The following is a 113,288-nucleotide window of genomic DNA, read 5'->3' on the forward strand; positions in this document are numbered from 1 at the left end:
GGCGCGCGACGCCACCGTGGTGTCCGAGCCGCTGAAGAGCCGCACGGCGGGCGTGTGGTGCATCGTGCTCGCACGGCGCCTGATCAACGGCGACGGCGGCTTCGACGGCGTCGTGCTGACGGAGGTGACCTCGGACCACTTCGCGCAACGCTTTGCCGGCATGGAACTCGGACGGTCCGGCGCCATGGCGATGCGCATGAACGACAACTTCCTCCTGGTGGCCCGGCATTCCGCGTCCGAACCCCGATCCCTCAAGGGCCTGGGCGAAGCGAACGTCTCCAAGGCCCTGCGCGAGAACATGCAGCGCGACGCGAGCCACGGCTGGTACGTGACCCCGACGGCCCTGGACAAGGTCGAACGCATCACCGCCTACCACCGCGTGCCGGGCTACCCGTTCACGATCTACGCCGGCCTGAGCACCGAGGAGTATCTCGGGGCCTGGTACCGCCAGGCCGCCGAACTGTCGGGGCTGGTGGCGCTGATGATCGCCTTGGTCGGCGGCGTCTCCGTGCTGCTCTATCGCGGGCACAAGCGCGAGAGCGAAGGCCGCATGGACGCGGACCGCACCGCGCGCGAGCAGTCGCTGATGCTGGAGAACGACCTGGTGGGCATGGTGCGCCTGCGGTCGCGCGTGATCCTCTGGGACAACCGCGCCCTGGCGCGCATCCTCGGTTACGACGCCGGCGAACTGCGCGGCATGTCGATGCGCGACCTCTACCTGGACCAGGCCACCTTCGACCACATCGGCCGGGCCGGCTACGGCGCCCTGCATGCCGGCGAACGCTTCCGCACCCAGGTGCAGATGCGCAGGAAGGACGGCTCCGCGCTGTGGATCGATCTCAGCGGCATGCTCGTCTCCGAGGACGAAAGCCTGTGGATGCTGGTGGACATCGACGCGCTCAAGCAGAGCGAGGAGAAGGCCTACGGCATGGCCTTCCGGGATGCCTTGACCGGCCTGCCCAACCGTCGCCTGTTCGAGGAAAAGCTCGCCGACGCCCAGGCGACCGCGCTGCGGGCGGACACGGGCCTCGCGGTCTGCTACCTGGACCTGGACGGCTTCAAGCCCGTCAACGACCGCCATGGGCACGAGGCCGGCGACGAGGTGCTCAAGGAGGTCGGCGCGCGGCTGCAGCAGACCTTGCGCGCCAACGACATCGTGGCCCGCCTGGGCGGCGACGAGTTCGCGATCGTGCTGACCGCCAACAGCGAGGTGGGCGGGGCCCGCGCCGTCCTGCAGCGCTGCCTGGCGGAGATCGAGCGGCCGATCGAGGTCGCGGGCGGCCACCGCGTGACCGTGAGCGCGAGCATCGGCATCGTCCTGGCCCGCGGGGCCTGCGAGACGGCGGCGATCCTGCGCGGCGCCGACGAGGCCATGTACGCGGCCAAGCGGGCCGGCAAGGGGCGCATCCAGATCGGATCGACCTTCTCGTCGGCCGACGCGAGCACCTTGACGCCCCGCTCGACCGTGCCTGCCGCGCTGGTCGAGCGGCCGTTTCGCGTGGCCTGAGGGGTGAGGTGCCCGGCGCTGGCGCCGGGCGGGAGCGGAAATTGCCGCGGCGCGTGATCCACCCTGTCCAGGCGGCGTTCGCGCGGCTCGGGGCAGGCCTGACCGCCTCCCGTCCGCTCCTTCCGACTCATGCCCCCACCACGCTGTTCCACCGGTATTTCCGGCCTCGATGACATCCTCCAGGGGGGCTGCCCCCCGGCCACCTCTACCTCTTCGAGGGGGAACCCGGTACCGGTAAGACCACGCTCGGCATGCATTTCCTGCTCGCCGGCCTGGCCGTCGGGGAATCGGGTCTGTACGTCACGCTGTCCGAGACCGGCACCGAGCTGAAGGAGGTCGCCAAGTCCCACGGCTGGGACCTCGATCAGGCCGGCCTGGAGGTGTTCGAGCTGGTCAGCGCGGAGCAACTGGGCCCGGAGGCGGAGCAGTCCATCATCCACCCTGCCGAGCTGGAGCTGAACCAGACCGTCCAGGGCGTGATGGCCCGGATCGAGGCGACCCGTCCGAAGCGCGTGGTCTTCGACAGCCTGTCGGAGATGCGTCTGCTGGCGCAGGACCCGCTGCGGTACCGGCGCCAGGTGCTCGCGCTCAAGCACTTCTTCGCCCACCACGACTGCACGGTGCTGATGCTGGACGACCTCAGCGCCTCCACCGGCGACATGCAGCTGCGCAGCATCGCCCACGGGGTCGTGTGGCTGCAGCAGATCGTGGGCGAGTACGGCGCCGACAAACGCTTCCTGCGCGTGGCGAAGATGCGCGGCATCGGCTTTCGCAGCGGCGAGCACGACTTCACCCTCAAGACCGGCGGCCTGGAGGTGTTCCCGCGCCTGGTCGCGGCCGAGCACCACAAGACCTTCATTCCGGAGAACGTCAGCACCGGCAACGCGGCCTTCGACGCCGCGCTGGGCGGCGGGCTGGCGCGCGGCAGCAACACGCTGTTCGTCGGACCGTCCGGCGTCGGCAAGACCACCACCGCCATCGCCTGCGTCCACGCGGCGCTGCGGCGCGGCGAGCGGGCCGCCTACTACCTGTTCGACGAGGGGCTGGGCACGCTGCTGCCGCGCGCCAGGACCCTGGGTTACGACCTCCAGGCCGACATCGACGACGGGCGTTTCCTCCTCAGCGCCCTGGATCCCGCGGAAGTCACCGCGGGCGAATTCGCCGCGCGCGTCCGGCAGTCGGTCGAGCAGGACGGCGCCCGCACGGTGGTGATCGACAGCCTCAATGCCTACCTCCAGGCCATGCCCGGCGGCAAGTTCCTGATGCTGCAGATGCATGAGCTGCTGACCTACCTCAACCAGCGCGGCGTGATGACGATCCTGGTGCTGGGCCAGCACGGCATCCTGGGCCAGGGACGGATCGACATCGACCTCAGCTACCTGAGCGACGCCGTGGTGCTGTTCCGCTACTTCGAGGCGCGCGGCAACCTGCTGAAGGCGATCTCGGTGGCGAAGAGCCGCACCAGCCGCCACGCCAACACCATCCACGAGTTCCGCCTCGGCGACCAGGGCGTAGAAATCGGCGAGGCGCTGACGGACTTCGAGGGCGTGGTGTCCGGCGTCTCGCGTTATGCCGGGGACATCGCGTTGCTCGGCGATCGCGACGACGAGCGGCAGCGGCGCTGAATGACGAGTGCCTTCGAATCCCGCGTGATCATCCTAGCCCCGTTCGGCCGGGATGCCCAGGTGATCGCCGAGGTGGTGACGGGCATGGCGCCGGCCCAGCCCGTCCAGGCGCCGGAGCAGCTGCTGGCGGCACTGAACGAGGGGGCGGCCGCCGCCGTCGTGACCGAGGAGGCGCTGTCCATCGCGCCGGGCAGCCCGGTGCACCTGTGGCTGAGCCGGCAGCCGTCGTGGTCGGATTTCCCCTTCGTCGTCCTGACCAGCAAGCGCACCGGACGGCGCCCGCCCAACGCGGCGACCTCGCTGCACCTGATGGGCAACGTCATCCTGCTGGAGCGTCCGCTGAGCCCCGACACGCTGCACACCGCCGTGGAGGCGGCCGTGCGCGCCCGGGCGCGGCAGTATGCGAACCGGGCGATGCTGGCGGAGCTGGCGGTCGCGCACGATGCGGTGGAGCGGCTCAATCGCGAGCTCGAGGACCGCATCGAGAGTCGCACGCGCGAGCTCTCGATGGCCAACAACCGGCTCATGAACGAGATCGCCGAGCGCGAGCGGGCGCAGGCGGCGCTGCTGCAGGTCCAGAAGATGGAGGCCATGGGGCACCTGACCGGCGGCATCGCGCACGACTTCAACAACCTGCTGCACGTCATCGGCACCAACCTCGACCTGCTGGCGCGGCTGGACTGCCCGCCGCCGGCCGGCCGGATCGTCGAAGGCGCGCGGCGGACGGTGAAGCGCGGCGCGCGATTGACCGAGCAGCTGCTGTCCTTCGCCCGCAACCAGTCGCTGGTGCCGCAGGCCACCGACATCCACGCGTCGATCAACGGCATGCAGGAACTGCTGCTGACCTCGGTCGGTTCGCGCGTGCGCATCGCCCTGGAGCTGGCGCATCCGAAGCCGATCGTGCTGCTGGATCCCAACCAGCTGGAGATGGCCGTGCTCAACCTCGCGCTCAATGCGCGCGACGCGATGAAGGAGGGCGGCACCATCGCCATCACCACGCAAGAGGCGGAATGCGAGCGCGAGGGTCAGGTCGTGCCCTGCGTGCGGGTGACGGTGGCCGACAGCGGTGCCGGCATTCCGCCGTCGATCATCGAGCGCGTGTTCGAGCCCTTCTTCACCACGAAGGCGATGGGCAGCGGCACCGGCCTGGGCCTGGCGCAGGTGTACGGCTTCGCGAAGCAGTCCGGCGGGCAGGTGAGCATCGAGAGCGCGCCGGGGCAGGGGACGCAGGTCCACCTGCTGTTCCCGCTGGCGACGGAGTCGCTGGCGGAGGAGTCCGAGGCGGACTGGTCCAGCCTGGTCACGCCGCGCCAGGACATCCTGGTCGTCGAGGACGACGACGAGGTGCGCCATTCCATCGTCCAGAGCCTGGAGCTGCTGGGTCACCAGGTGTCGGCGGTCTCCAACGGCGCGGATGCGCTGCGCACGCTGGGCGAGCGCCGACCCAGCCTGCTGATCGTGGACTACGTGATGCCGGGCATGAACGGCGGGGAACTGATCCGCCGGGTGCAGGACGCCTGGCCCACGATCCCCATCATCCTGGCGACCGGCTATGCCGACATGGAGAAGGTCGGCCAGGTGCTGGGCGCCAGGTCCATCCTGAAGAAGCCGTTCCGCGTCGATGCGCTGGCGGAGGCGGTGCATCTGGCGGTGGCGTGAGGGGCCGCGCCCAAACGCGGCTGCGGGTCAAGACGCCGGATCGAAGAAGAACATGCGAAGCTCCTGTTGGCAGCGACAGGCCTTGGCGATGCGCGCGGCCCAATCGACGGCCGCTTCGCGAGAAGGCAGTTCCAGGACACAGAATCCGCCGTTGAGCGTCGGCGCCCACGGATAGCCGCCTTCGGCGACCGTGCCGTCCGCCGAGACGAGCACGGGCGGAACGCTCTCGTCGATGCCGCCGCCGAAGACATAGACGCGGGCCGACTTCGCCTCCTCGATGACGGCATGCGAGTCGCGGACCACGGCGTCCCATTCGCCGTCGGGGACGACCATCGCGGCGCTGGGGAAGGAGATCAGGTACTTGGCCATGGGGCGGGTGCTCCTCTGTGCTGGACCCGCGATCATGCCCAGGATCGGCGTGCGCGCCATCCGTGCTCGCCAGAGTCGCCGCCTGAGGGGCGACGCCTGCGATCACGAGGCAGGAATGATGTTGAAATCGCGGTGCCCGTCCACCTCCCATCTCGAATCGCCACGTGATCACCTTGCACATCACCACCGACAAGTCGGACCTGGACATCGACCTGATCCACGCGTTCCTCGCGAACGAGTCGTCGTGGGCAAAGGGAATCTCGCGCCAGGTCGTCGAGCGATCCATCGAGCATTCGCTGTGCTTCGGCGGTTTCGTCGACGGACGGCAGGTGGCCTTCGCCCGCGTCATCACGGATCGCTCGACCTTCGCGAACCTGGTCGATGTCTTCGTGCTGCCCGCGCATCGCGGCAAGGGCTACAGCAAGCGACTGATGGAAGCCGTGATGTCGCACGCCGATCTCCAAGGGCTTCGGCGGTTCACGCTGGCGACCGGCGATGCGCATGCGCTCTACGCGCCATTCGGATTCACGTCGCCGTTGAAGCCGGCGACGCTGATGGAGCGCTACTTCCCCGGCTTGTATGAGTCGACAGCGGGCGAGAGGCTGAACGAATGACAGCTCCCCTCTCCGTTCATCGCGCCTTCGAGCGGATGGGGCGCCACCGCCACGCGCAAGGCTATGTCGCGCTCGTGCTCGCCGGCGGCTACGTGGAGGCGGGCGATCGTGGCCGGGTGCGTGTCGAGGCCGGCCAAGTCGTGTTCCATGGCGAGCACGAATCGCATCAGAACGAGTTCTTCCGCGCCGGCGCCCGCGTGTTGAATCTGCCGGCGCTCGGGAGCGATTTCCACGATCCGTTCGGACATGTGGACGATGCCGACGCGATCGCCCGGCTGGCCGAGCGCGATCCGCACGAGGCCGCCGCGCTGCTGCGCCGGACCTTCCGCCCTTCGGCCGTGCGGCTCAACGATTGGCCGGACTTGCTGGCCGCGGCGCTCGCAGCCGATCCGGCCCTCAGCCTCGCCGATTGGGCCGATGCCATGGGCATCGCGCCGCAGTCGCTCAGCCGGGGTTTCGGCCGGGCCTTCGGCACCAGTCCGAAGCGCTACCGGCTGGAACTGCGCACGCTGCAGGCGCTGCGCCGGCTGCCGGGCTGGCAAGGCTCGATGGCGGCGCTCGCCGCCGAGACCGGCTTCGCCGACCAGGCCCACCTGACGCGCGCCATCGTCGCGCTGACCGGGCGGACGCCGACCCGCTGGGTGGGTTAAGTCCGTTCAAGAACGGAGCGCCTCGCTTGCCTAGCATCGGGGCATGCAACGACGAACCTTCCTGACCGTGCCGCTGATCGCTTCGGTGGCGTCCGTGCTTTGCACTCTGCCTGCCGACGCCCGGCCCGATGCCCGAGCTGCCAGCCGCACCCGATGGAAGGTGCGCGCTTCGGAAGGCTTCGATGCGATCGCCTTCCTCGGCCCGCTGTCGGGCACGCAGCTCTACCTGGACTTCTACGGCGAGGACGCCGCCGCCTTCGCGCCGCGTCTTCCCGAGGTGGTGCGCAGCGACGTGCCCCGGCTGTGGAACGAGGCGACGAAGGACGGCTTCGGCCTGCTCGGTCCCAACCTGCAGGTGCTGTTCTCGGCCAACGGCAACGACGTGACGATCGCCACGCTGCTGACCGCGCTGCGGTCGCGGCAGACGGCCATCCTGCCGAGCTACAAGGCCAGCAGCTACTGGAGCGAGGAGGACTGGGCCTGGTTCGATCGCGCCGCGCCGCGGATCGATGCGATCTTCAGCGCGATGCAGCGCGCCGGGTTCGCGGGCTTCCGCAAGGAGCGGATCGGCAACGATCTGGACCAGCGCATCGCCGAGGTGCAGCGCGCGCTCGCCGGCTTCGACGTGATCTCCTGGCAGGAGAAGCTGACCGGCCGGAGCTTCGACCCGGAGATCCAGATCGTGCTGCTCCAGTTCTCGAAGCCGCACGGCATCAAGGTGCAAGGCCAGACCTTCCTGCAGGCCGCCGACTACGACACCGCGACCACGGTGCGCATCGCCGCGCACGAGATGCTCCATCCGCCCGTGCCGATGGACGGCCCGGCCGCGACGGCGGCGCTCGCGGCCCTCGGTCGCGATCCGCTGATCACGAAGATCGTCCGCGACCACGATCCCCGCTGGGGCTATACGACGCTGCCGGGTCTTCTGAACGAGGACCTGTGCCAGGCGCTGGACCAGTTGATCAGCGAGGCGCTCGGCGTGGCCCGCAATCCGGCGGATCGCTGGCGCAAATCGGACGACGGCATCCACGTGATCGCCGCCGGCCTGTACGGCTTGCTGCGCCAGGATCGATGGGCGGAGAAGGGCGGATCGATCGAGCGCTGGCTTGCCGGCGCGGCCGCCGCGGGGCGCCTGGATCCGGCGGTGTTCCATCCGGCGGCGGCGCGTGTGCTGGAGCGGCCTATCGATGCCCTGTGGCCGTTGTAGTTGCCGCTCAGAACACCCACTTCGCCCGCGCGTAGTAGTACGCCCCGTTGAACCCCACCGGCGACAGCACGTCGTAGGGGAAGTTGCCGAAGTATGCGATGTCGGACGTCGAGCGGCTGGCGTAGCGGTCCGTCGCGTTGACCGCGCCGACGCTGACGCTCAGCGCGCGGGTCGCCTGCCACTGCGCCTCCAGGTCCAGCTGCCAGACCGGCGCGTAGGTCTGCGTGGGCACGAAGCCGTCGCCGAAGTCGAAGACGCGCGTCGTGCTGCCGTGACGCGTCAGGCGGCTCAGCAAGGACCACGCGCCGCCGCGCCATTGCGCGGTCAGGATGTGGCGCTGGCGCGGGGCGGCGTTGGTCAGCGTGTTCAGCTCCTCCAGGCCCACGTTCGCGTCGGCATGCGGTCTCGCCGTCGTTCTGCTGAACGAGGCGGCCCACGACAGCCGCAACTCCCCGTCGAGTGCCGCGCCGTTCCACTCGGTCACCAGGTCCGCGCCGCGCGTGCGCGTGTCCAGCGCGTTGGTGAAGAAGTTGACCCCGTCGATGCCCGGGACGCCGAAGAGGGACGCCAGCGTCTGCGACAGCCCGTCGCCGCTGATCCGCTGCGACAGCGTGACGCGGTCCTTGACGCGGATCGCGTAGGCATCGAGCGTCGCCGACCAGTGGCGGTCGGGCTGCCAGGTCAGGCCGAGGCTCGCGTTGCGCGAGCGCTCCGCCTTCAGGTCCTGCGCGCCGAGGTAACGCGCGATCGGGTTGTCGACGGGCAGCGTGCGGATCTGGCTGAGCTCGCCGCCGTCGCCGCGGTCGGTCACGGTGAAGCTGAAGCCGCGTTGCGCCAGCGAGGGCGCGCGGAAGTTGGTCGAGATCGCGCCGCGCAGCGCAAAGCCCCCGGCGAGCGCCAGGCGCGAGGACAGCTTGGCCGTCGTGGCGTTGCCGAAGTCGCTGTAGTGATCGTGGCGCAGCGCGGCTTCGGCCTGCCAGTCGCGGGTGAAGGACGCGCTCAGGTCGACGTAGGCGCCGATCACGCGGCGCGACAGGCTCGCCGCATCGCCCTGCTGAAGACCCGGCCCGGCCTGTGCGCCGGCGGGGCCGTCGAAAGCGCCGACCGCGTAAGAGGCCGCGTCGCCCGCGCCGGTGACGAAGCGCTCATGACGCCCGTCGAGGCCGGCCGCCAAGGTGGCCGGTCGGCTCAGTCCGGGGATCGTGACGGCGCGCGTCAGATCGAGGTTGACGGTCGTGAGCCGCGTGCCGAAATCGCCGAGGTGGAACTCGGTCGGACTGGCCGCGCCGAGCGAGGTGTTCAGCGAATGCCGCACGCCGTAGTCGAAGTCGTTGCGACCGTGGTCGAGCGACAGGTCGTAGTCCCACCCCGCCCAGTCGCCGCGCAGACCGGCGACGAGCTGCAGGTCGAGGTTGTCGCCGGTGGTCTGCGGCCGGTAGCCGTCCGGGTAGACGCTCTTGAGGTTGGCGAAGCTGTCCGGGTAGCGGTAGTACGCCGCGCCCGTGGAGCGCCGCTGCTGCCAGGTGCCGAAGGCGTAGGCCTGCTGCTGCGGCGTGAGGTCCACGGCGCCGTTGAAGAAGGCCTGCCACTGGCGCGTGGCGGGTTCGCCGGCGGCGTAGTTGCGTTGGCCGACGGTGGCGAGGTTGTCGGGCGTCGCGTCCTCCCACGGCGGCAGTTGATCGAGGCCGCTGCGGTTGGTCGCGTTGCGGTGCAGGCCTTCGAGGCCGGCGCGCAGGAAGCCGCGTTCGCCGATGGCCCAGCCTTGCGACAGGCTGGCCGACTGGGCCTGGCCGTCGTTGATCGTGCGGCCGGTGGGCTCGAACTTCGTGTGGAAGAGACCGGCCTCGGCGCCGAGTTCACCGCCGCTGCGGCGCTCGTCGAGGATCACGTTGACCACGCCCGCGATGGCGTCGGAGCCGTACTGCGCGCCGGCGCCGTCGCGCACGACCTCGATGCGCTGCACGGCGGCCAGCGGGATCGTGTTGAAGTCGACGGGGTTCGTGCCCTTGCCGGTCTTGGACTCGAGGTTGACGAGCGCCGAGCTGTGACGGCGCTTGCCGTTGACGAGCACCAGCACCTGGTCCGGCGACAGGCCGCGCAGCTGCGCCGCGCGCACGTGGTCCGCGCCGCCGGAGTTGGACTGCCGCGGGAAGTTGAACGACGGCAGCAGCGCCTGCAGCGCGGCGGCGAGCGTGCCATCGGGACCGGCGGCGCGAAGGAGCTCGTCGCGCGAGAGCACGTCCACGGGGACCTGGCTGTCCGCGAGCGTCCGGTCGCGGGCACGCGTGCCGGTGACGAGGACGGGACTGAGCGCGGGACTGAGGGCGGTGTCGGATTGGGCGAACGCGGGGACGCCGCTCGTCAGCAGGGTCAGCGAGGCGAGGGCGGTGGCAGAGAGCTTCAGCATTGGGCGCGGCGCAAGTGCAGGCAGACGGGCCGCCAGCCTATCGACGCGCACGCCGCAAACCCGCATTCCGCTTCAGACGACTCCCTCATAAGCTCATGCCGTCGCGTCGCCACGACGAAGTCCGCCGCGCGGGCCGGAGCGCCAGTAGCATCGCGCGTCCCCCGTCCGAGCCTCCCCTCCATGTCCCCGTCCGTTCCTGCCGGCGATCCGCCCGGCGCGCAGCCGCAGCGCATCCTCGACGTCCGCCACGCGATGGCGCTGTGCATCGGCATGGTGGTCGGCGCGGGCATCTTCAAGACCTCGCCGATGGTGGCGCAGTTCCTGGCCACGCCGGAGCAGCTCTACCTGGCCTGGGCGTTGGGCGGCGTGCTGTCCTTCATCGGCGGGCTGTGCTTCGCGGAACTCGCCGCGGCCTTCCCGGACGCCGGCGGCGATTACCACTTCCTGCGCCGCGCCTTCGGCGCGCGGCTCGGCTTCCTGTTCGCGTGGTCGCGCTTCGCGGTGATCCACACGGGCTCGATGGCCTTGCTCGGTTTCGTGTTCGGGGACTACCTGGCGCAGGTGGTCGACCTCTCGCCCTGGCTCGGTGAGCACGTGAGCGCGTGGCTCGCGGGCGGGCTCATCGTCGCGCTGACGGGGCTGAACCTGCTCGGCGTGCGCGTGGGGCTGGGCACGCAGCTCGGGCTGACGACGCTGGTCATCGGCGGGCTGTTGCTGCTCGGCGTGAGCGCCGGCGTGCAGCAGTGGCAAGGCCTGGCACCGGCCACGTCCGCCGGGCAGGGTGCCGCGGGGGCGGTCGGCGCCGCGAGTGCCGCGACCGTCTCGTGGGGCACGGCGATGGTGTTCGTGTTTCTTGCCTATGGCGGCTGGAGCGATGCGGCGACCTTGTCGTCCGAGATGAAGGACCCGCGCCGCGGCATCGTGCGCGCGCTGCTGCTGGGGTTGGGAACGGTCACGGCGCTCTACCTGCTCGCCAACTGGGCCTATGTGCGCGTGCTCGGTCTGGGCGGCCTGGCCGCGAGCGCGGCCCCGGCGGCGGAGTCGATGCGGGTGGTGTTCGGCCGCGGCGCGGAAGTCGCGATGGTCGGTGTCGTGACGCTGACGGCGCTGTCGGTGATGAACGCGATCCTGATCGCCGGTCCGCGCACGACCTACGCGGCGGCGCGCGATCTGGCGGCGGAGCTGCAGCTGGCGCGCTGGGACGCGGATCGCGGCACGCCCACCGTGGCGGTGATCGCGACCAGCGGCATGGCCCTGGCGCTGGTCGCGTTCGGCGCGGCGACGCGGGGCGGCTTCTCGACGATGGTCGACTACCTGTCGCCGGTGTACTGGTTCTTCATGACGCTCAGCGGCCTGGCGGTGCTGGTGCTGCGCCGCAAGGCGCCGGCGCATCCGCGGCCGTTCCGCGTGCCGCTGTACCCGGTGCTGCCGCTGGTGTTCGTCGGCTGCAGCGCGTACGTGCTGTGGGCCAGCGTCGTGTACGTCAGCGCCGGCGCGATCGTCGGCGTCGCGGTGCTGGCCGCGGGCGCGCTGCTGCTGTGGGGTTATGGCCGGCTGCGGCGGTCCGCCTGAAGCCGGCTCAGAACGCGACGACGAGCGAGTCCGCGAAACGCTCCGCGACGAACTGCCGGACCTCGGGCGACTGGAACGCCCGGACCAGCTTCGGCACCCAGGGGCGGTCCTTGTCCTGCGTCCGCACGGCGATGAGGTTGGCGTAGGGGCTCTTCGCGTCCTCGATCGCGATCGCATCGCGTCTCGGGACGAGCCCGGCCTGCACCGCGTAGTTGGTGTTGATCGCGCTGGCGTCGACATCGTCCAGCGTGCGCGGCAACTGCGCGGCGTCGACCTGGACGATCTGCAGCTTGCGCGGGTTCGCGGCGATGTCGAGCGTCGTGGCCGAGATGCCAGCGCCCGCCTTCAGCGTGATGACGCCGGCCTTGTGCAGCAGTTGCAGCGCGCGGCCGCTGTTGGTCGGATCGTTCGGGGATGGCGACGCGGGCACCGGTCGCCAGCTGATCGAGCCGCTTGACGCGTTTCGAGTAGAAGCCCAGCGGCGCCGTGACCGTGACGCCGACCGCGCTGAGCTGGTAGCCGCGCGCCTGGATCTGCGACTGCAGGAAGGGCAGGTGCTGGTAGCTGTTGGCCTGCACGTCGCCGGCGTCGAGCGCGGCGTTGGGCTGCACGTAGTCGGAGAACTCGACGATCTGGAGCGTGAGACCGTCGCGAGCGGCGACCTTCTTCGCGACCTCGGCGATCTGCGCATGCGGGCCGTTGGTGACGGCGATCCTGATGATCTCCTCGGCGCGGCTCGCGCCGGAGAAGAGCAGGGCGGCAATGCCGGTGAACACGAAGAGGGCGTGACGTCGGATGGTCATGTCGGTCAGGGACGAGAAAGAGCCCGGGAGGCGGGACTCCCGGGCTTGAAGATGCTCGGTAGAGCACACGGCAAAGGTCGACGCCAGGATCGCCGAGGCGGAGCCGGCTGCCTACGAAGGGATGCGCAGGTGCTTATGAGTTCCCCTCTAAGATTCCCTCACCAGCTTTCGGGGAGGGGCTCGCGTTGAGCAAGCAGAAGCAACAGGCGCTCGCGGGCGGCAAGGGTCACAAGGACGATCAGGGCACCAAGGCTCTCCGGGAGAGAGAGGCGGCCGACGCCCTGGTCGACCGGGGCCTGTGGCAGGACGCGGCGACGCGTTACCGCGCCCTGGCCGAGGCGGGCAGCCAGGATGCCGTGCTCTTCCACAACTGGGGCGTGACCTTGCGGGAGCTTGGTCAGCCCCAGGCGGCCCTGGACGCGTTCGAACGGGCCGTCGGCCTGCAGCCGACCTATGCGAAGGCGTTCCACGGCCTGAGTCTGGCCTACCGGGACCTCGGCGCCGCGGACTCGGCGCGGATGGCCATCGAGCTCGCCATCGAGCACGATCCCCAGCGCGACACCTTCCGTCTGGCGTTGATCGACCAGTTGATCACTGCGGGCGAGTTGGACGCCGCCCTCCAGCAAGCCGATCGATTCGAACGCGGCGCTCCTGGTCATGCCGTCGCCCAGAACCTGAAGGGGATGGCGCTTCGCAAGGCCGGGTCACTCGACGGCGCGCTGGAAGCCTTCGGCAACGCGATCGAAGCGGACCCGCAGCTCGCCGCGCCGCTTCAGAATCGCGCGAACCTGCATCTCCGGGCCAGGAGGTTCTCGCTGGCCGTGGCGGACTTCGATGCGGCGATCGAGCGGGCGCCGCACACGACGTGGCTGGCGGGCCTGAGGCTGTACGCCGCAATGCATCTCTTCGATTGGCGCCGCCATGCGCAGGACCGACAAGAACTCTTGACGCGCGTCGAAGCGGGCGAACCCGTCGCGCAGCCGCTGATCGTCCAACACCTGACGGACGATCCGGCGCTGCAGCAGCGCGCGGCGAGAACCTGGGCGGCACAGACGCTGCCGCGACCGCAGCCGGGTCCGCGGGCGCTGGGCTTCCCGACGGGGCGCAAGATCCGCATCGCCTACGTCTCTCGCGACTTCCACAGTCACCCCGTCGCCTACCTGATCGCGGAGGTGCTGGAGCTTCATGACCGGCAGGTCTTCGACGTCGCGATCCTCCACTACGGCCGCGCCAGCGACGATCCCATGCAGCGCCGGCTGCGCGCCGGCGTCGATGCGTTCATCGATGTCCAGCACCAGACCGATGAGCAGATCGTCCAGATCTGCCGCGAACTGTCCATCGACGTCGCCGTCGACCTGACGGGCTACACCGACAACTCCCGCAACGCGATCTTCGCGAGCCGGATCGCACCGGTGCAGGTGCTCTATCTGGGCTATCTCGGGACCTCGGGATCCGGGCTGTACGACTACGTCGTCGCGGACCCGCAGCTCGTCGACGATCGGACCCGCAGCTTCTTCGATGAGAAGCTGCTGATCCTGCCGTCGTACCAGGCCAATGATCGACAACGCCCGAGGCCCCCGGCCGGTGGGCAGCGCGCCGCTGCGGGGCTGCCCGAGGATGCGTTCGTGTTCTGCTGCTTCAACAACCCGGCGAAGCTGACGCCATCGATGTTTGCGGCGTGGGCGCGGATCCTCGAGCGCGTGCCTGGCTCGGTGCTCTGGCTGCTGGCCGAGGGGGACGAGGCCATCCGCAACCTCCGCAGCCATGCCGCGGAGCTTGGCCTCGCACCGGATCGACTGGTCTTCGCGAGTCGATGCGATCGCGAGACCTATCTCGCTCGACTGGCGTCGGCGGACCTCTTCCTCGACACGCTCCCGTACAACGCCGGCACGACGGCCAGCGACGCGCTGTGGATGGGCCTGCCGGTGCTGACGCAGGCAGGGCAGTCCTTCGCCGGCCGGATGGCGTCCAGCCTGCTGCATGCCGTGGGCATGCCTGAACTGGTGATGAGCACGCGGGACGAATACATCGACACCGCGGTGGCGCTCGCGACCGAGGCCAACAGGCTCAACGAGCTGCGCAATCGCCTGCGAGCGAATCGCGACTCGGCGCCACTGTTCGACACGCCGGCCTTCACGCGCAGCCTGGAGTTGGCCTATCTCACGGCGCTTTCAGGAACGCAGGAGGGAGATGTGGTTGTCGGCGAATGACGAGTGACCTCAGACGCATCGTTTCGACGTGCACCTGCATCACTCTGACGAGGGCCACCTAGGGATTGCGGCGACAGCGTGGATCGGCGAGGGTCCGGGAAGATCCACCCACCCGGAGAAACTCATGAGCTGTCGTCTCTCGAAGGCCGCATTGGCGGTTGGCGCGCTGTGCCTGGCTGCGACCGGTCAGGCGTTCGCGCAGACCTCCACCTTCTACTTCGGCGGCCAGCCGCCAGAAGCGACCCGCTGGGTCGCGGGGCAGATCACCTACGACTTCGCCACGGCCAGTTCGGCCGTGGACATCCGGGGCCAGTTCGACGAGGGGCAACGGCTGCTGTACAGCGGCATCACCATCACCTTCAGCAGCGCGGAACTCGGCACCGTCACCTGGACCGACGGGCAGGTGGTCGTCTACAACGACTACGACTACTGCTTCGCCCCCGGCGTCTCCAGCTGCAATGCCCCGTTGCAGCATGAGGCCGACCGGATCGATTTCCGGCACAGCTCGATCGAGTTGGAGCACAACTTCCAGCTCGTCATCATGGGCGACGGTCAGAACTTCCTGGGCACGGGCGACTTGAATGCCTCGGTGCTCAACCTGCCGTACACCAGCGTCGCCATCTACCAAGGGATCGCGGTGGCCGGCAACGTGATGCTGGCCGCGACACCGTTCGCGGTCCCGCCGCCCATCCCCGAGCCCGCGACCGCGGCGATGAGCCTGGGCGGCCTCGCGCTGCTGGGGCTGATCGGCAGGCGGCGTCGGCAGGCGGCGCGCGGCTGATCGGCGAGTCGTTCCTCGCCGCCCTTGAGGGGGCTTCCTGCCGTCGGAGAGAATCGGCCCGCCGTGCGCGACGTGGCTGATCCTTCTGTCCTGTCGCCACAGTTGTCGACTCGGGATGACCAACAGGAGCCCCCCACCATGGGACATCGGGAACACCACTACCACGTCACCGTGACGTGGACCGGCAACCAGGGCAGCGGCACGTCGGGCTACAAGGCCTACCGCCGCGACCATGCGATCGAGGCGCCGGACAAGGCGCCGATCCTGGGATCGTCCGATCCGGCCTTCCTCGGGGACAGGACCCGCTGGAATCCCGAGGACCTGCTGGTGGCTTCCACCAGCGCCTGTCACAAGCTCTGGTACCTCCACCTCTGCGCCGAAGCCGGCATCGCCGTGCTCGCCTACGTGGACGAGGCCGAGGGCACGATGGTGGAAGGCGAGAAGGGGCGCTTCACGCAGATCGTCCTGCGCCCGCGCGTCACCGTGCGGGCGGGTGACGATGTCGAGCTCGCCCAGCGCCTGCACCACGACGCGCACGAGCAGTGCTTCATCGCCAACTCGCTGAACTTCCCGGTGCTCTGCGAGCCGTCGATCCAGACGGCGTGAGCGAAGGACGCCCGGCAAGGCGTTCCCGCGCAGCGCGTCAAGTCCCTCACCGACGCTTCCCCGTCCGGGCCGTGGCCCGGGACGCCGGACGCGGGCAGGATGCGGTCCTCCGAATTTCCGGATCCGATCGCATGTGTTTCCAGACTCTCCGATCCGCGCTGGCCGTCGCCTGTGCCACTGCCGCTTTTGCCGTCGCCTGTGCGGCCGCGCTGATCGCCAGTCCTGCCCAGGCCGCGCCCGACGCGAAGAGCCTGGTCACCGATGCCGCCGCCATGAGTCAGCTCGTCGAGGCCGTGAGCTTCGACGTGATGTCCGAAGCCGCGATCAACGCGTGCCAGGAGATCGGCGCCCCCTCCGTCACGCCGATGCGGGACGCGTGGGTCGTCTGGCGCGGGCGCTACCAGATCGCCCCGATGCGGGTGGTGCTCACCCGCATGATGCAGCGGCGCAGTGGCGATGCGCCCTGGGACAAGCTCGTCGAGCCCATGCGCCAGCGCGTGCTGAGCGACCCGCAAGCCTGCGCCACGCTTGCGCGCGAGTGGCAGGGCGGCGGCAAGGACGTCGACGCGCGCTATCCGCAGGCGGGCGCCGTAACGCGCGCGATCGTGCAGGCCAATCTCGTGATGCCGATCACCCCGCTCCCCGTGGCCGCCGAACCCGCCCGGGGCCAGGTCTTGCTGCCCAGCCAGGTGATCGCCCTGACGGAGCAGCGCGGCAACTGGCTCGTGATCTCCGAGGAAGCCGCCCGGCGCAAGCTCGGGCTGGTCTACGTCAAGGGCCGGGTGGCGCGCGACATGAGCCGTCCCGAAAACTTCCATCTTGTGCAGGAGCAGGGCGACCGGATCGGCGAGCAGGTCATCCACCTGAAGTTCAACGCCGAATCGTGGCTTGGCAAGGAGGTGGTGCTGCGCGGTGTGGTCACCTCGCTGAACCGCTTGTCGATGGACCTCGCCGATGCCGCGCTCGTCAACGATGCGTCGGGCCTGACACCGTCGCCGTTGGCGCAGACGCCGCTGGCGCGCAAGACGGTGTCGCTGCAGCGCGTGTCGACCGCGCCCGGCAAGGGCCTGGGCGACAAGGACCTGGCGGCCGTCGTGATCCACGGCGAAGCCAACAACATCAACGGCACCCGCTGGGAGGAGGACGTGCGCTTCCTGCTGCGGGACGGCAGCGTCTACCGCCGCACCGAGATGCCGCCCGATCAGCTCGACGTCGCCGCGTCGCGCCAGCTCGAGCCGCAGCGCTGGGGGGCGTTGGCGCAGCGCCGGCAAGGGTTACGCCATGCAGGCGCAGGACGACGACGGTCGACCCGTCGGCGACTGGAAGCCCGAGGGCCACGAGGCGGTGCGGCCCTGGCCGAAGGATGCGCGACTGGACGGCAGCTTCAGCCGGCGCAGCTTCACCGGCAGCATGATCACCGGCGGCACGTCGGCCACGCACGGCATCCGCTTCACGAAGGACGGGCGCTTCGAGCGCAGCTTCAGCGCGACCTCCGGCACGGGCAGCCTGCAGGCGATCACGGGCACCGTGGTCGCGGGGTCGTCGCATGGCGACGGCAAGGGCAGCAGCAGCACGGGCAGCAGCACCGTCGGCACGGGGCTGGGAACGGTCGGGGTCAGCAGCGGCACGCGCACGAAGGACGATGGCGCGAGTCGCCGCGGCAGATATCAATTGGACGGCTTCGCGATCACGCTCGAGTACGACGACGGCCACAAGGAGCGGCTGCTCAGCTTCCCCGTCGACGGCGACAGTCGGTCCGTCTACATTGGCACCGGCAGCTACGATCGCGACAAATGATGCAGCTTCAACCTTGGCGACCGCAGCGAGGCCCCGCGCTGCATCACGTGATCGCGATCCTGATCGTCGCGCTGGGCGGCGTCGCGCACGCGCAGGCGGCCTCTGGCTGCCTGGGCGTCTACGTCGATCCCCAGAAGCGCTTTCTCCACAACGAGGCGCCGGCCGCCGCCGTCCCGCAGGCCTTGCCCGCGGGGACGCCATTGGGCGCGGTGGCGTACAAGCCGCGCGGCGCGGCGACAGCCGTCCCGCTCGAGGACTACTTCGGCAGGTTCTGCACCACCGGATTCCTCGTGATGCACGAGGGTCAGGTCGTGTTCGAACGTTACCTCCAGCAGGCGAAGCCGTCGACGGCGCTGCTGTCCGCGTCGATGTCCAAGACCGTCCTCGCGCTGCTGATCGGCATCGCGATCGACGAGGGCCGGCTGTCCCTGGACGAGCGCGTCGCGACGGTGCTGCCCGACTTCCGCGACAGTGCCTTCGCCGACGACAGCGTCGAAGACCTGTTGCGCATGAGCTCGGGCGTGGCGCTGAAGAACTCCTTCCGGCCCGGCGAGGTCTCGGACAACCAGACCACGAATCCGATGATCGAGCCCTTCACCGACATGCGCGTCTATCTGGCGGGCAAGAAGGACAAGGATCCGGCCGGCAAGGTCTTCAACTACAACGGCGCGGTGACGGCCGTGCTCGGCCTGATGCTGAGCGCGCGCACCGGCGTGAGCAATACCGACTACCTGTCCACGCGCCTGTGGGGGCCGATGGGCGCCGAGTCACCCGCCTACTGGATCAAGAACCGGGCGGGGCAGGAGGGCGTGCAAGGGCAGTTCGTCGCCACCTTGCGGGATTACGCCCGACTGGGGCAGCTGATCATGAACCTCGGCCGCGTGGGCGAGCGTCAGGTCGTGCCCCAGGCCTGGATCGCGCAGATGACCGCGTTGCGCAAGGACAAGCCCCAGCCCGCGAACGTGCCGTTCTACGGCCTGCACGTCTGGATCCCGCAGGCGGCGGGCGGGCGTTCTTTCGCCTGGGGGACGAACGGGCAGAACATCTTCGTGGATCCGACGGCGAAGGTCGTGATCGTGCATACCGGCAACAGCCCGGATGCGGAGTTCAACGGCAACGACCACCTGTTTCCGATCCGGGATGCGATCACGGCGGCGCTCCGGGCCGTCAGGAACTGAGCATCCGCAAACGCCGCGCGGCTTCCTCGTCCGCCGCGTCATCGATCTCGCGAATCACTTCGCCGAGGTCGACGGGACCGGCCGCATGCTTGAAACGACCGGTCAGCGGCGTGTCGGGCGTGAGGCTGCCGCTCTCATACAGGGCCCAGATCTCGTGCCCGTATTCGGTACTCAGCAGGTCCGGGGCAAAGCCGCCGAAGAAGTCGCGCAGGTTGTTGACGTCGCGCAGCAGCATGCGCTTGGCGTGGTTGTTGCCGGCGGCGTCCACGGCCTGCGGCAGGTCGATGATCACGGGGCCGTCGCCGGCCAGCAGGATGTTGAACTCGGACAGGTCGCCGTGGACCACGCCCGCGCCGAGCATGCGCACCACTTCACCCAGCAGGCTCCGGTGATGGGTGCGGGCTTCCTCGGCGGTGAACATGACGTCGTTGAGCCGCGGCGCCGCATCGCCGTGCTCGTCCACGACGAGTTCCATCAGCAGCACGCCGTCCATGAAGTTGTAGGGCTGCGGCACGCGCACGCCGGCGCCGGCCAGACGATACAGCGCGTCGACCTCGGCGTTCTGCCACGCGGCCTCCTGGGCCTGGCGTCCGAACTTCGTGCCCTTGGCCATCGCCCGCGCCTGCCGGCTGTTCTTGGTCTTGCGGTTCTCGGTGTAGTCCACGGCCTGCCGGAAGCTGCGCTGCGTGGCCTCCTTGTAGATCTTGGCGCAGCGGGTCTCGTCGCCGCAGCGCACCACGTAGACCAGCGCCTCCTTGCCGCTCATCAGCTGACGCACGACGGTGTCGATCAGGCCTTCCTCGATCAGGGATAGGAGTCGCGGGGGTGCTTTCATGAATGCCTTGAGCGTGGGCTCATCGCCCGCCGATGGCGGCGGCCGAATGAGCGGGAACCAGAGGGGCGACGAACTCCCAGACCGCCGTCAGGTTCTCGGCGGCGAGTGCCTTCATCTCGTCCGACAGCGGCGCGGCCAGGGTCTCGGTCTGGGCCGCGGTCCAGAAGCGTTGCGCCGCGCGGGCGGCCCGCTCCCAGACCTCGGGCCGGGCGCCGATCGGGCCGACCTTCGGCTCGATCGGGCGAAGATCCGGATCCACGCCGCCGCCGATGGAAGCGTATCGCATGGGCAGGATGTCGTAGGCGGGCGCGATGCCCTGGTATTCGCCGCGCTCGTCGATGAGCAGCGAGAGGTTCTCGAAGTGCCGATCGCCGTTGCCGATCAGCTCGCTGAAGGCGGCCATGGTGTGCACGTGGCGGGCGTCCTCGGCAGAAAGGGACTTCGCCGCCACGCACCGCGCGGCGAACTCCGACCAGCTGTCGCGCTTGCCGAAGAATTCGTCATCGACGGCGCCCGCCGAGAGCATGCCGACGCGGCCGTTGAGCCCCACGCGATCGAAGCGCTGGACCTCGAGGAACACGTAGTCGCCGGCGATCAGCAGTTGCGTGCGGGCGGCGGGCACGCCCACCTCGCCCAGCGATCGGAGGGCCAGGTGCTCGAGCGGCAGCAGCTCCGCCATGCGGCTGCCCAGCTTGGCGAACTTCACGATCACGTGGCCGGCGTCCTCGGTGAGCCAGAGGAACTTGGGCTGCTCGCCGCCAGCGCCAAGGCCATAGACGGAGCCTTTCAGCGCTGAGGCCATGTCCAGGTAGGCGAGCGACTTCTCTCGAACCGGTGTCGGCCTTGCCTTCCGGAGCTCGAGGTCCATCTGCAGGGAAGCGTTGCCGAACACGAGGTTGCCGGGGAGGTTGAGACCGTGGGTGAACAAGTAGGTGATGCGATGCTCGTCCCGCCACTCGGACAGGCTTTGGGGAAAGTCGTGCATCGGCGCAAGCTCATGGGCAAGCTGCTTGCCAAGGAAGCCCGAGGGCGCCGCGAAATTCATGTACGGGGGCAGTCCGTCATAGAGCGTGACGCGACCTTCGTCATCTGAATCGCGCTCCAGCGTCGCGCCACCGAGGAACTCCAGTTGGACAAATGGCACGACGGCGCCAGACTTCAGCAGCCGGTAGACCTGCAGCTTCTGCGGCATGGTTCGGTGAATTTCGATCAACTCCTCAAACCGTGAGTATCGCCGCCCACCCGACATCGCGATCTGAGCGGTCCAAAGCATGCTGCGCCTGACCGCGTTCTGGCGGTGGGCGCGGCGGGCTGCCGTGCGCACGCCCGTCCTCGGCGTCCTGCTGCTCGCCATCCGCAACTACGTGCTGCATCAGAGCGCCAACCAGGCGGGGAGCATGGCGTTCTCGATGGTGCTGTCGATGTTCCCGTTGCTGCTGCTGCTCTCGGCGGGCGCGGCCTACATCGGGTCGCCCGGCGATGCGGCCGCGCTGGCGAGCCGCGTCGTGGAATACGCGCCGCCGCTCGTGCGCAGCGCGCTGCAGCCGGTGGTCAACCAGGTGCTGGCCCAGCGCAGCCAGGCGCTGCTGGCGATCGGTCTCTTCGTCACGCTGTGGACGGCGTCGTCGGGCATGCAGGCGGTGCGCACCGCCCTGAACCGCGCTTATGCCATCGAGCGGGGCCTGCCGTTCTGGCGGGCGCGCCTCAAGGTCACGCTGTTCACGCTGATCGTCGGCGGTGGCATCCTCGCCATCTTCAGCTCCGTCATCGTCATGCCGTATGTGTGGGACGCGCTGGAGAACAGCGTCGGCAAGGGCCGCGAGACGCTCTGGCTGCGCAACAGCGTGCGCTACGGCGTCGCCTTGCCGGTGCTGACGGTGCTGTACGCGCTGCTCTACGGCTGGCTGCCCGACATCCGCCAGCGGCTGCGCACCGTGCTGCCCGGCGCCATCGTCGGCGCGGCGCTCTGGGTGGCGTCGGCGGCGACGCTCTCGTACACGCTGCGCAGCGCGGGCAAGCTGGCGCTGCTCTACGGCAGCTTCGCCGGCGTGGTCGCCACGCTGGTGTTCCTCTACATCAGCGCGACGACGCTGATCTACGGCGCCGAGGTCAATGCGGTGATCCGCGAGCGCTTGACGCAGGAGCGGGAACCGGAGCCGGCCTGAAAGCGTATCTGAAGGCGGACCTGAAGGCGGGGCAGTCCCGCCAGGACATCGTCACGACACGGTGGCGTCTTCCCTGGGCGTTTCCGGTATCCAGACCTGGAAGGTCGTCCCTTCGCCCGGAGCGCTGATCACTTCGATCCGGCCCGCGTGCTTCTGCACGATGGAGTAGGACAGCGACAGGCCCAGGCCGGTGCCTTTGCCCACCGGCTTGGTGGTGAAGAAGGGCTCGAAGATCCGGCGCCGGACCTCTTCGCTCATGCCGCACCCGGTGTCCTCCACTTCCACGCACACCCACCCGTCCTGCGCGCGCGTGCGCAGGCGGATCTCGCCGCGCTGCGGGATCGCATGGGCGGCGTTGACGATCAGGTTCATGAAGACCTGGTTCAACTGCGCCGCGATGCAACGCACCGGTGGCAGCACGCCGTAGTCCTTCTTCACCTCGGCCTTGTACTTGACCTCGTTCATGACCACATTGAGCGTCGAGTCGAGCCCGGCGTTGAGGTCGGCGTCCTGCCACTCCGCGTGGTCGACCCGCGAGAAGTCCTTCAGGTCCTGCACGATCTTCTTGACGCGCACCAGGCCGTCGTCGCTCTCGTCGAGCAGTTGCGGCAGGTCCTCCTTCACGAAGGCCAGATCGATGCGCTTGTCCAGTTCCCGCAGCGCGCGGTCGACGGACTCGGGCAGGGCGCCGGGCGTCAGCGCCTGCATCGTCTCGAGCAGCTCGAACATCGGTTCCACGTAGCTCCGAAGGGTGCTCATGTTGGAACTGACGAAGCCGATCGGATTGTTGATCTCGTGCGCGACGCCCGCGGCCAGCTGGCCGATCGAGGCCATCTTCTCGGACTGCAGCAGCTGGTTCTGGGCTTCTTCGAGCCGGCTGTTGGTCAACTTGATGCGCCGGTAGTTCTCTTCCAGTTCGCGCTGCACCTGGCGCTCCTTGCTCCGGTCCTGCAGCAGCCACCAGGTTTGCGCCAGGCGGTCATGGGGGTTGGCCACATACGCGATCATTTCGATCCACAGTCGCCGGCCGCGCGCGGACACCATCTCCATCTCGTGCTGCAGGGACTCGCCGCGCGTGAGCACCGGGTAGGCGACCGCGCCCAGCGACTGGAAATCCTCGTCGCTGACGAAGAAGGAACGCGTCGGGATCCCGCTGGGCGACGCGCCGTCCAGTTCGAAGGTCTCGCTGAACTTGCGATTGCCTCGCACGATCCGCTGGTTCAGCGTGGTGACGATGCCCACCGAAGCGTTCTCCAGGAAGGCCTCCAGCTCATGGTGCGTCAGCAGCAGTTCGGCGGTGCGCTCGCTGACCAGTTCCTCCAGCTCGGCGCGATGGCGGCGCAATTCCTCTTCCGCGCGACGACGCTGTGTCACGTCCTGCAGCGTCTCGATGGCGCCGATGACGGTCCCGTTCGCGTCCATCAGCGGCGCGGCGGTGAAGAACAGCCAGCGACCGCCCTGGTCCATCTGTGGGAAGAAGGACTCGACCTCGTAGGCGTCGTCGATCGTCTCCGAACGGCGGCAGCGTCCCTCATAAAGCGGCCCGTTGTGCGCGTCGATCGCGCCGTCGATGATCAGGTCGGCCAGCAGCGGGCGCTGTTCCACATAGAAGGCCGACCAGGCGTCCTGTCGCCCCAGCATGTCGAAGCGGTCGCGTCCGGTGAGCTTGCTGCAGGCGGCATTCCAGTGCGTGACCCGGTGCTCGGCATCGAGCACGAAGCTGGCCACGGGGTTGTTCTCGATGATCTGGTGCAGGACGCGTCCCACATCCAGCAGGCTGGTCTGCACATGGCGGATGTCGCTCAGATCCTGCACCGTGAGCACATTCAGGCGGCGACCCTGCACCACGATCGGTCGCGCGTTCAGTTCGAGCGACCGCGTCGAGCCGCTCGCGGTGAGGGCATCGATCTCGATCGCCGGCGGCGGACCCTCCGCGCCGATGGCCTGCAGCCCGTAGGTCCGCAGCGCTGCCTGCTGCTCGGGCGCGGCCCAGGCGTCGAACGGCATCTCCGCCAGCGCCCGCGCGTCGTAGCCCAGCAGTCGGAGCATGGCCGCATTGGCATGCACGATGGACTGCTCGTCATGGACGAGGATCGGCGTCGTCACCGCTTCCAGGGCGATCGCCCAGCCGGCCGGCAGCCCGGTCGCCGTGTCCTCGGGCGCTGCGATGTGCGCGCTCATAGCTTCACTTCTCCGGGATCTTCCAGGATGAAGGAGCCGTCCTCGGCCCAGTTGACGTGGGTGATGCCGGGCTCCAGGCGCTCGAGTCGGCGCAGCTCCGCCTCCTGCACGCTGATCTGGCCCTGCTGCGTGCGGACGAGGTCGGCCAGCCGGCGGTTCTCGATCGTCAGCTCGCGGACCTGCAGCACCTGCCGCACCGCGCTGAGCAGCTCGAAGTCGGCCCAGGGCTTGGCGATGAAACGCGCGATGGCCGCCTCGTTGACGGCGCGGACCAGCGCATTCAGGTCGGTGTAGCCCGACAGGATGATGCGCTCGCACTCCGGCTGCAGCGTGCGCAGCGCCGTCAGGAAGTCCACGCCATTCATCTCCGGCATGCGGTAGTCGGAGATGGCCAGCGCGTAGCGATGGCGCCGCGCCTGTTCCAGCGCCAGCGCGCCGTTGGCGCACTCGTCGACGATGTAGCGGCTGCCGTCCGCGGCAGCCAGGCCATGCCGGAGCAGGCGATGCAGGGCATGCAGGATGCCGGGCTCGTCATCCACGATCAGGATGCGTTCATCCATGGGAGGCTCCTTGGGCGGCGGTCGCCGCCAGGCGTGGTGCGCCGTCGTCATCCGGCAACCGGACGTAGAGCGCCAGCCGGGCGCCCTCGCGACCGGCGAACTCGCGGATCTGTCGCACCATCCGCCCGTCGAAGACATGCCCCGCCGCCAGCAGCAGCGTGCCCTTGGGCGTGAGCAGGTCGCGCGCGAGCACCATGCCCGGCTCGACGTCCGACGGGCTGATCTGGCGATCGCGGGGCTTGTCCTCCGGCTCGTCGGTCAGCGCCAGTTCGAAGGCCTCGACGACTTCCGGCTCGTAGCGCGTGCCGGCGCCGCCGCGCACGAGTTGCAAGGCCTGGGCGGGGGAGAAGTGCTGCTCGGCCATCCGGCCCGAGTGCGCCGCGCAGTAGTCGCTGGCCACGCTGAGGACCTGCGCCGCCAGCGGTACCGCGTCGCCGACAGGCCGTCCGGGAAGCCCTTGCCGTCCACGCGCTCGTGCTGCGAGCGCACCAGCCGCGCGACATGCTGCAGGTGTCCCAGCGGGAGCAGGGCGGCCTCGCCGTTGAGCGTGTGACGCCGGTAGCGCGCCATCTCTTCCGCGTTCATCGTCGACACCGGCTTGCGCAGCAGCGCGTCCGGAAAGCCCATCTTGCCGATCTCGTGCAGCAGGCCCGCGCTGTGCACGTCCTCCTCGACCCGCGGGCCCAGGCCCATGCGACGCGCCGTGCGCCGCGCCAGGTCCGCGACCTGCCGGGAGTAGCCGGCCAGTCCGCCTTCGCGCAACTCCAGCAGACCCGAGAACACCTGGATGGACAGGAGGAAGGTTTCCTTCACCTGGTCGAAGGACTTCTCCAGCATGGCGTTGACCTGCTCCAGCTCCTGCGTGCGTGCGCGCACGCGGTGCGAGAGGTCGGCATTGAGCGACTGCAGTTCCGCGTTCTGGGTCTTGGTGAGCTGGAGCAGCGCGCGGTTCTCCACCTCGAGCCGGCGGCGCGCCAGCGCGTCGTCGATCGCCAGCAGCAGCTCGCGGTCGTCCCAGGGCTTGGCGATGTGGCGCTGGATCTGGCCGCGGTTCACGGCGGCCACCGTGGCCTGGATGTCGGCATAACCGGTGAGCAGGATGCGGCCGACCGACGGCCAGCGCTCGCGCACCTGTTCGAGGAACTCGGCGCCATCCATCTCCGGCATGCGCATGTCGGAGACCACCACGTCGACGGTCTCCGTGGCCAGGATCTCCAGGCCGGCGGCACCGCCCGGCGCCAGCAGCACGCGATAGCCCTGCGGTCGGACCAGCCGACGCAGCGCGCTCAGGATCGACGGCTCGTCATCCACGAAAAGGACGACGGGCTGCGCGGTCTCTTCGGTCATCTGTTGATCTCCCTGATGTGACCCGGCGAAGGACGCCTGCTGAGTGTAGGAGCGCTTGCGATGGCACGCCAACCCCTTGGCCCGACGATCACGCCGTTGCCGGACGGGACGGGCATGGCCTGGCCGAGCCGGCGCGACGGAGACCGTCACGCCCCCGCATCATTCACCTGATCGGCTCCGCGACCGTTTCTTCATGTTTCAATGGAACGGAAGGAGCAGGCCCGATGAAAACCGCCGTCTTCAGTACCCGCCGATACGACCAGACCCTGCTGCAGCAGGCGAACCGGGAGATCGGCCACGAGCTCGTGTTCGTGCAGGACCGGCTGACCGTCGACACGGCGGCGCTGGCCGCCGGATGCAAGGCGGTGTGCGTGTTCGTCAACGACGCCGTGGATGCCGAGGTGCTGACCCGGCTCGCGGCGCAGGGCACGCTGCTGGTGGCGACGCGGTCGACCGGCTTCAATCACATCGATGCGGCGGCCGCGCGCCGGCTGGGCATCGAGGTCGTGCGGGTCACCGACTACTCGCCGTACTCGGTGGCCGAGTTCGCCGTCGGCCTGCTGCTGGCGGTCAACCGCAAGATCGTCCGCGCCAGCGTGCGCACGCGGGACGGCAACTTCGAGCTCGACGGCCTGATGGGTTTCGACCTGCACGGCAAGACGGTGGGGTGATCGGCACGGGCAAGATCGGCACGATCTTCGCGCGGATCATGGCGGGCTTCGGCTGCACGATGCTGGGCCACGACGCGTTCCCGAAGCCGGCGTTCGAGGCACTCGGCGGCCGCTACGTGCCGTTGCCCGAGCTGATGGCCCGGTCGGACGTGATCTCGCTGCACTGCCCGCTGACGGAACAGACGCGTCACATCGTCGATGCGAACTCGCTGGCGCAGCTCAAGCGCGGTGCGATCCTGGTGAACACGAGCCGCGGCGGCCTGGTCGACACCGAGGCGGCGACGCAGGCGCTGAAGACGGGCCAGCTCGGCGGCCTGGCGATCGACGTCTACGAGCAGGAGGCCAGCCTGTTCTTCCAGGACCTGTCCTCGACGGTGATCCACGACGATGTGATCCAGCGGCTGGTGTCCTTCCCGAACGTGATCGTCACCGGGCATCAGGCCTTCTTCACCGTCGAGGCCATCGGGCAGATCATGGCCACGACGCTGGAAAGCCTCAGCGCGTTCGAGCGCGGGGAGCCGTTGTTGAACCGGGTTCCGGAGGGCTGACCCGCTTCAAGGCGCCGTCGCCTTTGTCGTCACCATTGCCGTCGCCTTTTTCGTCGCCTTTTTCGTCGCCCTTGCCCGGGAGCGCCGATTGCCGCATGGTCTGTCCGGCGCCGACGTCTCGCGCCACCCCGGAACTCCGTTCCCCTGGAGGACAGGCGATGAAGCACTTCAGCACCTTCCTGACCGCGTTCTGCGTCACCCTGGTCGCGGCGGCTGCCATCGCGCAGACGACGGAACCGCCGGTCACGTCCAACGCCAGCCGGCGCCAGTCCGGGACCGTGGGCCCGCCGCTGGAGGCCGCCTCGATGAACCCGCCCGCCGCCTCGGCGTCGCGGCCCGCAGTGCCGACGCCGGCGCCGACAGTGACGCCAGCAGCGCCCGGACCGGCCGCCACGCCGACGACGGCCCAGACGCCGGAGGTCGAACCTGCAGACACCGCGTCGCCAGCGACTGCCACGCCAGGCGTCTCCGCCAAGCCCGCCGCCGGCAGCCGTGCCAGTCGCCGGGCGAGTGGCCGTGTGACGGAAGCGGATGGATCCTCCGGTGGGCTGCCGGTGCGACCGGACCGGAACTGACGCGGTCGCAGGAGGGATTTCAGCCCTACGACGCCCAGAGTCACCATCTGGGACTCGTCCTCGTGTGAGGGCGGCGCAAGACCCGGCCCCTGCGTGATCACCCGATGACAGCAATCCCCCCAGAGGGTGTGGCGGATCGCGTCCAGGTTGGTGATGCCCCCATCGACCACCCCAGTCAGCACTGACACAATGCCTCCCAAAATTCTGAGAGGGAGGGAAAGATGTCAGTGTCAACGGAAGACCGCTTCGCGCCGCCTCAGGCCGTGGTGGCCGACGTGGCTGCGCAGGAATCCGGCGAGGTCCTGGCCGGACGCGGCACCCGCCTCATCGCGGCGCTCATCGATGCCGGCATCCTCTGGGCGGTCCTGATGCTGGCCGCGTTCCTGGTGCCGGCCGTCAAGGACGTGCTCGACACCCGTGGACGGAACTTCTCCCTCACCGCCTTGAACCTGTCGTCGCTGTTCCTCGGGCTGGCGGCCTTCCTGCTGGTTCAGGCCTGGCCCCTGCTCAAGCGCGGACAGACCATCGGCAAGATGCTCTTCAAGATGCGCATCGTGCGCTCCGACGGCTCCAGGCCGGACGCCTGGCGGCTGCTCGGCCTGCGCTACGGCATCGGCTTCGTGCTGAACGCCAACGGCGTCACCTCGATGATCTACGCGCTGCTCGACTGCGTGCTGATCTTCCGCGAATCGCGCAAGTGCCTGCATGACACGATCGCCGACACGAAGGTGATCAAGCTCTGAACCCGCATCCCGCCGTGCCCGCGCCGCGCATCGAGCACGCTGGCGCTGGCCGAGACCCCCGAAGGCATCGTCCTGTCCCTGCGGCCCGCCGGGCTGGTGGCGCGAACCATGGCCTTCCTGCTGGACCTGTTCATCCGGCTGGTCCTCGACCTGGTCCTGGTGATGTCGCTGGGCGCCTTCGGCGGCCTGGGGGGCTGGGCTTCGGCCTGATGCTGATCGGGATGTTCCTCGTGGAGTGGCTGTACCCGATCGCCTTCGAACTCGGCCGTTCCGGCGCCACGCCCGGCAAGCAGGCGGCAGGCCTGCGCGTGGTCATGGACACCGGTCTGCCGGTCACGCCGGCTGCGTCCGTCACCCGCAACCTGCTGCGCGTCGCGGACTTCCTGCCGCTGGCCTACGCCTTCGGCATCGTGACGATGCTGCTCCACCGCGATTGCAAGCGCCTGGGCGACCTGGCCGCCGGCACGCTCGTCGTGTACGCCCAGCCGGTGATCCTGCATGACGCGCCGCCCGCCGCGCCCAGCCTGGCGCCGGCACGGCCGCTGAACCAGCGCGAGCAGGCCGCCGTCCGCGCCTGGGCCGGCCGCGCGAAGCGGCTGACGCCGGAACGTTTCGAGGAACTCGCGTCCCTGGCCGTCCCCGTGTTGCCGGCGGAACAGCCCGGCGAGAAGAGACGCAGCGCGTCCGAACGGCTGCTCGGCGTCGCGCAATGGTTGATGGGGAAGCGCGCATGAGTCCGATGCATTTCGAGGCGACCTACGGCCCGCTGTGGGAGGCCTTCGCCGCGGAACTGGCACTCGCCAAGCTGGGCAAGAGTGCGGACGGCGCGTTGCTCGCGTCGCAGTACCGCCGCGTCTGCGAACACCTGGCGCTGGCGCAGTCGCGCGCCTACCCGATCCACCTGGTGGCGCGGCTCGAAGCGCTGACGCAGGACGCGCACCAGCTGATCTACCGCCGGCAGGACTACGGCCTGCGGCAGCTGTCGCGCCTGCTGCGCGTCGATCTGCCCGCGCCGTCGCGCGCGCAGGGACGCTTCGTGCTGGCGGCGACCGTGCTGTTCGTGCTGCCGCTGGTCGTGGCCTTCCTGCTCGCGTGGTCGGGTCCCGATTTCGCGCTCCGCCTGCTGGACGCGAGCCAGCTGCGCGAGTACGAGTCGATGTACGGCGACGGCAAGCGCGCCTTCGGCCGCCTGCGCGAGGCCGGCGACGACTGGTACATGTTCGGCGTCTACATCTTCCACAACGTCGGCATCGGCTTCCGCTGCTTCGGCGCGGGCATCCTGGCGGGCGTGGGCAGCGCCCTCGTGCTGCTCTACAACGGGCTGATGATCGGCGCGGTCGCCGGGCACCTGACGCGGGTCGGGCTCGGCCACAACTTCTGGCCTTTCGTGGCCACGCATTCGGCCTTCGAGCTGACCGGCATCGTGCTGAGCGGCGCGGCGGGATTGCGCATGGGGCTGGGCTGGCTGGCGCCCGGACGGCTCGGCCGCATCGAGGCGCTGGCCGCGTCGGCGCGCGCCTCCGTGCCCATCGTCTACGCGGCCTTCTTCCTGCTGCTGGTCGCCGCCGCCTTCGAGGCCTTCTGGTCGTCCGCCGCCTGGATCGCGCCGGGCGTCAAGTACGGCGTGGCGGCCGTGTGCTGGGGGCTGGTGGTGGCGTGGCTCGGCCTGATGGGTCGAGAGACCGGTCGAGAGGTGGGCCGGGAGACGGACCGGGTGACGGACCGGGTGACGGACCGGGAGCGCCCCCATGCGCGTTGACGGCCTGGCCATCGTCCTGCGCCCGCGCACCCAGACCGAAGCCTGCGACCTGGGGCAGGCGCTGGTGCGTGCGCACGCGGCGTCGATCTGGCGCTGCTTCACGCCGCTGCTGCTGGCGGTCGCGGTGCTCGCGATGTGCACCGTGGATCTCGGCGGCACGCTGCCCATCCTGATCCTGTTCTGGCTCAAGCCGTGGCTGGACCGCAGCCTGCTGTTCGTGATGTCGCGCGCCGTCTTCGGCGAGGCGACACGCTGGAGCGACCTGTGGCGTGCGCGCCGGCAGGTCTTCGGCGGACAGTTCCTGCGCACGCTGCTGTGGCGGCGCTTCTCGCCGTGGCGCGCCTACACGCAGCCGATCGAGCAGCTCGAAGGCCAGCGCGGCGCCGCGCGGCGCAAGCGCGCCAAGCTGATGCTCAACGACAACCGCGGCGCGGCCACCGCGCTGCAGGTCGCCTTCGCCCACGCCGAGGCGGTGCTCGGCTACGCGCTGATCGCGCTGGTCTGGTGGTTCGCGCCGGAGAACCGCAACGCCGGCGTGTGGGACTGGTTCTTCCATCCGGAGGCGCACGCGGCCGGTCAGATGGGGTTGGACATCGCGGTCGCGTCGGCCTACGCGCTGGTCGTGCTGTTCCTGGAGCCGTTCTACGTCGCGGCGGGATTCGCCATGTACCTGAACCGGCGCGTGGTCCTCGAGGCCTGGGACATCGAGCAGGAGTTCCGCCGTGCGTTCACGTGACCTGCTGCTGGCCGCCGTGATGCTGGCGTGCGGGGCTGTCCACGCGCAGCCGGCGGCTTCAGCGCCTGCGGCCGATGCGCCCGCTGCATCGGCAGCCGGACCCGGCGTGACGCCCGTGCCGGTCAAGGTCGCCGCGTCGGCGATCGATGCCGAGGCCGTCTGGATCGCCGAAGGCGAAGTCCGCGCCGATCCGCTGTGGGCGGGCGAGGAAAAGAAGAAGGTCCTGCGCTTCAAGAAGTCCAAGGACGAAGCGCCGGAAAAGAAGCTCGAGAAGCCCGAGGACTTCCGCTGGTGGGTCGAGATGTTCAAGAACCTGTCGGCGGGCCTGCGCGTGGCGCTGTGGCTGATCGGCGCCGCGGCGCTGGTCTGGGTGCTGCTGCGGCTGCGGGACTGGCTCAAGGGGCAGGAGGGCGGCAGCGCGCTGAAGGGCGCGCCGCCGACGCACGTGGGTTCGCTGGACATCCGCCCGGAGAGCCTGCCGGACGACATCGGCGCCGCCGCGCGCGCGCTCTGGCAGCGCGGCGAGCAGCGCGCCGCGCTCTCGCTGCTGTACCGCGGCGCGTTGTCGCGCCTGGTGCACGGGCACGGCGTGCCGATCCGCTCGGCCAGCACCGAGCGCGAATGCCTGGTCCTGGCGGCGGCGCGGGTGTCGCCGGCCGCGCTGGACTTCCTGTCGCGCCTGGTCTCGGGCTGGCAGACGGTGGCGTATGCGCAGCGTGAGCTGGCGGCGGATCGCTTCGAGGCGCTGTGCGCCGACTTCGACGCACGCATGGCGGTCGGCCCGGTCAACGGCGGGACCGGCACGACCGCGGGCGGAACCGCCGTTTCGTCGAACGGGGGCGCGGCATGACGCGCGAGCGCCTGTTCCTGCTGCTCGCCGCGCTGGTGCTGATCGCCAGCGGCTGGTGGCTCTCGGTCAACACCGAATGGGTGGAGGAGGACGTCCCGCGTCCGGCCACTGGCGAGGCCCGCAGCAACCCGGTCTACGCGTTCGAACAGATCATGCGCAAGCTCGGTATGCACGCGGAGCATCACGAGCAGCTCGACCGCATGCCGCCGGAGGGCGCGCGGCTGGTGCTGCTGTCGGCCGACTGGGACCTGGTGCCGGAACGCGGCGCGCAGATCCGCGCGTGGGTCGAGCGCGGCGGTCACCTGGTGCTGCTGCAAGGCGCGGACTGGGACGACACGCGGCTGGAGAGCTGGGTGCCTGTCTTCGCGGCCGACATCAGCGAGAAGGTCAAGCGCCAGCGCGCGGCGGAGGCTGCCGCCAGGGCGCAGCGGCCGAAGTCGCCGATGCACGCGGCGTCCGCCGGCGCGAAGGCCGGCAAGGACGACGACGAGGAGGAGAACCGCGACGAGGCCGTCTCCGAGCCCCCGGTCTTCGGCGAGATCGAATCGCTCGACCTCTGCCACCGCTTCAACTGGAGCAAGCGCCTGAAGGTCAAGCCGGGCCGGCAGGCGGACTGGACGCTCACGCAGGAGCACGGTCAGCAGCTGATCCGCGCGGCCCAGGGCCGCGGCAGCGTGACGGTGCTCAACACGAGCGCGTTCCTCTTCCAGGGCCAGGCGCCTTTCGGTTGCGACACATCGCTGCTGCTGGCCGCCACCGTCCAGGCCGACCCCGGCGCCACGGTGTGGATCTACCTGAACGAGAAGCGCGAGGCGCTGACGCCCTGGCTGTGGCACAGCGGCTGGATCGCGATCGTGCTGGGCGGGCTGGCGCTGGTCGCCGCGCTGTGGCGCGCCGCGGTGCGCTTCGGTCCGCGCCTGGCCGCGCCGCCGCGGCTGCGGCGGTCGATCTCGGAGCAGGTGCGCGGCATGGGCGCCTACCTGCATCGCCATGGCCGCGACGCCTTGCTCGCCGCGCAGCAGCGCGCGCTCGCCGAAGCGGCGACGCGCACCCTGCGCGGCTACGCCCGCCTGCCGCTGGCCGACCGCGTGCATGCCGTCGCGACCGCGACCGGCGTGGCGCGGGACGAGCTGTACGCGGCGATGTCCTCCAAGTTCTGCACTCGAGCCGAGCTGCCCGCGCGGCTGCATCTGCTCGAGACCGCGCGGCGGCTCCTGCTCAGCCGCCAGTGATCGGCCGGCGACCCTGCGCTCAACCCTTCGCTCAACCCGCAGCCCGATCCGAATCCGATCCGAATCAGCACCGCATTCACGACGAAAGACCTTCGCAATGATCAAGCCCGAGGAACTCAAGCTCGCCGCGCACTGGCTGCAGGTGCTGCGCAACGAAGTCGGCAAGGCCGTGGTCGGCCAGCCGGACGCGGTCGAGCAGATGCTCGTCGCCGTGGTGGCGTCCGGCCACGTGCTGGTCGAGGGCGTGCCTGGGCTGGGCAAGACGCTGCTGGCGCGCACGCTGGCGCAGGCGTTGCAGCTGAAGTACGCGCGGGTGCAGTTCACGCCGGACCTGATGCCGGCGGACGTCATCGGCCACAGCGTGCTGGACGACACCGGCGCGGGCCTGGGACAACTGCGCGTGCGCAAGGGTCCGGTGTTCACCAACCTGCTGCTGGCCGACGAGATCAACCGTGCGCCGGCCAAGACGCAGAGCGCGCTGCTGGAAGTGATGCAGGAGTACCAGGCCACGCTGGAAGGCGAGAGCCTGGCCCTGCCGCGGCCTTTCATCGTGATGGCCACGCAGAACCCGGTCGACACCGAGGGCACCTACCCGTTGCCCGAGGCGCAGCTCGACCGCTTCCTGCTGCAGATCCGCATCGGCTACCCGACGCATGATGAAGAGACGGCCATCGTGCAGCTGGTGACGGCACACCGCGCCGGTCACGAGCTGCCGCTGGAGGCGGTGCAGCCGGTGCTGGACGACGTGCAGGTGCTGGAGCTGCAGCGCCTGGCGAGCCTGGTGCACGTGGACGCCAAGGTCATTGACTACGCGGTGCGCGTGGTCCGCGTGACGCGGAATTGGCCGGGGCTGGAGTTCGGCGCGGGGCCGCGCGCGAGCGTGGCGCTGATCCGCGCGGCGCGGGCCGTCGCGTTGATCGAGGGCCGCGACTTCGTCACGCCCGACGACGTCGCCAAGCAGGCGCTGGCGGTGCTGCGTCATCGCGTGACGATGGCGCCGGACGCCCAGATCGAAGGGCGCGATCTCGACGAGATCCTGGCCGCCGCGCTGGAGAGCGTGGAGGCGCCGCGACTCTGATGAACACCATGCGTCGCGTCGTCCTGCCCACCCGGGCCAGCATCGTGGTGCTGGCCGGCCTGGCCCTGGCCGCCGCCGTCGCGTTGGCGGCCGGCGCGCCGCTGGCACTGGTGGCGCCGACGGGCGGGGCACTGTTCGGGGTGCTGCTGATCGCGGCCGGCGTCGACCTGTGGCGCAGCCTGCGCCTGTGGCGCCGCAGCGGCGTGCGCGTCGAGCGCCGTCTGCCGGCGGCGTTCGCCATCGGCGCGTCGACCGAGCTCAAGCTGGACCTCGTCAACGCCAGCGAGCTGGCCTGGCGGATGCAGGTCTTCGACGAGCTCGACCCGCTTTTCGATTTCGAAGGTCTGCCGCGCTCGCTCGTGCTCGGCGCGCAGAGCCGCAGCCGCGTGAGCTTCCGCGTCACGGCGCGCCAGCGCGGCGTCGCGCAGCTCGGTCGCACGCAACTGCTGTGGCGCACCCGCGCGGGTTGCTTCGAGGTGCGCGACCGCGTCGGCGAAGCGAGCGAGCTGCGCGTCTATCCGAATTTCGCGGCGCTGGCGCGTTACGCCTGGCTGTCCGGCGATCGTCGGCTGGCGCAGATCGGCATCAAGACCTTCATCCAGCGCGGGCAGGGCACGGACTTCCGCCAGCTCGCCGAATACAAGCGCGGCGATCCGCTGCGGCACCTGGACGTGAAGGCCTCGCTGAGGCATCGCAAGCCGGTGGTGCGCGAGTTCCAGGACGAGCGCGACCAGTGCGTGATGTTCCTGCTCGATTGCGGGCGGCGCATGCGCGCGGACGAGCAGTCGGCCGGCGTGGGCGAGACCAGCCACTTCGACGACGCGCTGGACGCGTTGATGCTGCTGGCCTACGTCGCGCTGTCGGAAGGGGACGAGGTCGGCGCGATGACCTTCGGCAACGAGGAAGGCCAGAGCCGCGACTGCGCGCCGCGCAAGGGCATGGGCACGCTCAACGTGCTGATGAACAAGATGCACGACCTGCAGCCGGGCGGCCACCACTCGGACTACCTGGCCGCGGCGGAGGCGCTGTCGCACCGGCTGCGCCGGCGCTCGCTGGTCATCGTGCTGACCAACTTCCGCGATGAGGACTCGCCCGAACTGCAGCCCGCGCTGCGCCTGCTGCGCCGCCGCCACCTGGTGCTGCTGGCCAGCCTGCGCGAGACGGCGCTGGGCCGCATCGCCGGGCAGCCGATCGCGGGGCCGGAGGACGCCGTCGCGGTCGCGAGCGCGCACCTGCTGTCCCAGGCCCGCCACGACGCCTTTGCCCGCGTGGTCGACCACGACCGCCTGTCCATCGATGTCGAGCCGCGCCAGCTCGCGTCCACGCTGGTCAACCGGTACCACGAGGTCAAGCGGGCCGGGTTGCTCTGAGTGGCGCTCGACGCGTTCAACGCATCCAATTCAACGACGGAGGAAACCCATGACTGAGCAGACCTTGAATCAATACGCCGCGCCGCGCGCGCATGTGGCCGACGTGGCCGCGTCCGAAGGACCGGGAGAGCTCAATCTCTTCTCGTCCAAGGGACGCATCGGGCGGCTGCGCTACCTGGCGTACGCGACAGGCGCCTCGCTGATCCATGGCGCGGTGTCCATGGGCCTGACCTTCGCGCTGGGGAACTCGACCGGGTTCGTCGTCTTCGGTCTGGCGGCGTTCGCGGTGGCGCTGTGGTTCACGATCATCACCGGCATCAAGCGGTGCCATGACATGGACATGAGCGGCTGGTGGACGGTGACGGTCTTCATCCCGCTGATCGCGCTGATCTGGATCTTCGTGCCGGGCAGCAAGGGCGCCAACCGCTTCGGCCCGCCGCCGCCGGCCAACACCTGGGGCGTGCGCATCCTGGGGATCCTGCTGCCGCTGTTCTTCTTTGTCGGCATCATCGCGGCGATCGCGCTGCCGGCGTACAAGGGCTACGTCAACAAGGCGCGCGCGGCGCAGGCGGCGCAGCAGGTTCAGCCGGCCCAGCAGCCCTGATCACCAGGCCGGACCAGCCCGACCAGTGGGCCTGGTCGGCGGGTCCGAGCGCTGTCAGCGGTGAGGCCGGTGCGCGCTCTGCGGAGCGGGATTGTCCGCGGGCGGTCAACGAGGGGGAGGGCGCGTCCGTTGCCACCTCCAAGGTGGACCTGTCCCCCGATCGGGACCGCCGTGGGAGCAAGACATGACGAGAGCGAATCGATGCCGCCGGCCCCTCCGGGTCCTGGCGCTGGGCACCTTGCTGACGGCCGGGGCGGCCGTTCAGGCCCAGTCGCTGCGCTGCAGCGATGGCGGTGTGCGCGAGGGCGATTCCAAAGTCTTCCTGCTGCGCGCCTGCGGGCAGCCGGCCATTGCCGATTCGTACTGCGCCCGGGTGCTGACGAACGCGCCGCCGCTCTTGCCGTACTACCCGGGCCAGCCGCCGGTGCAGCAAGTGCCGCAGGTCGCCTGCGTGATGACGGACGAATGGCTCTACGAGCGTGGCGACGGCTACCTGCCGGCGGTGATCCGGATCCGCGAGGGGAGGATCATCTCGATCCGTTTCGGCGAGCAGGGAAGTCCGAGCCGCGCTGACGGCGAGACCGGCCGTGCCTCGCCGCAAGCGCGAGGTGTCTGTCCCGGATGGGGCATGCGTCGCGCGGCGTGAACGGCTACCCTGTGGTCCCCACGACTGCCTGCCACGCCATGACCACCGACGCTTGCCACCAACTCCGCCGAAGCCTGCTCGACCTCCACCGCGCGCTGGTCGAGCTGGAGCGCGGCGACTACCAGAAGACCCACGGTCCGCAGAGCGCGGGCGAGTTCCTCCAGGTCATGGCCTTCGGCGAGGAGATGAAGTGGCTCGAGCCGCTGAGTCGGCTGATCACGATGCTGGACGAAGCGATCGACGGCGCGGCGGATGCGACGCAGACGCCGCTGCCGGTGGCGCAGCGCCTGCGCGGGCTGCTGAGCCTGGACCGCGACAGCGCGGATCCATTCATGAAGCGATACGCGGAGCGCTTCGACCAGTCGCCGGAGCTGGTGAACGCGCATGCGGGCGCGATCGCAGCGTTGAAGGCGGTGGGGACGGTGTCGCCTCAGGGTTGATGGCGTGCCAGAGCGGTCACCGGATGTCCCGGATTGATCCGATGGATCCATGCGCCGGCAGCAGCCGCGATCAACGCGGGGAGGGCCAGCAACAGCAGGATGCAGCCGACGGCGCCGGCGTATTTTCCTGAGTCGGCGGGGAAGAGTCCATAGATCGCCGATCCAGGCAGGAGGACCGCGAGTCCGCAAGTGAGGGCGACTGCCAGGGTCGATTGCAGCTTCAACCGTCGCAGCAACCAGATCGCCGGCAGCAGGCAGAAGACCAGCGTCGCGTAGCTGACGGGAAGGAGCAATGCGAACAGCGTGAGCGCGTCGCCTCCGACCAGCGGCCAAGTGGCGCCCGCCATCGCCGCCGAAGCGATCAGCGGCGCCAATCCTGTCGCCATGACCTGCTTGCGCTCTTGTGGTGTCCAGTCCGAGCGGGTCATGAAGGTCGACAGCGCGTCGAGCGCCTGGGCATTGCGGTTCGACCACGGTATCACCGGCGCCGCAATCCTTCCCCGGGGGAAGTTCGCAGTCGTCCGGCGCCAGGTCATGCACCCTGGGACGACCTGCCCCGCAACCCATGGCGGCGGCGTTATTCTGAGCGCGTGGGGAACAACCAGTGGCAGCCGGATGCGGCGTGACAACGACTGACCCCACAGCGATTCGACTGGCAGCGGAGCATCATGAGGAAAGCCTTTCGACTTCTTCTGGCCCTCGTCCTGGCGCTGGTCCTTCTGATCGCCGCGTCTCCCCTGTTGCTCTATGCGTTGGGGCTGTCCGGTGTGGAAGGCCGCCCAGAGCGGCCCACCGTGATGGCGAGCGCCGAAGAGCAGGCACGCGTCTGGAAGCTGGCGCGCGGGGAGGGCACGCCAGTGGTCCAGACATTGAACCCTTATGGTGTCGTTCTCGACTTGTGGAGCGATTCCCCACCGTCTTCGCCCGCTGAGCATCTGGCGTATTGGGTGGCCAGCTCCCATCTTGCCGAACATCGACCTCCGCTCCGGGGCATGGGGTCGTGGCATCTCCAATGCACAGCGCTCAGCATCTGGCTGACGCGGCATTGGACAGCCGAGGAACTGCTGACAGCTGCCTACCGCACGGGGCGCGTGCGAAAGAAGCTTGGAGAGAAGCGGAGAGTCGAAACGAGAAACGGCGCCAATGGACGATGACAGACCATCTCATGCGAATCTATCTGGATGATGAACGAACCACCCCCGAAGGCTGGACGCGCGCGTACTGGCCGGACGAAGTCATCGCGCTGCTGAAGGCCGGCGGGGTCGAGGAAGTCAGCCTCGATCACGACCTGGGCGACGACGAGCGCGGGACCGGGTACGACGTGGTGCTGTGGGTCGAGGAGGCCGTAGCGCTGCACGGCTTCGTCCCACCGCGGATGCGGGTGCATTCCGCCAACTCTTCGGCGCGCGAGAAGATGGAAGCGGGAATCCGGGCCATCGAGCGGCTGGACAGGGAGCGGTCGAACACGATCCAGGTGCGCGGCATGCCGTGACGGGTAAGTCTCCAGAAAGACCACCGCGCCGACCATGCTCCCGGCTCCATTTCCGGAGCGGGAGCATTTCCATGTCGTCTTTTCCCCGTCCCCATCGGCGTGTCGCGCCGACTGCCGGCTCTCCTCATCGTTTCCGGCGTGCTGCTGTCGGGCTGCGCCACGCCGCAGAACCCCGATCCCATCGAGGCCGTGAACCGCAAGACCTTCGCCCTCAACGAGGGCATCGACAAGGTCGTGCTCAAGCCGGTGGCCACCGTCTACAAGACGGTCGTGCCCACGCCAGTGCGCGGTGGCGTGACCAACTTCTTCTCCAACTTGGGCGATCCGTGGTCCGGCGCCAACCTGCTGCTGCAGGGGCGCTTCAAGGACGGCATGTCCGACTTCGCCCGCTTCGGCACGAACACGACGGTCGGCCTGCTGGGCTTCATGGACGTCGCCACCGGCTGGGGCATGCCTCGCCACGGCGACGGCTTCAGCGACACGCTGGGCGTGTGGGGCGTCGGCGGCGGCGCCTACCTCGTGCTGCCCCTGTTCGGACCGTCCGACCTGCGCGGCACCGCGTCCATCCCCGTCAACAGTTTCGGCAGCCTGACCGGGCAGTTGGAAGATGCCGGCGCGCGCAACGCGCTCACCATCGTCAGCATGGTCGACAGGCGCGCCAACCTGCTCGACGTGACGAAGGTCGTCGACGATGTGGCGCTCGACAAGTACCTCTTCGTACGGGATGCCTATCTGCAGCGGCGGACGCAGCGGGAGGCGGATCGGTCGGGCGCGTCGCGTGTCGAAGTCGATGCGCCAAAGACCGAGGCGGCGGAGCGTGAGACGCCGATGCGTTGATGGTTGTCTGTGCTCGGCGTTTGAAGTCACAGTCTGTGACTTCAAAGCGCTGAACTCTGGGGGATGCTCAAGCCGTGATCGCCTCCAACACATGCAGCACCGCGAAGATCATCGCCATCAGCCCGCTCAGCAGCGTTGAGTTCAGCAGGAACTTCAAGGTCTTGTAGACGCGCTGCCGCTCCGTCTTCAATCGCAGCGAACGCTCGCGCAGCGGCGCGAGCTTCGCGAAGAGCGCGCTGAACACGCCGCGCTCGTCCTCCGCCGTGTTGGCCACCAGCGTGCCGCGCGCGATCACGCGGTAGCCCGCGTGGATCACCCGCCCCAACGCATTCATCGGGCGGTCCACATCGCACATCAGGATCAGCCGCGGCCGATCCGTCGCGTTGTGCGCGCTGTGGGGATAGGTCTCGTCGAAGATGAAGTCCTGTCCGTCCCGCCACACGCAGTCCACGTCGTCCACCTGGATGCGACACGCCGGATCGTTGGGCGTCTGCAATCCCAGGTGATACCGGAACGAGCAGGCCATCGGATCCGCGTGCAGCGACAGCTTCGCGCCTGCCGGCAGGATCGAGAACATCGCCCCGCGGATCTGCGGGACCTGCGCCAGCAGGGCCACCGTGCGCGGGCACAGCCGCTGCGCGGAGCGGTGCGTCGTGCCGTACCACTTCAGGTAGAACTTGCTCCAGCCGCGCTTGTAGAAGGTGCGGAAACCGACGTCGTAGTAGCCTGCCGAACCCGCCGCCTTCGCGGCCTCGAACGCGCCCGCCGCCTCGAGCGCCAGCGCCTCGTCGCGGATCACGCGCCAGTTGGCGCGCAACAGCCGGATGCCGTCGAGGTAGTCGGCCTGCAGCACCGGCTGGCGCGCCGAGGCCCGCGTCTTCATGTACATCAGGCAGTTGAGCGGCGCGAAGAGGGGCCAGCTCTTGCGCAGGTACTGCGTGAAGCTCTCGTAGCGGCGACGGCCACGCCACCGGTAGACGTAGGCGATGCAGGCGGCGACGTACGCCGCCACGGCCATCAGGCCGAGGGTGCTGAAGCTCATGCTCATGGAACAGGTGTGACGCGTTGGGCGCTGGTGGCGCCCTGGGTAGGGTCGGTGGGATCGGTGCGCTTGGTGCGCTTGGTGCGCCCGAAGTGCTCGATGCGCACGATGAAGCCATCCACCAGGCTGAAGAGAGGAAGCGACTGTCCCGTCGCCCGTCTTTCCGGCTCCTTACCGCCGATGGAGGAGGGGTCAGTCCTTGCCGACCTGCTTCAGAGGGAGCTCAGAGGGAGCTCAGAAGGAGTTCAGAAGGAGTTCAGAGGGAAACAAGCGGTGTACGGTAAGGAGTCAGTAAGACACCGGCGACGAGGATGCGGGCTCCAATCACCGCCCCTCTCGGGAACTTCTCATGGCACCGCAGACACGATTCCTCTCGCATGCGCCCCGGGCGCTCACCCGCGCCGTCTTCTCTTCCGCCGCGGTTCTCTGCGTGTCGGCACCGCTGTCCGCGCTGGCCGCGGGAGCGGGCGGTCCCGGCGGTCCTGGCGACAAGGACGGCGATTCGTCCTGGGGCCTGGGCGTCGGCGCGGTGATCTCGCAGAAGGCCTACACGGGCTATGACCGCAAGACCCGGGCGCTGCCGATGATCAGCTACGAGAACCGCTGGGTGAAGGTCGCCGGACCGGGTCTCACGGTCAAGCTGCCGAGCTGGACCATCAACCCGTCGCAGCGCGTCGACTTCGGCCTGGTGGCCAAGCTGGACCTGAGCGGCTACGAGCAGGACGACGCCCCCATCCTCAACGGCATGGCCGAGCGCAAGGGCGGCCTGTGGGCCGGCGCGAAGGCGGAATGGAAGACCGACCTGTTCGAGCTCGGCGGCGAATGGACCGCCGACGCTTCCGGCCACAGCAAGGGCCAGAAATTCGCGCTGACGCTGGAGAAATCCTGGCGCGTCGGCCAGCAGGTGATGCTGACGCCGCGCCTGGGCGCCAATTGGGTCGACAAGAAATACGTCGACTACTACTACGGCGTTCGCGCCGCCGAGGTCCGCGCCGGCCGCGCGTTCTACCAGGGCAAGTCGACGACCAATGCCGAGGTGGGCCTGCGCACGATGTACCTGTTCAACCCGCACCACGCGATGTTCCTCGACCTCAGCGTCACGGCGCTGGGCAGCGGCATCAAGGACAGCCCGCTGGTCGACCGTTCGACGGAGAATCGCCTCTTCGTGGGTTACCAGTACCGCTTCTGATGCCTGAGGGACGCCGCGCGGCGGCCGGAGACTGCTCGACGTGAAACCCGGATGGATGAAGAGCCTCGCCTTCAAGGTGATGGTGGCGTACGTCGCCGGGGTCGTGCTCACCGTCGTGACGCTCGCACTCGTCTTCAAGGGGCTGACGAGCCTGCGCGGCCCGCTCTACTTCGACGAGAACATCGCCGAGTTCGCCGAGGAACTCGCCGAGAAGCTGGAGTTCGACGCGTCCGGCGTCCCGGTCGGCTTCAACCAGCAGGAGCGGCAGCGCGACTGGATGTTCGGCGTGCTGAAGGACGACCTGGCGTACCGGCTGCTGGATGCGTCGGGTCGCGTGGTGCTGGCGTCGTCGACGCCGGAGGCCTTCTGGATCGCGAGCGGTCCCGGCGCGCGGCAGCTCAAGCAGGGCAGCTTCGCTTTCGAGTACGCCGGCCAGCCGATGCGCGGCGCCACCGAGGTCGTCGTGCGCCATGGCCGCTCCTGGTACCTGCAGCTGGCCGGCAGCGCGCGGCTCTTCGAACTCTTCCACCTGGACTTCGCGCTGCCCTTCATGGGCATCGGGATGCTGCTGTTCGGCTCGACGCTGCTGCTGGTCTTCGGCGTCTGCGCCTACGTGATGCTGCGGCGCGTGCTCCAGCCGCTGCATGAGGTCTCGTCCTCGGCGGCGGCGATCTCGCCGCGCTCGGTGCACGGGCGGCTGCAGGTCGACCGCGTGCCGACGGAGATCGTCCCGCTGGTCGAGAGCTTCAACCGCGCGCTCGAGCGCCTGGAGCGCGGCTATCGCGTGCAGCAGGAGTTCCTCGGCACGGCGGCTCATGAGCTCAAGACCCCGCTGGCGCTGATCCGCGCGCAGGTGGAGCTCATGGCCACGGGCCAGGGGCCGCACATGCTGCTGCAGGACGTCGAACACATGACGCGGCAGGTGCAGCAACTGCTGTTGCTGGCCGAGGCGAGCGAGACGCAGAACTACGTCTTCGCGCCCACCGACGTGGGCGGCGCGGCGCGCGAGGCCGTGGATTACCTCACCCGGATGTCGACCGCGCGCGGCGTGGTGCTCGATGTCGTGGTCGGCGCCGCGGACCGGCCGGAAGATTCAGGCCAGCCGGGCAGGCTGCATGAGCCGGACAAGTTGGACAAGTCGCAAGCGCCGGTGATGTGGGACGCGGATCGGGCTGCGCTGTTCACGCTGCTCAAGAACCTGCTGGAGAACGCCATCCAGCATGCGCCGGCCGGCAGTCTGGTGAGCGTGGAGATCGAGGCCGACCGGCTGTCGGTCCGCGATCGCGGGCCGGGCGTGACCCCGCTCCAGCTGTCGAGGATGTTCGCGCGCTTCTGGCGCGGTGCGCATCGTCGCGACCACGGCGCCGGGCTGGGCCTGGCGATCTGCCAGGAGATCGCGGAGGCGCATGGGTGGACGCTGTCCGCGCAGCCCGAGGACCCGGGGCTGCGGATGGTGGTGGCGAAGGGCTGAAGCGCGGAACGAGGGCCGCGCGAACGGACCGCGCCCCCCGACTCAGTTGGCGGCGACGCTGACGCTGTCCTCGTCGCGCAGTTCCCCGGCGGCCATCTCGTCGAACGACGGGCGGTACTCGGGGCAGGTCTTGCCTGGCGTTCCTCGGCCTGCGACCGGGCGAGCAGGGCGCGACGCGCGGGATCCGCCTTGATCAGGCGTCTGGCGCGGCCAATCTCCGCCGCATGCTCGGGCCGGCGGCGCTCCCAGTCGGCCAGCAAGGGGCCGTGACGTTCAGGGAAGATGCACCACCATTCCACGATCGAAGCCGCGTTTGTTGAGGTCGAGCAGCATGCCGGTACTCCGGGAGTTGGATGGCTCGATGATACTGTATTTTCATACAGTAGTGACTCAAAGATGTGGGTTCGTGGCCGCCGCCCCCTGTTGGGAGGGCTTGCGCGGTGGCCTCAGACGGCGCTGGCCCTGATCCGCGATTGGCCGAAGGTCACGGGCGCCTGCGCCAGCACGCTCACCGCCTGGAGCAGGCGCTCCATGTCGTAGGTCTTGTCGTAGAAGCCGGTGATGCCGGCGTCCACGCATCGGGGGCCGTATTCCGCCTCGTCGGCCGAGGTGACCATGTAGGCGATGCCCTCGTACCCCGCGGCGCGGAGCCGCTCCATCATCGCGAAACCGCAGCCTCGTCCGAGGTCCAGTTCCGTCAGCACCAGGTCGGGCGCGCACAACGCCGCCAGGAAGACCGCCTGGTCCTCATCGGAGGCCTGGCCCACCACGGTCGCGGTGGGCACTTCCCGCAGGCGCTCGTAGAGCGTCTTGCGGAAGGCGGCGGAAGGATCGGCGAGCAGAATTTTCATGGCGGTGTCCTTCGCGCATATTGGCACCGCTCCGCCACGATGTCTGCACCGTGGATGCCTCTGCGAGTGTCAGGCGTTGCCCTACTCGGCGGGTCCGCGTGAAGACGTTCACGATCCCTTGATGGGCGAGCATCGCACCGCCACGCCGGGCCGCTTCGGTCCTTCGGTGGCCCAGCGCCACAGCGACTCCGCCATCGCCTGCGCCGAGGCCGACAGCGCGCGGTCGCGCCGGCAGATCAGGTAGATGTGGCGCTGCAGGCCCTCGTCGGCGATCGGGCGCGCGATCAGGTCCGGGTGGTTGAAGTGGAACAGCGTCAACGCCGGCACCAGCGTCACGCCGTGGCCCGCGAGCACCATGCCGGCCACCGAGCTGAGCTGCTCGAACTCCAGCACCGGCCGCAGGGGCTGGAAGGGCATCGCGGCGTCCAGGGCCTGCCGGACGCTGCTGGGCCGCGCGGCGTCCAGCGCCTGTCGTACGCTGCTGTGGCGCGCCAGGCCGATCACCGCATGGTTCGCGCACTCCTCCAGCCGGGGCCGGCGGCGGCGCGCCATCGGATGGTCCCGCCGGCAGACCAGGTAGAAATCGTCGGACAGGAAGGGCTCGACCGACAGCTCCGGCGCGGTGGCGCGCACGGCGGCCAGCGCCAGGTCGGCGCGGCCCGTGCGCACGCGCTCCACGCAGCTTTCCGACAGCACGTCCGCGAGATTGAGCTCGATGCCCGGGTACTCCTTGCGGAAGGCCGCGAGGTACGGCGGCAGCCAGCCGGCCACGAGCGCGGGCAATGCGGCCAGCGCCACGCGGCCGCGGCGGCGCGCCACGTGGTCGCGCACGTCGTCGGTGGCGAGCCGCATGTCCTGCAGCAGGCGCCGCGCCGGGTCCAGGAACAGCGCCCCTTCGACGGTGGGCTCGACCGCGCGGGTCGTGCGGTCGAAGAGGCGGGCGCCCAGGCTGTCCTCCAGCGACCGGATCAACGCGCTGAAGGCCGGTTGCGACAGGTGGCACTGCGCGGCGGCACGCGTGAAGCTGCGCAGCTCCGCCAAGGCGACGAAGGCGGCGAGCTGCCTGGCCGACAGGTTGGCCACTGCGGATCGATAGGTCGAAACGGTCGATGACGGACTCATTCGCTTCTCCGATCAGTTGATCCAAACAATCAAATTCTCCTATAGGCGGGTCAACTCTACAGTCGACGGCATGGAATCCGTCGCTGCGCCCGCTTCAACATCCCCGTCCACCTCTCTGCTGGTCGGCTGCGCCGCCGGCTTCTCCGGCGATCGCACCGACGCGGCACGCCCGGTCGTCAACACGCTGATCCGTCTCGGCGGCCCGGCGGTGCTGATCTTCGAGACGCTGGCCGAGCGCACGCTCGCGCTGGCGCAGCTCGCGCGGCAGCGGGATCCCGAGAGCGGCTTCGAGCCGCTGCTCGACGAGATGCTGCTGCCGGTCCTCGCGGACTGCCTCGCCCATCGCATCCCCATCGTGGGCAACTTCGGCGCGGCGAATCCGCCTGCCGCCGCGCGCCGCGTGCAGGCGCTGGCGGCCGAACTCGGCGTACGGGCGCCGGTCGTCGCCGTCGTCGGCGGCGACGCGCTGGAATCGCCCGAGCAACGTGCGCTGCTGACGCAGACCTTGGCGCGCGAGGGCCACGCGATCGCCGAGGACACCATCGCCTGCGCCAATGTCTACCTCGGCGCGGAAGGGATCGCGGAAGCGCTGCGCCTGGGCGCGGATGTCGTCGTCACGGGCCGCGTGGCGGACCCGTCGTTGACGGTCGGCCCGGCGCTCGCGTACTTCGGCTGGGCGCCCTACGACTGGGACCGGCTGGCCGGCGCGACGATGGCCGGTCATCTGCTGGAGTGCGGCGCGCAGGTCTGCGGCGGCTACTACGCGGATCCCGGGTTCAAGGAAGTGCCGGACCTGCCGAACGTGGGCTTTCCCATCGCCCGGATCCACGCCGACGGCAGTTGCACGGTGTTCAAGGCCGACGGCACGGGCGGCTGCGTCGACGAGCACACCGTCAAGGAGCAGCTGCTGTACGAGCTGCACGACCCCGCGGCCTACCTGACGCCGGACGTCGTCGCGGACATCGGCGAGGCGCAGGTGCAGGGTGTCGGTCTGGACGCGGTGCGGCTGTCGGGCGTGCGGGGTCACGCGCGGCCCGAGGCGCTGAAGGCGAATGTGTTCTTCGCCAACGGCTGGCTGGCGGAGGGCGAGATCTCCTACGCCGGCCCGGGGGCGGAGGCGCGGGCACAGCTCGCCGCGACCGTGCTCCGCGCCCGGCTCGAAGGCGTGGGAACGGCAAGGTCCGCTGCGGGTCGATCTGATCGGCGTGACGAGCGTGCTGGGCGACGACCGCGGCGACGCGCTGGCTGGCCTGGACATCGGCGACGCGCGCGACGTGCGGCTGCGCATCGCGGCGAATCACGCGGAGCGCGCCACCGCCGAGCGCCTGACGCGCGAGGTCACGGCGCTGTACACCTGCGGTCCCGCGGGCGGTGGCGGCGTGAGGACGAATCTGCGTCAGCGCCTGGGTCTGAGTTCCTGCCTGTTCCCTCGACAACTGGCCTACCCGACGGTGACGCTCTCGTCGGAAGGCAGCGAGGGGGGCTGGGGCCGGAATGGTGCTTGGGGGTCCAGGAGGGATCCCCCATGCACCGTGGAGAGCCCGCGCTTGGCGACACGCACGACGGCGATGTTCCGCGGCGCCTGCGCATCGACCCCCCGCACCGTTGAACTCCGTCTCGTCGCCCACGGCCGCACCGGCGACAAGGGCAACCGCTCCAACATCAGCGTGATCGCCTGGCACCCGGCGCTCTACCCGCTGCTGGTGGAGCAACTCACCGAGGAGGCCGTCGCCCTCAGGTTCGCGTCCCGCCGGCCGAGCCGCGTGACGCGGTACCTGCTGCCGCACCTGCACGCGATGAACTTCGTGCTGGACGACATCCTGGATGGCGGCGTCAACGATGCACTGAATCTCGACAGTCACGGCAAGGCGCTGGCCTTCGTCGTGCTGGCGATGCCCCTGGAGGTGCCGGAGTCTTTGCTGCCGCTGCTCCGGCGACCGGTCCTGAATCACAACGACATGATGGAGATGACGCCATGACTTTTCCGACGCCGATCAGCCGAAGACAGACCCTGATGATCGCTGCGTGCGCCGCTGCATGCTCGGTGGGCGTGCCGGGTCACGCGCAGGCCCAGACGCAGGCCCAGCATCAGGCATCAGGCGCGGGCGGCTACCCGAGCCGGCCGATCACCTTCCTGGTCCCCTTTTGCGCCGGCAAGCGCGACGGACCAACTGGCGCGGGCGCTGGGGCAGTCGGTCACGGAGCAGACGAAGCTGGCGGTCGTCGTCGACAACAAGGCCGGCGCCAGCGGCATGCTCGCGGCGCAGCAGGGCGCGCGCGCCGCGCCGGACGGCTACACGGTGCTGATCACGACCAACACGACGCAGGCCGCCAATCCGCATCTGTACCGGAAGCTGCCCTACGACCCGGTGAAGGACTTCGCGCCGGTGACCGGTCTGGGCAAGGGCGGTCAGGTGATGGTGGTCAAGGCCGACGGTCCGTACAAGTCCGTGGCGGACGTGATCGCGCACGCGAAGCGCGAGCCGGGCAAGGTCGGTTTCGGCAGCGGGAGCGCGTCGAGCCGCGTCGCGGGCGAGCAGTTCCAGCAGCTCTCGCACACGCAGCTGCTGCACGTGCCGTACAAGAGCAATCCCCCGGCGCTGACCGACCTGATCGGCGGGCAGGTCGACTTCATGATCACCGACACGGCGACCGGACTGCCGCAGATCAAGGGCGGGAAGGTGAGGGCGCTGGGCTTCTCGATGACCAAGCGTTCGCCGCTGCTGCCGGAGGTGCCGACGATCGAGGAGGCCGGCGTCAAGGGCTACGACATGAGTTACTGGTTCGCGGCCTACGTGCCGGCGGCGACGCCGGCGCCGGTGGTGCAGCGTCTGCGCGAACTGCTGATCGCCGCGCTGCGCAGCGTGCCGGCGAAGACCTTCTTCGATGGCGCCGGCGTGGACGCCTGGGCCAGCACGCCGGACGAGCTGCGCGTGTTCCAGGAGGCGGAGACGCGCAAGTGGGGGCTGATCATCAAGGCGGCGGGGATCGAGCCGGAGTGACGCCTCCCGGAGTCCGCCCGGCGCTCCTGCGCATGAAGGGACGACGCGCCCGGCCTACTTGCCTTTCTCGGACCACAGCACGCCGCCGGTCGCCCAGTCCTGACGCTTCACGTCGAAGAACAGGACGTCGACGCCGTCAGCGCTACCGCCAAGCACGCGGACGCAGGCCTCGGTGAGTTCCCTGGCCAGATCGGCCTTCTGCTGCGGGGTCCGGCCTTCGAAGAGTTCGACGCGGAGGGTGGGCATGGGTGTTCTCCTGGGAGTGTGGGGGATTCAGTTCCGGAAGCCGGGCGACAGTCGGTCCACGCGGCGCAGCAGCGCGGGCCATTCGGCGTCGCCGTCGCGTTCGGTGCCGTCGCCGATCCATTGGTGGTGGGTGAGCTTTGCTAGTTCGTCGCTGACCTGCAGCACGCGGCCGCCGGTCGCGGCCGCTGCGGCCATCGCGCGCAGCTGAGCCTGCGCGGCGCGCTCGAGGATGTGCATCAGCAGGTAGGCCTCGGCCACCGAGCGGCCGACGGTCAGCGTGCCGTGGTTCTCGAGGATCAGACCGTCGAGCGCGCCGAGATTGGCGACGAGGCGGGCTTGTTCATCGGCGCCCAGCGCCAGTCCTTCGTAAGCGTGGCGGCCGAGCCGGCCGTGCAGACGCATCGCCCATTGCGAGGTCGGCTGCAGTCCGCCCGGGAGCATGGCCAGCGCGACGCCCCACGGTGCGTGCAGGTGGATCACGCATTCGACGTCGGGGCGGGCGGCGTGCACGGCGCCATGGATCGCGAAGCCGCTCGGATTGACGCGCCGGCCGGTGCCGTCGACGACGCGGCCGCGCACGTCGACCTTCACCAGGCTGGAGGCGCAGACCTCGTCGAAGCCGAGGCCGAATTCATTCAGCAGGTAGACGCCGGGCTCGCCGGGAACGGCGGCGGACAGGTGCGTGTAGATCGTGTCGTCCCAACCCGCCAGCGCGGCCAGGCGATAGGCGGCGGCGAGGTCGATGCGGACGTCGGATTCGGTGCGGGGGTGGGAAGGAGTGGGCACATTCATTTCTTGGCGGCGCAGAGATGCTTGCTCTTGGATGACCAGCACGTCACCTTTTCGGCATTCACCGCGATGTAGAGACCCACGGCGATCAGGGGAACACAGACGAAGGCCTTCTTCCATCCCCTGACCACGCCGACCACCGATTCGCCCAAGCTGATTGGAATCCCGCCCCCGAGGGCGAACACGACCGCGACGAGCATCGCCGTGATGCCAAAGAAGCGGGTGAATGCGAACGGGCCCAGGAAGATGGCGACACCAGCACCGATCAGGGCAACGATGAACGCCGCGGCCCGAAGAAGGGGATGGCTGTCCGCCACCTCAGGAGCGGGCTGCTTACGGGTCATTTCACACCCCCGACATTACCGGGATAGGTCGAGCCGCGCAGCCGGATCTCCGAGAGCCGCACGTCGTCGGCAGTGAAGTGGAAAATCCCGTTCCCATGAACCCCAGTCATCGGCGTGTGGTGTCGAAAGATGGCAATGCTGCGGAGTCTATTCGACGCACGACGCGCTGGACGGGCGCTGGCGCGCGCCGATGACGAGGGCCGGGAGATGTCCGAAATGATGGTGAAGGTCCGAGAGAAGCGCGGGAGGTCAAGAGCCCCTCGCGATGAACCTTGTTCGTGCCGATGGACCTCACACCCCCGGCACGCACACCATCGCAATACTCGCCCACACCCCGAAGCTGAAGTACGGCGTGAGCCACAGCGCATCGGCCTTCCACGCGACCCAGCTGCCGCTCGGGACGCGGCGGTGCCAGGCGTCGCGCGCGCCTTCGTCCAGGCGCATGTAGACGAGGCCGCGCGCGCGGCCCTCGCGGTAGCGGCGGCAGTACATCGGCACGTCCACGCTGAGCACATACGCGACGAAGCCCATCGCGCCCACGATGCCGAAGAGCGCCACCGCGTGGACCCAGCCGCTGCTGTTCAGCGCGATGACGCCGAGCAGGATCGCCATCCAGCTGAAGCCAGCCGCCCAGAGCGAGGACTCGACCGCTTGCGTGATGTGGTTCAGCGTCAGCACGCTGTGCCAGCAGAAGCCCTGCGCGATCACCATGAACAGCGGGATCGCCCACGCCGCCTTCTGGACCGCCGGCATGCCGGCGTGCCCGGCCAGTTGGTGGACCAGCAGACCCAGTTGGAACGCGAAGCAGATCTCCGCGATCGTGGCCGCGGTGCGGCCCAGGAAGATGCTGGAGAGGTGGGTGTCCACGACGACCAGTCGCTCGAGGTCCACCCGCGGAAACAGCGAGCGGTAGGCGCAGACCAGCACGTAGACGCCGGACAAGGCCAGGTGCAAGTGAGCCTGGAAGCCGTCGATCGGCGCAAATTGCAGCACCGCCAGCCACAGGCAGACGTTGAGCACGGCGATCGCGCGAAGGGCGCGCCACCAGGACAGCACGCCGGGATCGGCGCCGGCAAGTCCTACAGAAGAAATATTGCGAATTGATGACATCTCGCAGTGAGGGTAACCGCGACTCGATGGCCCAGGGAATGGCCCGGATGGCTCATTCGGCGCTATCGATGGCCGGCCGACGGGCTTGGCGAAAGCGCCGCGGAAAAGGCGCCGGTGAGCCGCCGATGAGCCGCCGATGAGTCGTCGATAGGTCGCCGACAGATGGCGCGATGATGGACACCCCCTTTTCAGGAGAGCTCATGTTCGACCACGTCAAATTCGGCGTCCGCGACTATGCCGCGAGCAAGGCGTTCTATCTGCAGGCGCTCGCGCCGCTCGGCGTGACGATCGGCGGGGAGGGCGTTCCGACCTACGGCATCGAGATCTGCGGCAGCAACAACGCATCGCTGTGTCTGTTCCAGACCGAGGAACGGACGGCGCCGCTCCACATCGCCTTCGTGGCCCAGACCCGCGACCAGGTCGACGCGTTCCATCGTGCCGCGCTGGCGGCCGGCGGCAAGGACAACGGCCCGCCCGGACTGCGTCCGAAGTACCACGCGAACTACTACGCGGCCTTCGTGACCGATCCGGAGGGACACAACATCGAGGCGGTCTGCCACGCACCAGGCTGACCGGGCCTCGACGCTGCTTTCATAGCGCGCTCCTCGAAGCGAGAGCGCGATTGGGAAGCCGCTGGAGGGCCGCCGCGAAGCGGCGCTCAGAACCCGTACAGGCTCAGCGCGTTGTCGGTGAGCACGACCTCTCTCATCGTGTCCGAGGCCAGCCAGTCGGCGAGCCACCGTGGCGATGCGGACGTCGCCTGCGCCTGCTCATGGGCCGTGCACGGCCAGTCGCTGCCCCACACCAGCCGCATCGGACCCACGCGGTCCAGCCAGCGGGCCGCCAGGTCCTGGGCCTCGCACCCGGCCGCGAGGCGGTAGGGCGCGCTCAGCTTCACGTAGAGCCGGTCGTGTTGTCCGGCGACCAGGCCGCTGAACTCGGTCGGCGACGCCGGCTTGCCGAAGTGGTCGACGACGACCGTCAAGGACCCGGGGAGCTGGCGCAGCACTTCCGCGAGACGCCCGTGGTCCGTGTGGATCTGCAGATGCCAGGACAGCGCCTCCAACTGATCGAACAGCGGATGCAGGTCCTCGCCGATCCGGTGATCGGTGCCGACCAGGTTGAGCCGGACGCCGCAGACGCCCAGCGCGTCCATGCGGCGGAGCTCGTGGACCGCGAAATCCGGCGAGACGACGGCCACGCCGCGGAGCTGCGCGGGCCGCTCGGCCAGCAGCTGGAGCAGGTGGCTGTTGTCCGTGCCGAGGAAGCTCGGCTGCACCAGCACGCCGTGCGTGATGCCGTTCGGCGCGACCGCCGTGTCCCAGGCCTCGATCGGCGCCGCGTAGTCCGGCACATAGCGCGATCCCGGCGCGCCCGCGGTCGTCCGCGCAAACGCGTGGAAGTGCGTGTCGACCACGCCCGAGAGGGGCTGGCCGGTGACCGCGCCCGAGCCGGGCGTGGCGGCGGCCTCGCTCGGGCCGGTGGGGTTGACGGCGGGGTGGGGCGTCGGCATCATGAGCGAATTCTAGTCCTATAGAGGACTGCATGAAAGCAGCTTTGCGAACACCGAGCACATCAGGTCCGTCGGGCGCCTCCGACAGGGGACTCGCCTCCACCGCCGGCGTCAGCCGCTATGCGCAGCTCGCGCAGGACCTCCGCCAGCGCATCATCGGCGGCGAGTGGTCCGCGGGCGCGGCCATCCCTTCGGAGACCGAGCTCGCGCAGCGCTTCGGCATGGCGCTCGGCACGGTCCGGCAGGCCGTCGCCATGCTGGCGGCCGAGGGCATCATCCAGCGCGTGCACGGCAAGGGCACCTTCGTCACGCAGGGCTTGAACGGGCCGTCGCTGCTGCGCTTCTTCCGGTTCCGCGGTCCGGCGGACGGTCCGCCCACGGCGCAGGTCCGGCGCTGCCAGACCGTGCGCCTGCGCGCCGCCGAGGCCCAGGCGCTCGGACAGGAGACCGGCGACGCCGCGCTGCGCGTGAAGCGGGTGCGGCTGCTCGATGCGAAGCCAGTGCTCGCCGAGGACCTCCTGCTGCCGCTCGCCCGCTTCGCCGCGTTGCGCGAGCTCCCGCTCCGCGAGTGGGAGGACCTGCTCTATCCGATGCTGGCCCGCCTGTGCGGCGTGACGGTCGCGCGGGCCGCCGATGAACTGACCTTCGGCCATCTGGACGCCGCGACCGCGGCCCTGCTGGACCTGCCCGAGGGCGCGCCCGGGATCCGCGTCGACCGCAAGGCCTTCGACCTCGGCGGCCAGTGCATCGAGCTGCGCACCACCTGGGGCGACGCCACCGCCTTCCACTACAGCGCCGAGACGCGCTGATCCCCTGCGCCGAGAAGCGCGGGTTCATTTTTCCCCTGGAGACCCACGATGATCCAACGACGCCATGCCGTGCTGACGGCGCTGGCCCTGGCCGCCCTGACCAGCTTCTCCGGCGGCGCCTCGGCGCAAGCCTGGCCGACCAAACCGGTGACCTTCATGGTGAGCTACCCGCCCGGCGGCGGCGCGGACCTGATCGCGCGCCTGATCGCGCCCAAGGTCGGCGAGGCGCTCGGGCAGACCATCATCATCGAGAACCGCCCGGGCGGCAGCGGCCAGATCGCCGCCGGCGCCGTGGCGCGCGCGCCGGCCGACGGCTACACGCTGCTGTTCGACGCGTCCTCGTATGCCGTCACGCCGACGCTGTTCCCCAACTCGCCCTACAAGCAGGGCAAGGCCTTCAAGACGGTCGCGGTGACGGCGCTGTTCCCCAACGTTGTGCTGGTGAACGCACAGTTCCCGGCGAAGAACGCCGCCGAACTGGTGGCGGCGGCCAAGGCGAAGACGGATGCGGTGGCCTTCGCCTCATCGGGCAACGGCTCGGCGCAGCACATCGCCGGCGTGCTGTTCGAGCAGTCGGCGAAGGTCGAGATGATGCATGTGCCGTACAAGGGCGGCGGCCCCGCGCTGACCGACGTGATCGGCGGCCAGGTCCCCGTGTTCTTCGGCAACGTGGCCTCGACGCTGCAGTACGTGAAGCAGGGCAAGCTGCGCCCGCTGGCGGTCAGCGGGAAGAAGCGCTCCGCGGCATTGCCGGACGTGCCGACCGGCGCCGAGGCAGGGCTGCCCGGCTTCGAGATGTATGAATGGAACGGGCTGTTCGCCCCGGTCGGCACGCCCGCGCCGGTCGTCGACCGGCTGTCCAAGGCCGTGCAGCAGGCACTGGCCTCGCCCGAGGTGAAGGCGCGGATCGCCGAGCTGGGCGGCGACGCGTTCCACGGCGGCGTGGCCGAGTCGGAGAAGTTCGTCAACGCCGAACTCAAGCGCATGGCCACGCTCATCAAGGAGCGGAGCATCACCGTCGAGTGAGCGTTCCGCGGGGTGTTGCGCGCGCTACTTCGCGTCGCGCAACATGCCCAATCGGATGAGACTCTCGGCGGTCGCCACGATCGCCTCCTCGTTGGACCGCGGCCGCCAGCCGAGCACGCGTCGCGCCTTGTTGCCCGAGGCGTTCATGTTCCGGTCGAGCAGCCAGGCGACGCTGCGCCCCGCGGGCGTGCCGCGCCCGATCAGCTTCACCAGCCAGCTCGGCAGCACCCGCGTCTTCACGCGGTGCGCGGCGGCGCCGAGCCGCCGCTTGAGCACCTGCGCGATGTCGACCATCCACAGGCTGTCGCCGGCGGTGGCGAGGAAGCGCTCGCCGTTCGCGGCCGGGTCGACCATCGCGCGCAGATGCAGGTCGGCGACGTCGCGGACGTCGACGACGCCGGTGTTGATCTTCGGACAGCCGGGCTGGCCGTTCATCATCCGCTGGATGAGGCCGATGGAATGGGAGGTGTCGGGACCCAACGCCGGGCCCAGCACCGCGACCGGGTTGATCGCCGAGAGTTCGAGCCCGCGACCTTCCTTCGCGATGAAGTCCCAGGCGGCGCGTTCAGCCAGCGTCTTGGACTTCTGATACGGCCAGACCTGGCCGGAGAGGTCGCTCCAGTCCGTCTCGTCGAAGGGGCGGGACATCGGCCCGTGGCCGGCGCAGATCGCGCCGAAGGCGGAGGTCAGCACGACGCGCTGGACGCCGGCCTCCCGCGCCGCGCGCAGCACGCGCAGGTTGCCGTCCACCGCGGGGCGGATCCAGTCCTCTTCGCTCGCATACGTGCCCGAGGGCGTCGGTGAGGCGCCGTGCAGCACGTAGCGGCATCCCGCCACGGCCTCGCTCCAGCCGGCGTCGTCCGACAGGTCGGCGACGACGAAGGACAGGCGATCGCCGGGATCGGCACCACCGACGCGCAGATGGGCGCGGACCTCGGCTTCTCGCTTCGCGGTGCGCAGGGTGGTGCGCACGCGGTAGCCGCCGGCGAGCAGCGCGAGGATGCAGTGCTGGGCGATGAAGCCGGCGCCGCCGGTGACCAGGACGAGGTCGCCGCGCGGGTCCTTCGGATCGTTCCGATGGCCCGGGTCGTCGAGGTCGTTCGAATTGCTCATGTCGTTCATGCTCTTCAAGTCTTCCACGGGGGTGGCCTCGTCGAACGGTGCAGTCCGCTGCCCGAGGCCGAAGACCGGCACGATAGGAGGCGGCGTCCGAACTGTGAATGCTTGAGCGTACGCATCACTTGCGTGATAGTTCGGAAATGCAGGCTGATCCGTTTTCCGACATCCTCAAGTTCACACGCGCCGAGTCGCTGGTCACCGGCGGCTTCCGGGCCGGCGGGCAGTGGGCGATCCGCTTCCCCGCGCCCGACAAGATCAAGTTCTTCGCCGTCGTGAAGGGCCGCTGCTGGGTGCGCATCGAGGGCGAGCCCGACGCGGTCCTCTTCGAGACCGGGGACGTGGGGCTGCTGGCGGCGAAGCGGGCGTCGGTGCTGGCGAGCGCCCTGGACATCGAGCCCGTCGATGCGATGGGACTCTTCTCCGGCGCCGGCCGCTCGACGGCCACCTTGGGCGACGGCGAGGACTTCGCGCACCTCGGGGGTCATGTCTTGCTCGACCCGGCAAGCGGACGCCTGCTCGAGGGCGTCCTGCCGCCGTGGATCCACATCCGGGCGGCCTCGCCTCGGGCCACGGTGTTCCGATGGGTGCTGGAGCAGCTCGTCGAGGAGCGGGCCCATCCGCTGCCCGGCGCGCAGCTGGTGACGGAGCAACTCTCGCAGCTGCTGTTCATCCAGATCCTGCGCGCGCATCTGGAGGCGTCGGGCCCGATGCCCGCTGGGTGGCTGCGCGCGCTGGCGGATCCGCGCCTCGCGCCGGCCTTGCGCCTGATGCATGGCGACCCTGCGCGAAGCTGGCATCTCGAAGAACTGGCGAGCGCCTGCGCGATGTCGCGGACGACCTTCGCCGTGCGCTTCAAGGACATCGCGGGCGTCGCCCCGCTGAGCTACCTCGCGGACTGGCGCATGCGACTGGCGGAGCGCGCGTTGAGGGAGGAGGACACGCCGGTGGCGGTGCTGGCGCGCTCGCTCGGTTATGCGTCCGAGAGCGCCTTCAGCAATGCATTCAAACGTGTCACGGGGAAGTCGCCGACGACGTGGCGGAACGCCGTGGCGGACAGCATGCGCTGAATCAGCCGCGCAGGCTCTTCATCACCACACTCGTGATCAAGGCGTGGGCGGCATCGAAGTCGCCCTCCGACAACTGCCGCTTGCCCATCACCACGGCGAACTGGGGGCCCAGGTCGGCATAGGCCTGGGTCGAGGACCAGATCAGGAACATCAGGTGCGTGAAGTCCACGCGCGCCACCAGGCCCTGCTTGGCCCAGCGCTCGAAGGTGCGCACATTCGCGCGCAGATGCGGCACGACGCTCTTGGCGAGCTTGTCGGCGTAGCGGGGCGCGCCGGCCATGACTTCGCGCGTGAAGACCGCCGAGCCGCCCGGACGCTCGCGTGAGAAGCGCAGCTTGGCGCGAATGTAGGCGCTGATCGCCGACTCGGGCTCGTGCTCCCTGGCCAAGGTGTCCATGCTCTCGAGCCAGGACGCCAGCACGCTGTCGAGCACGGCACCGTACAACTCCTCCTTGCTCGCGTAGTAGTACAGCATGTTCTGCCGGCTGATCGACAGCGCCGCGGCAATGCTGTCGAGCGAGACGCCCTCGAAGCCGAAGCGCGCGAACTGCTGCTCCGCCTCGGCCAGGATCTGCGACTGCTTCCGGATACGGGCCGCACTGGCCTTGCGCGGCGGTGTCTGCAACTGTTTCTCCATGCACCGATTGTGGGCGGCAACGCCCCAGGACGTCTTCATCGGGTTTTTACGCGATGGTCAATTTTTTACTTCTCAGTAAATATCGCCGCCGTACTGACCGCCAACGGATGAGGTCGAGATGACGAACGAGCCATCGCCACACACATCGGACGACAGCCCTCCGGGCGGGATCCGCGCCGGACGGCTCGATGCCGCCGCCTACGCCCGCAACTTCGGCGACGCCCACCCGGCGCTGACGCGCGTGCAGGCGCTGATCGAGGCCGAGCGCTGCTACTACTGCTTCGATGCGCCCTGCATCGCGGCCTGTCCCACCGGCATCGACATCCCGACCTTCATCCAGCGCATCGCGCAGGACAACCTCCGCGGCGCGGCGCGCGCCATCCTGGAGGCCAACCCGCTGGGCGGCCTGTGCGCGCGGGTCTGTCCGACCGAGGTCCTGTGCGAGCAGGCCTGCGTGCGCGACAGGAACGAGGACAAGCCGGTGGAGATCGGCCGCCTGCAGCGCTACGCGACGGATGCGCACTTCTCGGCGCCCGGTGCACCGCTGTTCACGCGCGCCGCCGCGACCGGCCGGCGCGTGGCCGTCGTCGGCGCGGGCCCGGCGGGCCTGGCCTCCGCGCACGGCCTGGCGCGACGCGGCCACGAGGTGGTGCTCTTCGACGCCCAGCCCAAGCTGGGCGGACTCAACGAGTACGGCCTGGCCACGTACAAGACGGCGGGCGACTTCGCGCAACAGGAGATCGACTGGCTGCTGTCCATCGGTGGCATCGAGCCGCGCTGCGGACAGCAGCTCGGCCGTGACTTCACGCTCGACGAGCTGCTCGCGGGCTTCGACGCGGTCTTCCTCGGCATGGGCCTGGCGGGGGTGAACGCGCTGGGCATCGAGGAGCCGCAGCTCGACGGCCTGCGCGCCGCGGTGGACTTCATCGCCGAGCTGCGCCAGAGCGATCCCGCGCAGGTGCCGGTCGGCCGTCGCGTCGTCGTCATCGGGGGCGGCATGACGGCGGTGGACGCGGCGGTGCAGGCCCGCCTGCTGGGCGCCGAAGAAGTGACGATGGTCTACCGGCGCGGGCCGGAGTCGCTCTCGGCCTCCGACGTCGAGGTGCGTTGGGCGCAGACCAACGGTGTCACGGTGCGTCATTGGGCGAAGCCCACGGCGGTGCTGGGCGACAGCGGGCGGGTCATCGGCGTGCGCTTTGCCGCCACGGCGGAGCAGGGCGGCCAGCTCGTGGAGACCGGCGAGGCCTTCACGCTCCCCGCCGACATGGTGCTCAAGGCCATCGGCCAGACCTTCGTCGCGGAGCCCGTCGGCGCCGCGATCACGCTCGTCGGCGGACGCATCGGCACGGACGACGACGGGCGCACCAGCCACCCGCGGGTCTGGGCCGGCGGCGATTGCCGCCACGGCGGCCGCGATCTGACGGTGGAAGCCGTCGAGCACGGCAAGCGCGCGGCCGTGTCCATCGACGCCGCGCTGCGCGACGAGGCCGGCAGTTCCCAGGCACGCCCCCAGGAGGTCCACCGTGGCTGATCTCACCACCACTTTCGCGGGCATCAAGAGCCCCAACCCGTTCTGGCTGGCGTCCGCGCCGCCGACCGACAAGGAGATCAACGTCACCCGCGCGTTCGAAGCCGGCTGGGGCGGCGTGGTGTGGAAGACGCTGGGCGAGGATCCGCCCGTGGTCAATGTGAGCGGCCCGCGCTACGCCACGCTGATGTCGCAGGACCGCCGTGTCATCGGCCTGAACAACATCGAGCTGATCACCGACCGGCCGCTGCGCACCAACCTCGAGGAGATCGCCCGCGTCAAGCGCGCCTGGCCGGACCGTGCCATGGTCGTCTCGCTGATGGTGCCCGTGGACGAGATGGCCTGGAAGCGCATCCTGCCCATGGTGGAAGACGTGGGCGCCGACGGGATCGAGCTCAACTTCGGCTGCCCGCACGGCATGAGCGAGCGCGGCATGGGCGCGGCCGTCGGCCAGGTGCCCGAGTACATCCAGCGCATCGCCGAGTGGTGCAAGCACTACGCCCGGCTGCCCACCATCGTGAAGCTCACGCCCAACATCACCGACGTGCGCCACCCGGCGCGTGCGGCCAAGGCGGGTGGCGCGGATGCTGTCAGCCTGATCAACACGATCAACTCCATCATGGGCGTGGACCTGGACCGGCTCGCCATGCTGCCCAGCACCGACGGCTGGGGCTCGCACGGCGGCTACTGCGGCCCGGCGGTCAAGCCCATCGCGCTGAACATGGTGGCCGAGATCGCCCGCGATCCGCTGACGGCCGGCCTGCCCATCTCCGGCATCGGCGGCATCACCACCTGGCGGGACGCGGCGGAGTTCATCGCCCTCGGCGCCGGCAATGTGCAGGTCTGCACCGCGGCCATGGTCTACGGCTTCAAGATCGTGCAGGACCTGTGCGACGGGCTGTCCAACTACCTCGATTCGCGCGGCATGCGATCCGTGGAGGAACTGCGGGGCCGCGCCACGCCGACGGTGAAGGACTGGAACGCCCTGAACCTCAACCACGTGGAGAAGGCCGTCATCAACCAGGACAGCTGCATCCAGTGCGGTCGCTGCCACGTGGTCTGCGAAGACACCTCGCACCAGGCGATCAGCGCGACGAAGGACGGCAGGCGCCACTTCGAGGTCAAGGACGAGGAGTGCGTGGGCTGCAACCTGTGCGTCTCCATCTGCCCGGTGCCCGACACGATCACGATGCGCGCGCTCAAGCCCGGCGAGATCGATCGTCGTACCGGCCAGCCGGTCACCGGTACCTACGCCAACTGGACGACGCACCCGAACAACCCGCGCAGCCAGTGCGCGAGCGCGCCCGAGACCGTGCAGGGGGCCGCATGAACACGCCGGGCAACGATCAGCTGTCCAACGCCGACCTGGCGCCCACCCGGCCGGAGCAGCGCACCTGGCGCTGGTACCACTTCGCCGCGCTGTGGGTGGGCATGGTGATGTGCATTCCCGCCTACACGCTGGCGGCGGGACTGATCGAGGCCGGCATGTCCTGGCGGCAGGCCGTGCTGACCGTGTTTCTCGGCAACTTCATCGTGCTGATCCCGATGCTCCTGATCGGCCACGCGGGTGCGAGGCACGGCATCCCGTACGCGGTGCTGGCCCGGGCGTCCTTCGGCACGCGCGGCGGGCGGCTGCCGGCGCTGCTGCGGGCCCTGGTGGCCTGCGGCTGGTACGGGATCCAGACCTGGTTTGGCGGCATGATGATCTACACGCTCATCGGCACGATCCTGGGCCGCCCGCTCGACGCCGATCCGTTGCCGGGCCTGGGCATCACGGCCGGACAGCTCGTGTGCTTCCTGGCGTTCTGGGGGTTGCAGTTCTACTTCATCGTCCACGGCATCGAATCGATCCGCAAGCTGGAGACCTACACGGCGCCGATCAAGATCGCGATCTGCTTCGTGCTGCTGGGCTGGGCGTGGCAGCGTGCGGGGGGCTTCGGACCGATCCTCGACCAGCCCTCGCAGTTCGTCGAGGGCGGCAGGAAGGCCGGGCAGTTCTGGGCCGTGTTCTGGCCCTCGCTCACGGCCATGGTCGGTTTCTGGGCCACGCTGGCGCTGAACATCCCCGACTTCACGCGCTTCGCCAGATCGCAGCGCGACCAGTTCGTCGGCCAGGCCATCGGCCTGCCGGCGCCGATGGGCCTGCTCGCCGCGCTGGCGGTGATCGTGACCTCGGCCACGGTGGTCATCTTCGGCAAGGCGATCTGGGACCCGGTGGACCTGGCCAGCCGGATGACGGGCGCTGCCGTGCTGATCGCGCTGATCGTGCTGCTGATCGACACCGTGAGCGTGAACCTCGCGGCCAACCTCGTCGGCCCGGCCTTCGACTTCTCGGCGCTGGCGCCTCGGCGAATCTCGTACCGCACCGGCGGCTTCATCACCGCCGGCCTGGCGCTGGCCATGATGCCCTGGAAGATCCTCGAGTCGACGCAGGGCTACATCTTCACCTGGCTGATCGGCTACTCGGCGCTGCTCGGTCCCGTGGCCGGCATCCTGATCGTCGACTACTACCTGATCCGACGCACCGAGCTCCAGGTCGACGACCTGTACCGCGAGGACGGGCGCTACAGCTACGGCTCGGGCTGGAACCGGGCCGCGCTGCTGGCCTTCGTGCTCGGCGTCCTGCCCGATCTCCCGGGCTTCCTGAACGCGGCGCTGCCGGCGCGGTTCGGCGACGTGGCGGAGCCCTTCAAGCTGATCTACACCTACGCCTGGTTCGTCGGTATGGCGATCGCGGCGGTGGTCTATCGCGTGGTCATGGGCGCGCGCGCAACGCCGGTACCGGCCAATGCCTGAGGAGATGTCGAGATGAACAACGCCTTGCTCATCCACGGCGCGACCGTGGTCAACGCCGACTGCGAAACCCGGGCCGACGTGCTCTGCGTGGAGGGCCGCATCGCGGCCGTGGGCGCCGCCGCCGCACGCGAGGCGCCGTCCGGCTGCGAGCGGCTCGACGGTGCCGGCCAGTACCTGCTGCCCGGCGGCATCGATCCGCACACCCACATGCAGCTGCCCTTCATGGGCACGGTGACGCAGGACGACTTCTTCAGTGGCACCGCCGCGGGCCTGGCCGGCGGCACCACCAGCATCATCGACTTCGTCATCCCCAATCCGCAGCAGCCGCTGATGGAGGCCTACCGGCAATGGCGCGAATGGGCCGGGAAGTCCGCCGCCGACTATGGCTTCCACGTGGCCGTCACCTGGTGGAGCGAGAGCGTGCATGCCGACATGGGCCGGCTCGTGGCCGAGGAGGGCATCAACAGCTTCAAGCACTTCATGGCCTACAAGAACGCCATCATGTGCGACGACGAGACGCTGGTGAACAGCTTTCGCCGCGCGCTGGAGCTCGGCGCCATGCCCACCGTGCACGCCGAGAACGGCGAACTCGTCTACCTGCTCCAGCAGGAGGTGGCCAAGATGGGCATCACCGGGCCCGAGGGGCACCCGCTCTCGCGCCCGCCGATGGTCGAGGGCGAAGCCGCCAACCGCGCCATCGCGATCGCCGATGTGCTCGGGGTGCCGATCTACATCGTCCATGTCTCCTGCATCGAGGCCGCCGAGGCCATCGCCCGCGCTCGTGCGCGCGGGCAGCGCGTCTACGGCGAGGTGTTGGCGGGTCACCTGCTGATCGACGACAGCGTCTACCGGCACCCCGATTTCGCCACCGCCGCGGCCTATGTGATGAGTCCGCCGTTCCGACCCAAGATCCATCAGGAGTTCCTCTGGCGCGGCCTGCAGAGCGGCCAGCTCCACACCACGGCGACGGACCACTGCACCTTCTGCGCCGGGCAGAAGGCCGCGGGCAAGGACAACTTCGCCAGGATCCCCAACGGTTGCGGCGGCATCGAGGAGCGCATGGCCGTGATCTGGGATGCGGGCGTCAACACCGGCCGGCTCACGCCGAGCGAATTCGTCGCGATCACCTCGACCAACTGCGCCAGGCTGTTCAACCTCTATCCGCAAAAGGGCGTGATCGCGGAAGGCGCCGATGCCGACCTGGTGCTCTGGGACCCGCAGGGCACGAAGACGCTCTCCGCCAAGACCCACCACAGCCGCAACGACTTCAACATCTTCGAGGGCCGCACGGTGCGCGGCGTGCCGAGTCACACGATCTCCCAGGGCCGGCTCGTCTACGCGAACGGCGATCTGCGGGCCGAGCAGGGGAAGGGCCGCTACCTCAAGCGCCCTCCCTTCGGCCCCAACTTCAAGGCCGTGCAGGCGCGCGCGCAGGATCTCGCGCCGACTGCCGTGGTGCGATGAGAAGGGGGTTTGCGATGGACATGAAGACACCCACCCGACTGGACGCGCTGCGCGTCAACGGCGAGCGCCTCTGGGAGTCGCTGATGGCGCTCGCGAAGATCGGCGCCACACCCAAGGGCGGCGTGTGCCGCCTGACGCTGACCGACCTCGACCGGGACGGCCGCGACCTGGTCCTCCGCTGGGCGCGAGAGGCGGGCATGACGGTCACCATCGACAAGATCGGCAACGCCTTCATGCGCCGCCCGGGCCGCAACAACGCGCTGGCGCCCATCATGACCGGCAGTCACATCGACACGCAGCCCACGGGCGGGAAGTTCGACGGCAACTACGGGGTGCTGGCCGGGCTGGAGGTGGTGCGGACGCTCAATGACCACGGCATCGAGACCGAGGCGCCGATCGAGGTCGCCTTCTGGACGAACGAGGAAGGCTCCCGCTTCGTGCCCGTCATGATGGGCTCGGGCGTGTTCGCCAAGGCGTTCACGCTCGACCATGCGTACGCCGCCACCGACATCGAAGGCAAGACCGTGCGCGGCGAGCTCGAGCGCATCGGCTACATCGGCGAGCAGGAACCCGGCGACCATCCGATGGGTGCCTACTTCGAGACCCACATCGAGCAGGGGCCGGTGCTGGAGGACAACGACAAGACCATCGGCGTGGTGCAGGGCGTGCTGGGCATCCGCTGGTTCGACTGCACCGTCACCGGCATGGAGGCGCACGCCGGCCCCACGCCGATGGCGCTGCGCAAGGATGCGCTCCTGGCCGCCACGCGCATCATGCAGGACGTGGTGAATGCCGCGCACCGCCATCCGCCGCACGGCCGCGGCACGGTCGGCATGGTGCAGGTCTTTCCGAACAGTCGCAATGTGATCCCGGGCCAGGTGAAGTTCAGCATCGACCTGCGCAATGCGACGGACGCGCTGGTCGACCAGATGGTCGAGGAGGTGAAGTCCTTCGCCGCGCAGGTGGCCTCGGAGCACGGCGTGGAGGTGAAGATCGAGATGGTGTCGAGTTACTCGGCCATCGGCTTCCACCAGGACTGCATCGATGCCGTGGCGCGTGCCGCTGAACAGCTCGGTTATTCCAGCATGCCCACGGTCTCCGGCGCGGGGCACGACGCCGTCTACATGTCGAGACTCGCGCCGACGGGCATGATCTTCATCCCCTGCAAGGACGGCATCAGCCACAACGAGATCGAGGATGCCAAGCCCGAGCACATCACGGCGGGCTGCAATGTGTTGCTGCACGCCATGCTTGAGCGGGCCGTCCCGGTGAACACCGACATCACCCGATGACGCTTCACCGCCGGGCGGCCGACCGAGCCTGGTCGAAGAAGCGCACCAGGCTGTGCGGCGCCTCGTCGCCGAGGCAGGCGTCGAGCACCTCGGCCGCCCCTGCCGCCGCCGCGGCGCTGCGGGGGAAGAGCTTCTCCTCATAGGCCGCGAGCGCCGCTTCGAGATCGCCGGAATGCCCGGCGATCGACGCACCGAGCTCGGCGCCGTCGAGCATGGCGAGATTCGCGCCATCGCCCGCCGGGGCCATCAGATGTGCCGCGTCGCCGAGCAGCGTCACGCCAGAGAGACGCGCCCATCGATGATCCGAGGGCAGCGCATGGATCGGCCGCAGCACCGGATCCGTCTCGCCGTCAGTGATGAGCGCGGTGAGCGCCAGATCCCAGCCCTCGAACTCTGCGGCCACGCGATGCCGTGCGGCGCTGGGCTCGGCGGCTTCGATCTCGGAGACCCAGGCCGTCGGCTTGCGCAGCGCCACATACGTGTGCAGCACGCCGTCCGGCTCGCGGTGAGCGAAGAGGCCCTTGCCTGGCACCATCGCGAAGAGGGCACCACCGCCGACCGCCTGCGCGCTCGCGGGATGGCGGACATCCGCATCGGACAGATGCGTCTCGACGAAGGTCGTGCCGATGTACGCGGGCTTCGCGTCGGAGAGCAGGGGGCGGACTTTCGACCAGGCCCCATCGGCGCCGACGAGCAGATCCGTCATCGCCGTGGTTCCATCGGCGAAGCTCACTGCATGCCGGCCGCCGCCGAGCGCAGTGACCGATGCCAGCTTGCGACCCCATTGCACCGTGCCTGCCGGCAGCGAGTCCAGCAATAGGCGACGGAGTTCACCGCGGCGCACTTCGGGCCGACCGCCGTTGCCGTCGTCGGGTTGGTCGAGCAGCACCGCGCCGGTCCTGTCGAGCACCCGCGAGGCCTGTCCGCCGGGATGGATGAGACGGACGAACCCGTCATGCAGCCGCGCGGCCTTCAAGGCGATCTGGCCGCTGTCCTCGTGGATGTCGAGCATGCCGCCTTGCGTGCGCGCGGTGGCGGAGGCTTCTGCCTCGTAGACGGTCGAGGCGATGCCGTGGACGTGGAGTACCCGGGCGAGCATCAGGCCGCCCAGGCCGGCGCCGACGATCGCGATCGTGCGTGTCATCTGGAATCCTTCAGGCTGGAGTGACATCGCCCGACAAGGAGGGAACAGGCCGATGTGTGGAATGACGTTCCATGATGATGGAGCGATGTTCCAGTTGTGTCAAGATGCGGCATGGTCAAGAAGACACGTGCGCCTCAACGGCGCGAGGATTCCCTCTCGCGCGATCGCATCATCGACGCGTCGATCGAGCTGCTCGACAGCGCCGGGGAGGGCGGGCTGACGTTCCGCGCGCTGTCGGAGCGGCTCGCGACCGGACCCGGCGCGATCTACTGGCACATCGCGAACAAGGGCGATCTGATCGTCGCCGCCTGCGACGCCGTGATCGCCGGTGTGATGGCCGTCCATGCGGAAGCGCAGACGCCGGAGGACACGATCCGCGCGCTGGCGCTCGGCATGTTCGACGCGATGGACGAGCACCCGTGGATCGGTTCGGCGCTGTTCCACTCGGCCGGCGCGCTGCCGACGGTGCGTCTGCTCGAATGCATCGGACAGCAGGTGCGGGTGCTCGGTGCGCCGCCTGCGCGGCAGTGGTCGGCGACATCGGCGCTGCTGCACTACATCCTCGGCGTCGGCGGACAGAACGCGGCGAGCCGGCTTTCCGCGCAGACGCGCGAGCTCGATCGGGAGGACTTCCTCGGCGAGGTGGCGGACGCGTGGTCCGCGCTCGACGAGCGCGACTACCCGTTCACACGATCGGTAGCGGCGCAGTTGCGGGACCATGACGACCGCGGCGACTTCCTCGCGGGCATCGATCTGATCCTGGGCGGGATCAAGGGGATGTCAAAGGCGACGGGGCGGAAGCGGTAGCTCCGCGCCGAAAAAGTCCGAGGCCTCGGCCCCGGTGATGAATGCAGGCCCAGGCAACGACCGGGCACGCGTGGCGCGCCTCGCGCGCGACGCGTACGCAGCCCGTCGACTTCTGGATTCATCGGAAACCTGCAGGGCCTGTCCCCGCCCATCGCTGACGCGATGACGGGCTGACAGGGCGCGTCCTTGCCCTCCGGGAGGAGCGGTGGACATCAAACCCGCGACACGGACGGGGACGGCGCATCCAACGCGCACCCCGCCGCGTAAAGGGACCCCGGGTGGCGCTGATCCGCGCCCGCCTCCACCACATCGTTCCCTCAACAACGAGGAGCTTTCCATGACCCAGTTCCCATCGACGCCCCTGCGCGTCGGGCTGTTCGCCGCGAGCGCGCTGTGCGCCGGCCTGGCCTTCGCGTCCAGCCACCGCGAGGCGCCGTTCATCACCACCGTCCCCAAGGCGGATGCGACCGACTTCTACCTGTTCATGAGCTACGAGGCCGGCCGCACCGACTACGTCACGCTCATCGCCAACTACCTGCCGCTGCAGGACCCGTACGGCGGCCCCAACTACTTCTCGCTGGACCCGAACGCGCTCTACGAGATCCACGTCGACAACAACGGCGACGCCAAGGAAGACATCACCTTCCAGTTCCGGTTCAAGAACTCCCTGAAGGGCACCGCGCTGACCATCGGCGACAAGAGCGTGCCGATCCCGCTGATCCAGTCCGGCCCCGTGTCCGACGTGAAGGCCGCCACGCTCAACCTCAACGAGAGCTACACCGTGGACGTCGTGCGCGGCGACCGCCGCTCCGGCACGCGCTCGGCCATCGTCAACGCCAGCGGCGGCGGACGTCCTTCGACAAGCCGGTCGACAACATCGGCAAGAAGACGATCGCCGATTACGCGGCCTACGCGGCCAAGCACATCTACTCGGTCACGATTCCCGGTTGCGGCCAGCCGGCCAAGGTCTTCGTCGGTCAGCGCAAGGACCCGTTCGCGGTCAACCTGGGCACGATCTTCGACCTCGTCAACGCGCCGGTCGGCGTCATCACCGATCCGGCCCAGATCAACGCGGCGCCCAACACGCTGGACGGGAAGAACGTCACCACGCTCGCGCTGGAGGTGCACAAGAGCTGCCTCGTCGCCGGCACCGAGCCGGTGATCGGCGGCTGGACCTCGGCCAGCATGCGCCAGGCCCGCATTCTTGATCCCGCGCCCAAGCCCGGCCACCAGAACAGCGACAAGGCCGGCGGCGCCTGGGTCCAGGTCTCGCGCCTGGGCATGCCGCTGGTCAACGAGGTCGTCATCGGCCTGCCCGACAAGGACCGCTTCAACGCCTCCAGGCCGAAGGACGACGCGCAGTTCGCCAACTACGTGACCCATCCGACGCTGCCGGCGCTGCTGTCCACCGTGCTCAACCTGCCGGGCACCGCGCCGACCAACCTGCCGCGCAACGACCTGGTCACGACCTTCCTCACCGGCATCAAGGGCGTGAACCAGCCCGCGAACGTGGTCGCGTCGGAGGAGCTCCGGTTGAACACCTCCATCGCGGCCGTGCCCTTCGCGCAGCAGAACCGGCTGGGCATCGTCGGCAACCTGCTCGCGCAAGGCAACGACAACGCGGGTTACCCCAACGGCCGCCGACCCAAGGACGACATCGTCGACATCTCGCTCGTGGCGGTGATGGGCGGCCTGTGCGTGGCCAACGGCGACACCGACGCGCTGGGCTTCGGCGCGGCGTGCAAGCCGTCCGCGGTGCCGCTGGGCGCCACGGCGTTCAAACTGCATGACGCGGTCGACCAGGCGGTGGTGCCGCTGCTGCCCGGCTTCCCCTACCTGTACACGCCCCTGGGCGGCACGCAGTGAACGAGGAGACCATCATGAGCGAATCCTCTTCGAGATCGTCCCCGACTGCCGATCGCCACGATCGGACCCGCGTGGCGCGACTGCGTCGACCGGCGCTCGCGCTGACGGCGATCGCCGCCGCCGCGATGGTGGCCGGCTGCTTCGGCGGCGGCGACGATGGTGACGGCGGCGGGCCGGTCGACGCGACCCCGACGTCGGTGCCCGACAGCGCGCTCGGGTCTTCCGCGGCCTACACGCAGTTCACGCTGACGACCTCCCAGTCGAGCAGCGAGACCGCGGAGCCGCTGACGGCCGACAACGTGACGACGCCGCCCGCCAGCGAGACCGACGAACCGGTGTCCGTCAGTTGAAGGCCGCGCGAGCCCTCGTGCTCGCGTGCGTGGCCCCCCTCGCCGCGGCGGTGTGGGCGGAGCCCTTCACGCCTCGTCAGGACGACGAGGTCGTGGAGCGGCTGCCGCTGCGCGCCGGATCGGCGGGAGAGCGCGCGCGCCAGCGCGCCGAGCAGCGGGTGCTGGCGCAGCAGCCGCACGACCTCGGGCTGGCGCTGCGCGCCGCGCGCGAGGCCATCGAGCGCAGCCGGCGCTACGGTGATCCCCGTGACCTCGGCACCGCGCAGGCGTGGTTGCAGCCGTGGTGGAACGATCGCGACGCGCCGCCCGCGGCGCGCCTGCTCAAGGCGACGGTGCTGCAGGCGCGGCATGACTTCGATGCGGCGCTGGAGGAACTCGATCGTCTGCTCGGCGCGCGCGGACTGCCGACCGCGCTCCAGGCCCAGGCGGAACTCACGCGCGCCGGCATCCTGCAGGTGCGCGGCCGTTGGGACGAAGCCAGGCAAGGGTGCGAGCGACTGGCGGCGCCGCCCCTTGCGCTGTCGCACGGACACGCCTGTCTGGCCGAGCTCGACAGCCTGCAGGGGCAGGGACGCCGCCGCGACGCAGCGCTTGTCGGCGCTCGATCGCGCGCCGGGTGCGCCGCATGCCTGGATCGCGCTGCTGCGGGCCGAGCTCGCCGAGCGCCAAGGGCTCGCGACGGCCGGGCCGCTGTACGCGCGGGCGCTGCAACTGGACGACGAGCTCTATGTCCGTGCGGCGTATGCCGATTGGCTGCTCGATGCGGGCCGTCCGAAGGATGCCGCCGGCGTCGTGCGCACCGGTCAGCCGGAGGCATTGGACCAACTTCCCGACGCGCTGCTGCTGCGCCTGGCCATCGCCTGGAAGCGGTCGGGCGATGCCGGCGCCGCGCGCGCGGCGGTCGAGATGCGGCAGCGTTTCGACGCGGCGGCGTTGCGCGGCGACACCAGCCACGCGCGGGAGCGGGCGCGCTTCGCGCTGGACGTGCAGGGCGATGCGGCGCTGGCGTTGAAGGAGGCCACGACGAACTGGGCTCAACAGCGCGAGCCGGCGGATGCCGTGCTGCTCCTGCGCGCCGCGCGGGCGGCGAAGCGGCCGGACGCGGCGGAGCCGGTCCGAGCCTTCATCCGCGAGCGGTCGATGCAGGACCGGCGTCTGAAGGAGCTCGAATGAACGGCGCTCGAATGAACGGCGCTCGGATGAACGAGGCAGGGACGGCAGGCTCCCGGATGAGCGCGTGGCTTCGATGGGTCGTCGCTGCCTGCGTCGTGCTCGGGGGCGTCATGGGCGCTTCGATCGTGGAGGCCCACAAGGCCAGCGACGCCTACCTGCAGCTGCGCGTGGCGGACACGACGGCGACGCTGCGCATCGACATCGCCCTGCGCGACCTGGATCGCGATCTGGTCCTCGATGCCGACGACGACGGCCTGCTGCGTTGGGGCGAGGTGCGATCGCGGGCGGCGGACATCGAGGCGCTGGTGGATCGCAGCGTGCGCCTGGAGGTCCGCGACACCCAGGGCTTCACCTGCCGACCCGGACCGCTCCCGCCGCTGCAGCTGGAGCAGCACAGCGACGGCCGCTATGCGGTGCTCGTGCAGACGTGGACCTGTGGGCGGGCGCCGGCGGTCGGCACCTTGTCCTATGGGCTGTTCGCGGCGACCGACCCGACGCATCGCGGCGTGCTGGTCTGGCGCCAGGGCGGGGTGGCGAAGACCGCCGTGGTCGCGCCGGGAACGGCGGGCATGACCGTGCCGCTCGGACCGGACCGCGCGACCGCCGCGGGCCTTGCCGGGAGTGACGCCGCGGCGAGCCAGCCCGGCGCTGTCGGAGCGGACAGCGGCCAGACGCAGGGCCTGGCGGGCATCTTCCGCGACGGTGTGCATCACATCTGGATCGGCGTGGACCATGTGCTGTTCCTCGTGGTCCTGCTGCTGCCCGCGGTGCTGCGGCGCGAGGCGGGGCAGTGGCGTCCCGACACCGCGTGGCGGCCGGCCCTGTGGCGCGTGCTCGGCGTGGTCACGGCCTTCACGGTGGCGCATTCGATCACGCTGGCGCTGGCGGTCTTCGACGTGCTCAACCCGCCGTCGCGCTGGGTCGAAAGCCTGATCGCGCTGAGCGTGCTGCTCGCGGCGCTGAACAACCTGCGGCCGGTGCTCGTGGAGACGCGCTGGCGGCTCACCTTCGCTTTCGGGCTGGTGCACGGCTTCGGCTTTGCGAGCGCGCTGAAGGACCTGGGACTCGCGCGGTCCGAACTGGCGGCCCCGCTGGTGCTGTTCAACCTCGGCGTGGAAGCGGGGCAACTCGCGATCGTCGCCGTGCTGGTGCCGCTGGCGTGGGCCGCGCGGCGCTGGCGCGGTTATCCGCGATGGGTGCTGGGCGCGGGATCCGTGATCGTGGCGCTGATCGCGTTCGTGTGGCTGCTCGAGCGTCTCTTCGACCTGCAGCTCCTGGGGGTGGGCGCATGAAGACATCTCACTTGGCGACGACCGCGCTGGCCGTCGCACAGATGACGTCGTGGGTCTCTGCACTCGCGTCAGAACCGGACATCACGACCGCGCAGATCCTCGCGCTGCAACGCGTGGAGGTGGAGGGACGCCACTACGACAACGGCGTCGGCAGCAGCGATGCGGCCTCGCAGGGGACGATCCGCGCGGGCCTTCTCAAGAGTCGGCTGGTGCTGCGGCCCGGCGAGGTGCTGGAGTTCGTGCCCGGCCTGATCGTGACGCAGCACAGCGGCGACGGGAAGGCGAACCAGTACTTCCTGCGCGGGTTCAACCTCGACCACGGCACCGACTTCGCGACGACGGTGATGGGGCTGCCGGTCAACATGCCGAGCCACGCCCACGGGCAGGGCTATGCCGACCTCAACTTCCTGATCCCGGAACTGGTCGAGCGCATCGACTACCGCAAGGGACCGTACTTCGCCCGCAACGGCGACTTCGCCGCCGCGGGATCGGCGGACATCGACTACCTGCGCGAGCTCGACGCGCCCTTCGTCAGCCTGACGCTGGGCGAAGGACGCTACCGTCGCGCGCTGGCGGCGGGATCGACGCGTGTCGCGGAGGGCGTGCAACTGCTCGGCGCCGTCGAGGCGATGGGCAACGACGGTCCATGGCGGCTGCCCGAGGACTTGAGCCGACGCAACCTCGTGCTGAGCCTGTCCGGCGCGTCGGGCGGCGATCGCTGGCGCATCGGCCTGATGGACTACCGCGCCGACTGGACGTCGACCGACCAGGTGCCCCAGCGTCTCATCGATGCGGGCAGCTTCGACGGCCGGCCGTTCGGCCGCTTCGATGCGATCGATCCGAGCGACGGCGGCAGCACGCGTCGCAGCAGCCTGTCGGCGAGTGGTCCCGCGACGAGGGCGGCCGCAGCACGCGGGTGGCCGCGTACGCGATGGCGTACCGGCTGTCGCTCTACTCCAATTTCACCTACGCGATGGAGCGCCCCGAGACGGGCGACCAGTTCGCGCAGAAGGACGACCGCAGGGTCTACGGCTTCAGCGCCAGCCACGCGGTGGAGACGACGCTGGGCGGGCTGCCGGGGCGCGGTGAAGTCGGCGTGCAGTTGCGCCAGGACCGCGCGCGGGTCGGGCTCTTCGACACGCAGACGCGGACGACGATTGGCACGACGCGCGACGATCGGGTGCGGGAGACGCTCGCGAGCGTCTACGGCGACCTCGGCGTGGAGCTCACGCCCTGGGCGCGTACCGTCGTCGGCATACGGGTGGACCAGGCGCGGTTCCGCGTCGACAGCCTCGGCAACGCGATGAACTCGGGCTCCGCGCGGCAGACCCTGGCGTCGCCGAAGTGGTCGCTGGTGCTCGGGCCGTGGGCGCGCACGGAGCTCTTCCTCAACGCCGGTCGCGGCTTCCACAGCAACGACGCGCGCGGCGTGACGGCGCGCGTCGATCCGCGCAGCGGCGATCCTGTGGACGCGGTGCCGGGACTGGTCAAGGCCAAGGGTTACGAGCTGGGCGTGCGCAGCGAGATCGTGCCGGGGCTGCAAAGCTCTCTGGCGTTGTGGAGGCTCGATTTCGATTCCGAGCTGGTCTATGTCGGCGATGCCGGCGCGACCGAAGCCAACCGGCCCAGCAAGCGGCACGGCGTCGAATGGAACAACCGTTTCGTGCCGATGCCGTGGCTGTTGATCGATGCCGACCTGGCCTGGACGCGGGCGCGGTTTTCGGATGCCGACTCCGCCGGCGCGCGCATTCCCAATGCCGTCGACAAGGTCGCCTCGTTCGGCGTGACGGTGCGTGAGCTGGGTCCGTGGTCGGCCAGCCTGCAATGGCGTTACCTCGGCAGCGCGCCGCTGATCGAAGACGACAGCGTGCGGTCCCGCGCCTCGCTGACGACCAATCTGCGCGTGAGCCGGCGCTTCGGGACGAAGACGGAGGTGACGCTGGACGTGTTCAACCTGCTCGATCGCCGGGTCAACGACATCGAGTATTTCTACGAATCCCGACTCCCGGGCGAGGTGGCCGCCGTGGCCGATCGCCACGTGCATCCGGCGGAACCCCGCACGCTGCGCGTGACCTTGCGCCGCAGCTTCTGACGCGGTTCCGAATCCTTTCCGAAGCCATTCCGACGCCGCTCTGATCCCCTTTTTGATCCAGATGCGCATCGCCTGCGTAGAAGGGGCCATGACCACCTCCTCCGACGACTCCGGTCCCGATCCGCGGGCCGATGCGGCGCCGTCCGCCCATGCCGAGCGCGACGAGCGGCTCGCGGCGCTGATGACGCGCGTGGCGTCATCCGACCGCGGCGCGTTCGATGAACTCTATCGGGCCACCAGCGCGACGCTGTTCGGCATGGTGCTGCGCATCAATCGCGACCGCGGTCATGCGGAGGAGGTGCTGCAGGAGATCTACATCACCGTCTGGCGGCAGGCGCCGAGCTTCGATGTCGCGCACGGCAGGGTGCTGACCTGGCTCACGACGATCGCGCGGCACCGGGCGATCGACAGCCTGCGGCGCCGGGCCGCGCAACCGGCGACCATCAGCCGTTTCGGCGCGCTGGACGGCGGCGAGGGCGGCGACGGCGAGCGCGACCTCCTGGACCACATGCCGAGCGAGCAGCCCAGCCCGCTGGACCTGCTGGACGATGCGAACCGTGCCCATGCGCTCGAGCGCTGCATGTCGCAGCTCAGCGGCGAGCAGCGCAGCAGCCTGGCGCTGGCGTACTACCAGGGGCTCTCCCACTCCGAGGTGGCCGAACACATGAGCCAGCCGCTGGGCACGGTGAAGAGCTGGGTGCGGCGCGGGCTGCTGAGCCTGCGCGGTTGCCTGGATCGGGCCACCGGACGCCTGGGCGAGATGGGCCGGGTGATCTGATGGACTACGGACATCCGGAACGCGCCGAGCGGCTGGCCGCCGACTACGCCGTGGGCACGCTGCGAGGCGGCGCGCGCCGCCGTTTCGAACGCCTGCTGCCGGCGCACCCCGCGCTTGCCGCGGCCACGGCGGCGTGGACGGCGCGGCTGCAGCTGCTGGCGGGGCAGGTGGCTCCGGTCGAGCCGCCGCCACGCGTGTGGACGACGATACAGACGCGCCTCTTCGGCGCGGCGGAGGGCGGGGCCGTCGTGGCCTCGACGGCCGCATCGCCGTCGACCTCACCATCGACCTCACCATCGACCTCGCCTTCGCCTTCGCCTTCGCCTTCGCCTTCGCCTTCGGAAGTGCGTTCGACCGCACAGGGGCGCTCCGGCCCGCTGCGCTTCTGGCGAGGCCTCAGTGCCGTGGCCCTCGCGGCCTCGGTCGTGCTGGGCGTGATGGTGGCCCGGCCCGTGCCCGAGGCGGCACCCATCGTGGTGGTGCTGCGCAGCACGCCGGAGGGCGTCGAGCTCGTCAAGACGGGCTTCGTCGCCAGCGTGTCCGCGGATGGCCGGGCGCTGGTGCTCAAGCCCTTGGCGCCGGTGGTCATCGACGCCGCTCACGCACTGGAGCTCTGGGCCGTCCCGAAGGCCGGCGCGCCGCGCTCGCTCGGCCTGATCGCGGCGGGCGACGTGCCGACCACCGTGACGCGTGCCAACCTGCTCGACGACACGCAGGCCTTCGCCGTCAGCTTGGAGCCGAGCGGCGGCTCCCGCACCGGCAAGCCGACGGGGCCCATCGTCTCTGCGGGAGGCATCTGAGGGCGCGAGGCCGCCGGGCTGGGTGTGTTCTGTCGCCGCACAGCGAACGTGTCCCTCATGCGGAGGACCGTGTCGAAAATGCGGCGTACCGCTCGTCGTGCATAGGATGTCCCACCAACCCCAAGGAGACCCTCATGCAAGCGAAGAACACGATCTGCATCTGGTACGACCGCGATGCCGAGGAAGCCGCGCGCTTCTACGAGAAGACGTTCCCGGACAGCAAGGTGGGCCGCATCGCCCGCGCGCCGGGCGACTACCCCTCCGGCGTGGAGGGCGACGTGCTCGTTGTCGAGTTCACGGTGATGGGCATTCCCTGCATCGGCCTCAACGGCGGCCCGGCCTTCAAGCACAGCGAGGCCTTCTCGTTCCAGGTCGCGACCGATGACCAGGCGGAGACGGACCGGCTGTGGAGCGCGATCGTCGGTGACGGCGGGCAGGAAAGCGATTGCGGCTGGTGCAAGGACAAGTGGGGCATCTCGTGGCAGATCACGCCCCGCGTGCTGTCCGAGGCGCTGAACAGCCCTGACCGCGCCGCTGCCAAGCGGGCCTTCAACGCCATGATGGAGATGAAGAAGATCGACGTGGCGAAGATCGAGGCGGCGCTGAAGGGCTGAGCGTCCGGCCTCAGTTCTTGGCGGTCACCTTGTCGGCGAGCTTGTCCAACAGGTTCAGGAGCTTCTCGCCGATCGCCAGTACTCGAAGACGCCGACAAAGACGCTCAGCGAAAAGAGCCCGGCGGCGTAGAACACGGCCGCGGTGGCCAATCCACCGCGCGCGGCCCATGCGCGCAGGCTGAGGTCCAGTTCTTTCGGCCTGCTTGGAAAGTGCCGCTCGATTTCGTGAGCGTTGTGAAGGGCGCCTGCCTCCAACCTTGGCGATCGCCTTGGCCTCCAATTTCTTGAGCCGGTGATAGGCATGCGATTATCCGAGCGCATCCCTGCGGCCCACTCGAATCCTCGGGGGAGACGAACTCCCTCTCGCGGGGGAATCGTGCAGTGCAAATCGACGGACTTCTGAACATGAGTGACAAGAACGAGTGGGGCGACCTACCCACAGCACTGAGTCAATTGCTGAATCGCCGTTTCGAGCACATCGTCGTGTTCAGCGGCGCCGGCATGTCGGCCGACAGCGGCATTCCGACATTCCGTTCAGGCAGCAACGGGCTGTGGGGAGAGTTCGATCCCCAGCAACTGGCAACACCTGACGCCTGGCAGCGCGACAAGGAGACCGTCTGGGGCTGGTATGAATGGCGCCGCGGTCATGTGATGGCCGCGACACCGAATCCGGGCCATGTCGCCGTCGCTCGCTTGCAGCGCGAATTCGGCGCGCAGGTCGTGACGCAGAACGTCGACGACCTGCATGAGCGCGCGGGCGTCCAAGGCGCCTTGCACCTGCACGGCAGTCTCTTCGCCGCACGATGCGACCGCTGCGGCGCACGCGCGACCTTGAACGCTCCGCCGCCTGAAGCGCAACGCCGACTGGCGCCGACGACCTGCGCGGTGTGCGGCAAGGGCTCGATCCGTCCGGGCGTCGTGTGGTTCGGCGAGCAGCTCGACGACGAGGTCGTGAACGCGGCGGCGCAACGAATCGCCGACTGCGACCTGCTGCTGATCGTCGGCACCTCCGGCGTCGTTTATCCGGCGGCGGGCATGGTGCGGCTCGCACCGGAGGATGCGGTGATCGTCGAGATCAATCCGCAGCCGGGCGACGTGGCCGCGCGGGTGGATTTCCGTTGGCAGACGACCGCGGCGGCCGGACTGCCGGCCGTGGCGGCGAGGCTCGCTGCACGGCACTGAGCGAACGTCGCTGCCGACGACGTATCGCGGCACACGGCGCGCAGGCGCCCGCGCGAGCGGCGCTCACTGCGGCGGGCGTCCCGTCTTGTAGATCTGATCCAGGCTGTTGTCCGAGTCCTCGGGCTTGATCAGCGTCGTCTGCGACCGCGTGTCGTCGATCCCGTTGCCGAACTGGATCAGCGAACGCGCGAAGAAGGCCTGGCTCGGCGTCTCGCCGGCCACGCAGCGCGCGCTCATCACCACCTTGTCGGGATTGAGTACCGCCACGCCGGCCTCGTACGGGCAATTGCCGCCGACGCATTCGGTGAGCAGGTAGCGGATGTCGCCGCGGTTGAACCAGAGCTGGTGCACCGATGCGCCCGGCGCCGCCGGGGAGGCCGTCGCGCCGAAGCTCCTGCCGTTGTCCGCCGAGGCGACGTACTCGAGCTCCACCTTCTTCGCCGTGCCGTAGCGGTAGGTCAGCGTCCTGGCGCCCGGACCGGCCTCCGGCTTCGCGCACAGCGACACGACCTTGGTCGCCGTCGGGCATGAGAAGGCCACCACTTCGTCGGGCTGGCACAGCGTCGCGTTAGCCGCGGTACCTGCGTGCGCCGACGCGCAGGCCGCGAGGGTCAGCAGTGCCGCCAGGCCGCCCTGGCGCCCCCGGCCATGGCCGGGGGCGTCATTCGAATGCCTTGTAGGCCGTATTGAAGTGCGTGCGCCGTTGTGCATGGCTCTCGGTGGAGATTGACTTTGGTCCATCCGCCCCGCCGTCCGCGTTCAGGCCTTGGGCGGCCGTTTCACCCCGTAGCGCGGTCCCATCTCCGTCCACAGGAACTGCGCGTCGTAGACCTTCTCCGGCGCGACACCGGCGGGCTTGTCCGCGAAGCACTGGATCGTCAGCGTCGTCGCCGGCTGCTTCTGCGTGACCGTCTTGGCCTCGTTGTAGGTGGTCGTCGAGACCGACTTCGTCTCATTGCCTTCGACCTTGCTCGTGGTCTCGGTCGTCTGCGTCGCCGGCACGGTGTAGCTGCTGGTCAGCACGTCGTTGCGCTCCTCGACGACGACGAAGTAGCGGTAGCCCTTCGTCAGCGTCACCTCGGCGCTGCGCAGCAGGGCCTGATCGGCCGCCTTGGACGGCACGTCGCCCTGGTAACCGGCGAAGGTCACGCGGTACCGGTCCGGCGAGAGCGGCGCGTCGCTGTAGCCGTAGCCGCCGAACATGCGGGTGTAGGACGTGAAAGCGCAGGCGTTCAGAAGCGCCAGCGCGCCGATGGCGATCCATTTCTTCATTCAGGGTTCCTCCCGGGAATCGACTGTCCGAAAGCGCCGTGACCGTCTCATTGCGGTCATGTTGCGGAACGCTTCGGAGTCGTCAGCAATTGCTCGTTCGAATAACGCGGCGGTTCGTCGCTCGTTGACTGCCGAGTCCGCTGGCCCTCGAACCGCGCAGTGCGGATTGGACCATTGGTCCAGGCAAGACCTGTCACCGCTCGAAACGGTAGCCCACCCCGTAGATCGACCGGATCCGGTCCGTGCCGGCGCCCGCACGCTCCAGCTTGCGCCGCAGGTTCTTGATGTGGCTGTCGACCGCGCGCTCGGTGACCTCGCGGCCGTCGACGTGCAGCAGGTCCAGCAGCTGCGTGCGCGCGTACACGCGCCCCGGCTGCGCGGCCAGGATGTGGAGCAGGCGGAACTCGATCGGCGTGAGGTCCAGCGGCTCGCCGCGCCAGCTGGCGGTCCAGCCGGCCTCGTCGATGGACAGCGCCTCGCTGCCCGCCGCGAAGGCAGCTACCGCGGCGGCCGTTGCCATCTCGTGCGCGCGGCCGCGGCGCAGCGCCGCCTTCACCCGCGCCATCACCTCGCGCGGACTGAAGGGGTTCTTCGCGATGTAGTCGTCCGCGCCGGTCTCCAGGCCCGCCAGCCGGTCCGACTCGTCCGCCCGCGCCGTCAGCATCAGGATCGGCACGCTGCTCATCGCGCGCAAGCTGCGGCACAGCGTCAGTCCGTCGATGCCCGGCAGCATCAGGTCCAGCAGGATCAGGTCGTGCCGGCGCGCCGTCCACGCCGGGATCACGTCGCGGCCATCGGCCACGCACTCCGGCTCGTGCCCGGCCGCGCGCAGGTAGTCCGCCAGCAGCGCCGCGAGCTTGGGCTCGTCCTCGACCACCAGCACCCGCGACGGACCCGGCTCCATCGGCATCGGCGCCAGACCCGATGCCGCGCCAGCGCCCGATCCTCCGCTCGATCCCGCACTCGATCCCGCGCCTGATACCGCACCCGTTCCCGCGCCCGATCCCGCGCTTGATACCGCGCCCGATCCGGGGGGCGATCCCGTGCCGTTCTCAGACATGGACCGGCAGCTCCACACGCATCCAGAGACCGCCCAGCGGCGAGGGGCGCGCCTCGATGCGACCCTCGTGCGCCTCCGCGATGCGCTGGCAGATCGACAGCCCCAGGCCCGATCCGCCGCCGCGCCGGCTGCGCGAGGCGTCGACGCGGAAGAAGCGTTCGAACAGGCGCGGCAGATGCTCCGGCCCGACACCGGGCGAGGTGTCCTGCACGTCGATCACCGCGTGTTCCCCGCTGCGGCGCGCGCTGATGCTCAGCGCGCCGCCCGCGTCGGTGTAGCGGCAGCTGTTCTCGACGAGGTTGCCCAGCAGTTGCCGCAGGCGGCGCTCGTCGCCGAAGACGCGCAGCGGCTGTTCCGGCAGGTCCAACTGCAGCTTCAGGCCGCTGCCGTGCAGCCGCTCCCCGAAGGCGCCGGCCGTCACGTCGATCAGCTCGCGCAGGTCGACCTCCGACTTGCGGTAGGCGAGGGCGCCGACGTCCGCCATCGAGAGCTCATGAAGATCGTCGACGAGCTTGTGCAGGATCGCGACCTCGCCCTGCAGCGAGCGCAGCGCCTGCGCGTCGAGCTTGCGCACGCCGTCCTCCAGCGCTTCCAGCTCGCCATGCAGCACGCCCAGCGGCGTGCGCAGCTCATGCGACACGTCGGCGAGGAACTCGCGCCGCATCGCCTCGTTGCGCTGGAGGGTCAGCGCGAGCTGGTTGAAGTCGCGGCCCAGGCCGGCGATGTCGTCGTTGCGGCGCGTCTCGGGCACGCGGACCTCGAAGTCGCCCGCTGCCAGCCGGTGCGTCGCCACGGCGACGCGTCGCACCGGACTCAGCAGCCGGCGCGAGATCCAGTACGCCACCGCCCCCGCGAGCAGCACCGCCGCGCCGCCGACCACCCAGGCTGAGCGCAGTTGCGCGTCGTAGAAATGCTTCTCCGCGCCGGGGCTCACCGATTCGATCGGGGTCAGCGTCAGCCAGCCGACGGTCAGGCCGTCGACGATGATCGGCCGCTCCACGGTCGGCTCCACCGGACCCGCATAACCGGCCACGCGCTCGCGGTTCTCGTCGAACAGCGTGAAGCGCCGCGTCGCGCCCGTCAGCTCGGCGGGGCCGTGCTTGACCGCGGGCATGTCCGCCTCGGGCACCAGCGGGCGCAGCAGCCGCCCCCAGAGTTCCGGCTTCTGGCGCAGGAAATCCCAGCTCCTGCCGTTCTCGCGATAGCCGGCGGTGACGCTGGTCCGGGCCAGTTCCAGCCGGTTCACGCCCTGTTCGTTGAGGTAGCCGATGAAGTCCCGGTTCAGGTTGATGTGCGAGAACACGCCCATCGCCAGCGCCACCGCCATGGCGGTGCTGAAGACGGCGGCGAAGAGCCGGGCGGTGAGGGTGAACGAGAGCTTCATCCGGAGGAGCGGGGCAAGGACGGAAAACAGACCGCGAAGAGAGGGTGGCGTGGAGCGACGGGGTGCCGAAAGTGATGGCAATCCCTCGACGCAGCGGATCATGGCGCCGCCGCCGTGCGGCCGGCAAGCCCTCTGGGCGGAGGCCGCGCGCCCGACGCGATCTTCAAGGTCTCTCCACATTCATGGCCGAGCATCCCCCGCCATGCCGAAGAAGATTCTGACATCCGCGCCCCTGACGTCGTCGACCGCCTCGTTGCTGCCGTCGCGCACGCCGCGCGCCCCGACCCTGGGCCCGATCGCCGCGGCGCTGGCCGCCCTGGCCGTGCTCGTGCTCGCCGGCTGCGGCGAGAAGAAGGACGACACCGCCAAGCGCGCCCCGCCCGAGGTCGGCGTGATCGTGGTCACGACGCAGGACGCCCCGCTGTCGTTGGAGCTGCCGGGCCGGCTGTCGGCCAGCCAGGTCGCCGAGATCCGTCCGCAGGTGACCGGCATCGTGCAGAAGCGGCTCTTCGAGGAAGGCAAGCTGGTCCGCGCCGGCCAGCCGCTGTACCAGCTGGACGCCGCCACGTACGAGGCCGAGCGCGCCCGCACCGCCGCTGCGCTGCAGAAGGCCGAGGCCCAGGTGGCCGTCGCCCGCAGCCGCGCCGAGCGTGACGCCGAGTTGCTCAAGGCCGACGCCCTCAGCCGCCAGAGCGCCGACGACAGCGCCAGCGCGCTGCGCCAGGCGCAGGCCGACGTGGCCGTGGCCCGTGCCGCGCTGGACGCCGCGCGCGTGCAGTTGGACCGCACCCGCATCACGGCGCCGATCTCCGGCCGCATCGAGGTCTCCACGGTGACCGCCGGCGCGCTGGTCACCGCCGCCCAGACGCAGGCGCTGACGACGGTGCAGCAGCTCGATCCGATGCATGTGGACATCGTCCAGAGCAGCGCCGAGATCCTGCAGCTGCGCCGCCAGCTCGACGCTCGCAGCGGCAGCAGCCAGGTCAGGCTGATGCTCGAGGACGGCACCGAGTACGCCCGTCGCGGCACGCTGCAGTTCAGCGGCGTGACCGTGGACCGCGGCACCGGCGCGGTGACGCTGCGCGCGATCGTCCCCAACCCCGACGGCACCTTGCTGCCCGGCATGGTCGTCCGCGCGAAGCTGATGGCCGGCATCGACAGCGGCGTGATCCTCGTGCCGCAGCAGGGCGTGACGCGCTCGCCCACCGGCGAGGCGACCGCGTTGGTCGTCGGGCCGGAGAACAAGCTGCAACTGCGCCAGCTCGTGCTGACCCGCGCGGTCGGCAACCAGTGGCTGGTCGCCAGCGGCCTCAAGGCGGGCGACAAGCTCGCCATCGAAGGCCTGCAGCGCGTGCGCGCCGGTCAACCGGTCACGCCGGTGCCGGCCGGGGTGAAGAAGGGCGCGCCGGGGGCCCAGGGCCCGGCGGGCGCTACCGGCACCGCCGCTTCGCCGGCGGCGTCCGCCACGGCCGCGGTCGCCGCGGAGATCGGCGGCCCGGCCGCTTCGGCGGCCACCACCGCCTCCGGCGCGGGGCGCTGACACCATGGCCTCGTTCTTCATCGACCGGCCCATCTTCGCGTGGGTCATCGCCATCGTGATCATGCTGGCGGGCGCCGCCGCGGTGCGCATCCTGCCGCTGGAGCGCTACCCGGACATCGCGCCCACCCGCATCTCGATCAACACCAGCTATCCGGGCGCCGCCGCCAAGGCGATCGAGGACTCGGTGACGCAGGTCATCGAGCAGAACCTCAAGGGCATCGACGGGCTGTTCTCGATCGAGTCCAACAGCAACGCCTCCGGCGGCGCGAGCACCGTGCTGAGCTTCGTCGCCGGCACGGATCCGGACCTGGCGCAGATGCAGGTCCAGAACAAGGTCTCGCAGTCGCTGTCGCGGCTGCCGCAGGCGGTGCAGGCGCAGGGCGTGCGCGTGACCAAGGCCGGCACCGAGAACCTGATGGTCATCATGCTGACCAGCGACAACCCGGCCGTGACCTCGGCCGACCTGGGCGACTACCTGTCCAGCACACTGGTCGACATCATCAGCCGCATCGAGGGCGTGGGCGACATCAACGTCTTCGGCTCCGGCTACGCGATGCGCATCTGGCTGGACCCCGCGCAGCTGCAGCGTTACGCGCTGGTGCCGGGCGACATCCGCAACGCGCTGCTGGCGCAGAACACCGAGGTCTCGGCCGGTCAGCTCGGCGCCCAGCCGGCGCCTGAAGGCCAACGCCTGACGGCCATCATCACCGCGCGCGCCAAGCTCACCACGGCGGAGCAGTTCCGCAACATCGTGCTGCGCGTGCAGCCGGACGGCTCCGCGCTGAAGCTGGGCGACGTCGCCCGCGTCGAACTGGGCCGCGACAGCTACACCACCAACGTCAAGAGCACCGGCCAGACGGCCGCGGGCATGGCCATCCTGCCGGCCAGCGGCGCCAACGCGCTCAAGACCGCGGAGCTGGTGAAGGCCAAGCTGGCCGAGCTCGAACCCTTCTTCCCGCACGGGATGAAGTCGACCATCACCTACGACACGACGCCGTTCATCAGCGTGTCCATCGAGAGCGTCGTCCACACGCTGATCGAGGCGATGGTGCTGGTGGTGGCGATCATGTACCTGTTCATGCAGAACCTGCGCGCGACGCTGGTGCCGGCGATCGCCGTGCCGGTGGTGCTGCTGGGGACTTTCGGCGTGCTGGCGCTGGCGGGTTACTCGATCAACTCGCTGACGATGTTCGGCCTGGTGCTGGCCATCGGGCTGCTGGTGGACGACGCGATCGTCGTCGTCGAGAACGTCGAGCGCCTGATGCGCGAGGAGGGCCTGAGCCCCCGCGACGCGACCCGCGAGAGCATGAAGGAGATCAGCGGCGCGCTGGTCGGCATCGCGGTCGTGCTGTCGGCGGTGTTCATTCCGATGGCCTTCTTCGGCGGCTCGACCGGCATCATCTACCGCCAGTTCTCGATCACCGTGGTGAGCGCGATGATCCTGTCGGTGCTGGTGGCGATGAGCCTGTCGCCGGCGCTGTGCGCGACGCTGCTCAAGCCCGTGCACAAGGGCGAGCACGCGGCCCACGGCGGCCCGTTCGGCAAGCAGCTGGACTGGTTCTTCGGCGGCTTCAACCGCCAGTTCGACAAGTTCACCGAGCGCTACGTCGTGCGCGTGCGCTGGCTGACGGCGCGCGGCGTGCGCAGCTTCCTCGTCTACCTGCTGCTGATCGGCGGACTGGCGGCGCTCTACAAGACGCTGCCGACCTCGTTCCTGCCCGACGAGGACCAGGGCAGCCTGCAGATGCAGGTCCGCATGGCGCCGGGCGCCACGGCCGAGCGCATGGAAGCGGTGGCGCAGGCGATGGAGACCTACCTGGCCGAGCAGAAGGAAGTGCAGTTCTACAACCTCGTGCGCGGCGCCAACGGCGACCAGGGCTCGGGTCAGGGCTTCATCCGGCTGACCGACTGGAAGGACCGCCCCGAGAAGCAGCAGGGCGCCGCGGCGCTGGCCGAGCGCTTCAGCCGCGAGCTCGGCAAGAAGGTGCGCGACGCCAACATCTTCATCGTGCAGCCGCCGACGGTGCGCGGCCTGGGCGGCAGCGCCGGCATCCAGCTGTTCCTGCAGGACCTGGGCGGCGTCGGCAACGCCGCGCTGGCCGAGGCGCGCGAGCGCCTGATCGACGAGGCCAACAAGCATCCCGAGCTGGCGCGCGCGCGCATCAACAGCCTGACCGAGACGCCGCAGCTGCAGATCAACATCGACGACCAGAAGGCCGGCACGCTGGGCGTGGCGACGACGACGATCAACGACACGCTGTCGATCGCGCTGGGCAGCAGCTACGTCAACGACTTCATCGACCGCGGCCGCGTCAAGCGCGTGCTGGTGCAGGGCGAGGGCGCGTACCGGGCCGATCCCGACGCGCTGCGCCACTGGTACGTGCGCAACGCCGCCGGCACGATGGTGTCGTTCAACGCCTTCGCCACGGCGACGTGGCAGAACGGTCCGCGCCAACTGGTCCGCTACAACGGCAGCGCGGCCTATGAAATCCAGGCCGACGTGCCACCGGGCGTCAGCTCCGGCGCGGCGATGAAGGCGATGGAATCGATCCTGCGCGAGATGCCGCCCGGCATCGGCTTCGAATGGTCGGGCCGCAGCTACCAGGAACGGCTCTCGGGCGACCAGGCGCCGATGCTCTATGCCGTGTCGGTGCTGTTCATCTTCCTGTGCCTGGCGGCGCTGTACGAGAGCTGGTCCGTGCCCTTCAGCGTGATGCTGGTCGTGCCGCTGGGCATCATCGGCGCGCTCGCGGCCAGCCACCTCGGCGGGCAGCAGAACGACGTGTTCTTCCAGGTCGGGTTGCTGACGACCGTGGGGCTCTCCGCGAAGAACGCGATCCTGATCGTGGAGTTCGCCGAGACCTTGCGAGGGCAGGGGATGAGCGTGCTCGACGCCACCTTGAAGGCGTGCCGGCAGCGCTTGCGGCCGATCCTGATGACCTCGCTCGCCTTCATGATGGGCGTGCTGCCGCTGGCCTTCGCGAGCGGCGCGGGCTCGGGCTCGCAGCGCGCCATCGGCGTCGGCGTGCTCGGCGGCATGGGCAGCGCGACGCTGCTGGGGATCTTCTTCGTGCCGCTGTTCTATCTGTGGGTGAAGCAGCGCTTCAGCCGCGACAAGCCGAAGCCGACACCCGACGATGCGGCTGAGCCGTCGGAGGTGAAGCCATGAAGCCGGTCGTCCTGCTTCCTCTGCTGCTGGGCCTGAGCGCCTGCGGCAGCCTGGTGCCGAACACCGACGCACCGCGTCCGCCGATGCGAGAGGACTTCCGTCCGAACGCAGCCGCTGCGTCATCGACGGCGGCCTCCACGGCAACGACACCCGCGGCCTCGCATGAATGGCGCGGCTTCTTCGCCGATGCGCGGCTGGACGAGGTCGTCGCCACGGCGCTCGACCAGAACCGCAGCCTGCGCGCGAGCGCGGCCGCCGTCGAACGCGTGCGGGCGCAGTACCGCGTGACCGCCGCGGATCGTCTGCCCGAGATCGGCGTCGGTGGCTCCGTCACGCGCCAGCGCACGATCAACGGCGAAGGCGCGACGACGGCCTACGGCGTCAACCTCGGCCTGGCAAGCTACGAGATCGATCTGTTCAACCGCCTCGGCAGCCTCGAGGGCGCGGCGCTGTCGCGCTTCCTCGCGGAGCAGGAGACGCAGCGCAGCACACGGCTGAGCCTGGCCGCGGAGGTCGCGACCGCGTGGCTCGGCCTGGCGGCGGCGCAGCAACGCCTGACCCTCGACCAGGAGCTGCGCGACAGCCAGCAGCGCTCGCTGGATCTGGCCGAGCGGCAGTACGCGCTCGGCGCGGCGTCGGGGCTGGATCGGGCGCGGGCGCGCGCGGCCTTCGAGTCCGCACGCGGCGACGCGGCGGAAAGCGTGAGCGCGGTGACGCAGGCGCGATTGCAGCTGGAGCTGCTCGTCGGCCAGCCGCTGCCGGATCGGCTCCTGCCGACCGCGCCAGGCACGTCGTCCACGCCGGGCGGCGTCGACGTCACGGTGCTGCCGGCGGTGCCGGGCGGTCTGCCCGCCGACGTGCTGCTGCAGCGGCCCGATCTGCGCGCGGCCGAGCAGCGTTTGCGCGCGGCGGCCTTCGACGTCGGCGCGGCGCGCGCGGCGCGATTCCCGCGCCTGACGCTGACGGCGAGCGCCGGCACGCGCAGTCCGGACCTGGACGGCCTCTTCAAGAGCGGCAGCGGCGTGTGGAGCATCGTGCCGCAGATCGACCTGCCGATCTTCGACGGCGGACAACGCCGCGCGCAGGTCGAGGTCAGCGAGGCCAGCCGGCAGGAAGCGCTGGCGAACTACGAGTCCGCCTTGCAGACCGCGTTCCGCGAAGTCGCGGATGCGCTGGCGGTGCGCGATCAGCTCGCCGAGCGGCTCGACGCGCAGCAGGCGCAGGTCGATGCGGCCGAGCAGTCGCAACGCCTCGCCGAGCGCAGCTACCGCCTGGGCGGCAGCAGCCAACTGGAGCTGCTCGATGCTCAACGCCAGGCGACGACGGCGAAGCGCGCGCTGGTGACGCTGCGACAGACCGAGCAGGCCAATCGCGTGACGCTGCTCAGGGCGCTCGGCGGACGCTGGACGCAGTGATTGGACGGTGCGCCCGGTCCCGAGATGACTTTCGCTTTCGTATAAATCGAAAATAAAACTTTCGATTTATGTTGTAAGGAAAGAAAAAAACGTGGCGTAAACCATATTCGAAAGAATTCGATGGATTCCTAGACTCCGCTGGTCATTCACCACGACCAGGGGATCTCATGAAGCAAGCCACACGGCTGACCGCGCGTCCGACCACGCTTTTCAACACGTTCTCCCGACTTTCTGCCGTCGTCGCGCTCGCGGGCGCGGCGGCCGGTGTCGCGACCACGGCCACGGCGGCGCCGACCGGTTTCGGGCTGATCGCCTACTGGGGCGAGACCGCCAGCACCTACGGCGGCCAGGTGCCCTCGGGCAGCTATGTCGTCATCAATCCCAACAGCGGCGCGCAGGGCCTGAGCGCGAGCCAGATCACCAACTGGAAGGCGGTCATCGCCAACATCCGAGCGCAGGGCGGCAAGGTGCTGGGCTATGTGCCGACCGGCTACGACCGCAACACCGCCGACGAGCTGACCCGCTACAACGCGATCCCGACGGAGCTCTCCGCCTACAAGAACACGCTGGGCGGCGTGGACGGCTTCTTCTTCGACGAGGCCGCGCACGACGACGCCGCGCTGACCGACGCGCAGAAGTGCAGCGGCACGCCGACGAAATGGGCCAACGTGCGCTCGATGGTGTCGGGCTCTGGCGCGGGTGGCATCAAGGTCTGGAACGCGGGCTGGCCGGGCGCGAGCGGCTGCTTCGTCAGCGCGGCGCAATCCGGTGAGCACATCGTGATGTACGAGGCCGCGTATGCGGACTACCTCAACGGCGCGAGCTGGCTCAACGGCGACGTGCAGAACCTGGCGACCTCGCTCAACGTCAAGACCTGGCTCCTGATCCACTCCGCGACGCAGGCGCAGATGCAGGCGACGCTCAAGGGCACGACGGCCAACTACGTCTACGTGACCAGCATGACCTACAACCCCAGCCTGCCGTGGGGCGGGCCGATCTGGAACTACACGCCGACGTATTGGGGCAATGACACGACCAGCGGGACGGAGCGGTGGTGTCTGAAGAGCTTGAAGTCGGGCGGCAATTGCTGAGGCAGGCTTAACACGTCGGCGAGTCGCCTTCTCTCATGGATCGACCCGGTGCCGGCGCGGGTCGACCTGACGAAAAATGCGCCCATTCAAAAAGCACATTTTCGATTCAGGGAGAGAGGGATGAATCAATCTCGTGGGTGGCGCCATGCCACTTGGGCGAGCCTGTGCGTGCTCGGCGCGCTGGGTGTGATGCACACCGGTCTGCGCGCGCAGAGTGTGTCGGCGCCCGCGGCCGCGGCGACGTCGACAGGCAAACCGCCTTCGGTCGCCGACTTCTTCCGCGACCCGATGATGCGGCGCCCGAAGATCTCGCCGGACGGCCGCGCGATCGCGCTGGTCGTGAGCAGCGCGCAGCACGAGCGCAGCGCGCTCGCGGTGATCGAGCTGGACCAGGGCAACCGCATCAAGCAGGTCGCGAGCTTCACCGATTCCGACATCGCCCACTTCGACTGGGTCGGGAGCGATCGCCTGGTCTACACCTCCGGCAAGGACGAGGCCGGCAAGCGCCGCGACTACAACACCGCCGGCCTGTGGACCGTGAAGCGCGACGGCTCCGAGGGCCGGCAGCTGATCCTGACGCGCTACGCGCAGGAGAGCCGCATCGATTCGCGCATCATCACGCGGGCGCTGCCGTTCGAATGGTTCCTCTACGACGTGCCTGACGACGACAGCGGCGAGGTGGTCGTCGGCTATGGCCGCTACGACGCTCGCTGGGACCTGAAGTCGGTCCAGTTGGCCCGCCTGAACGTGCAGACGCAACAGCGCCGCACGCTGGAGGCGAAATCGCCGGACTTCGCCGTCAACTGGGAACTGGACCCCACCGGCGAGACCTGGGCGCTGCAGACGCTCAACGAGAACCGCCAGGCGCTGTACTTCAAGACGGCGGACGGCGCCTGGACGCTGGCGCAGGAAGGCGACTGGGTGGCTTCGCCGACCGTGCGGCCGTTCGCGTCCGACGGCCGTGATCTGCGGCTGGTCCTCGCCAGGTCGCCCGCGGGCACGCAGGCGCTGTACCGCATCGACCCCAAGACGCTCAAGAAGGAGGCCGAGCCGCTGGTCTCGCTGCAGGGGTTCGACTTCGACGGCGCCGCGATCTTCGACGCCGACAGCCGGCGTCTGCTCGGCCTGCACTTCGAGAGCGACGCGCCGTCCACGCACTGGTTCGACGCCACGCTCAAGGAGATGCAGACGACGGTCGACCAGGCGCTGCCCGGCCGCGCCAACACGTTGGAATGCCGCCGCTGCCTCAAGACCGGCCGCGTGATGGTGACCTCGATGTCGGACACGCAGCCGGCGGAGTACTTCCTCTACGACCACCGCGCGAAGAAGCTGCGGGAGTTCGGCTCGTCGCGGCCGTGGATCCGCGCCGCCGACATGGCGCAGGTGGAGCAGACCCGCATCCGCGCGCGCGACGGACTCGAGTTCCCGGTGACGGTCACGACGCCGCGCGGCAAGGCCGACGGCCCGAGACCGGCCGTGGTGCTCGTGCATGGCGGGCCTTTCGTGCGCGGCACGTCGTGGGGCTGGAACGCGCTGCCGCAGTTCCTCGCCTCGCGCGGCTACATCGTGATCGAGCCGGAGTTCCGCGGCAGCGAGGGCTACGGCGAGCAGCTGTTCAAGGCCGGTTGGAAGCAATGGGGCGAGGGGATGATCGACGACGTCAGCGATGCGCTCGCGTGGGCGGTCAAGCAGGGCGGGGTGGATGCGCGCCGGGTCTGCATCGCGGGGGCGAGCTACGGCGGGTACGCGTCGATGATGGGCCTGATCAAGGACCCCGGGCAGTACCGCTGCGGCGTGAGCTGGGCCGGGGTCACTGACCTCGACTACCTGTTCAGCCTGGACTGGAGCGATGCCAGCGACGTGTCGCGGCGCTTCGGCATGACGGCCATGATCGGCGACCGCGTGAAGGACGCCGAGCGTCTGCGCCGCACTTCGCCGCTGCGCCGCGCGGTCGACATCAAGGCGCCGGTGCTGATCGCGCATGGCATCGACGATCGGCGCGTGCCGATCGATCACGCGACGGACTTCCGCCGTGCGCTCGAGAAGGCCGGGCACAAGGAGATCGAATACGTCACCTACGACGGCGAAGGCCACGGGTGGCGCAAGCTGTCCACCGACGTCGACTTCTACGGGCGGATGGAGAGGTTTCTGGCGAAGCACCTCGCGGTGGGGACGACTGGGGCTCAGTGATCTTCCACTTCGGGAGGCCAGGCGCGGGCACTCCACGGCGCAGGGGGCGTCCCTCCGGGAACCCCCAGCACCATTCCGGCCCCACCAGCGCCCGCTGTTTGCGGGCCTTGGGAATGCGATTGGGGGACAGGTCTTGCGCTTGGGGATCGGCTTACCAGCCGATCGTGTATGTCACCGTCGTCGGCGCATTCGTGTGTAGCGACGGGCTGAAGCCGCCGACGTCGTCGTACGCGAAACCGTAGGCCAGACCGTAGCCGTTGGCGTTGCCTTCCGTGCCCTTGATCGAATGGTCATGCCAGAACTTGGCGAACCAGTTGCCGCGCGTGCCGGCCGGGTAGAAGGCCGCCGGGCGGTACCAGTCGGCCGGCGTCGCCAGCACGTGGCGGTTCAGCGCCGCGCACACCTGCGCCTGGATCTGCAGCTGGATCGACTTGGCCGCATCGGCCGGCGTGTCGACCTGGAAGCTGCCGTCCGGCTTGCGCGGATCGTCCAGCTTGCCCGCGCCCAGGAAGACCTCGGCCGTGTTGGGCTGGCCGTTGATGTAGTACGTGCCGTTCGAGCGCCCGCCGGTGAACACGAATCGGTTGGTGCTGCCGTCGACGCGGCCGCGGAAGGTGCCCAGGTTGTCCAGCGTGAAGACCAGGTCCTGCGTTTTGAAGCGGTTCCACATCTCGCCGATGTAGCCGTCCAGGTAGGCGCCGTTCACGTCGCCCGGGCGGAAGGTGAAGTGCGCCGGCGCGAGGATGCGGGTGCGGTAGGGCACGTTCGTGAAGTTGGGCTCCGCCAGGCTGCGGAACTCGACCGGCACCTCCTGCTGGAACTTGGTGAACAGCGTGTCGCGCGATTCTGTCAGCGGCTCGCCGACCGTCTTGTCGTAGCCGCCCAGGCCCTGAAGGCGTAGCTTCAGCGGGAAACCGAAGTGGTCCACGCGGGTCGTGTTGATGAAGATGCCTTGGTCCGGCTGGCCCTTGGGGATCAGGGCGAATTCACCGAAGTCGAAGATGACGTCCAGGTTGGGATCGCTCGAGTTCTCGATGTTGGCGCCGGCGTAGGCGATGTTGCCCGCGCCATCGGTGTTCACCTCGATGAACATCGGGCTGCCCACCGACATCAGCACGCGCGCCGAGTTCACCGGCGGGATCGTGATCTGCTTCGTCTGCGACAGCGGGAAGAAGTAGTTGGCGTACTTGCGGCCGTTCTTCGTCACGGTGTTGTCGGACAGGCGCATCGGGACGAGGTTGCCGCCGGCGTCGACGTGCACGAACTCGCCCGTCTGCCAGCTCTTGCCGATGATGGCCCAGTAGACCTGCGCGTCGCTCCAGCGGCCGTTGGTCGCGTTCTCGATCTTGAAGGTCGTGCGGGCGTTCCAGTCGGCCGGATTGCCGGGGTTGCCCGGGTTCTGCGGCGTGCCCGGATCGGTCGTGCCGCCGCCGGTCGTGACGGTCGCGTTGAAGCGCGCGCTGTCGTAGGCCGGGTTGCCGTTGTTGTACGTGAACCAGTAGTCCACGCGCGTGCCGGCGACCGCGCCGGGCAGCGCCAGCTCGTAGCGGGCCGCGCCGCCGTTGAAGGGCATGCGCAGGTTCTGCTGCGCGCCGCCGTTCAACTGGTAGTGCGCGTCGACCCAGGTCGTCGCGACGTTGGACTTGAACCAGAGCGTGGCCTGGCTGCCGTTGAACGCGACGCCGTGCGAGAAGCTCGCATTGGACTGCGCCTGCGTGGTGGGCGCGCTGACGCTCAGCACGAGGAAGGCCAGGCATGCGCCCAGCCAGCAGAGGAGGCGATTCATGAAGTCTCCAAGAGGTTTCGATGGTGTGCTGGAGGCACCGATCGACGCGGTCCGGCCAGCGCTCTTCGACGCCTGTCCGGGACTGCGACTTCTCTCCTGCGCCCACCATCCTAGGCAAAAGCCGCGCATTCTGAAAGCGCTTTCACAATTTGGAGGTATTCGATTGCAACGGCATGAAAGCGACGGTGGCGACGCGTCTCGCGCCATCGGGGCGTGAGGGGCGGTGCGATGTCCGGGCGATGGGCGGGGAGCGACGGGCGAGGAATGCGCGGGGCACGGTCTTGCGGGCGAAGAGCGTCGACGCCTGGCACGGACCTCGCTTATCGTCCTGCCAGCCTTTGCTCCACGCCTGACCGCCGATGTCGACACCTTCCGCAACGTCTGATGCCGAGTTCTCGTTCCGCCGGATCGCGGTTCCCGCGTTCGGGCCGTCGATGCTGTTCGGCCTGGGCGAGGGCGCGATCCTGCCGATCGTGCCGCTGATGGCGCGGGACCTGGGGGCGTCGGTGTCGATGGCGGCCTTCGTGGTGACGCTGATCGGGCTGGGCTCGCTGCTGAACAACATCCCGGCGTCGGTGATCACGATGCGGTGGGGCGAACGCTGGGCCATCGTCGCGGCCGGCGTCTGGAGCGCGTTGGGCATGGCGCTGTGCGTGCTGCTGCCGGGCGTGCTGGCGCTGGGCATCGGCTGCTTCATGGTGGGCATGTCGCAGGCCGTCTACAACCTGGCGCGCCAGAGCTATCTGACCGAGGCGGTGCCCGCCGCCTACCGGGCGCGGGCGCTGTCCACGCTGGGCGGCGTGATGCGGATCGGCATGTTCATCGGGCCGTTCCTGTCGGCGGCGGCGGTGCATGCGTTCGGGCTGGAGGCGGCGTTCGGCGTCGGCATCGCGGGCGTGCTGGCCGCGGCCGCGATCGGCGCGCGGCTGCCGGACCTGGAAGCGCCGCCGCATCCCGCGGGCGCGGCGCCGGCGCCGGTGTCGCTGAAGTCCATCGTGGCCGATCACCGCCGGGTGTTCCTGACCCTGGGCCTGGGCGTGATGCTGGTCAGCGCGGTGCGGGCATCGCGCCAGGCGGTGATCCCGCTGTGGGCGGACCACCTGCTGCTGGCGCCGGCGGTGACCTCGCTGATCTACGGGATCTCCGGCGGCATCGAGATGCTGCTGTTCTACCCCGCGGGCCGCGTGATGGACTTGAAGGGCCGGCGCTGGGTGGCGGTGCCGTCGATGGCGATCATCGGCATCGCGCTGCTGCTGATGCCGCTCACCGCCGGCTTCACCACGCTGCTGATCGCCGCGACGGCGATAGGTTTCGGCAACGGCATCGGCTCGGGCTTGATCATGACGCTGGGCGCCGACCACGCGCCGCGCCATGGCCGCGCCTACTTCCTCGCGGTGTGGCGCTTCCTGTCCGACGTGGGCGGCTCCTGCGGGCCCGCGCTGCTGTCGGCGCTGGTGGCGACGGCGTCGCTGGCCGGCGGCATCGCGGTCACCGGCGGGTTGGCGATGCTGGCGGCGACCTTGCTGGGGATGTGGATCCCGGCGAAGCAGGCGGTCGAGCGATCGCGTTGACGTCGACACACCAGGCGGCCGGATCGGGCGACTACAGTTGCGCCATGCCTGTTCCCCGTGACGACTCTCCGGCCGACTACCGTCCTGGATCACCGCTCAAGCTGCTGCGGACCGAGCGCCTGCTGATGCGGGCCTCCGTGCCCGCGCTGGCCGAGGCCGCGGTCGACTACCAGTCGCGCAACCTCGCGCACTTCGCCCGCTGGGATCCGACGCGTCCGGCCAATCATTGGGAACTGGAGGTCACGCGAGCGCGACTGGCCCGAGAGGAAGCCGCTTTCGACGCGGGCACGATCTGGCGCTACTGGCTGTCGCTGGCGGAGGCGCCCGGTCGCGTGATCGGCGTCTGCGCGCTGTCGGATGTGGTGCGCGGCGTGTTCCAGAGCGCGATGCTGGGCTACAGCTTGGACGAGGACTGCGTCGGCGCCGGTTTGATGCAGGAGGCGCTGAAGCAGCTGATCGACGAGGCCTTCTCGCCGGCGGTGTCGCTGCACCGCGTGCAGGCGTCGGTGCGGCCGGAGAACGCGCCGCAGCCGGCGCGTGCTGGAGCGGCTCGGGTTCCAGCGCGAAGGCCTCAGCCCGCGCTACCTGTTCATCGACGGCGAATGGCGCGACCACGAGACCTTCGCGTTGATCAATCCGCAGTGGGGCGAGACCCGGCGGCCGGCGGGCTGATGGGGGCGCGGATGAAACAACAGCCTGGGGACGTGGTCATCGGCGCGGGTGTCGTCGCTGCGGTGGTGACGCTGACCTACCTTGTGTCGGGACCGGGCGCGGTGGTCGGACTCCTCTGGACAGTGCTCACTGCCAAGTTCGTGCTTCATCTCCTGTCGCGCGACGATGAAGGCGCCCGGCTCCTCGGCACGCTCCTGTTGCTGGCCGTGCTGCTGCGCCACCTGATGCCGCGGCGCTACAAGCGCATGTTCGAGCAATGGCAGCGGGACGGCGCTCCGCCGAAGCTCGACCCGGCCGATTGACTTCATGCCCGCGACGCCGAGCAACGTCCTCCCGCTCGTCGGACTGATCGCTGTTGATTACTGCGCGAGGCGGCTGTCTATCGAGGGGACGTCGGCGTGTCGTCGACCGCCACGCTGGTGTCGACGGTGCTGTTGCTGGGGATGCTGGCGGTGGTGCCGACGCAGCTGCGATACCACGACTTCGGCTGCCGCCAGATCAACGGCGCGCGCTGTTGCGTTCTTGCCGACTCGTTGAAATGGACCTGTTCCGAGTCTGCCTAGACTGGTCATCAATCTCGAGAGTGCTGAAGGTGGCGCACATGACGAAGTTGATGACGGACGAATCGATCAAGGCCTTGATCGAGATGCCCAAGACGGTTCGGAACCCTCGAACCCGATGGATTGAGCAGAAGAGGTCGATGCGCAGGACATTCGATGCGGAGAGTGTCGACGGCCGGTTCAAGTTCCGTGTGTATCAACGGCAGAACCTGGAGGATCCTGATGCCTTCTCTTGCGGATTGAGTCTCCTTGACCTGGACGGCGAGGAGGTGACACTGGTTCGTTGCAACGGCCCCTATCACTCGCATGGCAATCCCCTGGAGGGGGAGCGCCTTGACTTCCTGAGCCACGTCCATTTCGCGACCGAGCGATACATGGCGGAGGGGAGGAAGGCGGAGCATTTCGCCATTCGATGCGATGCGTACGTCGACCTTTGCGGGGCCACTCGCCACCTGGCCGGTCTTTGCGCCATTGCCAATCTGCCGTTGACCGCTCACGCTGGCGGCGAGCTGGTTCAGGGTGTGTTTGACCTGGAGTACTGAACATGACTGTCGCGGACATTCAAGAACGACTATGCAAATTGATGTGCCTGGAGGTACGGGTCGTCGAGCGACGTGGACAACTTGTGGTCTCCCTGCCGTTCGAGGGCCGGGATGGCGATCACCTCGTCGCGCACTTGAAGCACGAGGGCGATCGCTGGCGGATCAGCGACCGGGCGAACACGTTGATGCGACTGAGCTACGAGAACGATCTCTCGAAACTGCTGAGCGGCGCACGCGGCAAGCTGTATGAACAGGTACTGCGTGAGTCCGGCATCGCTGAAGACGACGGAGAACTGTTTGTCATCGTCGACGCCGATGACCTGGCCCGCGGTCTGTTCCGACTCGGGCGTGGCATGTCGCGACTTGAGGACTTGGGACTGTGGAGTCGGGGGCGGGTCGAATCGACCTTTTACGATGACCTGAATTCGGTCCTGCGCGACGTTGTCGGACGTGAGCGATTGATCAGGGACTACGTCGATCCGGACGTGCCCGAGAGCGACAACTATCCCATCGACTTCTTCGTTCAAGGGATTCATGCACCGTTGTACGTGTTCGGTGTCAAAGGCGCGGACAAGGCGCGATTGACGACCATCACCCTCCAGCACCTGAAGGCACATGCAGGGAGTTTCGACTCTCTGGTGGTCGTCAATGATCTGGGCGACATCACCAAGCCTGATATCGAGCGCTTGGCGAAGGTGGCGAACGACATGGTGTTTGGACTCGACGACACCTGCGCCATTCGCGAGAAGATCGATCATCGGCTTCGCGCCTGATGTTGAGATCGGCGCTTGAGCATCGATCGGGAGCCAAGGCGATCTCAGTGTTTGCATGAGCATGTGCGCGGAGCTTCGTTGGCCGGGCACGCCAACGCCCGCAGGCTATGGGGTTGTCGTGACTGATGAATCCCCGAAAGCCCCCATGTCCCCTTCGTTCGTCCTTCCGCCCGCTGATCTCCGGAATCCCGCTGAGCGCCGTGGCGCTCGCCGCCATCGCCAGCCTCGCGTCCGCCGTCCAGGCCCAGACTCAAACTCAGCAGGCGTCGGCGCCGGCCGCCGCCTCCGGCGATCAACTCCAGCAGGTCGTCGTCACCGGCACCCGTCGCGTGAATCGCACGGTCGCGGAGTCCGAATCGCCCGTCGATGTCCTCAGCGTCGCCGATCTGCAGCGCACCGGAACCTCCGAACTCGCGACCGCGCTCGGCCAGTTGCTGCCGTCGCTGAACTTCCCGCGTCCGTCGCTGACCGACGCCTCCGATGCCGTGCGGCCCGCCCAGTTGCGCGGGCTCTCGCCCGACCAGACCCTCGTGCTGATCGACGGCAAGCGCCGCCACACCACCGCCGTGGTCAACATCAACGGCACGCAGGGCCGCGGCTCCGCGCCGGTGGACCTGAACACGATCCCGTTCGCCGCGATCGAGCGCGTCGAGGTCCTGCGCGACGGCGCCGCCGCGCAATACGGCTCCGATGCGATCGCGGGCGTGATCAACATCGTGCTGAAGAAGGGCGCCAAGGGCGGCAGCGTCAACGCCGAGGTCGGCCAGACCGATTCGGGCGACGGCTTCCGCCATACCGAGGCGGCCAGCGCCGGCTTCGCGCTCGGACAGGACGGATGGGTGCGCTTCGCGCTCGAGAATCGCCATCAGCAACGCACCAACCGCGCCGGCGTCGACACGCGCGACGCGGCGATCGAGCCCCGCTTCGGCCAGGTCAACAACCGACTCGGCGATCCGGACAGCCATCAGCAGTCCGCGGTGATCAACGCAGAGGTCGCGCTGACCGGCGGCCTGCAGGCCTATGCCGTCGCCACGCTCAGCCATCGCGACACGGTCTCCGCCGCGTTCTGGCGCACCCGCGCGACGGCTGTCGCCAACAACGTCGCCGGCCTGTACCCCGAGGGCTTCCTGCCGTTGCAGGACAGCACCACGGTCGACACCGGCATCGTCGCCGGCGTGCGCGGTGAGTTGGCCGGATGGTCCTGGGACGCGAGCGTCAACCATGGCCGCAACCGCTTCGACATCGACGTGGCCAACACGGCCAACTACTCGCTCGGCAACGCGAGCCCGACGCGCTTCGATGCCGGTCGACTCAGCAACCAGCAGACGGTGCTGAATCTGGACCTGTCGCGCGAGGTCGACCTCGGTCTGGCCGCGCCGTGGACTTTGGCCCTCGGCGCCGAGGCCCGTCGCGAGCGCTACGAGATCGATGCCGGTGAACCGGCGTCGTACCAGAGCGGCGGCGCTTCCGGTTTCCCCGGCTTCCAGCCGAGCAACGCCGGCGCGCATTCACGCCATGACATCGCCGCCTACGCGAGCCTCGAAGGCCAGGTGACGAAGGCCTTCAGCGCCTCCGCCGCGCTGCGGGCCGAGCACTACAGCGACTTCGGCAATGCGACCTCCGCGAAGCTGTCCGGCCGCTACGTGTGGTCCCCGGCCGTGGCGCTGCGCGGCACGCTGTCCACCGGCTTCCGCGCGCCGTCGCTGGCGCAGCAGTACTTCGCCACCACGTCGACCAACCTGATCAACGGGGCGCTGGTCGATGCCGGCACCTTCCCGGTGGAATCGGCGGCCGCGGCGGCGCTGGGCGCCAAGCCGCTGAAGGCGGAGAAGTCGCGCAACCTGAGCCTCGGCCTGCTGTTGCAGCCGCTGGCGCAATGGCAGACAACGGTCGACGTCTACCAGATCGACATCGACGATCGCATCCTGCTGTCGGCCAACCTGACGCTGCCGGCGGCGCTCCGCAATCAGCTGGCGGCGCAAGGTGTGCTGGTCAGCGCGGGGCGTTACTTCACCAATGCGCTGGACACGCGCACGCGCGGCGTGGACGTCGTGAGCACCTGGCAGCAGGATTGGGGTGGCGCGGGCCGCGGGCAGTACACGGTCGCGTACAACCACAACAAGAACTCGATCCGGCATGTCGACGACAACCCGGCGATCCTCACGGCCAACAACCTGGAGCTGATCGACCGCGTCTCGCTGGCGCGCGCCACGATCGGGTCGCCGAAGGACAAGCAGGTGCTCGGCGCCGAGCACCGCTGGGGACCGTGGATCGGCCGCGCGGCGGCGAGCCGTTACGGCAGCTTCGTCATCCGCCAGTCCAACGCGGCCAACGACCAGACCTTCGGGGCCGGCGTGGCTGCTCGATCTGTCGGCGGGGTGGGAGCAGGGCGCCTGGTCGCTCAGCGCTGGCATCGACAACGTCACCGATCGCTATCCTGATCGAGTGATCACGCCGAACGCCGTCGGCGGCATCCTGGCCTACAACCAGTTCTCGCCGTTCGGGGCGAACGGGCGGCAGTACTACGCGAAGGCGGGTTATCGCTGGTGATGGTTGAACGCGTTCCAGCCGCAGGGCCGGGATGCGAGGGGGCCGGAAATGCAAAGGGCCGGCGTCGGCCGGCCCTTCAGCGCGAAATGGTCAGCGGTCCAGCGGTTAAACCAGGCCCTGCTTGGACGCCAGCACCGCGGCTTCCGCGCGGCTCGACACATTGAGCTTCTTGTAGATGCTCTTGATGTGGTCGTTGACGGTGAACCACTTGATGCCCATGAGGTTCGCGATCTCCTTGATCGTGAACCCCTTGCTGAGGTAGGTCAGCACCTCGTTCTCGCGCGGGGTCAGGCGTTCCCATTCGGGCACCGGATCCAGCGTGACGCCGCGCGTGCTGGGCGTGGCCGTGGACGTCAGGCTGCCGAAGCCGGAGTTCAGTCCCATCGGACCGGAATCGCCGGTCGATCCCGGACGGAAGTGCGACAGCAGCCGGCGCGCGATCGCCGGCGACAGCGGCGGCTGGCCGCGCACGATGCGCTGCAGCTCTTCCACCAGCACCTCGAAGCGGTCTTCCTTCAGCAGGTAGCCGTCCGCACCGCGCTGCAGGGCAGGGAAGAGGTGGTCATCGTCCGAATAGAGCGTCGTGACGATCTTGACCGCCGGCTTGCCGGCGAGCTCGCCCAGGAACTCCATGCCGTTGCCGTCCGGCAGTTCCAGGTCGATCATGATCAGCTTGTAGCCCGTGGCGGGCGACTCGGCCTCCACCTTGGCCAGCTGGCGGCGCGCGCCTTCCAGGTCGCCGGCCTCGGTGATCTCCATGCCGTCGCTGAAGCTTTCACGCACCACGCGGCACAGGAAGCTGCGGGCGACGGGGTTGTCTTCGACGATGAGAACTTTGACGGCCATGGTGTGGGGAGCGATAGCTGGCCGCATCCTAGCAGCGCCCCCCGGGCTTGCATGCCCCGTGAAACAGGGTGTCGCCGGACGATCGTCAGGCGGTCGACGGACGGTCAGCCGTTGACGACCACCAGCTTGCCCACCACCTGCCGCGAGGCCATGCGCTCGAAGGCCTTGGGCAGCTCCTCCATCGGCAGGACCTGGTCGATCACCGGGCGGATCTTGCCGGCCGCGTACCACTGCGCCAGCGTCATCATCATCGCGGCGTTGCGCTTGGGTTCGCGCTTCGCGAACTCTCCCCAGAAGACGCCGACCAGCGAGGCCCCCTTCAGCAGCGCCAGGTTCAGCGGCAGCGCCGGGATGCTGCCCTGCGCGAATCCGACCACCAGGTAACGCCCGCGCCAGCCGATCGAGCGGAACGCCGCCTCGGCCAGGTCGCCGCCGACGGGGTCGTAGATGACGTCCGGGCCCTTGCCCTCGGTCAGCGCCTTGATCTCGTCACGCAGCGAGCCGCTCGCGTAGTTGATCGTGGCATCGGCGCCGATCTCGCGGCAACGCGCGCATTTCTCGTCCGACGAGGCCGCCGCGATCACCCGCGCGCCGGCCGCCTTCGCGATCTGGATCGCCGCCGTGCCGACGCCGCCCGCCGCGCCCAGGATCAGCACCGTCTCGCCGGCCTGGAGCGCGGCGCGGTCGATCAGCGCATGGTGGCTGGTGGCATAGGTGCAGATGAAGGCCGCGGCGTCCTCGAAGGGGAAGCCGGGCGGCAGCGGCAGCGCCAGCGCGGCGGGTACCAGCGCCTCGGTGCCGAAGCCGCCGGTGCCGGTGAAGGCCGCCACCGCGTCCCCCGGCTTGAAGCCGGTCACGCCGTCGCCGACCGCCTCGACGATGCCGGCGAACTCGGTGCCCGGCACGAAGGGCAGCGGCGGCTTCATCTGGTACTTGTTCTGGACGATGAGCAGGTCGGGGAAGTTCAGGCTCGCCGCCTTGATCGCCACCTTCAGCTGGCCGGGGCCGGGCTGCGGGGAGGGCAGCTCCTTCCACTGCAGCGCCTCGACGCCGACCGGGTTCTCGCACAGCCATGCCTTCATGTCTCGTCTCCTCTTTCTGATGGATCCGCCAATCGTCGCGGGGTGGTCCAGGGGTCGCCGGGCGCATGATAGGCAGCACGGGTGGACCCTCGCGTCACCGGGGTGACGGCCTGCCTACAATGCCGTCCATGCGCATCCTCATCGCCAACGACGACGGCTATCTGGCCCCCGGTCTTGCCGCCCTGGTCCGTGCCTGCGAAGGGCTCGGCACGGTGGAAGTCATCGCCCCGGAGCAGAACGCCAGCGGCACGTCCAACTCGCTCACGCTGCACCGGCCGCTGTCGGTGTACACGTCCTCCAACGGTTATCGCTACGTCAACGGCACGCCGTCCGACTGCGTCCACCTGGCCCTGACCGGGCTGCTGGACTACAAGCCCGACCTGGTGCTGTCCGGCATCAACAACGGCGCGAACATGGGCGACGACACGCTCTATTCGGGCACCGTCGCCGCCGCGACCGAGGGCTACCTCTTCGGCGTGCCGTCGATCGCCTTCTCGCAGGTCGAGAAGGGCTGGGGCGACCTCGATGCCGCCGCCGCCGTCGCGCGCGCGCTGGTCCAGGACGTCATCGCCGGCGGACTGGGTCAGCCCTTCCTGCTCAGCGTCAACATCCCGAACCGTGCCGACGCCGCTTCGCTGCCGCGCCGCATCACGCGCCTGGGACGCCGCCACGCCAGCGAGGCCACGATCCAGCAACGCAGCCCGCGCGGCGAGATGATCTACTGGATCGGCCCGGCCGGCGCCGAGCGCGAAGCGGGCGAGGGCACCGATTTCCACGCGACCGCCAACGGCGCCGTGTCGGTCACGCCGCTGCAGGTCGACCTCACCGAGCACGCGACGCTGGGCCACTGGCGCCAGCAACTGCAGACCGACGGCCGTCCATGACCTCGCTGCCGCCCCGGCCCAAGCGCTTTCCGCTGTCGCTGGACAAGCTCGGAGCGACCCGCCCGGGCGCGCCCGGCGCGGCCGCGGCCGCCGAGGCACGCGAGCCGCTCAAGCCGCAGGGCCATTGGCAGCAGGCCGCCGCCATCAAGGCCCGGCAGACGACGCCGATCGGGCTGGGCCTCGATTCGGCCGGGGTGCGCCAGCGCATGGTCGAGCGGCTGCGCCGCGAAGGCCTGTCCGACGAGCGCGTGCTGCAGGCGCTGGCCACGGTGCATCGCCATCACTTCGTCGACTCCGCGCTCGCCACCCAGGCCTACGAGGACACCAGCCTGCCGATCGGCCACGGGCAGACGATCTCCAAGCCGTCCGTCGTCGGGCGGATGATGGCGCTGATGCTCGATGCGCCCGGGGCGCGGCAACGCGGCCATCTGGGCAAGGTGCTCGAGATCGGCACCGGCTGCGGCTACCAGGCGGCGCTGCTGATGCAGTTGTCGAAACAGGTCGTGTCGGTCGAGCGGCTGCGGCCCCTGCACGACAAGGCGCGCGCCAACCTCGTGGGGCATCACCAGATCCGGCTCGTCTACGGCGACGGCATGCTCGGCCATCGGCCGTCGGCCCCGTACGACAGCATCATCTCCGCCGCCGGCGGCGACGACATCCCGCAAGCCTGGCTGGACCAGCTCGCGCCCGGCGGCCGACTGGTGGCGCCGATGACCGCGCCCAGCGGCCGGGGGCAAGTCCTGGTCCTGATCGATCATGTCCGCGACGCCGCGGGCTCGCGTTTCCTGCGCAGCCTGCATGAGGCCGTCCTGTTCGTACCCCTAAAATCAGGCGTCCTGTAGCGCGCCAGCCCGACTGTGGCTTCCGCGCTTCGGCTTTCCAAATGACAACTTCGCGCATGCAACAACTCTTCCGTTCCCCGCTGCTTTGGGTCTCCGTGGCGGTGCTCGCGCTCACGGGCTGCCAGAACACCCCGCACCGCGCGCCGGTGGAGGACCGTCCTGTCGGCAAGGCGACTGCGCCGGCCATTCCTGGCACGGCGGTCACGCCCGCCCCGGAATCGAAACCGCTGCCGGGCGCCGAGAACGCCGGCAAGCCCGGTTACTACACCGTCAAGCCCGGCGACACGCTGATCCGTATCGCGATGGACAACGGCCAGGGCTGGCGCGACGTGGCGAGATGGAACGGCATGGACAACCCCAACCTGGTCGAGGTGGGTCAGGTCTTGCGCGTGATTCCGCCGGGCCTCGACCCGAACGCGGCCACGACCCGGCCGCTGACGACTTCCAAGGTGGAGACGCGTCCGCTGGATGGCAAGTCCCCGGCTCCGGCGACGACGACCGCCGCGGCCGCGTCTTCCTCCTCGCCCGCCAGCGGCGCCGCGACGCCCGCCGCGCCGGCCGTCACCAAGGACGACGACGACATCAGCTGGGGCTGGCCCGCGTCCGGCGCGGTGGCCGCGGGCTTCGACGAGGTCCGCAACAAGGGCATGGCCTTCTCCGGCAAGGCCGGGGATCCGGTCTTCGCCGCCGCCGATGGCCGCGTGATGTATGCGGGCGCGGGGTTGCGCGGATACGGCAACATGATCATCATCAAGCACAGCACGAACTATCTGACGGCTTACGCGCATAACCAGACCCTGCTGGTGAAGGAGGACCAGGTGGTGCGCAAGGGCCAGAAGATCGCAGAGATGGGTTCCAGCGACGCGGATTCGGTGAAGCTGCACTTCGAAGTGCGCAAGCAAGGCAAGCCGATCGATCCGTCCAAGTTGTTGCCCGCGCGCTGAGGCGCTCGAGGAGGCGCCGCAACATGACCTTGCATCGCGCCTCTTCGACTGACGGACTTCTGCCCGACGGCCTGGATCGACCCGTTCATCCCGGCCGCTTCAAGCTGCCGCCCGAGCTGGCGGTGGACGGTCACGATGTCGCGCAGGCTGCCGGCAATGATGCCGGTCATGACGACGGCCTCGACCCTCACGACGGCGACGAACGCGAACACGCCGCGCGCGACGACGCTGACGCGCCCGGTGCGGCGGAAGTCGCGACCGATGACGACGACGAGGTCCGCGTCCTGCGCAGTGTCGAATCCGAGGACGGCAAGGGCAAGTCCAAGTCCGGCAAGGGCGATCTCGGACCCGCCGACGGCGACGCCACCAACGCCCTGCAGGCCTACCTGCGCGACATCCGCCGCACGCCGCTGCTGACGCCGCAGGAGGAGTACGACACCGCCGTGAAGGCGCGCGCCGGCGACTTCGAGGCGCGGCAGGCGATGATCGAGCACAACCTGCGACTGGTCGTCAGCATCGCCAAGAACTACCTGGGCCGCGGCCTGCCGATGAGCGATCTCATCGAGGAGGGCAACCTCGGCCTGATGCACGCGATCGGCAAGTTCGAGCCCGAACGCGGCTTCCGTTTCTCGACCTACGCCAGCTGGTGGATCCGCCAGGCGGTGGAGCGCGCGCTGATGCATCAGGCGCGGCTGGTGAGGCTGCCGGTGCACATCGTGCGCGAGCTCAACCAGGTGCTGAAGGCGCGTCGCGCGCTGGAGGCGGTCGCGGCGCAGCGCGGCGGCGAAGGCGGCGTGCGCGCCGAGGACGTCGCCCAGGCGCTCGGGCGGCCGGTCGACGAGATCGCCGAGCTGCTGGCCTATGCGGAGCTGCCGAGCTCGCTCGATTCTCCGGTCGACCGCAACGGCGAGGGCGGCGAATCGATGCTGGACCTGGTCGCGGACGAGCAGGCCGTCGATCCGGCGGGACATCGGCTGAGCCATGAACTCGAGGACCTGCTCAAGAGCGGTCTGGCCTCGCTCAGCGACCGCGAGCGCGAAGTGCTCGCCGGTCGTTACGGCCTCGCGGACCGCGAGCCCGAGACGCTGGACATCCTGGCCGTGCGGCTCAGCCTGACGCGTGAGCGCATCCGGCAGATCCAGATCGAGGCGCTGGCCAAGCTCAAGCGCAACATGATGCGGCAGGGCATCAGCCGCGATTCGATCTTCTGAGCGCGGACAGGCGCCCCCCGACGGCGCTGGGATAATGCGCCCCCATGACTGATGTATCGGAATGGCTGAAGGTCGACTCGCTGGACCTTGAAGCGCAGGGCGTCGCCCACAACAGCGAAGGCAAGGTGGTGTTCATCGAGGGCGCCTTGCCTGGCGAGGAAGTCCAGGTCACCGTCGGCCGCAAGAAGAACAAGTGGGAGCAGGCCGCGATGGTCGCGATGCGCCGCGAGAGCTCGCAGCGCGTGCGTCCCGTCTGCCCGCATTTCGGCCTGCATCCCGGCGCCTGCGGCGGCTGCAAGATGCAGCACCTGCATCCGGGCGCCCAGGTCGCCGTCAAGCAACGCGTGCTGGAGGACAACCTCTGGCACCTCGGCAAGGTCAAGGCCGAGGCGCTGCTCCGTCCGATCGAGGGCCCGGCCACCGGCTACCGCTATCGCGCGCGCCTGTCGGTGCGCTACGTGCCGAAGAAGGGCCACGTGCTGGTCGGCTTCCATGAGCGCAAGAGCCGCTACATCGCCGACATGCAGGTCTGCAAGGTCTTGCCCGAGAAGATCAGCGCGATGCTGATGCCGCTGCGCGAGCTGGTCGGCGCGATGGACGCGCGCGACCGGCTGCCGCAGATCGAGCTCGCCATCGGCGATACCGACGGCACGCAGGTCATCGCGCTGGTGCTGCGCCACCTGGAGCCGCTGAGCCCGGGCGATGTCGCGAAGCTGCGCGCGTTCGCGGCCGAGCACGGCGTGCAATGGTGGCTGCAGCCCAAGGGGCCGGACACGGTGCACCTGCTCGACGCGGGCGGACCCGAGCTGGCCTACACGCTGCCGGAGTTCGGCGTGCTGATGCCCTTCAAGCCGACCGACTTCACGCAGGTCAACCACCACATCAACACGGTGCTGGTCGGCCGCGCGCTGCGTCTGCTGGGCGTGCAGTCGGGCGAGCGCGTCATCGACTGGTTCTGCGGCCTGGGCAACTTCACGCTGCCGCTGGCCACGCAGGCGCGCGAGGTGCTGGGCATCGAAGGCAGCGAGGCGCTGGTGCAGCGCTCGCGCGAGAACGCGGCGCGCAACGGCCTCGATCACAAGGCGAGTTTCGTCGCCCGCAACCTGTTCGAGATGACGCCGCAGCTGCTGGCCGCCGACGGCGTGTCCGACCGCTGGCTGATCGATCCGCCGCGCGAAGGCGCGTTCGCGCTCGTGAAGGCGCTGGCGGATCTGGTCAAGGATCCGTCGCTGGCGCCGGGCTGGACGCCGCCGGAGCGCATCGTCTACGTGTCCTGCGCCCCGTCGACGCTCGCGCGCGACGCGGGCCTGCTGGTCCACGTGGCCGGCTACCGCTGCACGAAGGCGGGCGCGGTCAACATGTTCCCGCACACGGCGCACGTCGAATCGATCGCGGTCTTCGAGCGCGATCCCGACGCGCAGGCGCGCATCGCGCGCGGCGAGGTGGCGGCCGTCGTCATGGCGGATGTCATGGCCGGCGCCGATGCGCAGACGCTGGCCGATGCGGGCGCGGACGCATCGTCATCTCCGAGCGCTGAGTTGACTGCTTAATGAGGTCGCAATGTCGGAGACGGGGCGCATGACCAGCCGCGAGGGCAGGGGCCGCTCGTAGAATCGACGGCTTCGGTTTCTCCCGCCTCGGCAGGTTCCCAGATGTCCGGCAGCACTTTCGGCAGCTTGTTTCGCGTCACCAACTTCGGCGAGAGCCACGGTCCGGCCATCGGCTGCGTGATCGATGGCTGTCCGCCGGGACTGGCGCTGTCGGTGGCGGACATCCAGCCCGAGCTGGACCGTCGCCGTCCGGGCACCTCGCGCCACGTGACGCAGCGCCAGGAGCCCGACCAGGTCGAGATCCTGTCCGGCGTCTACGAGGGCCTGACCACCGGCACGCCGATCTGCCTGCTGATCCGCAACGTGGACCAGCGCAGCAAGGACTACGGCAACATCCTCGACACCTTCCGCCCGGGCCACGCCGACTACACCTACTGGCGCAAGTACGGCTTGCGCGATCCGCGCGGCGGCGGGCGGTCGTCGGCGCGGCTGACGGCGCCGATGGTGGCGGCCGGCGCGGTCGCCCGCAAATGGCTGCAGCAGGAGCTCGGCATCGGTTTCCGCGGCTGCATGACGGCGCTCGGCGAGATCGACCTGGCCTTCGAGGGCTGGGAACACGTCGGCCAGAACCCGTTCTTCGCCGCCAATGTCTCGCAGATCCAGGCGCTCGAGGACTACATGGACGCGCTGCGCAAGGACGGCGACTCGGTCGGCGCGCGGCTGATGGTCGAGGCGACCGGCATGCCGGCCGGTCTGGGCCAGCCGCTGTTCGACAAGCTCGACGCCGACATCGCCTACGCGATGATGGGCATCAACGCGGTCAAGGGCGTCGAGATCGGCGCCGGCTTCGAGAGCGTGCGCCAGCGCGGCAGCCAGCATGGCGACGAGCTGACGCCCGCGGGCTTCGCCAGCAACAACGCCGGCGGCGTGCTGGGCGGGATCTCGAGCGGCCAGGACCTGCGCGTGTCGATCGCGATCAAGCCGACCAGCTCGATCCGCAAGCCCAAGGCCTCGATCGACCGCGCCGGCGAGCCGACGACGGTCGAGACCTTCGGCCGCCACGATCCCTGCGTGGGCATCCGCGCGACACCGATCGCCGAGGCGATGCTGGCGCTGGTCGTCATCGACCATGTGCTGATGGACCGCGCGCAGTGCGCGGACGTCGAGCTCCCCACTCCCGCCATCGCCGGTCAACGTCCGACCGCTGAATGAGCGGCGGAAGAGCGGCGGAAGAGCGGCGGAAGAGCGGCGGAAGAGCGCTGGATGTCCGGTGACTCCCGGCGATGAATCAGCGGCGAATGACCGGTGACTGACAGCCGCCGCGTGCTGCGCGCGAGCGCGCTGCTCGGCTGCGCCTACTACGGCAGCATCGGGTTGTTCAATCCGTTCGCGCCGCTCTGGTACAAGTCCCTCGGCCTGCCGGTCGTCGCGATCGGGCTGCTGGTGTCCATGCAGAGCTGGACGCGGCTGTTCGCGCCTTATCTCTGGGGCCTGGTGGCCGATCGCAGCGGACGGCGCGTTGAACTGATCCGCGCTGCGGCGCTCGCCTGCTGGGTCAGTTCGCTCGGCTTGTTGCTGACCTCCTGGTCTTCGGACGTGCCGCCGGTCATCGGGCTGACGCTGGTCGTCTTCCTGATGTACTTCTTCAACGCCTGCGTGACGCCGCTCAACGAGGCCTTGATCGCGCATGAACTCGCCGCCAGCGGCGGCATGGATCCCAAGCGATACGGCCGCGTGCGCCTCTGGGGCTCGGTCGGTTTCCTGGTGACCGTCGTCGGTGGGGGCTGGTGGTTCGACTGGGCGGGGATGTCGGTGTTCCCGTGGACCATCGTCGTCGGACTCTCGGCCCTGGTCATCGCCGCCTGGCGCCTGCCCAAGCGCGCGGCCATCCAGCACGACGCGGCCGAGCCGGTCTCCATCGCCGATACGCTGCGCCGGCCCGAAGTCGGTTGGTTCTTCCTCGGCATGTTCTTCACCGTGCTCGCGCACACGGCGATCTACGCGTTCTACAGCCTCTACCTGGACCGGCTCGGATACGGCAAGGGGCAGGTGGGGGCGCTGTGGGCGGTGTCGGTCGCGGCGGAGATCTGCTGGTTCGCGTTCCAGGGCCGCTGGGTGCGGCATCACCATCTGCACCACTGGCTGGTGGCCGCCGCGCTACTGGCGGCGCTGCGCCTGGCCGGCACGGCGTGGCTGGGCGCGAGCCTCGCCGCCATGGTGCTGCTGCAGTGCTGCCATGCCGTCACCTTCGCGGCGCAGCACACCGCCTGCATCGGCCTGATCGGACGCTACTTCCCGGGTCGTCTGCAGGGCCGCGGGCAGGCGCTCTACGCGGTGCTCGGCTACGGCGTCTCGGGCGTGCTCGGCAGCCTGGGCGGTGCGTGGCTGGCTGAAAGTCATGGGTACGCCGCCTGCTTCTGGGCCGCCTCGCTCTTCGCGCTCGTCGGCGCGTGGAGCCATTGGCGCTGCGCCCGGCGCGATCCGCTGCACGCGGTCTGACGCTATCGCCACGGCGACGCTGAGAGAGGAAAACTCAGCGGTTTCCAAGAGCGCGTCATCGCGCATCGATGTCATTCCATCGGGCCGACCCGCCATCCGTCCTCGGCCGCGCCAATTTCAGTCCCGGAGAAAAGCAGGCCATGACGCGCAATCTGCAATTCGTCGCGTCCGGCCATCGCATCAATTTGGGGATTCCTACACTCCGCCGCATTCAAGGATCATCAATTGGGTGATCCCGTGTCGACGGATGGGGGAGATCATGCGCAAGCAATGGTGGTTGGGTGGTGTGGCGGTGGCGGTCCTGGCGGGCGGCGCCGGTGTGTACGCCACGAGCGGGGGCAGCGCTCCCGCCGCGAAGAAGGACGAGGCCAAACCCGCCCTGGAGTTCCAGGCCGGCGAGATCGTCAAGCCGTCGATGGCCCCGATGCCCGGTGTCATCGAGTTCTCCGGCCCGCTGGTCGCGCCGAACACGGTGATCGTCCGCGCCAAGGCCTCGGGCAGCCTGGACCGCCTCGCGGTCGCCGAAGGCAGCCGCGTGAGCGCCGGCCAGTCGCTGGGCCAGCTGGACCTGGAGGAGCTGCGCCACAAGGTCGCCGAGCGCAACGCCAGCGTCGAGGCGATGCAGGCCATGTACGAGCAGTCCGAGCGCCAGTACAAGGCCAACCAGGGCCTGGCGGCGCAGAACTTCATCGCGCCGACGGCGCTGGACAACTCCCGCGCCCAGCTCGAATCGGCGAAGGGCCAGATGCTGTCCGCCAAGGCGCAGCTCGGCACGAGCGAGGTGCTGCTGCGCCAGGCCGCGCTGGTCTCGCCGATCAACGGCATCGTCGCCAAGCGGCACACGCTGCCCGGCGAGAAGGTCGCCGCCGAGCAGCCGGTGCTGACCATCGTCGACCTGTCCAAGCTGGAACTTGCCGGCCTGGTCGGCATGCACGAGGTCAGCAAGCTGTCGCCCGGCATGACGGTGCAGCTGAGGATCGAAGGATTCGACGACCCGGTGACGGCCCGCATCGCGCGCATCTCGCCGGCGGCCGAGCCCGGCACGCGGTCGATCGGGGTGACGCTGTCGCTGGACAACCCCGGCGAGCGTTTCCGCGCCGGCCAGTACGCGGTCGCCCGCGTGGAACTGGCCGACGACAAGCCGCGCCTGACGGTGCCGGTGACGGCGATCGGCGCGGTGTCCGGCCAGGAGCATGTCTGGCTGATCGAGAAGGGCACGCTGGTGCGCCGCATCGTGACGACCGGCCGCCGCGATCCGCGTGAGGGCCGCGTCGAGATCCTCGCCGGCGTGACGCCGCAGTCGCAGGTGCTGGGCGCGCGCTTCGACAACCTCAAGGAAGGCGAGCGCGCCGAGATCCGCGTGCCGAAATCGGGTGTCGCCAGCGTAGCCAGCGCCGCCGCGAGCGGCAGCGCCGCTCAGTAAGCACAACAACAAGAACAACTTCTGCCGAGGAGCTTCCCATGTGGATGACCCGCGTCTCGATCCGCAACCCCGTCTTCGCCACCATGGTCATGGTCGCGCTGTGCGTGCTGGGGCTGGTCGCCTATTCCAAGCTGGGCGTCGAGCAGTCGCCCGACATCACCTTCCCCGGCGCGCAGATCGACATCCAGTACCCCGGCGCCTCGCCCGAGGCCGTCGAGCGCGAAGTGGCCAAGCCGCTCGAGGAGGCGCTCAACACCATCGCCGGCGTGGAGCGCGTGCAGTCGCGCAGCTTCGAGGGCCGCGTGCAGACCTCGGTCGAGTTCTCGCTGAACGCCGACATGAACCGCGGCATGCAGGAGATCCGCGACCGCGTCGCGATCGCGCAGGCGCAGTTCCCGCGTGACGTGAAGCCGCCGATGGTGCAGCGCTTCCAGGGCGAGAACGCGCAGCCGATCATCGTGGCCGCGCTGATGAGCTCGAACCGCACGCTGCGCGAGCTCTCGATGCTGGCCGACCTGACCGTCTCCAAGCGCCTGGGCCGCGTCGAGGGCGTGGCCAAGGTGGACGTCGGCGGCATGGCCGTGCGCGAGGTCCGCATCGACCTCGACCCGACGCGCCTGCGCGCCTACAACATCACCCCGGCGGAGATCTCCACCGCGCTGAACGCGGCCAACACCGACGCGCCGGTGGGCCTGATCTCCAACCGCTACGACGACGCGATGCTGCGCGTCGAGGGCAAGGTGAAGGATCCCAAGCAGTTCGTGAACGTCGTCGTCGCGCGCCGCGGCGACCTGGCGCTGACGCTCGGCGACCTGGGCACGCTCAGCGAGCGCGAGCGCGAGCTCGATTCCATCGCCCGCATCAACGGCCAGCCGGCCGTGACCTTCAACATCTTCAAGCAGCAGGACGCCAACATCGTCCAGACCGGCGAGGCGGTGAAGGTCGCCGTCGAGGAACTGCGCAAAACGCTCCCCAAGGACATGGAGCTGCGCCTGGTCTACGTCAACAGCGACTTCGTGAAGCACTCGCTCGACGGCCTGCGCCACACCCTGATCGAGGGCGCGCTGCTGACCATCGCCATCGTGTTCCTGTTCCTGCACAGCTGGCGCTCGACCATCATCACCGGGCTGACGCTGCCGATCTCGGTGATCTCCAGCTTCATCGCGATCTACGCCTTCGGCTTCACGCTGAACTTCATGACGATGATGGCGCTGAGCCTGTGCATCGGGCTGCTGATCGACGATGCGATCGTCGTGCGCGAGAACATCGTGCGCCACGTCGGCATGGGCAAGGACCACCACAGCGCGGCCGAGGACGGCACCAACGAGATCGGCCTGGCCGTGATGGCCACGACCTTCGCGATCTGCGCGGTGTTCGTGCCGGTCGCCTTCATGGGCGGCATCGTCGGCAAGTTCTTCTATCCGTTCGGCATCACCGTCGCCGTCGCGGTGCTGGTGTCGCTGTTCGTGAGCTTCACGCTGGATCCGATGCTGTCGTCGGTGTGGCCCGATCCGCCCAGCACCTACGTCAAGAAAGTGCCCGTCATCGGCCACCTGATCCGCGCCACCGATGCCGGCATGGACGTGCTGCACACGGTCTACGAGAAGACGCTGCGCTGGGTGTTCTCGCCGCGCCGCTTCCGGTTCCCGCTGCCGGCCTTCGGCAGGCCCTTCGGCCCCGACGGCGTCCGCCTGAAGTCGGCGCCGCGCCGACTGCGCATGGCGACGATCACGCCGCGCGGCATCGTCGCGTGGTCGGGTGTCGGCAGCTTCGTGCTGGCGATCCTGCTGGTGCCCGCGGTGGGCAGCGAGTTCCAGCCGCAGATCGACCAGGGCTTCACCCATCTGACGCTGCGCATGCCGGTGGCGACCAGCCTGGAGCGCGGCGAGGCCAAGGTCCGGCAGGTCGAGGAGATCCTCGCGACCTTCCCGGAGATCAAGACCGTCGCGACCGTCGTCGGCAGCAGCGGCGAAGGCCTGGCGACCGGCCGCAACCAGGCCAACCTGGACATCGCGCTGGTCGATCGCAAGCAACGCAAGCGCACGCAGACGCAGGTCGAGGACGCGATCCGCGCCGAGATTGCGCGCATCCCCGGCGTCGAGGTCAGCGTGGGCTTCAACCGGCCGGTGTGGGTCACGATCCTGGGCTCTGATCCGGAGGTGCTGACGCAGGTGGCCAAGGACTTCGCGGAGAAGGTCAAGAAGATCAAGGGCGCCGTCGACGTCGACACCACCGTCAAGCCCGGCCTGCCGGCCTTTGCGGTCAAGCTGCGCGACAACGCGGTGCGCGAGTTGGGGCTGAACGCGGTGCAGGTGGCCTCGTCGCTGCGCGCTTATGTCAACGGCGACATCGCCACCTACTGGACCACGCCCGACGGCAACCAGGTCGAGGTGCTGCTGCGCCTGCCCAAGGCGCAGCGCCAGAGCATCGAGCAGATGCGCAACCTGCCGGTGGCCTTCGCCAAGGACGGTTCGCCGATCTCGCTGGAGCAGGTCGCGACGATCGAGCCGGTGTTCAACCCCGAGGTGATCCGCCGCCAGAACCTGCAGCGCCGCGAGGCGGTCTACGCCGGCGTGCAGGGACGCCCGGGCGGCGACGTCAACGCCGACGTGCAGAAGCTGATCAAGGAGACGCAACTGCCCCCGGGCATCAGCTTCATGGTCGACGGCGACGGCAAGCAGCAGGCCGAAGCCTTCAACGGCCTGCTGATCGCGATGGGCCTGGCGCTGATCTTCATCTACATCGTGCTGGCCAGCCAGTTCGGCAGCTTCGTGCAGCCGATCGCGATCATGGCCTCGTTGCCGCTGGCCTTGATCGGCGTCATGGTGGCGTTGCTGCTCTGGAAGACGACGCTCAACATCTTCTCGATGATCGGCCTGGTGATGCTGATGGGCCTGGTGACGAAGAACGCGATCCTGCTGGTCGACTTCGCCAACCACCTGCGCAAGGACCAGAGCCTGTCGGTGCCCGAGGCGCTGCTGCAGGCGGGCCTGATCCGGATGCGGCCGATCATCATGACGACGGCGGCGATGGTGTTCGGCATGCTGCCGATGGCGATCGCGCTCAACGAGGGCGGCGAGATCCAGGCCCCGATGGGCCGCGCGATCATCGGTGGCGTGATCACGTCGACCCTCCTGACGCTGGTGGTGGTGCCGGTGATCTATTCGTACCTGGTGCGGGGCCGCAAGGTGTTCTCGGCGGTGGATGCCGATGCGACGCCCGACACGTCCGGCCCGGATCAGGCGGTCGTGATGCCTGTCACGCCGGCGCCTGGAATCGCGGATTGAGACTGCACCAATGAGTTGGTCGACATCGCCGGATGACTCATTGAGGCTGTGGTGTCTCTCAAGGCGGGCGGGCAGATTAGCGGCATCGTGTTCAACGCGCTCTGCCGCCGCCTCCCGTGTCCACGTCGCCGCCCAACCCGCCGATCGCGCTGCTGCGCCGCTCCTCGTCGACACGTGAGTTCCGCGCGGCGTTCGCGCCGTGCGTTTCCGCGCCGCGCGCCGCCACCCCGGCGGCCAACGACGCTGATTTCAAGGCCGGAGAACAGGATCACGCCGTCCTGCGCCTGCGCGACCTCCACATCGTGCCCACGCCGCTGTTCTTCGCGATGCTCGCCTGCGCCATGCCGCTGCTGATGCTGGGGTTGACGGCGCACTCGCTCGAGTCGGCGACGGTCGGCGCGCTGCTGCTGGGTACCGCGCTGGGATGCCTGTGGCACGGCGTGCAGACGCTCAGGGGCCTCGAACTGCGCTGCGGCTCGCCGCTGCCTTGTTTTGCGGGGGACGAGGTGATGCTCGATCTCGACGTGATCAATCCCTCCGGCCGCTCGCGGTGGGACATCGTCGTATCGCTCGTCAGGACCGCGACGCCGTCGGCGAGCTGCTGGATCGATGTGTCATCGCGCGCGCGCCGGCAGGTGCTGATGCCGCTGGTGGCAGACGGTCAGGGCCGGCAGGCGTTGCCGCTGATCCGGTTCGAGACCCGGCATCCGTTCGGCCTCGTCCGCGTCAGCGCGTTCTGGGCACCTCGCAGGCATCTGCTGGTGAGCGAGCGGCCGGCGCTGTCACCCGTCTGACAAGGCGCTCAGCAGCTCTCTCGCAGGACCAGTTGGAAGCCCAGGTCCATGCAGACCTCGGGCACCGCCTCGTTGCGCATCAGTGCCACGAGCATCCGTGCCGCCTCCAGGCCGATCTCCCGTCTCTGGCGTCCTCACGGTGCTCAGCGGCGGCAGCATCTGGTCGCCGCCGGTCAGGTCGT

The 113,288-nt window shown here is 69.4% G+C and carries 95 protein-coding genes and 8 pseudogenes (2 of these 103 running past the window's edge); 73 read left to right on the forward strand and 30 right to left on the reverse strand.

Annotated features, from left to right (window positions below):
• The 3 genes from ACFJIX_RS21195 to ACFJIX_RS21205 form a co-directional block, all read left to right on the forward strand.
• A protein-coding gene (locus ACFJIX_RS21195; RefSeq protein WP_377154595.1) for a diguanylate cyclase domain-containing protein crosses the window boundary here: on the forward strand, positions 1–1,507 show its 3' portion. It extends 437 nt beyond the left edge of the window; only the last 1,507 of its 1,944 coding nucleotides appear in the window; its start codon lies beyond the left edge, outside the window; it ends in the stop codon at positions 1,505–1,507.
• A gap of 188 nt (positions 1,508–1,695) precedes the next feature.
• On the forward strand, positions 1,696–3,132 hold the full coding sequence (locus ACFJIX_RS21200) for an ATPase domain-containing protein (RefSeq protein WP_377161877.1): 1,437 nt from the start codon (positions 1,696–1,698) through the stop codon (positions 3,130–3,132).
• A gap of 24 nt (positions 3,133–3,156) precedes the next feature.
• The gene (locus tag ACFJIX_RS21205; RefSeq protein WP_377154597.1) at positions 3,157–4,791 is read left to right on the forward strand and encodes a response regulator; all 1,635 of its coding nucleotides are present in this window, start codon (positions 3,157–3,159) and stop codon (positions 4,789–4,791) included.
• A 27-nt stretch (positions 4,792–4,818) separates the two neighbouring features.
• On the opposite strand, the gene ACFJIX_RS21210 is transcribed toward ACFJIX_RS21205, so the two are convergent.
• The gene (locus tag ACFJIX_RS21210; RefSeq protein ID WP_377154599.1) at positions 4,819–5,220 is read right to left on the reverse strand and encodes a YciI family protein; all 402 of its coding nucleotides are present in this window, start codon (positions 5,218–5,220) and stop codon (positions 4,819–4,821) included.
• 104 nt (positions 5,221–5,324) lie between these two features.
• On the opposite strand from ACFJIX_RS21210, the gene ACFJIX_RS21215 reads away from it, so the two are divergent.
• From ACFJIX_RS21215 to ACFJIX_RS21225, 3 genes are read left to right on the forward strand one after another with little or no spacing between them, the layout of a single operon-like run.
• A complete protein-coding gene (locus ACFJIX_RS21215; RefSeq protein WP_377154601.1) occupies positions 5,325–5,774 on the forward strand; it encodes a GNAT family N-acetyltransferase in 450 nt (149 codons plus the stop codon).
• On the forward strand, positions 5,771–6,424 hold the full coding sequence (locus tag ACFJIX_RS21220; RefSeq protein WP_377154603.1) for a helix-turn-helix domain-containing protein: 654 nt from the start codon (positions 5,771–5,773) through the stop codon (positions 6,422–6,424). Before ACFJIX_RS21215 ends, ACFJIX_RS21220 begins: the two co-directional genes overlap by 4 nt.
• A gap of 43 nt (positions 6,425–6,467) precedes the next feature.
• On the forward strand, positions 6,468–7,631 hold the full coding sequence (locus tag ACFJIX_RS21225; RefSeq protein ID WP_377154605.1) for a hypothetical protein: 1,164 nt from the start codon (positions 6,468–6,470) through the stop codon (positions 7,629–7,631).
• 7 nt (positions 7,632–7,638) lie between these two features.
• On the opposite strand, the gene ACFJIX_RS21230 is transcribed toward ACFJIX_RS21225, so the two are convergent.
• Entirely contained in the window at positions 7,639–10,038 is a 2,400-nt protein-coding gene (locus ACFJIX_RS21230; RefSeq protein ID WP_377154607.1) for a TonB-dependent receptor plug domain-containing protein, read from the reverse strand.
• 180 nt (positions 10,039–10,218) lie between these two features.
• Here ACFJIX_RS21230 and ACFJIX_RS21235 point away from each other — a divergent pair, with 180 nt between their 5' ends.
• Positions 10,219–11,610 carry an APC family permease gene (locus tag ACFJIX_RS21235; protein ID WP_377154609.1) on the forward strand — a complete coding sequence of 464 codons (1,392 nt, stop codon included), beginning with the start codon at positions 10,219–10,221 and terminating at the stop codon, positions 11,608–11,610.
• Between the two features lie 7 nt (positions 11,611–11,617).
• On the opposite strand, the pseudogene ACFJIX_RS21240 reads toward ACFJIX_RS21235, so the two are convergent.
• Positions 11,618–12,413: pseudogene (locus tag ACFJIX_RS21240) on the reverse strand (MetQ/NlpA family ABC transporter substrate-binding protein).
• 185 nt (positions 12,414–12,598) lie between these two features.
• On the opposite strand from ACFJIX_RS21240, the gene ACFJIX_RS21245 reads away from it, so the two are divergent.
• The 4 genes from ACFJIX_RS21245 to ACFJIX_RS21260 all read left to right on the forward strand — a co-directional run bounded on the left by ACFJIX_RS21245 (position 12,599) and on the right by ACFJIX_RS21260 (position 18,985).
• On the forward strand, positions 12,599–14,623 hold the full coding sequence (locus tag ACFJIX_RS21245; RefSeq protein WP_377154611.1) for a tetratricopeptide repeat protein: 2,025 nt from the start codon (positions 12,599–12,601) through the stop codon (positions 14,621–14,623).
• Positions 14,624–14,747: 124 nt separating this feature from the next.
• Positions 14,748–15,404: a PEP-CTERM sorting domain-containing protein gene (locus ACFJIX_RS21250; protein ID WP_377154613.1), complete on the forward strand. Its 657-nt coding sequence runs from the start codon at positions 14,748–14,750 to the stop codon at positions 15,402–15,404.
• Positions 15,405–15,542: 138 nt separating this feature from the next.
• Positions 15,543–16,010: an OsmC family protein gene (locus ACFJIX_RS21255; protein ID WP_377154615.1), complete on the forward strand. Its 468-nt coding sequence runs from the start codon at positions 15,543–15,545 to the stop codon at positions 16,008–16,010.
• Positions 16,011–16,141: 131 nt separating this feature from the next.
• Complete coding sequence (locus ACFJIX_RS21260) at positions 16,142–18,985, forward strand: serine hydrolase (RefSeq protein ID WP_377154617.1); 2,844 nt, start codon at positions 16,142–16,144, stop codon at positions 18,983–18,985.
• Here the strand turns inward: ACFJIX_RS21260 and ACFJIX_RS21265 are convergent.
• Both ACFJIX_RS21265 and ACFJIX_RS21270 read right to left on the reverse strand, forming a co-directional pair.
• Positions 18,975–19,820: a PA4780 family RIO1-like protein kinase gene (locus ACFJIX_RS21265; protein ID WP_377154619.1), complete on the reverse strand. Its 846-nt coding sequence runs from the start codon at positions 19,818–19,820 to the stop codon at positions 18,975–18,977. The genes ACFJIX_RS21260 and ACFJIX_RS21265 overlap by 11 nt on opposite strands.
• A 19-nt stretch (positions 19,821–19,839) precedes the next feature.
• Positions 19,840–21,012, reverse strand: coding sequence for a HipA domain-containing protein (locus ACFJIX_RS21270; protein ID WP_377154621.1), 1,173 nt, complete (start codon positions 21,010–21,012; stop codon positions 19,840–19,842).
• Between the two features lie 79 nt (positions 21,013–21,091).
• Between ACFJIX_RS21270 and ACFJIX_RS21275 the strand changes: the two genes are divergently transcribed.
• Positions 21,092–21,985: a YihY/virulence factor BrkB family protein gene (locus ACFJIX_RS21275; protein WP_377154623.1), complete on the forward strand. Its 894-nt coding sequence runs from the start codon at positions 21,092–21,094 to the stop codon at positions 21,983–21,985.
• A 51-nt stretch (positions 21,986–22,036) separates the two neighbouring features.
• Here the strand turns inward: ACFJIX_RS21275 and ACFJIX_RS21280 are convergent, their stop codons facing one another.
• From ACFJIX_RS21280 to ACFJIX_RS21295, 4 genes and pseudogenes are all read right to left on the reverse strand, one after another.
• Entirely contained in the window at positions 22,037–24,166 is a 2,130-nt protein-coding gene (locus tag ACFJIX_RS21280) for an ATP-binding protein (protein ID WP_377154625.1), read from the reverse strand.
• Positions 24,163–24,726: a response regulator gene (locus ACFJIX_RS21285; protein ID WP_377154627.1), complete on the reverse strand. Its 564-nt coding sequence runs from the start codon at positions 24,724–24,726 to the stop codon at positions 24,163–24,165. Before ACFJIX_RS21285 ends, ACFJIX_RS21280 begins: the two co-directional genes overlap by 4 nt.
• Positions 24,719–25,057: a hypothetical protein gene (locus ACFJIX_RS21290; protein ID WP_377162103.1), complete on the reverse strand. Its 339-nt coding sequence runs from the start codon at positions 25,055–25,057 to the stop codon at positions 24,719–24,721. Before ACFJIX_RS21290 ends, ACFJIX_RS21285 begins: the two co-directional genes overlap by 8 nt.
• Positions 25,058–25,069: 12 nt before the next feature.
• Positions 25,070–26,073, reverse strand: a pseudogene (locus tag ACFJIX_RS21295) (HD domain-containing phosphohydrolase); the annotation flags it as partial.
• 224 nt (positions 26,074–26,297) lie between these two features.
• On the opposite strand from ACFJIX_RS21295, the gene ACFJIX_RS21300 reads away from it, so the two are divergent.
• The 14 genes and pseudogenes from ACFJIX_RS21300 (at position 26,298) to ACFJIX_RS21365 (ending at position 37,325) form a co-directional block, all read left to right on the forward strand.
• Positions 26,298–26,744, forward strand: a complete 447-nt coding sequence (locus tag ACFJIX_RS21300) for a hypothetical protein (protein WP_377154629.1) — start codon at positions 26,298–26,300, stop codon at positions 26,742–26,744.
• Positions 26,735–27,292 (forward strand): annotated as a pseudogene (locus ACFJIX_RS21305) (NAD(P)-dependent oxidoreductase); the annotation flags it as partial. The gene ACFJIX_RS21300 and the pseudogene ACFJIX_RS21305, both read left to right, overlap by 10 nt.
• Before the next feature lie 158 nt (positions 27,293–27,450).
• Positions 27,451–27,867, forward strand: a complete 417-nt coding sequence (locus ACFJIX_RS21310) for a hypothetical protein (RefSeq protein WP_377154631.1) — start codon at positions 27,451–27,453, stop codon at positions 27,865–27,867.
• 221 nt (positions 27,868–28,088) lie between these two features.
• Complete coding sequence (locus ACFJIX_RS21315) at positions 28,089–28,610, forward strand: RDD family protein (RefSeq protein WP_377154633.1); 522 nt, start codon at positions 28,089–28,091, stop codon at positions 28,608–28,610.
• A 209-nt stretch (positions 28,611–28,819) separates the two neighbouring features.
• On the forward strand, positions 28,820–29,344 hold the full coding sequence (locus tag ACFJIX_RS21320) for an RDD family protein (protein ID WP_377154635.1): 525 nt from the start codon (positions 28,820–28,822) through the stop codon (positions 29,342–29,344).
• Positions 29,341–30,369 carry a stage II sporulation protein M gene (locus ACFJIX_RS21325; protein WP_377154637.1) on the forward strand — a complete coding sequence of 343 codons (1,029 nt, stop codon included), beginning with the start codon at positions 29,341–29,343 and terminating at the stop codon, positions 30,367–30,369. Before ACFJIX_RS21320 ends, ACFJIX_RS21325 begins: the two co-directional genes overlap by 4 nt.
• Positions 30,359–31,105 carry a hypothetical protein gene (locus tag ACFJIX_RS21330; RefSeq protein WP_377154639.1) on the forward strand — a complete coding sequence of 249 codons (747 nt, stop codon included), beginning with the start codon at positions 30,359–30,361 and terminating at the stop codon, positions 31,103–31,105. The genes ACFJIX_RS21325 and ACFJIX_RS21330 overlap by 11 nt, the downstream gene beginning before the upstream one ends.
• A complete protein-coding gene (locus tag ACFJIX_RS21335) occupies positions 31,092–31,955 on the forward strand; it encodes a DUF4129 domain-containing protein (protein ID WP_377154641.1) in 864 nt (287 codons plus the stop codon). Before ACFJIX_RS21330 ends, ACFJIX_RS21335 begins: the two co-directional genes overlap by 14 nt.
• Complete coding sequence (locus ACFJIX_RS21340; RefSeq protein ID WP_377154643.1) at positions 31,952–33,187, forward strand: DUF4350 domain-containing protein; 1,236 nt, start codon at positions 31,952–31,954, stop codon at positions 33,185–33,187. The genes ACFJIX_RS21335 and ACFJIX_RS21340 overlap by 4 nt, the downstream gene beginning before the upstream one ends.
• A gap of 97 nt (positions 33,188–33,284) precedes the next feature.
• Entirely contained in the window at positions 33,285–34,265 is a 981-nt protein-coding gene (locus ACFJIX_RS21345; RefSeq protein WP_377154645.1) for an AAA family ATPase, read from the forward strand.
• A complete protein-coding gene (locus tag ACFJIX_RS21350; protein ID WP_377154647.1) occupies positions 34,265–35,635 on the forward strand; it encodes a DUF58 domain-containing protein in 1,371 nt (456 codons plus the stop codon). The genes ACFJIX_RS21345 and ACFJIX_RS21350 overlap by 1 nt, the downstream gene beginning before the upstream one ends.
• Positions 35,636–35,684: 49 nt before the next feature.
• Positions 35,685–36,239 (forward strand): DUF805 domain-containing protein, encoded by a 555-nt coding sequence (locus tag ACFJIX_RS21355; RefSeq protein WP_377154649.1) that lies wholly within the window; start codon positions 35,685–35,687, stop codon positions 36,237–36,239.
• 184 nt (positions 36,240–36,423) lie between these two features.
• Entirely contained in the window at positions 36,424–36,885 is a 462-nt protein-coding gene (locus tag ACFJIX_RS21360; protein ID WP_377154651.1) for a DUF2845 domain-containing protein, read from the forward strand.
• Positions 36,886–36,923: 38 nt separating this feature from the next.
• Positions 36,924–37,325 (forward strand): hypothetical protein, encoded by a 402-nt coding sequence (locus tag ACFJIX_RS21365; RefSeq protein WP_377154653.1) that lies wholly within the window; start codon positions 36,924–36,926, stop codon positions 37,323–37,325.
• Here ACFJIX_RS21365 and ACFJIX_RS21370 read toward each other — a convergent pair.
• Positions 37,316–38,299: a hypothetical protein gene (locus ACFJIX_RS21370; RefSeq protein WP_377154655.1), complete on the reverse strand. Its 984-nt coding sequence runs from the start codon at positions 38,297–38,299 to the stop codon at positions 37,316–37,318. The genes ACFJIX_RS21365 and ACFJIX_RS21370 overlap by 10 nt on opposite strands.
• Before the next feature lie 191 nt (positions 38,300–38,490).
• Here ACFJIX_RS21370 and ACFJIX_RS21375 point away from each other — a divergent pair, with 191 nt between their 5' ends.
• On the forward strand, positions 38,491–38,817 hold the full coding sequence (locus ACFJIX_RS21375) for a cyclic-phosphate processing receiver domain-containing protein (protein ID WP_377154657.1): 327 nt from the start codon (positions 38,491–38,493) through the stop codon (positions 38,815–38,817).
• Positions 38,818–38,916: 99 nt separating this feature from the next.
• The gene (locus ACFJIX_RS21380) at positions 38,917–39,654 is read left to right on the forward strand and encodes a VacJ family lipoprotein (RefSeq protein ID WP_377154659.1); all 738 of its coding nucleotides are present in this window, start codon (positions 38,917–38,919) and stop codon (positions 39,652–39,654) included.
• A gap of 67 nt (positions 39,655–39,721) precedes the next feature.
• Here ACFJIX_RS21380 and ACFJIX_RS21385 read toward each other — a convergent pair whose 3' ends face one another.
• On the reverse strand, positions 39,722–40,696 hold the full coding sequence (locus ACFJIX_RS21385) for an aspartyl/asparaginyl beta-hydroxylase domain-containing protein (RefSeq protein WP_377154661.1): 975 nt from the start codon (positions 40,694–40,696) through the stop codon (positions 39,722–39,724).
• Positions 40,697–41,045: 349 nt separating this feature from the next.
• On the opposite strand from ACFJIX_RS21385, the gene ACFJIX_RS21390 reads away from it, so the two are divergent.
• Positions 41,046–41,885, forward strand: a complete 840-nt coding sequence (locus ACFJIX_RS21390) for a MipA/OmpV family protein (RefSeq protein WP_377154663.1) — start codon at positions 41,046–41,048, stop codon at positions 41,883–41,885.
• Between the two features lie 55 nt (positions 41,886–41,940).
• Positions 41,941–43,356: an ATP-binding protein gene (locus tag ACFJIX_RS21395; protein ID WP_377154665.1), complete on the forward strand. Its 1,416-nt coding sequence runs from the start codon at positions 41,941–41,943 to the stop codon at positions 43,354–43,356.
• A 446-nt stretch (positions 43,357–43,802) separates the two neighbouring features.
• On the opposite strand, the gene ACFJIX_RS21400 is transcribed toward ACFJIX_RS21395, so the two are convergent.
• A complete protein-coding gene (locus ACFJIX_RS21400) occupies positions 43,803–44,207 on the reverse strand; it encodes a response regulator (protein ID WP_377154667.1) in 405 nt (134 codons plus the stop codon).
• Positions 44,208–44,315: 108 nt separating this feature from the next.
• Positions 44,316–45,329 carry a LysR family transcriptional regulator gene (locus ACFJIX_RS21405; protein ID WP_377154669.1) on the reverse strand — a complete coding sequence of 338 codons (1,014 nt, stop codon included), beginning with the start codon at positions 45,327–45,329 and terminating at the stop codon, positions 44,316–44,318.
• Positions 45,330–45,399: 70 nt separating this feature from the next.
• On the opposite strand from ACFJIX_RS21405, the pseudogene ACFJIX_RS21410 reads away from it, so the two are divergent.
• The 3 genes and pseudogenes from ACFJIX_RS21410 to ACFJIX_RS21420 all read left to right on the forward strand — a co-directional run.
• A pseudogene (locus ACFJIX_RS21410) lies at positions 45,400–46,780 on the forward strand (acyclic terpene utilization AtuA family protein); the annotation flags it as partial.
• Positions 46,781–46,897: 117 nt separating this feature from the next.
• The gene (locus tag ACFJIX_RS21415; RefSeq protein ID WP_377161879.1) at positions 46,898–47,308 is read left to right on the forward strand and encodes a hypothetical protein; all 411 of its coding nucleotides are present in this window, start codon (positions 46,898–46,900) and stop codon (positions 47,306–47,308) included.
• A pseudogene (locus tag ACFJIX_RS21420) lies at positions 47,305–48,331 on the forward strand (Bug family tripartite tricarboxylate transporter substrate binding protein). Before ACFJIX_RS21415 ends, ACFJIX_RS21420 begins: the two are co-directional and overlap by 4 nt.
• Before the next feature lie 54 nt (positions 48,332–48,385).
• Here the strand turns inward: ACFJIX_RS21420 and ACFJIX_RS21425 are convergent.
• The 4 genes from ACFJIX_RS21425 to ACFJIX_RS21440 form a co-directional block, all read right to left on the reverse strand.
• Complete coding sequence (locus tag ACFJIX_RS21425; RefSeq protein ID WP_377154671.1) at positions 48,386–48,577, reverse strand: 4-oxalocrotonate tautomerase; 192 nt, start codon at positions 48,575–48,577, stop codon at positions 48,386–48,388.
• Between the two features lie 27 nt (positions 48,578–48,604).
• A complete protein-coding gene (locus ACFJIX_RS21430) occupies positions 48,605–49,369 on the reverse strand; it encodes a class II aldolase/adducin family protein (RefSeq protein ID WP_377154673.1) in 765 nt (254 codons plus the stop codon).
• Positions 49,366–49,710 (reverse strand): hypothetical protein, encoded by a 345-nt coding sequence (locus ACFJIX_RS21435; RefSeq protein ID WP_377154675.1) that lies wholly within the window; start codon positions 49,708–49,710, stop codon positions 49,366–49,368. Before ACFJIX_RS21435 ends, ACFJIX_RS21430 begins: the two co-directional genes overlap by 4 nt.
• Positions 49,711–50,001: 291 nt before the next feature.
• Positions 50,002–50,766: a hypothetical protein gene (locus ACFJIX_RS21440; RefSeq protein WP_377154677.1), complete on the reverse strand. Its 765-nt coding sequence runs from the start codon at positions 50,764–50,766 to the stop codon at positions 50,002–50,004.
• A gap of 254 nt (positions 50,767–51,020) precedes the next feature.
• Here ACFJIX_RS21440 and ACFJIX_RS21445 point away from each other — a divergent pair, with 254 nt between their 5' ends.
• On the forward strand, positions 51,021–51,392 hold the full coding sequence (locus ACFJIX_RS21445; protein WP_377154679.1) for a VOC family protein: 372 nt from the start codon (positions 51,021–51,023) through the stop codon (positions 51,390–51,392).
• A gap of 86 nt (positions 51,393–51,478) precedes the next feature.
• Here the strand turns inward: ACFJIX_RS21445 and ACFJIX_RS21450 are convergent, their stop codons facing one another.
• Positions 51,479–52,336, reverse strand: a complete 858-nt coding sequence (locus ACFJIX_RS21450) for an amidohydrolase family protein (protein WP_377154681.1) — start codon at positions 52,334–52,336, stop codon at positions 51,479–51,481.
• Positions 52,337–52,365: 29 nt separating this feature from the next.
• On the opposite strand from ACFJIX_RS21450, the gene ACFJIX_RS21455 reads away from it, so the two are divergent.
• Both ACFJIX_RS21455 and ACFJIX_RS21460 read left to right on the forward strand, forming a co-directional pair.
• Complete coding sequence (locus tag ACFJIX_RS21455) at positions 52,366–53,142, forward strand: GntR family transcriptional regulator (RefSeq protein ID WP_377154683.1); 777 nt, start codon at positions 52,366–52,368, stop codon at positions 53,140–53,142.
• Positions 53,143–53,190: 48 nt separating this feature from the next.
• Entirely contained in the window at positions 53,191–54,168 is a 978-nt protein-coding gene (locus ACFJIX_RS21460; RefSeq protein ID WP_377154685.1) for a tripartite tricarboxylate transporter substrate binding protein, read from the forward strand.
• A gap of 24 nt (positions 54,169–54,192) precedes the next feature.
• Here the strand turns inward: ACFJIX_RS21460 and ACFJIX_RS21465 are convergent, their stop codons facing one another.
• On the reverse strand, positions 54,193–55,281 hold the full coding sequence (locus tag ACFJIX_RS21465; protein ID WP_377154687.1) for an SDR family oxidoreductase: 1,089 nt from the start codon (positions 55,279–55,281) through the stop codon (positions 54,193–54,195).
• A 146-nt stretch (positions 55,282–55,427) separates the two neighbouring features.
• On the opposite strand from ACFJIX_RS21465, the gene ACFJIX_RS21470 reads away from it, so the two are divergent.
• Positions 55,428–56,354 carry an AraC family transcriptional regulator gene (locus ACFJIX_RS21470; protein ID WP_377154689.1) on the forward strand — a complete coding sequence of 309 codons (927 nt, stop codon included), beginning with the start codon at positions 55,428–55,430 and terminating at the stop codon, positions 56,352–56,354.
• A 1-nt stretch (position 56,355) separates the two neighbouring features.
• Here ACFJIX_RS21470 and ACFJIX_RS21475 read toward each other — a convergent pair whose 3' ends face one another.
• On the reverse strand, positions 56,356–56,991 hold the full coding sequence (locus tag ACFJIX_RS21475) for a TetR/AcrR family transcriptional regulator (protein ID WP_377154691.1): 636 nt from the start codon (positions 56,989–56,991) through the stop codon (positions 56,356–56,358).
• 118 nt (positions 56,992–57,109) lie between these two features.
• Here ACFJIX_RS21475 and ACFJIX_RS21480 point away from each other — a divergent pair, with 118 nt between their 5' ends.
• The 5 genes from ACFJIX_RS21480 to ACFJIX_RS21500 are packed head-to-tail and all read left to right on the forward strand — an operon-like array spanning position 57,110 to position 64,071.
• The gene (locus ACFJIX_RS21480; RefSeq protein WP_377154693.1) at positions 57,110–58,522 is read left to right on the forward strand and encodes an NAD(P)-dependent oxidoreductase; all 1,413 of its coding nucleotides are present in this window, start codon (positions 57,110–57,112) and stop codon (positions 58,520–58,522) included.
• Entirely contained in the window at positions 58,515–59,849 is a 1,335-nt protein-coding gene (gene preA, locus ACFJIX_RS21485) for an NAD-dependent dihydropyrimidine dehydrogenase subunit PreA (protein ID WP_377154695.1), read from the forward strand. The genes ACFJIX_RS21480 and preA overlap by 8 nt, the downstream gene beginning before the upstream one ends.
• On the forward strand, positions 59,846–61,315 hold the full coding sequence (locus ACFJIX_RS21490) for an NCS1 family nucleobase:cation symporter-1 (RefSeq protein ID WP_377154697.1): 1,470 nt from the start codon (positions 59,846–59,848) through the stop codon (positions 61,313–61,315). The genes preA and ACFJIX_RS21490 overlap by 4 nt, the downstream gene beginning before the upstream one ends.
• Before the next feature lie 12 nt (positions 61,316–61,327).
• Positions 61,328–62,779: a dihydropyrimidinase gene (gene hydA / locus ACFJIX_RS21495; RefSeq protein WP_377154699.1), complete on the forward strand. Its 1,452-nt coding sequence runs from the start codon at positions 61,328–61,330 to the stop codon at positions 62,777–62,779.
• Between the two features lie 14 nt (positions 62,780–62,793).
• Positions 62,794–64,071, forward strand: coding sequence for a Zn-dependent hydrolase (locus tag ACFJIX_RS21500; protein WP_377154701.1), 1,278 nt, complete (start codon positions 62,794–62,796; stop codon positions 64,069–64,071).
• A gap of 4 nt (positions 64,072–64,075) precedes the next feature.
• Here ACFJIX_RS21500 and ACFJIX_RS21505 read toward each other — a convergent pair whose 3' ends face one another.
• Positions 64,076–65,215 carry an FAD-dependent oxidoreductase gene (locus ACFJIX_RS21505; RefSeq protein WP_377154703.1) on the reverse strand — a complete coding sequence of 380 codons (1,140 nt, stop codon included), beginning with the start codon at positions 65,213–65,215 and terminating at the stop codon, positions 64,076–64,078.
• A gap of 111 nt (positions 65,216–65,326) precedes the next feature.
• Between ACFJIX_RS21505 and ACFJIX_RS21510 the strand changes: the two genes are divergently transcribed.
• Both ACFJIX_RS21510 and ACFJIX_RS21515 read left to right on the forward strand, forming a co-directional pair.
• Positions 65,327–66,022 (forward strand): TetR/AcrR family transcriptional regulator, encoded by a 696-nt coding sequence (locus tag ACFJIX_RS21510; protein WP_377154705.1) that lies wholly within the window; start codon positions 65,327–65,329, stop codon positions 66,020–66,022.
• A 337-nt stretch (positions 66,023–66,359) separates the two neighbouring features.
• Positions 66,360–67,888: pseudogene (locus tag ACFJIX_RS21515) on the forward strand (DUF4331 domain-containing protein).
• Positions 67,889–68,117: 229 nt separating this feature from the next.
• Here ACFJIX_RS21515 and ACFJIX_RS21520 read toward each other — a convergent pair.
• Complete coding sequence (locus ACFJIX_RS21520) at positions 68,118–68,765, reverse strand: hypothetical protein (protein ID WP_377154707.1); 648 nt, start codon at positions 68,763–68,765, stop codon at positions 68,118–68,120.
• A 64-nt stretch (positions 68,766–68,829) separates the two neighbouring features.
• Between ACFJIX_RS21520 and ACFJIX_RS21525 the strand changes: the two genes are divergently transcribed.
• The 8 genes and pseudogenes from ACFJIX_RS21525 (at position 68,830) to ACFJIX_RS21560 (ending at position 76,169) form a co-directional block, all read left to right on the forward strand.
• A complete protein-coding gene (locus tag ACFJIX_RS21525) occupies positions 68,830–69,411 on the forward strand; it encodes a hypothetical protein (protein ID WP_377154709.1) in 582 nt (193 codons plus the stop codon).
• Positions 69,412–69,467: 56 nt separating this feature from the next.
• Positions 69,468–70,703, forward strand: coding sequence for a HupE/UreJ family protein (locus ACFJIX_RS21530; RefSeq protein ID WP_377154711.1), 1,236 nt, complete (start codon positions 69,468–69,470; stop codon positions 70,701–70,703).
• A 41-nt stretch (positions 70,704–70,744) separates the two neighbouring features.
• Positions 70,745–71,131 (forward strand): annotated as a pseudogene (locus ACFJIX_RS21535) (TonB-dependent receptor plug domain-containing protein); the annotation flags it as partial.
• 545 nt (positions 71,132–71,676) lie between these two features.
• Positions 71,677–72,795, forward strand: coding sequence for a TonB-dependent receptor (locus ACFJIX_RS21540; protein WP_377154713.1), 1,119 nt, complete (start codon positions 71,677–71,679; stop codon positions 72,793–72,795).
• 88 nt (positions 72,796–72,883) lie between these two features.
• Positions 72,884–73,573: a sigma-70 family RNA polymerase sigma factor gene (locus ACFJIX_RS21545; protein ID WP_377154715.1), complete on the forward strand. Its 690-nt coding sequence runs from the start codon at positions 72,884–72,886 to the stop codon at positions 73,571–73,573.
• Positions 73,573–74,373: an anti-sigma factor domain-containing protein gene (locus ACFJIX_RS21550; RefSeq protein WP_377154717.1), complete on the forward strand. Its 801-nt coding sequence runs from the start codon at positions 73,573–73,575 to the stop codon at positions 74,371–74,373. Before ACFJIX_RS21545 ends, ACFJIX_RS21550 begins: the two co-directional genes overlap by 1 nt.
• A gap of 134 nt (positions 74,374–74,507) precedes the next feature.
• Positions 74,508–74,987, forward strand: coding sequence for a VOC family protein (locus ACFJIX_RS21555; RefSeq protein ID WP_377154719.1), 480 nt, complete (start codon positions 74,508–74,510; stop codon positions 74,985–74,987).
• A gap of 405 nt (positions 74,988–75,392) precedes the next feature.
• On the forward strand, positions 75,393–76,169 hold the full coding sequence (locus ACFJIX_RS21560; protein ID WP_377154721.1) for an NAD-dependent deacylase: 777 nt from the start codon (positions 75,393–75,395) through the stop codon (positions 76,167–76,169).
• Between the two features lie 63 nt (positions 76,170–76,232).
• Here the strand turns inward: ACFJIX_RS21560 and ACFJIX_RS21565 are convergent, their stop codons facing one another.
• The 4 genes from ACFJIX_RS21565 to ACFJIX_RS21580 all read right to left on the reverse strand — a co-directional run bounded on the left by ACFJIX_RS21565 (position 76,233) and on the right by ACFJIX_RS21580 (position 79,885).
• Positions 76,233–76,880 (reverse strand): hypothetical protein, encoded by a 648-nt coding sequence (locus tag ACFJIX_RS21565; protein ID WP_377154723.1) that lies wholly within the window; start codon positions 76,878–76,880, stop codon positions 76,233–76,235.
• A 48-nt stretch (positions 76,881–76,928) separates the two neighbouring features.
• Entirely contained in the window at positions 76,929–77,441 is a 513-nt protein-coding gene (locus tag ACFJIX_RS21570) for a hypothetical protein (RefSeq protein ID WP_377154725.1), read from the reverse strand.
• A 193-nt stretch (positions 77,442–77,634) separates the two neighbouring features.
• Complete coding sequence (locus tag ACFJIX_RS21575) at positions 77,635–78,351, reverse strand: response regulator (RefSeq protein WP_377154727.1); 717 nt, start codon at positions 78,349–78,351, stop codon at positions 77,635–77,637.
• A 142-nt stretch (positions 78,352–78,493) separates the two neighbouring features.
• Complete coding sequence (locus tag ACFJIX_RS21580; protein WP_377154729.1) at positions 78,494–79,885, reverse strand: ATP-binding protein; 1,392 nt, start codon at positions 79,883–79,885, stop codon at positions 78,494–78,496.
• Positions 79,886–80,087: 202 nt separating this feature from the next.
• Between ACFJIX_RS21580 and ACFJIX_RS21585 the strand changes: the two genes are divergently transcribed.
• The 5 genes from ACFJIX_RS21585 to ACFJIX_RS21605 all read left to right on the forward strand — a co-directional run bounded on the left by ACFJIX_RS21585 (position 80,088) and on the right by ACFJIX_RS21605 (position 89,290).
• On the forward strand, positions 80,088–81,425 hold the full coding sequence (locus tag ACFJIX_RS21585) for an efflux RND transporter periplasmic adaptor subunit (RefSeq protein ID WP_377154731.1): 1,338 nt from the start codon (positions 80,088–80,090) through the stop codon (positions 81,423–81,425).
• Positions 81,426–81,429: 4 nt separating this feature from the next.
• Complete coding sequence (locus tag ACFJIX_RS21590) at positions 81,430–84,594, forward strand: efflux RND transporter permease subunit (RefSeq protein ID WP_377154733.1); 3,165 nt, start codon at positions 81,430–81,432, stop codon at positions 84,592–84,594.
• The gene (locus ACFJIX_RS21595) at positions 84,591–86,009 is read left to right on the forward strand and encodes an efflux transporter outer membrane subunit (RefSeq protein ID WP_377154735.1); all 1,419 of its coding nucleotides are present in this window, start codon (positions 84,591–84,593) and stop codon (positions 86,007–86,009) included. The genes ACFJIX_RS21590 and ACFJIX_RS21595 overlap by 4 nt, the downstream gene beginning before the upstream one ends.
• Before the next feature lie 167 nt (positions 86,010–86,176).
• Complete coding sequence (locus ACFJIX_RS21600; protein WP_377154737.1) at positions 86,177–87,100, forward strand: spherulation-specific family 4 protein; 924 nt, start codon at positions 86,177–86,179, stop codon at positions 87,098–87,100.
• Positions 87,101–87,220: 120 nt separating this feature from the next.
• Positions 87,221–89,290, forward strand: coding sequence for an alpha/beta fold hydrolase (locus ACFJIX_RS21605; protein ID WP_377154739.1), 2,070 nt, complete (start codon positions 87,221–87,223; stop codon positions 89,288–89,290).
• A gap of 151 nt (positions 89,291–89,441) precedes the next feature.
• Here the strand turns inward: ACFJIX_RS21605 and ACFJIX_RS21610 are convergent, their stop codons facing one another.
• Positions 89,442–91,076, reverse strand: coding sequence for a glycoside hydrolase family 64 protein (locus tag ACFJIX_RS21610; protein ID WP_377154741.1), 1,635 nt, complete (start codon positions 91,074–91,076; stop codon positions 89,442–89,444).
• 359 nt (positions 91,077–91,435) lie between these two features.
• Here ACFJIX_RS21610 and ACFJIX_RS21615 point away from each other — a divergent pair, with 359 nt between their 5' ends.
• The 6 genes from ACFJIX_RS21615 to ACFJIX_RS21640 all read left to right on the forward strand — a co-directional run bounded on the left by ACFJIX_RS21615 (position 91,436) and on the right by ACFJIX_RS21640 (position 97,635).
• Positions 91,436–92,647 carry an MFS transporter gene (locus tag ACFJIX_RS21615; RefSeq protein WP_377154743.1) on the forward strand — a complete coding sequence of 404 codons (1,212 nt, stop codon included), beginning with the start codon at positions 91,436–91,438 and terminating at the stop codon, positions 92,645–92,647.
• A 44-nt stretch (positions 92,648–92,691) separates the two neighbouring features.
• A complete protein-coding gene (locus ACFJIX_RS21620) occupies positions 92,692–93,621 on the forward strand; it encodes a GNAT family N-acetyltransferase (RefSeq protein WP_377154745.1) in 930 nt (309 codons plus the stop codon).
• A 96-nt stretch (positions 93,622–93,717) separates the two neighbouring features.
• Positions 93,718–93,882, forward strand: a complete 165-nt coding sequence (locus ACFJIX_RS21625) for a hypothetical protein (RefSeq protein ID WP_377154747.1) — start codon at positions 93,718–93,720, stop codon at positions 93,880–93,882.
• Positions 93,883–93,920: 38 nt separating this feature from the next.
• The gene (locus ACFJIX_RS21630) at positions 93,921–94,421 is read left to right on the forward strand and encodes a hypothetical protein (RefSeq protein ID WP_377154749.1); all 501 of its coding nucleotides are present in this window, start codon (positions 93,921–93,923) and stop codon (positions 94,419–94,421) included.
• A gap of 2 nt (positions 94,422–94,423) precedes the next feature.
• On the forward strand, positions 94,424–95,194 hold the full coding sequence (locus ACFJIX_RS21635; RefSeq protein WP_377154751.1) for a DUF1828 domain-containing protein: 771 nt from the start codon (positions 94,424–94,426) through the stop codon (positions 95,192–95,194).
• Between the two features lie 200 nt (positions 95,195–95,394).
• Positions 95,395–97,635: a TonB-dependent receptor plug domain-containing protein gene (locus ACFJIX_RS21640; RefSeq protein ID WP_377154753.1), complete on the forward strand. Its 2,241-nt coding sequence runs from the start codon at positions 95,395–95,397 to the stop codon at positions 97,633–97,635.
• A 214-nt stretch (positions 97,636–97,849) separates the two neighbouring features.
• On the opposite strand, the gene ACFJIX_RS21645 is transcribed toward ACFJIX_RS21640, so the two are convergent.
• Positions 97,850–98,590, reverse strand: coding sequence for a LuxR C-terminal-related transcriptional regulator (locus tag ACFJIX_RS21645; RefSeq protein ID WP_377154755.1), 741 nt, complete (start codon positions 98,588–98,590; stop codon positions 97,850–97,852).
• A 104-nt stretch (positions 98,591–98,694) separates the two neighbouring features.
• The gene (locus ACFJIX_RS21650) at positions 98,695–99,672 is read right to left on the reverse strand and encodes an NADPH:quinone oxidoreductase family protein (RefSeq protein WP_377154757.1); all 978 of its coding nucleotides are present in this window, start codon (positions 99,670–99,672) and stop codon (positions 98,695–98,697) included.
• 128 nt (positions 99,673–99,800) lie between these two features.
• Between ACFJIX_RS21650 and surE the strand changes: the two genes are divergently transcribed.
• From surE to ACFJIX_RS21700, 10 genes are all read left to right on the forward strand, one after another.
• On the forward strand, positions 99,801–100,556 hold the full coding sequence (gene surE / locus ACFJIX_RS21655; protein WP_377154759.1) for a 5'/3'-nucleotidase SurE: 756 nt from the start codon (positions 99,801–99,803) through the stop codon (positions 100,554–100,556).
• Positions 100,553–101,398 (forward strand): protein-L-isoaspartate(D-aspartate) O-methyltransferase, encoded by an 846-nt coding sequence (locus ACFJIX_RS21660; protein ID WP_377154761.1) that lies wholly within the window; start codon positions 100,553–100,555, stop codon positions 101,396–101,398. Before surE ends, ACFJIX_RS21660 begins: the two co-directional genes overlap by 4 nt.
• 56 nt (positions 101,399–101,454) lie before the next feature.
• Positions 101,455–102,342: a peptidoglycan DD-metalloendopeptidase family protein gene (locus ACFJIX_RS21665; protein ID WP_377154763.1), complete on the forward strand. Its 888-nt coding sequence runs from the start codon at positions 101,455–101,457 to the stop codon at positions 102,340–102,342.
• A gap of 23 nt (positions 102,343–102,365) precedes the next feature.
• A complete protein-coding gene (gene rpoS / locus ACFJIX_RS21670) occupies positions 102,366–103,553 on the forward strand; it encodes an RNA polymerase sigma factor RpoS (RefSeq protein ID WP_377154765.1) in 1,188 nt (395 codons plus the stop codon).
• 44 nt (positions 103,554–103,597) lie between these two features.
• On the forward strand, positions 103,598–105,103 hold the full coding sequence (gene rlmD / locus ACFJIX_RS21675) for a 23S rRNA (uracil(1939)-C(5))-methyltransferase RlmD (protein WP_377154767.1): 1,506 nt from the start codon (positions 103,598–103,600) through the stop codon (positions 105,101–105,103).
• Between the two features lie 102 nt (positions 105,104–105,205).
• The gene (gene aroC / locus ACFJIX_RS21680) at positions 105,206–106,315 is read left to right on the forward strand and encodes a chorismate synthase (RefSeq protein WP_377154769.1); all 1,110 of its coding nucleotides are present in this window, start codon (positions 105,206–105,208) and stop codon (positions 106,313–106,315) included.
• A 93-nt stretch (positions 106,316–106,408) separates the two neighbouring features.
• A complete protein-coding gene (locus tag ACFJIX_RS21685; protein WP_377154771.1) occupies positions 106,409–107,602 on the forward strand; it encodes an MFS transporter in 1,194 nt (397 codons plus the stop codon).
• A gap of 259 nt (positions 107,603–107,861) precedes the next feature.
• Positions 107,862–109,025 carry an efflux RND transporter periplasmic adaptor subunit gene (locus ACFJIX_RS21690; RefSeq protein ID WP_377154773.1) on the forward strand — a complete coding sequence of 388 codons (1,164 nt, stop codon included), beginning with the start codon at positions 107,862–107,864 and terminating at the stop codon, positions 109,023–109,025.
• A gap of 38 nt (positions 109,026–109,063) precedes the next feature.
• On the forward strand, positions 109,064–112,312 hold the full coding sequence (locus ACFJIX_RS21695) for an efflux RND transporter permease subunit (RefSeq protein WP_377154775.1): 3,249 nt from the start codon (positions 109,064–109,066) through the stop codon (positions 112,310–112,312).
• Between the two features lie 116 nt (positions 112,313–112,428).
• A complete protein-coding gene (locus ACFJIX_RS21700) occupies positions 112,429–113,106 on the forward strand; it encodes a hypothetical protein (protein WP_377154777.1) in 678 nt (225 codons plus the stop codon).
• A gap of 8 nt (positions 113,107–113,114) precedes the next feature.
• Here the strand turns inward: ACFJIX_RS21700 and ACFJIX_RS21705 are convergent.
• A pseudogene (locus tag ACFJIX_RS21705) lies at positions 113,115–113,288 on the reverse strand (LacI family DNA-binding transcriptional regulator); it runs 853 nt beyond the window's last position.

Origin of the sequence: Roseateles sp. UC29_93 (assembly GCF_042695725.1) — a bacterium.
GTDB lineage: Bacteria > Pseudomonadota > Gammaproteobacteria > Burkholderiales > Burkholderiaceae_C > Roseateles > Roseateles noduli_A.

Bases quoted from the DNA above. Each gene is read 5' to 3' on its own strand.
- ACFJIX_RS21210 (WP_377154599.1), bottom strand. From the start codon at position 5,220: ATGGCGCGCACGCCGATCCTGGGCATGATCGCGGGTCCAGCACAGAGG.
- ACFJIX_RS21220 (WP_377154603.1), top strand. From the start codon at position 5,771: ATGACAGCTCCCCTCTCCGTTCATCGCGCCTTCGAGCGGATGGGGCGC.
- ACFJIX_RS21225 (WP_377154605.1), top strand. From the start codon at position 6,468: ATGCAACGACGAACCTTCCTGACCGTGCCGCTGATCGCTTCGGTGGCG.
- ACFJIX_RS21230 (WP_377154607.1), bottom strand. From the start codon at position 10,038: ATGCTGAAGCTCTCTGCCACCGCCCTCGCCTCGCTGACCCTGCTGACG.
- ACFJIX_RS21235 (WP_377154609.1), top strand. From the start codon at position 10,219: ATGTCCCCGTCCGTTCCTGCCGGCGATCCGCCCGGCGCGCAGCCGCAG.
- ACFJIX_RS21250 (WP_377154613.1), top strand. From the start codon at position 14,748: ATGAGCTGTCGTCTCTCGAAGGCCGCATTGGCGGTTGGCGCGCTGTGC.
- ACFJIX_RS21255 (WP_377154615.1), top strand. From the start codon at position 15,543: ATGGGACATCGGGAACACCACTACCACGTCACCGTGACGTGGACCGGC.
- ACFJIX_RS21260 (WP_377154617.1), top strand. From the start codon at position 16,142: ATGTGTTTCCAGACTCTCCGATCCGCGCTGGCCGTCGCCTGTGCCACT.
- ACFJIX_RS21265 (WP_377154619.1), bottom strand. From the start codon at position 19,820: ATGAAAGCACCCCCGCGACTCCTATCCCTGATCGAGGAAGGCCTGATC.
- ACFJIX_RS21270 (WP_377154621.1), bottom strand. From the start codon at position 21,012: ATGCCGCAGAAGCTGCAGGTCTACCGGCTGCTGAAGTCTGGCGCCGTC.
- ACFJIX_RS21275 (WP_377154623.1), top strand. From the start codon at position 21,092: ATGCTGCGCCTGACCGCGTTCTGGCGGTGGGCGCGGCGGGCTGCCGTG.
- ACFJIX_RS21280 (WP_377154625.1), bottom strand. From the start codon at position 24,166: ATGAGCGCGCACATCGCAGCGCCCGAGGACACGGCGACCGGGCTGCCG.
- ACFJIX_RS21285 (WP_377154627.1), bottom strand. From the start codon at position 24,726: ATGGATGAACGCATCCTGATCGTGGATGACGAGCCCGGCATCCTGCAT.
- ACFJIX_RS21300 (WP_377154629.1), top strand. From the start codon at position 26,298: ATGAAAACCGCCGTCTTCAGTACCCGCCGATACGACCAGACCCTGCTG.
- ACFJIX_RS21310 (WP_377154631.1), top strand. From the start codon at position 27,451: ATGAAGCACTTCAGCACCTTCCTGACCGCGTTCTGCGTCACCCTGGTC.
- ACFJIX_RS21315 (WP_377154633.1), top strand. From the start codon at position 28,089: ATGTCAGTGTCAACGGAAGACCGCTTCGCGCCGCCTCAGGCCGTGGTG.
- ACFJIX_RS21320 (WP_377154635.1), top strand. From the start codon at position 28,820: ATGCTGATCGGGATGTTCCTCGTGGAGTGGCTGTACCCGATCGCCTTC.
- ACFJIX_RS21325 (WP_377154637.1), top strand. From the start codon at position 29,341: ATGAGTCCGATGCATTTCGAGGCGACCTACGGCCCGCTGTGGGAGGCC.
- ACFJIX_RS21330 (WP_377154639.1), top strand. From the start codon at position 30,359: ATGCGCGTTGACGGCCTGGCCATCGTCCTGCGCCCGCGCACCCAGACC.
- ACFJIX_RS21340 (WP_377154643.1), top strand. From the start codon at position 31,952: ATGACGCGCGAGCGCCTGTTCCTGCTGCTCGCCGCGCTGGTGCTGATC.
- ACFJIX_RS21345 (WP_377154645.1), top strand. From the start codon at position 33,285: ATGATCAAGCCCGAGGAACTCAAGCTCGCCGCGCACTGGCTGCAGGTG.
- ACFJIX_RS21350 (WP_377154647.1), top strand. From the start codon at position 34,265: ATGAACACCATGCGTCGCGTCGTCCTGCCCACCCGGGCCAGCATCGTG.
- ACFJIX_RS21355 (WP_377154649.1), top strand. From the start codon at position 35,685: ATGACTGAGCAGACCTTGAATCAATACGCCGCGCCGCGCGCGCATGTG.
- ACFJIX_RS21360 (WP_377154651.1), top strand. From the start codon at position 36,424: ATGACGAGAGCGAATCGATGCCGCCGGCCCCTCCGGGTCCTGGCGCTG.
- ACFJIX_RS21365 (WP_377154653.1), top strand. From the start codon at position 36,924: ATGACCACCGACGCTTGCCACCAACTCCGCCGAAGCCTGCTCGACCTC.
- ACFJIX_RS21370 (WP_377154655.1), bottom strand. From the start codon at position 38,299: ATGTTCGGCAAGATGGGAGCTGGCCACCCAATACGCCAGATGCTCAGC.
- ACFJIX_RS21375 (WP_377154657.1), top strand. From the start codon at position 38,491: ATGCGAATCTATCTGGATGATGAACGAACCACCCCCGAAGGCTGGACG.
- ACFJIX_RS21385 (WP_377154661.1), bottom strand. From the start codon at position 40,696: ATGAGCTTCAGCACCCTCGGCCTGATGGCCGTGGCGGCGTACGTCGCC.
- ACFJIX_RS21390 (WP_377154663.1), top strand. From the start codon at position 41,046: ATGGCACCGCAGACACGATTCCTCTCGCATGCGCCCCGGGCGCTCACC.
- ACFJIX_RS21395 (WP_377154665.1), top strand. From the start codon at position 41,941: ATGAAGAGCCTCGCCTTCAAGGTGATGGTGGCGTACGTCGCCGGGGTC.
- ACFJIX_RS21400 (WP_377154667.1), bottom strand. From the start codon at position 44,207: ATGAAAATTCTGCTCGCCGATCCTTCCGCCGCCTTCCGCAAGACGCTC.
- ACFJIX_RS21405 (WP_377154669.1), bottom strand. From the start codon at position 45,329: ATGAGTCCGTCATCGACCGTTTCGACCTATCGATCCGCAGTGGCCAAC.
- ACFJIX_RS21415 (WP_377161879.1), top strand. From the start codon at position 46,898: ATGTTCCGCGGCGCCTGCGCATCGACCCCCCGCACCGTTGAACTCCGT.
- ACFJIX_RS21425 (WP_377154671.1), bottom strand. From the start codon at position 48,577: ATGCCCACCCTCCGCGTCGAACTCTTCGAAGGCCGGACCCCGCAGCAG.
- ACFJIX_RS21430 (WP_377154673.1), bottom strand. From the start codon at position 49,369: ATGAATGTGCCCACTCCTTCCCACCCCCGCACCGAATCCGACGTCCGC.
- ACFJIX_RS21435 (WP_377154675.1), bottom strand. From the start codon at position 49,710: ATGACCCGTAAGCAGCCCGCTCCTGAGGTGGCGGACAGCCATCCCCTT.
- ACFJIX_RS21445 (WP_377154679.1), top strand. From the start codon at position 51,021: ATGTTCGACCACGTCAAATTCGGCGTCCGCGACTATGCCGCGAGCAAG.
- ACFJIX_RS21450 (WP_377154681.1), bottom strand. From the start codon at position 52,336: ATGATGCCGACGCCCCACCCCGCCGTCAACCCCACCGGCCCGAGCGAG.
- ACFJIX_RS21455 (WP_377154683.1), top strand. From the start codon at position 52,366: ATGAAAGCAGCTTTGCGAACACCGAGCACATCAGGTCCGTCGGGCGCC.
- ACFJIX_RS21460 (WP_377154685.1), top strand. From the start codon at position 53,191: ATGATCCAACGACGCCATGCCGTGCTGACGGCGCTGGCCCTGGCCGCC.
- ACFJIX_RS21465 (WP_377154687.1), bottom strand. From the start codon at position 55,281: ATGAGCAATTCGAACGACCTCGACGACCCGGGCCATCGGAACGATCCG.
- ACFJIX_RS21470 (WP_377154689.1), top strand. From the start codon at position 55,428: ATGCAGGCTGATCCGTTTTCCGACATCCTCAAGTTCACACGCGCCGAG.
- ACFJIX_RS21475 (WP_377154691.1), bottom strand. From the start codon at position 56,991: ATGGAGAAACAGTTGCAGACACCGCCGCGCAAGGCCAGTGCGGCCCGT.
- ACFJIX_RS21480 (WP_377154693.1), top strand. From the start codon at position 57,110: ATGACGAACGAGCCATCGCCACACACATCGGACGACAGCCCTCCGGGC.
- ACFJIX_RS21490 (WP_377154697.1), top strand. From the start codon at position 59,846: ATGAACACGCCGGGCAACGATCAGCTGTCCAACGCCGACCTGGCGCCC.
- hydA (WP_377154699.1), top strand. From the start codon at position 61,328: ATGAACAACGCCTTGCTCATCCACGGCGCGACCGTGGTCAACGCCGAC.
- ACFJIX_RS21500 (WP_377154701.1), top strand. From the start codon at position 62,794: ATGGACATGAAGACACCCACCCGACTGGACGCGCTGCGCGTCAACGGC.
- ACFJIX_RS21505 (WP_377154703.1), bottom strand. From the start codon at position 65,215: ATGACACGCACGATCGCGATCGTCGGCGCCGGCCTGGGCGGCCTGATG.
- ACFJIX_RS21510 (WP_377154705.1), top strand. From the start codon at position 65,327: ATGGTCAAGAAGACACGTGCGCCTCAACGGCGCGAGGATTCCCTCTCG.
- ACFJIX_RS21530 (WP_377154711.1), top strand. From the start codon at position 69,468: ATGAGCGCGTGGCTTCGATGGGTCGTCGCTGCCTGCGTCGTGCTCGGG.
- ACFJIX_RS21540 (WP_377154713.1), top strand. From the start codon at position 71,677: ATGGAGCGCCCCGAGACGGGCGACCAGTTCGCGCAGAAGGACGACCGC.
- ACFJIX_RS21545 (WP_377154715.1), top strand. From the start codon at position 72,884: ATGACCACCTCCTCCGACGACTCCGGTCCCGATCCGCGGGCCGATGCG.
- ACFJIX_RS21550 (WP_377154717.1), top strand. From the start codon at position 73,573: ATGGACTACGGACATCCGGAACGCGCCGAGCGGCTGGCCGCCGACTAC.
- ACFJIX_RS21555 (WP_377154719.1), top strand. From the start codon at position 74,508: ATGCAAGCGAAGAACACGATCTGCATCTGGTACGACCGCGATGCCGAG.
- ACFJIX_RS21560 (WP_377154721.1), top strand. From the start codon at position 75,393: ATGAGTGACAAGAACGAGTGGGGCGACCTACCCACAGCACTGAGTCAA.
- ACFJIX_RS21565 (WP_377154723.1), bottom strand. From the start codon at position 76,880: ATGCACAACGGCGCACGCACTTCAATACGGCCTACAAGGCATTCGAAT.
- ACFJIX_RS21570 (WP_377154725.1), bottom strand. From the start codon at position 77,441: ATGAAGAAATGGATCGCCATCGGCGCGCTGGCGCTTCTGAACGCCTGC.
- ACFJIX_RS21575 (WP_377154727.1), bottom strand. From the start codon at position 78,351: ATGCCGATGGAGCCGGGTCCGTCGCGGGTGCTGGTGGTCGAGGACGAG.
- ACFJIX_RS21580 (WP_377154729.1), bottom strand. From the start codon at position 79,885: ATGAAGCTCTCGTTCACCCTCACCGCCCGGCTCTTCGCCGCCGTCTTC.
- ACFJIX_RS21585 (WP_377154731.1), top strand. From the start codon at position 80,088: ATGCCGAAGAAGATTCTGACATCCGCGCCCCTGACGTCGTCGACCGCC.
- ACFJIX_RS21590 (WP_377154733.1), top strand. From the start codon at position 81,430: ATGGCCTCGTTCTTCATCGACCGGCCCATCTTCGCGTGGGTCATCGCC.
- ACFJIX_RS21595 (WP_377154735.1), top strand. From the start codon at position 84,591: ATGAAGCCGGTCGTCCTGCTTCCTCTGCTGCTGGGCCTGAGCGCCTGC.
- ACFJIX_RS21600 (WP_377154737.1), top strand. From the start codon at position 86,177: ATGAAGCAAGCCACACGGCTGACCGCGCGTCCGACCACGCTTTTCAAC.
- ACFJIX_RS21605 (WP_377154739.1), top strand. From the start codon at position 87,221: ATGAATCAATCTCGTGGGTGGCGCCATGCCACTTGGGCGAGCCTGTGC.
- ACFJIX_RS21610 (WP_377154741.1), bottom strand. From the start codon at position 91,076: ATGAATCGCCTCCTCTGCTGGCTGGGCGCATGCCTGGCCTTCCTCGTG.
- ACFJIX_RS21615 (WP_377154743.1), top strand. From the start codon at position 91,436: ATGTCGACACCTTCCGCAACGTCTGATGCCGAGTTCTCGTTCCGCCGG.
- ACFJIX_RS21620 (WP_377154745.1), top strand. From the start codon at position 92,692: ATGCCTGTTCCCCGTGACGACTCTCCGGCCGACTACCGTCCTGGATCA.
- ACFJIX_RS21630 (WP_377154749.1), top strand. From the start codon at position 93,921: ATGACGAAGTTGATGACGGACGAATCGATCAAGGCCTTGATCGAGATG.
- ACFJIX_RS21635 (WP_377154751.1), top strand. From the start codon at position 94,424: ATGACTGTCGCGGACATTCAAGAACGACTATGCAAATTGATGTGCCTG.
- ACFJIX_RS21645 (WP_377154755.1), bottom strand. From the start codon at position 98,590: ATGGCCGTCAAAGTTCTCATCGTCGAAGACAACCCCGTCGCCCGCAGC.
- ACFJIX_RS21650 (WP_377154757.1), bottom strand. From the start codon at position 99,672: ATGAAGGCATGGCTGTGCGAGAACCCGGTCGGCGTCGAGGCGCTGCAG.
- surE (WP_377154759.1), top strand. From the start codon at position 99,801: ATGCGCATCCTCATCGCCAACGACGACGGCTATCTGGCCCCCGGTCTT.
- ACFJIX_RS21660 (WP_377154761.1), top strand. From the start codon at position 100,553: ATGACCTCGCTGCCGCCCCGGCCCAAGCGCTTTCCGCTGTCGCTGGAC.
- ACFJIX_RS21665 (WP_377154763.1), top strand. From the start codon at position 101,455: ATGCAACAACTCTTCCGTTCCCCGCTGCTTTGGGTCTCCGTGGCGGTG.
- rpoS (WP_377154765.1), top strand. From the start codon at position 102,366: ATGACCTTGCATCGCGCCTCTTCGACTGACGGACTTCTGCCCGACGGC.
- rlmD (WP_377154767.1), top strand. From the start codon at position 103,598: ATGACTGATGTATCGGAATGGCTGAAGGTCGACTCGCTGGACCTTGAA.
- aroC (WP_377154769.1), top strand. From the start codon at position 105,206: ATGTCCGGCAGCACTTTCGGCAGCTTGTTTCGCGTCACCAACTTCGGC.
- ACFJIX_RS21690 (WP_377154773.1), top strand. From the start codon at position 107,862: ATGCGCAAGCAATGGTGGTTGGGTGGTGTGGCGGTGGCGGTCCTGGCG.
- ACFJIX_RS21695 (WP_377154775.1), top strand. From the start codon at position 109,064: ATGTGGATGACCCGCGTCTCGATCCGCAACCCCGTCTTCGCCACCATG.